This is a genomic window from Arthrobacter pascens (genome assembly GCF_017052465.1).
Lineage (GTDB): Bacteria > Actinomycetota > Actinomycetes > Actinomycetales > Micrococcaceae > Arthrobacter > Arthrobacter pascens.
Genome location: NZ_JAFHKT010000150.1, coordinates 57,672 through 152,820, shown reverse-complemented (window position 1 = coordinate 152,820; position 95,149 = coordinate 57,672). Strand labels below are relative to the sequence as shown.

Genomic DNA, 95,149 nt, shown 5'->3' with positions numbered 1-95,149 from the left:
CACCGGCGCCGTGGGCGGCGTGAAGAGCCCCGGCATCAAGGAACGCGCCATCCAGTACTGGACCAACGTCGACGCCGACCTCGGCGCCAAACTCCGCGCCAACCTCGGCGCAGGAGAAAGCACCTCCGACGCCGAAGCCGCCAACAAGATCGGCTAACAGCGCCCCACCAAAGAACCCCGCCACGGCACTGAACTTCAGCGCCGCGGCGGGGTTCTTCTGCGTTCTGCCCGGTTGTCCACATAGCCGGCGGCGGCCATGGCCTGTGCTTCATCGCGTCCCTAGGCTTCATACATGAGCACATTTGACGGCATCCCAGCTGCTGCCGCGGAATTCTACGATGAGCTGGAACAGAACAACACCAGGGAATGGTGGCACGCACATTCGGACGTGTATACGGCGTCCGTCAAGGAGCCGATCACGGCGCTGCTGTCCCGGCTTGAGCCGCGGTTCGGTCCGGGAAAGATCTTCCGCCCGCACCGGGACGTCCGGTTCTCACCGGACAAGTCCCCCTACAAGACGGCCCAGGGCGCGTTCGCGTCGTACCAGGAAGGCGTCGGCTACTACCTGCAGCTCAGCGCTGACGGCCTGCTCGTGGGCGGGGGCTACCATTCCCACTCCCCCGCCCAGCTGGCCCGGTACCGGAACGCCGTCGACGCCGCGGGCACCGGCGAACAGCTGCAGCACATCGTCGATTCCATAGCCCGGGCCGGTTTCCGGATCGAGGGCGAGAAGCTCAAGACCGTGCCCCGGGGCTATGCCAAGGACCATCCCCGCGCGGAGCTGCTGAAACACAAGTCGCTCTCCGCGAGCGTGGCGCTGGGCCAGCCGGCGTGGCTGCCCTCTCCGGCCGCCGAGGCCGAGGTCGCACGGCTGTGGGAGCAGCTGCGGCCGCTGGTGGACTGGGTCGGACGGCATGCCGCGCCGTAGGGCAGCGGCTAGACCTTCGTCAGGGCGTCCTTGTCGTCGTCCAGGTCGTCATCCGAGCTCCGCGCCGGGCCGTTCACGGCGGCCTTGGCTCCGGCGAACTTGTCATTGAGCCGGGAGTGGCGCTGACCGTAGGCAAAGTAAATGCCCAGGCCGATCGCGAGCCAGATGGCGAAGAAGATCCAGGTCTCCACGGCCAGGTTGGTCATGAGATACAGGCAGAGCACGGCCGACACGATGGGCAGCACCTTGCCGAACGGCACGCGGAACGCAGGCTTGAGGTCCGGACGCTTCTTGCGCAGCACCAGGATTCCCAGGCTGACCATCACAAACGCGGAGAGCGTGCCGATGTTGATCATTTCCTCGAGCAGATCAACGTTCGTCAGGCCAGCCACCAGGGCCACCGCGGCGCCGCAGATGATCTGGAGCCGCGCCGGCGTCGCACGCTTTTCGCTGGTCTTGGACAGGGCCCGCGGGAGCAGCCCATCGCGGCTCATGGCCAGGACCACGCGCGAGAGACCCATCAGCAGCACCATGATCACCGTGGTCAGGCCCACCAGGGAGCCGAAGGCGATGATCTTCGCGGCGTCGGTGTTCCCCACGGCTTCGAAGGCGGTGGTGAGCGTCGGGTTCTCGACCTCGGCCAACTGCTTGTAGGAGACCATGCCCGTGAGGGCGAGGGACACGAGAATGTACAGCAGCGTGACCAGGGCCAGGCCGCCGAAGATGCCGCGCGGCAGGGTCTTCTGCGGGTTCTTGACCTCTTCCGCGGACGTCGCCACCACGTCAAAGCCGATGAAGGCGAAGAACACCAGCGCGGCGCCGGCAACGATGCCCAGCGTTCCGTACTGGGCGGGGGCTGCACCGGTGAGGAAGCCGAAGAAGGACTGCTTCATGACATCCGCTGCTCCCGTTCCGGCGGTGGGCTCTGAGGCCGGAACGAACGGGGTGTAATTGGAGAACTTGACGTAGCTGAAGCCGACCACGATCACGAAGATTACGACGCCGATCTTGATCAGCGTGAAGATGTTGCCCACCCGGGCGGACAGTTTCGTCCCGAGTACGAGCAATACGGTGAACACGGCGACGATGAGGAACGCCCCCCAATAAAGGTCGACGCCGCCGAGCGAGAGAGCGGGCGGGATCTCCACGCCCATGAGGGCGAAGACCTTGCTGAGGTAGATGCCCCAGTATTTGGCAATCACCGCAGCAGCGGTGAAAAGCTCAAGGATCAGGTTCCAGCCGATAACCCAGGCCAGCACTTCGCCCATGGTTGCGTACGTGAACACGTAGGCGGAGCCGGCAACGGGGATGGCGGTCGCGAATTCGGCGTAGCACATGATCGCGAGGGCGCAGGTAACGGCAGCCACCGCAAATGACACGGTGACGGCGGGGCCGGCGAAGTTCGCTGCAGCCTTGGCGCCTACGGAAAAGATGCCGGCACCCACCGCTACGGCGACGCCCATGATCATGAGGTCCCAAGTGCTCAGTGAACGCTTCAGCTGGCGTCCGGGCTCATCGGCGTCAGCCATTGACTGCTCGATGGATTTGGTCCGGAAAAGATTCATAGGAAGTCCACAATCCTGATTGGGGTTGGAAACAGACCTATCAATACTAATGTCCAGCCAGTGGACGGCCGCATTTGTCCCAAATAATGAGACCGACCGGAAGCCGGACGGCACAAAACCACGCCCGGACCTTCCCCGCGCTGCGGCTACGCGGTGTGATGGAAAGGTCCGGGCGTGGAGTCTCGGGGTCCGTATCAGCAATAGAGGCTGATACGGGGGTGGAGCCACCGCCCCGGCCCTTCCGGGCCCGGGCGGTGGCTGACCACCGGACTAGCTGATGACATTCATGACGTTCCAGCCGGTGCCGGCCGAGACCCGCGTCGGGAAGATGCCGGCGCCGTTGCCCAGGTAGGTCCAGAGCGCGCCGCTCGCGTCCCTGGCCACCAGGTCAGCCCTGCCGTCACCGTTCAGGTCGCCCGCACCGCTGATGGCCGTCATGGCGTTCCAGCCGCCGCCCACCCGGATCCGGTTCGGGAAGATGCCGGCGCCGTTGCCCAGGTAGGACCACAGCACGCCGCTCGTATCCCTGGCCAGCAGGTCAGCCCTGCCGTCACCGTTCAGGTCGCGGGAGGAACTGATGACATTCATGGTGTTCCAGCCGGCGCCCACCCGGATCCGGTTCGGGAAGATGCCCGCACCGTTGCCCAGGTAGGACCACAGCACACCGTTCGTGCCCCTGGTGATCAGGTCAGCCCTGCCGTCACCGTTCACGTCACCGGAGGCGCTGATGACATTCATGGCGTTCCAGCCGGCGCCCACCCGGATCCGGTTCGGGAAGATTCCCGCACCGTTGCCCAGGTAGGACCACAGCACACCGCCCGAATCCCTGGCGATCAGGTCAGCCCTGCCGTCACCGTTCACGTCGCCGGAGGCGCTGATGGCATTCATGACGTTCCAGCCGCCGCCAACCCGGACCCGCGTCGGGAATGCACCCGATGCGTTGCCCATGTAGGTCCAGAGCACTCCGCTCGAGTCCCTGGCCAGCAGGTCCGCGTTGCCGTCACCGTTGAAGTCACGGAGCGCGGTCAGGATGCCGACAACGTTGGCTGCCGTTACCGCCGCCGAGGTCTGCGATGCCGTGGCGTACCCGGCCTTCGAGCCTGTGACCTGGACGGTGATCGCCTTGCCTGCGTCGCCGGCCTTCAGCGTGTAGGTTGCCGCCGCGGCTCCGCCGATGGCAGTGCCGTCGGCGAACCACTGGTAGCTGAACGTCACCGGCGCCGGTCCCCAGACTCCGGTGTTGGCGGTCAGCAGGCCTCCGACGACGGCCGCTCCACTAATGGTCGGAGCGGCAGTCACCAGTACCGGCACGGCAGGAGTGACCGGGTTGGACACTACAGCCGTGCTGGATCCGTGGACGTTGGTTGCCGTGACCTCGAAGCGGACCTGAACGCCGTTCTCCAGTCCGGTGACCACCAGGCTGGTGGCATCGCCCGGTGCCGTGCGAAGAGCGCCGATCTGTGCCCCGGTGGTTGCGTTGACAACCCTGATGGAGAACTCGTCCGTGATCCCGCCGGCTACGGCAGCCGTGAAGTTCACGGTTGCCGAAGCATTGCCCGTCACGGCCGTCACACCGGTAGGTGCGCTGGGCGCGATGGAGTCGGCGAAGATCAGGGTTTCGATGTTCCGCAGGGTGTCCGTTCCGTCGGGGCCGGCGTTGTTGTGCGTGACCGTGGTCACCCCGTTCTCTTCCGTGACGGTGTAGTTCGCCGCGATGTCGGAGAATACGGCCTTGTCGGTGCCGCCGCTGACCGAGAGGATTTCCCTCACTGTCTCGATGTTGCCCGGGTCGACCTTGCCGGCGAATACGTCCGCCTGGAGGGTCGGACCGGTCAGTGCGCCGGCCTCGTTCCTCAGGTACTGCGTGGTCATGCCCGTGGCGCTGCCGATCACGTCGCCGGCGTCGTTCTTGACGCTCAACCGGACGTTCAGGTAACGGTCACCGTCGATGATGTCGTTGCCGCCACGGCCTTCGATGATGTCGTTGCCGCCGCCGCCGAGGAGGATGTTGCCTTCGCCCCAGGCCGTCGCGTTCTCGGACTGGTCCAGGATCGGGCAGTCCTGCGAAGCCGAAGCGGCAATCACGTCGGCGATGGGGGTGGTCCGCGCTTCTGCCGGGATCAGATCGCTGAGGCCGGCAATGCGGTTGACACCGTGCTCGTCAAGGACGTTGCAGCCGATGAAGCCGGCGCCGCCCACATCAGCGGGAATGACGTCGTCGCCGCGGAGTTTGTCGTCGAAGGGGCCTCCGGAGAGGGCTTCGACCTCGTTGTAGCGGTCGCGCACGCCCGTCTGGAGGATATCCAGCGGCAGGATCTGCAGATCCAAGTCGGCATCCTGCGGCTGCGGATCGGCGACGCCGATCTCCCAGTCATAGCCGGAGCCGCCGGCAACCTTTTCGATGCCTGGGCCTGCAAGCCCGATGTCGTCGCCGCCTTCCATGTCGTAATCGTCGTCGCCGCCCTGGCCTGCCTGGACGTCGTGGCCCGGCTTCTGCGAATCGTCCAGGAAGAACAGGTTGCTGGAGTCACCGATCAGGAGATCGGGCTCGTCGCCGCCTTCCATCCAGTCATTGCCGCCGTCGCCAAAGACCGCGTCTTCGCCCTGGCCGGCGATCGCGAAGTCATCGCCCTCGCCGGAGAAGGTTTCGTTGATGTTGGGTCCGCCGTTGGTGAAGTCCTTGCCGTCGCCGGCCATGATGATGTCCAGGCCGGGGCCTGCATCGATGGCGTCGTTGCCCGGGCCACCCTTATGGACGTCGTCACCCGCGATATCGGTGATGATGTCGTTGCCTTCGCCGCCAAGTCCGACGTCGGCGCCGTCACCGCCTTCGATGATGTCGTTGCCTTCGCCTCCCCAGAACGTGTCGTTGTCGTTGCCGCCGTAGACGCGGTCCTGGTTGATGGTTCCGTTGAAGACGCTCTGGCCGTTGATGCCGGAGGGATCCACCGTGTTAATCATCCGGTACTTGATGGTGCCGTCTGCCATGCGGATCAGGACCTTGGTCTCGTTGCATTCCGAGGCCGTGTCATCAGCGACGGTGTTGCCGAATGCGGTGAAACCGTCCCGTGTGCCGGCGAGGTTCTTCAGCTCGAACTTGCAGTCGGCCGTAGCGAATGCGTCGGCCTTGAGGGCCTGCGCATTCGTGTTGCGCATCATGAGTTCCGCGAAGGAGTTGCCTTCCAGCTGTGCCCGCAGGTTCATGCCGGGAGTACGGGCCAGGTAGTAGAACCGGTCACCGTTCTGCAGCTCAGTGAGCTGCTGCTCGAAGACGTGGTTGAACGTGCTGCCGAGCAGGCCGCCGAACATGTTGGTGCGTTCCGCGAGGCCGCCCACCCACAGTTCGACGTCGTCGAGGCCGGTCCGCGAGTGTCCGTCCTGGTTTTCCCAGTCAGCGCCGTCACTGTTCATGAAGGCTGCGGCGTCCGCAGGAGGAACGTCGCCCGCGATCGTGTCCGGGTTGACGATGGCACGTGCAGCGTCCCTGCGCGACTTGAGCGTGGCCGGGCCGTCGTCCTCGTTGCCGAGCACGTTGTCGGGCCCTGCGTCTGTGAGGATCGTGGGGTGCTTGCCGTAGGCCGCCACGAAGTTGATCAGCGACTCAGGGTGCTTGAGGTTCTCACCGAAGTCGATCCAGTTCGTGTAGGGCTTGAGCTGGCCGTCGTTGGTCTCGGCGTGGAGTTCCTTACGGAAGTTGTTCAGCGTGGGGACGCCTTCGGACCTGGCCCGCGTCATGTTGATGGTTGCCAGGTCAAGCGGGAGGCCCAGCAGGTTGTTCCGGAGCGTGTCCGTGACGAATTCGTCCAGCTCGTTGCCGGCCTGGTCGGACATGCCCATGATGATGCTGCCTGCGGCCTGCTCCGATGTCAGCTCACCCTCGGTGCCGCCGTCGGTGTACGCCGGCGGGTTGAGGAATCCCTCGAGCAGTGAGATGTCGTTTTCGGAGCCGCGAACGTCGTCGGACGTTCCGTAGGCGCCATCGGTACCGGGCTTGTCCTCGTTCCTGCGCGAGATGGTCTCGGTCAGCATGGAGTGGCCGAACCGGTAAACCGCGTGGGCGAATTCAGCCTTGATGGCCGGGTTGATTTCCGTCTGCGTGAAGGCAAACGGCTGGAACGGGTTGATCAGCGGCTGGACCTTGCGCGCAAACTCTTCGAAGACGAGGTGCTGGTACTCCATCTCGGTCACGAAGCGGGCCGCCTGGAAGAGGCGCTCGCCGAAGTTGAATGTCGCGTCGCCGACAGCCTGGTAGTCACCAAGCAGCGCCGCATTCTCCGGCTTGGCCAGCGTGGCCTGGATGTCGCCGATCAGGCGGTCGTGCTCGGAGTGGAACACCTGGTGAATGGCGGTCAGGCCGATGTTTTCGTTGACACGGCCGTCACCGGCGATGAAGTGCGCATCGAGCATCTCATCGTCGTAGGTACCGGGTGCCTGGCTGGCGAAATCGGCAGAAGCGGTGGTGTCCTCGTCCTTGGTCGGGGCCACGGCCGGAGTGCCCGGGTTGTGGTCATGGTCCTTCGGTGACGGGTCCGCATTGTGCGCGATGTCCGTCAGGAACGGAGTGTTGAAGTAGTGCACATCGGCAGGAACCAGCGTTCCCGTCCCACCATTGTCGGCGGGGTTAGCCTCAACCTCGCCGCTGGCGGTCATGAACACGGGCATGCCGCGTTCCGGGCCGGGGACGAAGTTGCCGTACAGGTCGGCCTTGACCATCGGGACGTTGAGGACATCCTTGTCCTCGAGCCGGATGCCGAGCTTCTCGAAGGCCTGCACCTTGGTGGTGGCCCACGTAGCCATGCCCCCCGCCGTCGGGCCTGCGGGGCCGCCGAGCAGCTTACCCGTGGCCACAGGGCGGCCGGCCTCCAGCACGTACTCGCGGAGGAACACCTGGTGCGAGGGGTGGGAGGTGTAGGTCTGGCTCTGGTCAACCCACGGGGAGTCGGTGTTAAGTGCGTCCTGAACGTCGTCAGCACTTTCGTCGACATCGGCAGTACTCGGGTCGTCGCCGAGGATGCCGTCCTCGCCCGGCTGGTTCAGGCCTCGGGTAAGGGCCATGAAGCGCAGGTGCACGGGAAGGTCGTCGCCCTCAACAGCCGGCGTCGCGGGATTGTCCACGCCCTCGATGGCGGGCGTGGCGGGATCGTCGTCGAAGACGTGGTTGGGGCCCGCAATCAGCGGGTCGTCAGCCTTGAGGGGAACATAGACGTGGCCGCCGCCCTTCACGGTCTGGTCGACGCCGTGGTCGAAGAACTGGCCGAACAGGGTAAAGAGGGAGTTGTAGGGCGGGGACAGGCCCACGTCCGTGGTCACGTTCGGGATGAAGAGGGTGCTGTGGGACGGAACGCAGTCCGCGGGGTCAGCCGCAACCGGCGGATCGGCCAGCGGGTCCGGATCGGTCGTGCAGGGGACAACGCCCTCGTTGCCCTGGGTACGCACAGGACTGCCGGCAGCGGAAACGGCTGCCGGGTTGGTGGAGGTCTGGTCCACGATCAGGTTGCTGATGACGCGTGGGTGCGAGTCGAAAACGTCGCCCTGCTTCTGGGCGTAGGTCGACGGTGCCGGAGGACCGAAGATCGCGTTTTCTGCGTCCTTGAAGGATGCAGCGCCCAGGCGCGGGAACACCTGGTCGGCGGCGCCGAAATTGTCCTGTCCGGGCTCGAGGTGGTTGCAGCTGCCGTCCACCGTTCGCAGCCCGAGGGAGAGCATCGGGCTCGCGAGCTGGTTTTTCAACGCGCCGCAGGGGCCCGTCTCCGCCGTCGTATCGGCCACATGCTTTTCGGCAATTTTGATCTGCTTCAGGATGAACGACAGGTCCGAGGGGGTGACATTGAATCCTGCCCCTACAGGTCCCTGCACCGCGTTGGCTGCGACCACGGGCAGTCCCATGGCCGCGGGCATCGCCAGGGTGGTGACTGCCGCAATCAGCCGGAAGGAGACCGGCTGCCTACTTCGTTTGCTGCGTCGTAGACGCCGGTTTGTTGGTGGTTCGGTGGGGGATGCGGATCGACTTTGATCCGCGCCCCCGTCTGACTTCCAGGCTGAGAGTTTCATGGCACACCTGCCGCTAGGAGGGATGGAACACTGACATGGTGTTCTGCCGCACTCCTAAAAACCTTGGAGCAAATATGTCCTGCAAAGGCGCAGAGTATGGCTCCCTTCAAAAGAACCACCCAAAATTGGGGGTTCCCAATCGCAGCATTAACGTGCAAAGCCCGGGCAGGTCCGCTCATTTGCGGCCCCGCCCGGGCGTCACTTTTTACGAGGTTGTTGTAACCAGCCGGAGCCGTTTACACCGGCCAATCCATCAGCGCTGACCGGATCAGGAAGCGCTTTCCTTCAGGTGCTTCCACCGAAAAACCGCTCCCTCTGCCCTGCACCACATCCACCGTCAGGTGGGTGTGGCTCCAGTAGTTGAACTGTTCCCTGGACATCCAGAAGTCCAGCGGCATGGCGCCGCTTTGCGCACTGGTGCCCGGGCCGCCGTCGGAAATCTCAAAACGCCCCAGCAGCACGTCGGAATCTCCGGTCACAAACTCCCCTGCCGGAAAACACATCGGCGAGGAGCCGTCGCAGCAGCCCCCGGACTGGTGGAACATGAGCGGCCCGTGCTGGTCCCACAGTTTCCGCAGCAGCGAGACCGCCGCGGCGGTGAGCGCCACCCGGGAGAAGTCCTCCCCGGGCAGCGTCACCGCGGCATCGAGCCTGGCGTCAGGCATGTCGGCCCGCCATCAGAACCTCAGCACCACGCGGCCGTCGATCTTGGCATGTTTCATCTCGTCGAATACCGCGTTGACCTCGGAAAGTTCCCGCGCCGACACCGTGGGGTGGATCTTTCCCTGGGCGTAGAAGTCGAGCGCCTCCTCCAGGTCCTGCCGGGTACCCACGATCGAGCCACGGACGGTCAGGCCCTTGAGCACGATTTCGAAGATCGGTGCCGGGAAGTCGCCGGGCGGCAGGCCGTTGAAGACGATCGTTCCGCCGCGGCGGGCCATGCCGATCGCCTGGCCGAACGCCGAGGGGTGGACGGCCGTGACCAGGACGCCGTGGCAGCCGCCGGTTTCCCGCTGGATGACCTCGGCCGGGTCTTCGTGCAGGGCGTTCACCGTCAACTCGGCGCCGTGCTGCTTGGCGAGCGCCAGCTTGTCGTCCGCGATGTCGACGGCCGCAACGCGCAGGCCCATGGCCACGGCGTACTGGACCGCGATGTGTCCCAGGCCGCCGATGCCGGAAATGGTGACCCACTGGCCAGGCTTGGCTTCCGTCATTTTCAGGCCCTTGTAAACCGTCACACCGGCGCACAGCACAGGCGCAACTTCCACCGGGTCCGAGCCGGCCGGTATACGGGCGGCGAAGCGGGTATCCACCAGCATGAACTGGCCGAACGAACCGTCCACGCTGTAGCCGGCGTTCTTCTGCGCCTCGCAGAGCGTCTCCCACCCGGTGCGGCAGTACTGGCAGTCGCCACAGGCGGACCACAGCCAGGCGTTGCCCACCAGGTCGCCGACGGCGAGGTCGGTGACACCTTCCCCGAGGGCCACCACTTCGCCGACGCCTTCATGGCCGGGGACGAACGGGGGCGAGGGCTTGACGGGCCAGTCGCCTTCGGCGGCGTGGAGGTCCGTGTGGCAGACGCCGGTGGTCAGTAGCCTGACCAGCGCCTCCCCCGGGCCGGGGTCGGGAACGGGAAGGGTAAGGATCTGGAGGTCCTTGCCGAATTCGGTTACTACGGCTGCTTGCATTGTCGTCGTCATTGGCGAAATCCTTGCGTCGTTTGAACGTTGCTGACCTTGGGTGGTGCGGAGTGGGGCGCGAGGGCCCCGTCGTGGCGACGGAGTCGCCGGCTCAGTCCTTCCCGCAGCTCGCAAGCTCGCGGCGGGGCCCTCGGCCTGATCCTTCACGGGAGCGCCCCAATCCCTAGAAGAAGCCGAGCTTGTTCTCGTTGTAGCTGACCAGCAGGTTCTTGGTCTGCTGGTAGTGGTCCAGCATCATGGCGTGGTTTTCGCGTCCGATGCCCGAGGACTTGTAGCCGCCGAAGGCGGCACCCGCCGGGTAGGCGTGGTAGTTGTTGACCCAGACGCGGCCGGCCTGGATTTCCCGGCCCGCCCGGTAGGCAACGTTGCCGTTGCGGGACCAGACGCCGGCGCCGAGGCCGTAGAGGGTGTCGTTGGCGATGCCCATGGCGTCGCTGTAGTCGCTGAAGCGCGTCACGGACACCACCGGGCCGAAGATTTCCTCCTGGAAGATCCGCATCCGGTTGTGGCCTTCGAAGACGGTGGGCTGGACGTAGTAGCCGCCGGCCAGGTCACCTTCGAGCTGCGCGCGGGCGCCGCCGGTGAGCAGCTTGGCGCCCTCCTGCTTGCCGATGTCGATGTAGGAAAGGATCTTTTCCAGCTGGTCGTTCGACGCCTGGGCGCCGAGCTGGGTTTCGGTGTCCAGCGGGTTGCCCTGGATGATCTTCTCCACCCGGGCTATCGCGTCGGCCATGAAGGAGTCGTAGATGTCCTCCTGGACCAGGGCGCGCGACGGGCAGGTGCAGACTTCGCCCTGGTTGAAGGCGAAGAGCGTGAAGCCCTCCTGTGCCTTGTCGTAGAACGCGTCATTGGATTCGGCCACGTCGTTGAAGAAGATGTTCGGGCTCTTGCCTCCGAGCTCGAGGGTGACCGGGATCAGGTTCTGGCTGGCGTACTGGCTGATCAGCCGGCCGGTGGTGGTTTCGCCGGTGAAGGCGATCTTGCGGATCCGGGGGCTGGAGGCCAGCGGCTTGCCGGCCTCCACGCCGAAGCCGTTGACCACGTTGAGCACGCCCGCCGGCAGCAGGTCGCCGATGAGCTCCATCAGGACCAGGATTGACGACGGCGTCTGCTCGGCCGGCTTCAGGACCACGGCGTTGCCGGCCGCAAGGGCCGGTGCCAGCTTCCAGACGGCCATCAGGATCGGGAAGTTCCACGGGATGATCTGTCCCACGACGCCCAGCGGCTCGTGGTAGTGGTAGGCAGTGGTGTCGTCGTCGAGCTGTGAAAGGCGTCCTTCCTGGGCACGGACTGCGGAGGCGAAGTAGCGGAAGTGATCCGCGGCCAGCGGGATGTCCGCGTTCAGGGTCTCGCGGATGGGCTTGCCGTTGTCCCAGGACTCGGCGACGGCGAGCATCTCGGTGTTCTCGTCGATGCGGTCGGCGATCTTGTTCAGGATCGCGGCGCGCTCGGTGACGGACGTCTTGCCCCAGGACGGCGCGATCTTGTGCGCGGCGTCCAGGGCCAGTTCAATGTCCTCGGCCGTGCCGCGGGCCACCTCACAGAAGGGCTTGCCGGTGACAGGGGTGATGTTTTCGAAGTACTGGCCCTTGACGGGGGCAACCCATTCGCCGCCGATCCAGTTTTCGTAGCGGCCCTTGAACGTGACCTTCGAACCCTCGGCACCGGGCTGTGCGTAAACGGTCATTGCTGGCTCCTTTGCTCTGCAACATCGTGGCGGTCCGCAGGGTGACCGCCGTTGCACTCAGCGTAGGAGCGTGAAGGTTGCAGGCAGGTTGCAAGTGTGTGAGCCAGCTCACTGCCGGGGGTTTCGACAAGCTCAACCACCAGCGCCCGATGATTGAGCCCGTCGAAATCCGGTCAGGCGCTCAGTTCCGTCTCCAGCCGTTCCAAATCAGCGACGACGGCGGCCCGCTTGGGCGAGCGCGGCGGCAGGAGCTTTAACGCGGCGAGCCGGACGCCGACGTCGTCCCTCGCCTCCGGCAGTTCGGCGTACCTGAGCAGGGACTCGGCGCTGCCGTCCGTCAGGACGGCCTCGCGCAGCAGCGAGGACACCCGTCCGCGCAGCTCCACGATGCCCGGCGCCTCGGACCGCGGAAGCACGGCGCCGCGGTAAATCTCAAGGGCGATCCGGTGCGCTCCGCGCTGCAGGCAGCTGAGCACCTGTCCGCTGTCCGGCACCAGGTCCATGGCCAGCCTGTACGGGCGGGACTCCGGCACCGCCGCAGGGTTCAGCCCCTGGAGGACCTTGCGGAGGCGGACCATCTCCGCGCGCAGCGTCATGGTGGAGCCGTCGCCCGGATAGAGCAGGACGCTGAGTTCCTCGGCGCTGAGGCCGTCCGGGTGGGTGCTGAGCAGGGCCAGGATTTCGCTGTGCCTGGCCGACAGCGCGACGGTCCGGCCTTCGATGCTGAGCAGGGCCTGGTCGCGGCCCAGCAGCTGCAGGCTGTTGCGGTACAGGCTGCCTTCCGCCGCGGAACCGGCGCCGTCAGCCCTGCGGGCAGCGGAAGCCGGCGCCCGCCGTCGGGAAGCCGTCCTCGTGGCTTTGGCGGCGGCCAGCTGGAGCCGTTCGACGCGCAACTGCGCCTGGGCGGCAGCAACCGTGGCCTCAACGAGCGACAAGGTGTGCGGAGCCACCGCAGATTCCGTGCCGGTGATGTCCACGACGCCCAGCAGCGCGCCGGAATCCGGGTCCTGGAACGGCACGGCGGTGCAGCTCCACGGGTGCACGGACCGTTTGTAGTGCTCGGCACCGGAGATCTGAATGCCGCGGCCCAGGGCAAGCGCAGTTCCCGGGGCACTGGTTCCCACCATGGCCTCGGACCAGTCGGCGCCGGGAACGAACATCATGCCCTCCGCCCGCCGTTGCATCACGGGGTCGCCCTCGACCCAGAGGAGCCGGCCCACATCATCGCCGACGGCAACCAGCAGGCCGCTCTCGTGACTGGGCTGGATGAGGAGCTTCTGGATCACGGGCATGATGGCGGCGAGGGGGTGCTGGCGGCGGTATGCCTCGAGCTCCTCCCCGTCCATGGCCAGCGGCGCCTCGGGAACGTCCGGGTTGGCCTGCAGCCGGGCCGAGCGCTGCCATGACTCACGGATAAGCCGGCGCAGGCCGGGAATTTCCGGCGCATCCGGAAAGGCGTGGGCGTCGAGCTGCTCATGGGCTGCCAGGGCATGCCGCTGGGCCAACTCCGCGGCGTCTTGCCCAGCTTTGCCGCGGGTTGCTGCCGGCTGGATCAGGCTCCTCATCGAACTCCCGTTGCCACACAGTTGATTGCGCCTGTTTTGGCGCTGTCGCCGGGCACGGCCCCTTGGTGGACCGCGCGCTCCGTCCGGCAAGTCTAATGGCGCCCGCCTCCCGCCCGCCAGAGAAGCGCGAACGTACACTTATGGCCCCACGGACCGGGGCCTCAAGTGTACGTTCGCGCTGTCCTGCGGGCGTTGGGATGGTTCTGCGGGCGTCAGGCGCGGGAGATCTCGATCATTTCCTCGCGCGGCACCACTTTGATGCGTTCACGCACGACGCCGTCAGCCCCCGCGGATTCGGTCCACGCCGCACCGAGGGCTGCCTCGTGCGCGTTCAGCCGGTTCCAGCCCTCCCACGTGGTGTACTCGATGCCGCGTTCCTCGAGCAGGTCGATGATCGCCTGCGGGTCCGGGTTTTTCGCAGGCGGCAGCGTCAGCCGGTCCTCGAGGAGGAAGCCGATGGTCTCCAGGGCGTCGCCCTTCGTATGCCCGATCAGGCCGACGGGCCCGCGCTTGATCCAGCCCGTGGCGTAGATGCCGGGGACGGGGTTCCCTTCCGCATCGAGCACCCGGCCGCCCTCGTTGGGGATGACCCCGCGCCTGGCGTCGTATTCCAGTTCGTCCAGCGCGGAGCCGTGGTAGCCGATGGCGCGGTAGACGGCCTGCACCGGGTAGTCGATGAACTCCCCCGTACCCTTGACGTTTCCGGTTCCGTCCAGCTGCATCCGCTCAAACTTGATGCCCGCCACCTTGCCGGACCCGCCGTCGTCGCTATCGCTTCCATATATCTCGACGGGGCTGTGCAGAAAGTGCAGGTGCAGGCGGCGGGAGGACGGCTCCTCAGCCTCGGCATGCTCTTCCACGAGCCAGTTGGTCATGGTGTTCACCATGGTCTTGGTCTGGTTGTTGCGGCGGATCGCCTCGTCCGAGGCTTCATCAAACTCAAAGTCCTCCGGGTACAGCACAATGTCCACGTCGCGGGCGTGGCTGAGTTCGCGAAGCTCCAAGGGCGTGAACTTGACCTGCGCCGGGCCGCGACGGCCGAAGACGTGCACGTCCGTGACCGGCGAATTCTTCAGGCCCTTGTACACGTTGTCCGGGATCTCGGTGACGAGGAGCTCATCGGCGTGCTTGACCAGCATCCGCGCCACGTCCAGCGCCACGTTGCCGTTGCCGATCACGGCGATTTCCTTGGCATCCAGCGGCCAGTCGCGCGGAACGTCGGGGTGGCCGTCGTACCAGGAGACGAAGTCCGCGGCGCCGAAGGAACCCTCCAGATCGATGCCGGGAATGTCCAGGTCGGCGTCCTTGATGGCACCGGTGGAGAAGATCACGGCATCGTAGAAGGCCCGGAAATCGTGCAGGGTGAGGTCCCGGCCGTAGGTGACGTTGCCGAGGAAACGGATGTCGCCGCGGTCCAGGACCTTGTGGAGCGCGTTGACGATGCCCTTGATGCGCGGGTGGTCCGGGGCAACGCCGTAGCGGATCAGGCCGTAGGGCGCCGGGTAGGCCTCGAAGAGGTCGATGCTGACCTCGAAGTCGCCGCCCTTCACTTCGTTGGATTTGGTCAGGATGTCCGCAGCATAGACACCGGCAGGTCCGGCGCCGACAATCGCGACGCGGAGCGGCCTCTGGGAGGTGGATTCAGCTGAGTTGGACACCGGGAGCCCTTCTGGAACGGAGACTGCGCCTGTTCATCCTGCGCGCAGTTTCCAATTCTAATTGTCCGTGTGATCGTGCGGTGAACCCGTGACGCGGCGGGTCAGCCGGCCAAGCCAAGGGCAATCAGCCGCTCTTCGTCAGCGGCACGACGTCGCCCTCCCCGTACAGCAGGGCCCGCAGTTCGGATTCCGCGGAGTTCAGCCGACGGGGGTCGATCGTTTCGCCGGCCGCGAAGTGATCCAGCATGCGCGGATCCACGTAGCTTTTCCGGGCGATCGTCGGCGTGTTCCCCAGTACGGCGGCGGCCTCCTGCATGGCCACGCTGACGGCGCCCTTCCTGGCCGCCACCTTCTTCTGCGGTCCGCTCCGGGCCAGGCTGACGGCTGCCGCGACGGTGCCATGAAGGGTCCGGAAATCCTTGGCGGTGAAGTCTGATCCGGTGCGTTCCTTGACGTAGCCGTTGATGTCGGCGCTGGTCACCGGATGCCATGTCCTGCCGTCCTTGTAGGCGAGCAGCCGGGCGTTGCCGCCGCGCCGCTTCAGCACGCGCACCAGGGCGGCGAGGTCCGCGTCGAAGATCTCCGAGTCCCAGTTTTTGCCGCTCTTGGCCGGAAAGCTGAGCTGCACGCGGTCCTTCCTGACCTGCACGTGCGCACAGAGCAGCGTGGCCAGGCCGCGGCTGCCGTTCTCGTTCGTATAGCGTTCGGAGCCCACCCGCAGGGATCCGCTGTCCAGCATGCGAAAAGCGGCGGCGAGGACGCGCTGGCGGGTGACGCCGTCGCTCCTCAGGTCCATGGTGACCATCCGGCGGGCAGTGGGCAGCGACTCCGCGAGCTGGAGTGCGCGGTCGAACTTCACCCGGTCCTTCCGCTCGCGCCAGGCCGGATGGTAGATGTACTGCCGGCGACCCACCGAGTCAAGGCCGGTGGCCTGGATGTGGCCGTTCTCAAAAGGGGCGATCCACACGTCGGTCCAGGCCGGCGGGATGCCGATGCTTTCCAGCCGGTCCCGGACGGGCCCCGGCGGCAGCGTTGACCCATCGAGGTCCCGGTAGCTGAACCCCTTGCCGGCTGCCACCCTGCGGTAGCCGCGGCCGGAGGCGTTGCTGTGGCGCAGCCTCATCGCGCCTCATCCTGCCCGCTCAACATGCTCATAATGGAAAGCCTACTGACTATTCCGGTGATACCGCTGCCCGCCGGACGGAATACCGCAGCGCCACGTGGTGTTATGGGTCTTGTGCCTACGCCTGACGGATCCGTTTCCTCCGCTGTACCTCATGCCGCGCCGCCCGCCGCAAAGCCGCCGGCGGTGACGGCCTCGGCCGGGCCCGCCGGCCTGAAGGCCGTGGACAAGGACACGACGGCGGGAGTCCTGTTCGGCATCGGCGCCTACGGTCTCTGGGGGCTGCTCCCCCTGTACTTCTTCGTGCTGCAGCCGGCCGGCGCCGTCGAAATCGTGGCCAACCGGGTGGTCTGGTCCCTGCTGTTCTGCGCCCTGCTGATCACGGTCACGAGGACGTGGGGCGTGCTGGCCGCGGCCTTCCGGAACCGCTCCGTGCTGGGCACCCTCACCGTTGCCGCCGCGTTGATTGCCGTGAACTGGCTGACCTATACGTACGGGGTGACCACCGGACAGGCCGTCGAAGCCTCGCTGGGCTACTTCATCAACCCGCTGGTCTCGGTCCTGCTCGGGGTGTTCGTGCTGAAGGAAACGCTCCGCCCCCTGCAGTGGGCCGCCGTCGGAATCGGCTTCATTGCCGTGGCCGTGCTTACGGTTTCCTACGGCAAACTGCCGTGGATCGCGCTGACATTGGCTGTCAGTTTCGGTCTGTACGGGTTCGTCAAGAAGCGCGTGGGTCCCAAGGTGGGGGCCATCACGAGCCTCACGGTTGAGACGGTGGTGCTGACGCCCCTGGCCGCGGCCACCATGATTTTCCTGGCCGTCAGCGGGAGTGCCACCCTGGCCAGCAACGGCCCCGGACACTTCTGGCTGCTCGCCGCATCCGGCATCATCACCGCCGTGCCGCTGCTCTTCTTCGGTGCGTCCGCCCGCAGGCTGCCGATGACCACGATCGGGCTGCTGCAGTACTTCGCGCCCGTGCTGCAGTTCGTCGTTGCCCTGGCCGTCTTCCGGGAAGCGATGACCCTGGACCGGTGGATCGGCTTCGGCGTCGTCTGGCTGGCACTCCTGGTGCTCACCGTGGACATGCTCGCCACAGCCCGCAAGAACTCCGCGGCCCGCAAGCTCGCCCTCCGGGAAGCGCGAACGGACACTTAAGCCCCCCGCCCCCGCGCGAACGGACACTTATGGCCCCTCCGGCCGCATTTTTGGGGCCTTATCTGCCCGTTCGCGCTAAGCCCGGCAGGTCCTAAGGCGCCGAGTCGATCACATCGTAGTCGCGCGGGACAACCACCATGGGCACCGGAAGGGCCCGCAGCACCTTGTTGGCCGTGCTGCCCAGGAATATGCGGTTCTTCTCCGCCAGGCGCGAGGACCCCACAATCAGGATCTCGCCGTCGTCCCATTCGAGGCCGTCGATCGCCTCCTCGATGCTGCGCCCATGCGCCACCGCCACGCTGACCTCATGGCCCGCGGGAACTTTCCCGGACGCGGCGGTCAAAACGGTGTTGGCATGGATGTGCGCGGCGTTGATTGCTTCCCCGGAGTCCCCTGCGGCGTCCAGTTCCACGAGCGACACCAAACGCAGCGGCACGCCGCGCCTCTTGGCCGCATTAATGGCGGTCTCGATGGCGGCCTCGGCCCCGGCGCGGCGGCCCACGGCGAGAGTCAGGCGGGTAATCGGAGCCGTCCGCTGGTATCCCCGCGGGGCGAGGGCCACCGGCACCGGCGAGGCGTGCAGCAGTGCGTTGGCCACACTCCCCACGGTGTACCGCTTGAAGAGGCCGGCGCTGGCGGCACCCACGGCTATCAGCCCGGCCTTGAACTCCACGGCCGCATCGATCAGCCCGCCGGCAAAGGATTCGGCCTCGCGCACGTGGAATGTGGCGGGAAGGCCTTGGGGAATCAGGCCCAGCCCCTGCCGTTCAGCCGCCAGCACCTCCTGCTCCCGGGCGTTCACCCTGCTGCCCTCCGGGTTCAGCGCCACGTACGGGGCACCCTTTTTCACTACATAGACAAGGTCCAGGTGTGCGCCCTGGGCCAGGGCCAGCGACGTGGCGAGCGCGACGGCGTCCGCGCCGCGCTCGGTGGGTGTGTAACCGACTACGTATCGCATGCAAAACCCCTCTTCGGGTGAGGCAGACTTCGGCCCCGCCGGATCCCCGGCGGCACACCCCGGCCTGCGGTGTGAAGTGCAGTGGTGAGGATGACTTTACCCCCGGATACGACGGCGGGCCGGGCACCTTTTGGTACCCGGCCCGCCGTCGTCGTCCGCGCCCCGCGCGAACGTGCAGATAATGCCCTGTTTCGCGCCTTTTGAGGGCATTATCTGCCCGTTCGCGCTCCCGTTCGCGCTTGTGGGAGGTGGGGTTAGGCGTTGGCCTTGATGGCGGCGGCGAGCACTTCGAGGCCGTCCAGCAGGAGCTCGTCGCTGATGACCAGCGGGGGCAGCAGGCGGATGACGTTGCCGTACGTGCCGCAGGTCAGGATGATGACGCCTTCCTTAAGGCAGGCGGCGGCAACGGCCTTGGTGAGTTCCGGGTTGGGCTCCTTGGAACCGGCCTGGACCAGCTCGATGGCCAGCATGGCACCGCGGCCGCGGATGTCTCCGATCACGGAACCTCCGGCGCCGCCGGGAAGCGCAGCTGCAAGTTCGCGGAGGCGGCCCACTGCCACTTCCTCGATGTGCTTGGCGCGGGCGTTGAGGTGGTACTCCTCCATGGACCCGATGGAAGCAAGCGCCGCGGCGCAGGCCACCGGGTTACCGCCATAGGTACCGCCCAGGCCGCCCGGGTGGACGGCGTCGAGCAGGTCGGCGCGGCCCGTGATCGCGGACAGCGGCATGCCGCCCGCAATGCCCTTGGCCATGGTGATGATGTCCGGAACGACGCCCTCGTGGTCGACCGCGAACCATTCACCGGTGCGGCAGAAGCCTGACTGGACCTCGTCGGCGATGAAGACGATGCCCTTTTCCTTGGCCCACGCGGCCAGCGCCGGCAGGAAGCCTTCGGCCGGGACGATGAAGCCGCCCTCGCCCTGGATCGGCTCGATGATGATCGCGGCAACGGATTCGCCGCCGATCTGCTTCTCGATCATGGTGATGGCACGCTTGGCGGCCTCGGCACCGGTGATCGCGGGGTTTTCCTCGCGGTACGGGTAGCTCATCGGCATGCGGTAGACCTCGGGCGCGAACGGTCCGAAGTTGGTCTTGTACGGCATGGCCTTGGCGGTCAGCGCCATGGTCAGGTTGGTGCGGCCGTGGTAGGCGTGGTCAAAGGCGACGACGGCGTCACGTCCGGTGGCGAGGCGGGCCACCTTGACGGCGTTTTCCACGGCTTCGGCACCGGAGTTGAACAGGACGGTGCGCTTTTCGTGGTCGCCCGGGGTGAGCCGGTTCAGCTGTTCGGCGACGGCGACATAGCCCTCGTAGGGGGTGACCATGAAGCAGGTGTGGGTGAAGTGCTCCACGGCCTCCTTCACGGCCCCGACGACGGCGGGATCGGACGCGCCGACGCTGGTCACCGCGATGCCTGAACCGAGGTCGATGAAGGAGTTGCCGTCGACGTCGTGGATGATGCCGCCGTCGGCGTCTGCCACATAGACGGGAACGCTGGACGCGACGCCGGCGGCGACCACAGCCTTGCGGCGTTCGGTCAGGGCCACGGACTTGGGGCCCGGGAAGTCGGCCTGGACGCGGCGCTTCTGCTCGAGGCGGTAGGTGATTTCGTTGGCAGTGGTGGTCATGGGGAGGCCTTTCGGTACCTGGTGATTGAGCCTGTAGAGATCTTTGGTTTCGACAGGCTCAACCAGCGAATTGTTAAGAGTCGAGAGCGCTCATGACGTGCTTGATGCGCGTGTAGTCCTCGACGCCGTACATGGAGAGGTCCTTGCCGTAGCCGGACTGTTTGAACCCGCCGTGGGGCATTTCGGCGGTGAGCAGGATGTGGGTGTTGATCCAGACCGCACCGAAGTCAAGGTCGCGGCTGAGCCGCATGGCGGTGCCGTGGTCGGAGGTCCAGACGCTGGACGCGAGGGCGTAGTCGACGTCGTTGGCCATCTCCACGGCTTCCTGTTCCGTGCTGAACTTCTGCACGGTGATGACGGGGCCGAAGGTTTCCTTCTGCACGATGTCATCGGTCTGCTTGGCCCCGGTGACGATGGTGGGCTCGAAGAAGTAGCCCCTGTCCCCGGCGCGGTGGCCGCCGGTTTCGATCCGGCAGTTGGCCGGCAGGTGTTCAACGACGGAGGTCACCGCGTTGAAGTGGTTGACGTTGTTCAGCGGACCGAAGTAGTTCTCTGCGTCGTTTTGCGAGCCGGTGTGCAGCGTCTTGGTGTGTTCCACCATGGCTGCCACGACGTCGTCGTGTACTGAATCCTCGACAAGCACGCGCGTGATGGCGGTGCAGTCCTGGCCGGCGTTGAAGAAGGCGAACTCGGCGATGGCCGCGGCGCTCTTCTTGATGTCCGCATCCTTGAAGACAATGGCCGGAGCCTTGCCGCCGAGCTCCAGGTGGGCGCGCTTGAGGCCCTTGGCGGCGCCGGAGGCGACGGCGATGCCGGCCCGGACGGAGCCGGTGATGGAGACGAGGCCGGGGACCTTGTGCTCCACCATCATGGCGCCGGTTTCGCCGGTGCCGAGGACGACGTTCAGGACGCCGGCCGGGAAGATGTCCTTGGCCAGCTTCGCCAGCACCAGGGTGGATTCCGGTGTGGTGTCCGAGGGCTTGAGCACCACAGTGTTGCCGGCGGCGAGCGCGGGGCCGATCTTCCAGATGGCCATGAGGAAGGGGTAGTTCCACGGCGCCACCTGGGCCACGACGCCGATGGGTTCGCGGCGGACGAAGGATGTGTGGCCCTCGAAGTATTCGCCGGCCGACTTGCCTTCGAGGATGCGGGCAGCACCGGCGAAGAAGCGCAGCTGGTCGGCGCCGGCGGCTACTTCCTCCGAGGCGATCAGTGAGCGCACCTGCCCGGTGTTGCGGTGCTGCGCTTCCACGAGCTCGTCGCTGTTCGCCTCGACGGCGTCCGCGAGCTTGAGGAGCATGAGCTGGCGCTGGCCGGGCGTGGTGCGCTTCCAGGTCTTGAAGGCGTCCTTGGCGGCCGCCATGGCGGCATCGACGTCTGCCGCAACCGAGATGGGCGACTTGGCCACGACGTCACCAGTCGCCGGATTCACGATGTCAAGAAGTCCGGTGCCCGCGGGCGTCACGAACTCGCCGTTGATGAAGTTCTGCAAGGTTTGAACCACGGTGTACAACCTCTTTCGTCCCGAATGATTGTGATGCAGCTGCTTTGAGCCTATTCCAGCCCGCCACCCCGGGGAATAGCCACCTGCACACCTTTGACGCGGGGCTTTAGTGCGATCGGCCAGCCACCGGCTACCCTTGATCCATGGCAATTTCCCTCGCGGCCCTCCTCGCCGTGCAGTCTCTGGGGCTCAAAAAATCCAGCCTCGCGGAAACCACTTCGCACCAGGACATCCGCTGGGTTGCGGTCACCGAACTGGAGGACCCGCAGCGCTTCCTCAACGGCGGCGAACTCGTGCTGACCACCGGGCTCCGGATGAAAAGTGCGCCCGAGCAGCGCCGCTTTGTCCGCCAGGTCCAGCGCGCCGGCGCGGTGGGAATCGGTTTCGGCGTGGGTCTGACGCACGACGCCGTTCCGCCGGCTTTGGTTGCAGAGGCGAACCGCTGGGGGCTGCCCGTGGTGGAGGTGCCGTACGGCACGCCCTTTATTGCCATCAGCAAGCTCGTGGCGGATGCGCAGTCCGCCGACCACTATTCCAAGCTGGAACGGCTCATCGCGGGCCACCAGATCCTGGCCCGCGCGCTGCTCACGGGTGGCGGGCTGTCCGAACTGCTCAAGCACCTCGGCGGCATGCTGCGCACCGACATCGTCCTGACCCAGTTCACGGCCGAGCTGTACAACAGCAGTGCCGCAGCGCCGGACGCCCACTCCTGGGCTTCCTACCCGATCCCGACCGGCCGCCGCGACGCCTGCACCCTGTGGGTGAGGCAGCCGTTCGAGGACTCCGGCATCATCGGCTACGCGCAGAACCTCATCAGCGTGGAGCTGAACAACATGGTCAAGCAGCGCCAGGCCGAGCGGGCACTGTGCGGCCAGGTACTGGAGGACGTGATCCACGGAACGCTGGACCCCAGCGAAGCCACCCGCCGTCTGGCAGGGACCGGAATCAACAGCACCCGGAAGAACGTGGTGCTGCTGGCCGGTTCCGAGGCGCACCACAAGCAGTTGGTGACCTCATCGCTGCCGCGGGCACTCGAGAAGGCGGTGACCGCCGTCGTCGGTAAGGACCTGATCACGGTGATCGCCGACGACGGCCGCGGCGCCACTGCGCTGGCCCGGAGCCTGAGCGACCATCTTGCCGAGGCAGGAATCCATGCGACGATCGGCATCGGCGGCGCCTACACGAAGCCAAACGGGTTGCGCTGGAGCTACTTCGAGGCCCGCGACGCCGCGAGCCACGGACTGCCTGTCAACGAGCCGGAGCGGCTCAGCCTGACGTCGCTGCTGCTGGCGAGCGAGGACGTGCCGCTCGCGGACATGGCCAATGAATCGCTGAATCCGCTGCGGACGTTCGATGCCGCGCACGGGGCCGAACTGATGACCACGCTGGAGAGCTACCTGACCAACAACGGTTCGGTGGCTGCCGTGGCCGAAGCCCTGACCCTGCACCGGAACACGGTCCGCTACCGCTTGGCCCAGATCACCGAACTCACCGGCTACGACCCCTCCGTCACCGCCGACCGTGTCCAGCTGTGGCTCGCCCTCGCGGTCTCCCGGCTCGGATCGCGGCACCAGGGGTAGTCAGGGGTGGGCCCCCTCCGGCGGCCGTAAGGCTAGCTACGGCTAGCCGACCCCGCGCTTCAGCAGCTTCCGCGCCTTCCGCCTGGCCTTGCGGTACTTGGCTTCGGTTCGGGCGATGATCCTGGCCTCCGTCTCGAGCAGGGAGCCATAGCCGGCGACGGCCTGCTCCGGAAGCTCCGGACCGCGGACCATCTTGTCCAGGAGGGTCCGCGCCACCACGCTGTCGTGGTGGTCGCCCAGGATCTTCTGCTGGCGGCGGGCGGCCTTGGCCAGCTTGGCTGCCCGCTTCCCGTAGAGCGGCTCGGCCGATTCCGCCGCGTGCCGCAGGCGTTTGGCGTCCTTGCGCACCTGGTGCAGCGCGGTTTCATGCCCCGGGCTCGTCTTCTCACGCTTCGCCGCCTTGTGCGAACGGCGCAGCCGCTTGACTGTCTTTTTCACCCGCTTGCCCGCCACGGTTCCGGCGGGCGCAGACGCAGCCGGGCGGACCGGCGGGTTGTCCCGGAAGTCCTCCAGGTCATCCAGCAGCCGGAAGTAGCGGTCTGCCATGAGAACTTCCTGCACTCTCCGGTAGCCGGCATCGAACCTGCGGCCCAGTTCGCGCTCCAGCCTGCCGTTGACCGCGCTGGCCTGCTCCGGAGGCAGCTCGGCAACGTGGGTACGCAGCCGCTCACGCATCACTTCGGAGTCACGGGGCGATCCGAGGATGCCGCCAAGCCACTGGAGTTCGTCGCGCAGCCTCCGGACCGGCGCGGCCCTGAACAGTTTGCGGTAGACCGCCAGGGCGGAGCGCATGCGCCGCGCGGCGGAGCGCATTTGGTGGACGGCGTCGGGCTCCTCCAGCCGCACGGCAGGATCGGTCGCCAGGAGCTCCCTGACTTGCTCACCCAGGTAGGCGATCACGACGCCGGAGGCCGGCAGCTGCTTTGCGGCCGCCTTCCCGCCCGGCTGCTGTCCCCCGTTCCCGGCGGTGCCCGCCGGAGCCTCTTCCCCCCGCGCCCTCGCCAGTTTGGACGCATGCGCCGCCGGCCTCGCGCCGGTCTCGGCGAGCGCGGCGGCGGCGGCAGCGAACAGGTCCGGGTCCCCGTGGACGAGCTCGAGTTCCCACTCGCGCCATTCCTGCTTCCGCCCCGCGCTGCCCAGGGTTTCGGCCTCCACCCTGTCGTCGGCAAAGTCGGCCAGGTGCACGCCGCCCTGCCCGTACAGCGCGTGGGTGGTGCGCCTGGTCTGCAGCCGGGCGGCGGGTGCCGGCTCGGCGCCGCGGAGGTAGACATGCAGGTGGGCCAGGAGTTCCCCGGGGACGACGGCGGCCTGTCCCAGCGGCGCATGGATCTCCCGCCGCTGCCGGGGTGCCTGCTCTGCACCGGACTCTGTACCGGATTCCGTGTCGTATTTCGCCGGCAGTTTAAGGTGCCAGCCGGCGTCGGCTCCGCCCGTGCGGCGCCGGAGGGTGATCCGGCGGGAGGCCAGGATGAAGTCGTCCGTGTCGAAATAGACCGCCTCCAGGTCGGCGTCGGACGGCTCCCCCACCCGTTCCACTCCGGGTATCGCGTGCAGTGCCGGGAGCGCGGTGTCGGGGTCGACGTCGTACTTCTTCTCGGTTTCAAGGCCCTCGGAAGTCATGGCCGTACGGCATCCTTTCGCGTCGGTGGCCCGCGGTCGGCCCCCTGTGTCGGTGTGCCCGAGTCTATTCGTCCCGCCGGGGGGCCGCGAGAGATTTGCCACAAAACCCTAGACATCAAACGTCTAACGTCTAACGTTAAGGAATGACCTCCGTTTCTTCAGCTCCCGCGGCGACCGCTGCCCGCCCGCCCAAGGCGCGCGCCGCCGTCGTCGTCAGCGTTATTGCGCTGGTGCTGATCGGATTGAACCTCCGGGCGGGCATCACCGGCGCGTCGGCGCTGTTCCACGATCTTCAGCTGGTGCTGGGCTACGGCCCGCTGGTGGCGTCAGTGATCCCGTCCATTCCCACGCTGTGTTTCGCGCTGGCGGGGGCGGCGACGTCGTGGCTCACGGGCCGGCTCGGCGTCGAGAAGTCCATCCTGCTGTGCCTCGCGATGCTGGCCGCCGGGCTGCTGGTCCGCGGCATCCCCTCCACCGGCATGCTGCTGGCCGGGACGGTGCTGGGGATGTCCGGCCTGGCGGTCTGCAACGTGGCCATGCCGTCATTCATCCGCGAGCATTTCGCCCATCGCACCTCCCTCATGACCGGCCTCTACACCGTGACCATGACCACCGGGGCCACCGTCACGGCCGTGGCCGTCGTGCCTCTGGCCCAGCTGCTCGGCTCGCCGTCCGCGGGCCTGGGCGCGATCGGCATTCTCGCCATGACCGCTTTCCTGGGCTTCCTGCCCGTGGCACTGCACGCACACCGCAACAGTGTCCGCGGGACGTCGGGCCACGTGTCGCCGTGGCCGCTGCTGCGGACCCGCAAGGGGGCGCTGCTCACGGCCATCTTCACGCTGCAGGCGCTGCTGGCGTACGCGCTGCTGAGCTGGTTCCCGTACATGCTCACCACCATGGGCCTCAGCGCCGCGGACAGCGGCCTGATGTTCGGACTCATGCAGCTGGTTTCGGTTCCGGCCGGCATGGTGCTGATCGCCATCGGCTCCCGGCCCCGCATGCTGCGCCCGGCCTTTTACCTGGTCAGCGTCACCATGGTGATTGGGGTGGCCGCGCTCCTCTTCCTGCCGGTATCCCTCGCGGCCGTCCCGGCTGTGCTGCTCGGCTTCGGGCTCGGCATCTTTCCGCTGGTCATGGTGATCATCAGCCGCAGCGGCCGGGACACTGCCGAAACCACCGCGCTCTCCACACTGGCCCAGTCCACCGGCTACCTCCTGGCCACCGTGGGTCCGTTTGGCATGGGCCTGCTGCACAGCTCGACCGGAGGCTGGACGCTGCCGCTGGCGTTGCTGCTGGCGATTGCCCTGGCCCAGATCGTTGTGGCCCACCACCTCACTGCCAGAAGCACTGCCAAAAGCACCGCCAAAAGCACCGCCAAAAGCACCGCCAAGACGAAAGGCTAGGACGCCATGACGCTGAGCACCTCGCACCGCCAGCCGCTGGCCGACGAAATCACCGCCAAACTCCGCGAAATGGTCCACTCGGGAGAGTGGCCGCTGCAGCAGCGGATCCCCTCCGAGACAGAGCTGATGGCCGGTCTGGGCGTCTCACGCGGCACGCTCCGCGAGGCGATCAAGGCCCTGGCCCACAGCGGCATGCTCGAGGTCAGGCGCGGTGACGGCACGTACGTCCGCGCCACCAGCGAGATTTCCGGCGCCGCCCGCCGCATGTACCAGGACCACACCGAGGAGCACATCCTCGAGGTGCGCGTGGGGCTGGACACCCAGGCCGCCCGCCTCGCCGCCCGCAACGCAACGGCCGACGACGTCGCCGCCCTGCGCGCGTTGCTCGCCGACCGCGAAGCCGCCTGGAACGCGGCCGACTACGCGGCCTGGGCCCGCGCCGACTGGGGCTTCCACGAGCGCGTGGCGCACGCCTCCGGCAACCCGCTGCTGTACGAGCTCTACGCCAGCTTCGGCGAGGTCTTCCACAACGACCTGCTGAAGCAGCACGGGCGCCCCGGATTCCAAGGCCTGCCGCGCGAGGGCCACGAACGGCTCGTGGACGCCATCGCAGCGCACGATGCTGACGAGGCCGTGGCCAGTGTGAACCGCAACCTCAATTCCTGCGCCGAATGGCTGAGGGAGTAACCCTGTAGTCATCCCCCACATAGGGGGACCATTTGTGGGGGTGAAAGCCCGTTTCACAGGTTTTTTCCAAGGTTTTCCCAAGGTCCCGGTTCGATCCTCAACTTAGCGGTTTACCTCGCGGCAGCATCCGCCACCCATAGGCAACGGTCCTTTCAGGCAGTTGGAGGTAGGCCATGACGTACAGTGCAGCCGCGGGCCGCAGGTTCCCCCGGAAAGCCCACAAATCATCCCGCCGGCTGGTCGGGATCCTCTGCGCCGCCGCCGCGGCGGCCTGGGTGCTCGCCGTCGTCCTGGGGCTGTCCGTCACAGTCGAGGGACCGCCCCGCGTCCTGAGCCTGTCCGTCCACATCCTGGCGATGGTGCTGGCGTTCGGCGCCATCCTGCTGGTGGACTGGCATGGTTTTCTGTGGCTGATCGGCAGGCGTGAACTTGCCGAAACGATCCGCCTGGACGGCGCCGCCGGCCCCTTGATCTGGTCGGGCACGGCGGTCCTGCTGTTCACGGGCGCCTTCCTGAGTCCGGACCTCAGCAACCCTTTGACCGTCGTGAAACTGGCGGCCGTGCTGGTGCTGATGCTGAACGGCATCATGCTGATTCCACTGATGCGACGCCTCGTGGTCATGCCGCCCACGACGACCTTCGCGGCCCTGCCCATAGGCCAGCGCATCCACATGCTGCTGTGTTTGGGCATCTCGCAGTTGTGCTGGTGGGCGGCCATCGTGATCGGCTTCGTCAACGCTGAGTTCTGACGCTCCAGGGGTCTGCCGGGCGCGGGTTTCCCCGCCATCCTTTACATCAGTAGGCTTACTATCTGATTGGGGAGCTAGACGCTGTCCACTGCCCGCTGATTACTAGGAGTTCCCATGGCCCGCGCAGTACGACTGTCCGAGCAAGAATTGCCTCGAGACCACGATCACGCCGGCAAGGACGCAGCCCGGCCGGCCAACACAGCCCCAGCAGAAACGAAACCGTCGCGCGAACTCTGGACCGACAGCCTGGGCCGGGTGGGCACCCGGTCCGCCCAGATACTGCTGATCCTCACCGTCGCCAGCGTGTCGGTGTACGCCCTGCTGCAGATCAGGCTGCTGGTCATCCCGACCATGATTGCCCTGATCCTGGCGGCCGCCATCGGCCCGTTCGTGAACATGCTCCGCCGCAGGGGTCTGCCCGGCGCCGTGGCCACGGGCATAGCGTTCGTGGCACTGCTGGTGCTGCTGGCCGGCGTCACCACGGTGATTGTCATGTCGGTCCGCAGCCAGTGGAACGAGCTGGTGCAGCAGGCCGCGTCCGGCCTCGACGAACTTGAAAAGTTCCTCCTCACCGGGCCGTTCCCGCTGGACCGTGAGCAGCTGAACCAGGCCAGGGAAGGCATCATCCAGTTCGCCACCAGCAGCCAGGTCCGGTCCGGCGCGATTTCCGGCCTGTCCGTGGTCACCGAATTCATTGCCGGCGCCACCCTCATGGCGGTGATCCTCTTCTTCTTCCTGAAGGACGGCGCGAAGATCTGGAACTTTTTCCTCCGACCCTTCAGCGGCCAGCGGGAGGCGAAACTCCGCCGGGCAGGACGCCGCACGCTGGAAGTACTCGGCGGCTATGTCCGCGGAACGGCCATCGTGGCACTGGTGGATACGGTGGCAATCGGCGCGGCACTGCTGATCCTGCAGGTCCCGCTGGCCATTCCGCTGGCCATCATCATCTTCATGGGCGCCTTCATCCCGCTGGTCGGGGCGACCGTGGCCGGCATCCTGGCAGCGCTCGTGGCGCTCGTCGCCAACGGGCCGGTGGTCGCCCTGATCGTCGTTGCCGTGGTCATCGCCGTGAACCAGCTGGAGGGCGACCTGCTGCAGCCGGTCGTCATGGGCAAATCCCTCCAGCTCCACGCCCTCGTCATCCTCATGGCGCTCACTGCCGGCACCATCCTCGCCGGCATCATCGGCGCTGTCCTGTCAGTTCCGATCGCGGCCGTGGTCTGGGCCGTGATCCAGGTGTGGACGGCCGAGGATCCCAACCTGGAACCGATGAACCCCGACCTGCCGCCGGCGAACAGCCAGCCGGTGTAGCGGCTTTCGCCACCGCTCACGCGGCGCACACGACGACGGCGGCCGGCTCCCCTCGCGGGGGGAACCGGCCGCCGTCGACGTTCCCTTCGTCAGCCAGCCAAGGTTCTGGTGCTGATCGCCGGCGTTAGCGGTCGCGGAGGCCCTTGAAGACATTCTTGGGCCGCTGCATCTCGCCGTGCTTGGCTCCGAGCACGATGACCGAGGCCGCGAATGCGGGGATGGCCCACTGCAGCACCTTGAGCTGCTTCTGCGCGGCCTGCAGTTGGTCCGACGCTCCGGGCTGCGGCTCGGTGGCGCCTTCCGCACCCTCGTCCGCCAGCTTCTCGACCTTCTTCCCCAGGATCCCTGCATACAACGTGACGGCGGCGCCCGCCAGGGTTGCTGCCGTCTTGTAGAGGGTGTCAGCACCCACGCCGTCCTGCTTGGCGATCCGCTCCCTGTTCTCCCAGGCGATGGCCAGGTCCGCCACGAGGTGGGTGGCGAAGGCCGCCGTCTGAATGGGCGCCCACTTCATCCAGCCCACGCTTGAGAGCCGGGTGCGCTCCGCGGGGTCCTTGGCTTCCGCGGCGGCTCCGTTCAGGCCAATGGCGCCCATGAGCGAACCGCCGAACCAGGCCGCCGCCGTCAGGTCGTGAACGGAGCGTGCCAGTAGATTTCCTGCCATGATGTGCTTCCTTACGTAGAGGTCAGATCGGGGAACGATGGCTTCCACGCCGCCTTCGGGATTGCCCGCGGACAGCAGCCACACCAAAGTCATGGTGTGCATATGGTAAGCACACTTACTAATGTTACGGAAGCCCGTAATAGCACCGCCTCTGCGCGTAAAATCAACGCCATGGAAGCAACGGGAACACTGTTCGGCTGGGCCTTTGGCGACTCCGCCCGCGAGGACGACGAGAAATACGTGGAGGAGCTCCGGCAGGAAGCGCTGGAAAATGCCCGGCAGGCCGCCGCGGCGAGAGGCTTTGGCGTCGAGCCCGGGTCGGAGGGCTACGCGGTGCTCAGAGCCGGTGACACGCTCGTGGAGCTCGACACCGCGCCGGACACGCTCGTGGTCCGTTGCACCGTGAAACTGACCGGCGAAGGAGCCGACAGGGTCCATGCCGAAGGACCCATGAACGGCTAGCGAAGCCATGACGGACAAGGCGAGCCCGATCGACGAAGCGGCCGACGCCGCTGAGGCGGCGTCGAACACCAAGGCGCTGGACGTCGTCGCGCGTTCAGGGTTTGCCGTTATGGCGCTGCTCCACATCGTGGTCGGCGCCATCGCCATCGCGCTGGCACTGGGCGCTCCGGGCCAGGCCGAGGCCACCGGGGCAATCGAGCAACTGGCCGCCAATCCGTGGGGACCCGCCGTCATGTGGGCGGGAATGATCGCATGCTGTGGCCTCGCCCTCTGGCAGTTGAGCGAGGCCACGCTCCGTGCCCGCCATTTGCCGACGAAGGAGAGAATCGGCAAACACATATCCTCCGGGTTCTTGGCCGTCGCCTATGGCAGCGTCGGGTTGAGCTTCGGCGGTTTTGCGGTGGGCCTGCGCGGCGATTCCGGCGAGTCAACCAAGGACGTCAGCGCGGCACTCCTGGCCACACCGTTGGGCACGGTCGTCCTGAGCGCGCTCGGCCTCACCATCATGGGCGTGGGAGTCTACTTCATCGTGAAAGGCGTCCGGCGGGGGTTCAAGGAGGAACTTTTCCATTTTGAGGGCACCCGGAGGGGAATGCTCATTGATTCCCTGGGCGTGACGGGCCACGTTGCGAAGGGCATCGCACTGATCCTGGCCGGTTTGCTCTTCGTCATCGCCGCCGCCAAACACAGCCCGGAAGAATCCACCGGCCTGGACGGCAGCCTCAAAGCCCTGCGGGACCACCCGTATGGTCCCTACCTGCTGCTGGCGATCGGCGCCGGCTTTATTTGCTACGGCATTTTCGCCTTGGTCAGGTCAAAGTTTGGTCGGATGTGACCCGCCTGGAGGCGGCCCGGTACAAGTCACCGGGTGGAAGTCACAGCCCCGGACGTGAAGCAACGAGGAAGGGCACATATGACGCACGAAGCACGTGAAGGGGCCGCGCTGGCCGGCCAAGGAAGCGAACTGGCCGGCCGGGCGTTCGCCGCCGTCTTCAAGGCCATCAAGGCCCTCCGTCCGGACCGGCCGATTCATCCGCGGGGCATCAGCCTCGTCGGCGAGCTGACCAGGCACGGCCTTCAGGATGGCCCGGCCGGCAGCATGCCCGCCGGCATGCCCGCGGGGGCGCCCGGCAGCATGCCCGGCGGACGCAGCGGTATCAGCTGGCTCGACGCTCCCGGCACCGACCAGGTGCGGGCCCGGTTCTCCCGCTCTGTAGGTCTTCCGGATGCTCTCCCCGACATCCTGGGCCTCGCCCTCCGCATTGGCGCCGGTCCGGGCGCGGCGGACGTCCTGCTCGCGACCACCGGCTGGGGTTTTCCCGCGCGGTTCCTGCTGCTTCCGAGGCTGGACGTCGGCGCCGCCCGGTTCAGCACACTTATGCCGTACCGGGGAGCAGACGGGCCGGTGTTGTTGGGCCTGCGGACCTTTTCGCTGCCGCCCCGGGCCACCGGCCGCGCCGAGACCGGCGGCGGCTTCAGGGATGCCCTGGCCGAGGGTCGGTGGGTCCTCGCTCTGTCCTTCGCCACGCCCGCGGGCCGCTGGGTCCATGCCGGCACGCTGACACTCAGGGCGGATCCGGACCAGGAGGACACTCCCGCCCGCTTCGACCCGCTCCAACACCCGTTGCAGGGTGCCGGCACCTACGCCTGGGCGCGGCGCCTCCGGGAGCACTCGTACCGCACGGCCCGGGGTCCGGAGCCGCAGAATCCGGCGCCGCAGAGTCCGGCTGCCAGGATACCCAGCGTTCTCAGGCCCAGGGTTCTGACGCCCCGGCTTCTGACACCGCGCCAGTCCGGCCGGCGGCGGGCTGACCAGAACTCCACGCTTCAGCATCCCGCCCCGCACCAGCACGAGAGGAAACCGATGGCCACCGTCACCCAGGTCTATAACTCCCCCGCAGCAGACGTCTGGAGGGTGATCGCCGATGGCTGGCTCTACTCCGGGTGGGTGGTCGGCGCCTCGAGGATCCGCGCCGTCGACGCCCACTGGCCGGAGGTCGGCTCGCGGCTCCACCATTCCGTGGGCGCGTGGCCGCTGGTGATCGATGACAGCACCAGAGTCACTGCCGTTGAGCCGGGCAAGTCGCTGGAACTGATCGCCCGCGGCTGGCCCATGGGCGAGGCCAAGGTGCTGATCACGCTGGAGGACATGGGCACCCAGTGCCGGGTCACGATGGCCGAAGACGCGGTCCGCGGCCCCGGCCTGGCGGTTCCCAAAGTGCTGAGGGATCCGCTCATCACGGTGCGCAACCGCGAAACCCTGAAGCGGCTCGAACTCATGGCCGCCGGGGGCGCAGGCCGCTAACGCCCAAGCGCGAACAGGCAGCTATTGACGTCAAACACGGGGTTTGCGGTCAATAGCTGCCTGTTCGCGCTGGTGAAGGAACTAGACGCTGGCGGCAACTCCGTCGCGGGAGATGGCAACCATGTCCTCGCGCGGCACCACCTTGATGCGCTCGCGCTTGACCTCGACGCCGTGCGATCCGCCGGCCGCGGTGGCTTCGGCGCCCAGGGCGAGTTCGTGGGCATCCAGGGCCAGCCAGCCTTCCCAGCTGGTGTACTCCACGCCGCGGCTTTCCAGGAGGTCGACGACGGCGCTGGCGGCAGGTGCCTCGGCAACCGGCAGGTTCTCGCGGTCTTCCAGCAGGTAGGTTACGGTCTCGAGCGCATCGCCCTTGGTGTGGCCGATCAGGCCGACGGGGCCGCGCTTGATCCAGCCGGTGGCGTAGATGCCCGGCACGTGCTCGCCGGACGCGTCCAGGACACGGCCCCCGGCGTTCGGGACGACGCCCTTCTTGTGGTCGAACTCGATCTCCGGCAGGGCGGAACCGAAGTAGCCGATCGCGCGGTAGACGGCCTGCACCGGGTAGTCGATGTACTCGCCGGTGCCGCGGGCGTTGCCCGTGCCGTCCAGTTCGGTGCGTTCAAACTTGATGCCGCTGACGCGCCCGGGGTTCTCGGCGTCGTCGTAAATTTCCACCGGGCTGTGCAGGAAGTGCAGGTGCAGGCGGCGGGAGGCCTTGAGCTCGGAGACGTCCTCGGGCTGCTCGGCGATCCAGTTGGTGAGCGTGCCAACCATGGTCTTGGTCTGGTTGTTGCTCTGGATCTGGCGGTCGGATTCCTCGTCGAACTCGAAGTCCTCCGGGTACAGGATGATGTCCACGTCCTTGGAGTGGGACAGCTCGCGCAGCTCCAGCGGGGTGAACTTGACCTGGGCCGGGCCGCGGCGGCCGAAGACGTGGACGTCCGTGACGGGCGATGCCTTCAGGCCGGCGTAGACGTTGTCCGGGATCTCGGAAACCAGGAGGTCGTCGGCGTGCTTGGACAGGACGCGCGCCACGTCCAGTGCCACGTTGCCGTTGCCGATCACGGCGATTTCCTTGGCGTCCAGCGGCCATTCGCGGGACACGTCCGGGTGGCCGTCGTACCAGGAGACGAAGTCGGCGCCGCCGTAGGAGCCCTCGAGTTCGATGCCGGGGATGTTCAGGTCCGCGTCCTTGATGGCGCCGGTGGCGAAGATGATGGCGTCATAGTGGGTGCGGAGGTCCTCGATGGACAGGTCCGTGCCGTAGTCAACGTTGCCGAAGAACCTGATGTCGCCGCGGTCCAGGACCTTGTGCAGGGCGTTGACGATGCCCTTGATGCGCGGGTGGTCCGGGGCAACGCCGTAGCGGATCAGGCCGTAGGGCGCCGGGTAGCGGTCAAAGAGGTCGATGCTCACGGTCAGCTCGCCGCTCTTGACGGCCTCGCTCTTGGTGAGGATGTCCGCGGCGTAGACGCCGGCCGGGCCGGAGCCGATGACGGCCACACGCAACGGGCGGGCAGCGGATCCTACGGTGGTGCTGGTTGACACGGCTGTGTTCCTTTTCTTCTGCATCGGTTGCTCCGTAATGGTCCTTGTGAGGCTTCATAAAGGCCGTTACGGAACAGTCGATGGGTTTCAGGGGGTGAGAACGCGGGTGGTGCGGGGCTTGTTCGGGCTGGTGGTGCTGTAGTCAGCGGTCTTGAAGTGCGACGGCGCGAAGGGGCTTACGCGGACAACGTCACCAATGACGATCACGGCAGGATTCGCGACGCCGGCGGCCTCGGCCTGGTCGGCGATGGTTGCGAGGGTGCCAATCGTCACGCGCTGGTTCGGCAGGTAGCCGTTCTCCACAATACCAACCGGGGTGTCGCCGGGCAGGCCGGCTTTGCCGAGGGCGGACGCCGACTCGCGCAGCTGGCCTACTCCCATCAGGAGCACTACGGTGTGGTCGGAGCGGGCCGGCACCTCGGAAAGTTCCTCGTGTCCGGTAACAACGCTGAAGCCCTTGGCGAGGCCGCGGTGCGTCACGGGGATGCCGGCGGCGGCGGGCACGGAGATGGCCGACGTCACCCCGGAGACTACTTCAACCTCGACGCCGTACCGGCGGCAGAATTCTGCTTCCTCGCCGCCGCGGCCCAGGACATAGGGGTCGCCGCCCTTGAGGCGCACCACGCGGTGGCCGGCCAGGGCTTCGTCGACGAGGATCCGGTTGATCTCGGCCTGCGGCACCGGGTGGTTTCCGGGGGTCTTGCCCACCTCGATGACGCGGACGTCGGGGGCCAGTTCGTTGAGCAGTTCACGCGGGCCTAGGCGGTCGGCGACCACGACGTCGGCCTGGCCGAGGAGCCGGCGGCCGCGGACGGTGATGAGGCCGGTGTCGCCGGGGCCGCCTCCCACGAGGGCCACGGAGCCCCGGTGGGCACGGCGGCGGCGCAGCGGCAGGTCGCCGGATTCGAGGGCGGTAGCGACGGCGTCGCGCAGGGCCATGGCACGGCGCGGGTCTCCCCCGGCGTTGACGGCGATCTTGACGTCGTCAACCACGGCAACGGCAGGGGTCCAGGCGGCGGAGGCTTCGTGGTCGGAGGCGTTGACGCACCAGATGCGCTGCGCTTCGGCGTCGGCCGACACCTGGGCATCCACGGCGGAATCGCCGGTGGCCGTCTGCACGAACCAGACGCCGTCGACGTCGGACGAAGAATAAGCGCGCGGCTCCCAGGTGAGCAGGCCGGCGTCGGCGAGCTCACGGAGCGCGGCGGAGGCAACGGGGGCGACCACGGTGACGCGGGCTCCGGCGTCGAGCAGGCCCTTCGCGCGGCGTGCAGCCACGGGCCCGCCGCCCACCACGAGCACGGGTCGGCCGAGGAGGCGCAGTGCCGTCGGGTAGATGTCCTGAATTGCCATAAATCAACGGTAGGGCCGCGTCACATTCACCAACAACGGCGGCGGAAACACCAGTTCACGCAAGGTAACGCTGCGTCACATTAGGAACCCGCTGGTGGGGCCCTGTCACCGGCGCCCGGACAGCAGAAAGCCCGACGGCGATCATCGCCGTCGGGCTTTCTGCTTTGGGTTGGAAGGAGGTGCTTAGCGGGTGCTGCCGGCAAGCAGGCCGCGGCGCTGGAGCAGGCGCTTCTCCACCGGGCCGAAGACGAGCAGCTCGATGAGGATGCCCACGGCGAGGATGAGCAGGATCGCGGACATCACGATGGTCATGTCGGCGAGGTCGCGGCCCTGGTTCAGCATGGAGCCAAGTCCGAAGCCGATGGTGCCGCCCACCGCGATGATTTCCGCGGCCATGAGCGACCGCCAGGAGAACGCCCAGCCTTGCTTGAGGCCTCCGAGGTAGCCGGGAAGGGCCGCGGGAAGAATGATCTGAATGGCCATCTCCAGCCGGGAGGCACCCAGCACAGTGCCCACCCTGCGGTACTGCGGCGGGATCTGGTCCACGCCTGAGATCAAACCGTTGATGATGGACGGGATGGCCCCCATGAAGACCACGAAGTAGACCGTGGCGTCGGTGAGGCCGAACCAGATAATGGCCGCGGGAACCCAGGCCACGGAGGGCAGGACCTGCAGCCCGGAGATCAGCGGACCGAACGCCCGGCGCAGCGGAGCCACCTGGGCCAGCAGCAGGCCGATCGGCGTCGCGATGACAACACTGATCAGGAAGCCCATGAGTCCGCGCTGCAGCGATGTCCACACAGCTTCTTGCAGCGAACCGTCAGCCCACAGGGTGCCGAATTGCCCCAGCACGTCCAGCGGTCCAGGCACCTGGTCGCGGCGCTTGAAGCCGAGCGAAACATAGAACTGCCAGATAAGGACAAGCACCACGAGTGCCGCCACAGGAAGCAGGACCCGGCTCCAGTCGATCCTGGCCTTGCGGACAGCGTCCGACTGCAGCGAGTCCAGCCCGGATTCGAGTTCGCGCAGGTCGGCGTGGCCGGTGGAGGAACGCGTCAGGGCGGCGTGGATTTTGGTGGACCCGGCCGTTGAGCTCGTCGAAACCTTGGTCTCGCCAGGCTCGGCCAACGGCGGCTCGGTGACGTCAACCTGCGGGGCCGGGGCGGCATCCGGCGCGGAGTCAGACAGGAACTTACTTGGCATGGCGGCGGATCTCCTCTCGCAGCCGGGCGGTGATGACCCCGGTCAGCTGTCCGGCAAGACCGGCGTCGGTACGGTGTTCTTCGGTGACGTTCCATTCCTCGACCACGCGGCCGGGCCGGGAGGACAGCAGCAGCACGCGCTGGCCGAGGCGGACAGCCTCGCGGACGTTGTGCGTCACGAACACAATGGTGCGCCCCGTTTCCTTCCAGATGCGCTCGAGTTCGTCATGGAGCAGGTCACGCGTGATCGCATCAAGGGCCGCGAACGGCTCGTCCATCAGCAGCAGCTGCCGGTCCTGCGCGAGCGAACGCGCCAGGGCCACGCGCTGGCGCATGCCGCCGGAGAGCTCGTGCGGGCGCTTGTCCGCCGCCTCAGCCAGGTGCACCAGGTCGAGCAGCTCGCCGGCCTTGGCACGGCGTTCGGCCTTGCCCACGCCGCGCAGCTTCAGGGCCAGCTCGACATTCTCCCTGGCCGTCAGCCACGGGAAGAGGGCGGAGTCCTGGAACATGAAGGCAGCGCCGTCGCTGGGCACCTCAAGAGCGCCCGACGTCGGGACCTCCAGTCCCGCCATGATGTTCAGCAGGGTTGACTTGCCGCAGCCGGACGCACCGAGGAGGGCGACGAATTCACCCTTGCCGATGGTGGCGTTGACGTCGTCCAGCACCGGGGCGCCGTCGCCGAAGCGCTTGCCCAGGTTTTCCAGTACGACTGGCATGGTCCCGTCCTTTGTTCGTGGTGCGTGGTGTGCTGCCGCAGCGGAGGCTAGTCCTGGCCAAGCCCTGCTGCAGAAGTCTTTGTCTTGGTCACCGTGTTGAGGGCACGGAGGTCGAAAATGCCGTTAAGGTCGGCCTGCTTGGTGGTTCCGGCATCCACGCCGTCCTGCAGCAGCTTCTTGTAGGTGCCGGCCAGCGGGTCCACGGTGAAGGTGATGTTCTGCAGCGAGCGGTCGATGACGTTCTGCTGCAGGGCCTTGCCGGAGTCCTTCTTGAGGGCGGCGTTGACCTTGCTGGCCTTCTCGGCGGCCGGGGTGTCGTTGAGCCACTGCACGGATTCCGCGTGGCCCTTCAGCAGGCCCTCCACGGTCTGCGGGTGTTCGGCGGCGAACTTCTTGTTCACGATCAGGATGGTGGTGGGGAACTCGCCGGGCTTGCCGGTCTGGGAGCCGTCCCAGAGGTCCTTCTCGTCCACCAGCACCTTCGCACCGGCTTGGAGCACCAGGCGGGATGCCCACGGCTCCGGTACCCACGCGCCGTCGAGCTTTCCGTCCTGGAACAGCTTCAGCGTCTGCGCGTTCTCGGTGGGGTTGATCGCGACGTCGCCGCCGCCGTCTGGAGTGGTTTTGTAACCCTGCTTGGCGAGCCAGGCGCGCAGCGCCACGTCCTGGGTGCCGCCGAGCTGCGGCGACGCGAGCGTCTTGCCCTTCAGGTCCGCGGCGCTCTTGATGCCGGGTTTGACCACGAGCTGTGCGCCGCCCGAGGCGGCGCCGGCGATGATGCTGACGGACTCGCCCTTGCTCTTGACGAACGAGTTGATGGCCGGGTTGGGACCGATGTAGGTCGCGTCGATGGCCCCTGCGTTCAGTGCCTCGATGGCGGCGGGTCCGGCGTTAAAGACCTGAGTGGTGAGCTTTGTGTTTCCCAGGTTCTTTTCGATGAAGCCCTGGTTGACACCCACCAGGGCCGGGGCATGCGTGATGTTCCCGAAGTAGCCCAGCTTCAACTCATCGGCAGGGCCAAGGGAGGCAGGGGATGCTGCCGACGCGTTGGTATCCCGCGACACGGCGGAGGCCACAACAGCGCCCACGCTGATCAGCAGGACCAAGCCAAGGGCCAGGGCAATCTCCAGGGCACGCCTCCGCTTGGGCACCTGGCTGTCGCCGGCCTCAATGCGGGTCATGCCCGGCCTGGAACTAGTCATGAATTCACCATAGGGAGTGTCATTAACCCGGTTCAATGGCTCGGAAACCGGGGGTCACGCGCGTTCATCTAACGTCACATTCGGACGCGCTCCAGCCTGCGTTATCTGAGCGCCCGCCGCCCACGCCCTTCGGCGGACCGGACCTAGGCGAGGTATGTGTCGGCTGCTGCCAGGGCGTCGTCCAGGATGGCCAGGCCCGCGGCGGCGTCGGAGTCGGTCACGTTGAGGGGAGGAGCGACGTTGACCCGGTTGCCCACGGTCAGCGGCAACAATCCCCGGTCCAGGCATGCCCTGGCGAAGGAGACCATCGGCGCGTTCGCCGTGCCGGTGGCTCCTGTCGGCACGAGCGGCTCTTTGGTCCGCCGGTCGCGGACGAGTTCGACGGTCCAGAGGCCGCCGATCCCGCGGACGTCGCCGACAGACTCGTGCTTGGCGGCAAGCTCCCGGAGTCCTGGCCCGAGGACGTCCGCGCCGAGGCGGGCAGCTGCCGCGACGGTGCCCTCCTCGTGCATCGCGCTGATGGCGCCGACGGCGGCGGCACAGGCGAGTGGGTGGCCGCTGTACGTCATGCCCGCGGGGTAGGGACGTTTGGTGAACATCTCGTAGATCGCGTCGCCGACCAGTACCCCGCCCAGCGGCACGTACCCGGAGTTCACTCCCTTCGCGAACGCCATCAGGTCGGGTGACACGCCATCGTGGTCGACGCCGAACCAGGCTCCCGTGCGTCCGAAGCCGACCATCACCTCGTCGGCGATATAGACGATACCGTGGCGGTCGCACAGCTCGCGGACTCCGCGCAGGTAGCCGGCCGGCGGGACGATGACGCCGGAACTGCCGATCACCGATTCCAGGACCAGACCGGCGATCGTCGACGGGCCTTCCAGGAGGATCACCTGCTCGAGATGGGCCAGCGCCCGCTCGGACTCTTCCTCCGGGTCCCTCGACCCGAATGCCGACCGGTACAGGAAAGGACCGAAGAAATGGACGGCTCCGGCCGCGCCGGTGTCCGAGGCCCAGCGGCGGGGATCGCCGGTGAGGTGGATCGATGCCGCCGTCGAGCCATGGTACGAGCGGTAAGCGGCGAGCACTTTCGGTCGACCGGTACAAAGGCGTGCCATTCGGACCGCATGCTCGATGGCCTCCGTTCCGCCGGTGGTGAACAGCACGTGCCCGAGGCCCTCCGGCGCGACCTCCACAATCATCCGTGCCGCCTCGCCCCGGACGTCGGACGCGTGGCTGGGTGCGAGCGTGCACAGACGGTCGGCTTGCTCCTTGATCGCAGCGACGATGCGCGGATGTTGGTGACCGAGGTTGGTGAACACCAGTTGCGAGGTGAAATCCAGGTAGCGCCGTCCGTTGGCGTCGATGAGGTAACTCCCGGACCCACCGACAAAGGTAGGCACGTCGCGCGGCCCCTGCAACGCCCAGGGGTGGAAGACCAGTTCATCGAGGTTCACGACATCCTCCAATCCTTCAGTCCCCCTTGACGTTGATGATCTGCCGCAGCCGGTGGCGCACCGTGACGAGGTCTGCGGCATCGTGCATGACCTGGTCGATCGGCTTGTAGGCCGCAGGAATCTCGTCAATGAAGGCCTCCGTGACGCGGAATTCGATGCCGTGCATAGCCTGCTTCAGCTCGGCCAGGGAGAACGTCCTGCGCGCCGCATTCCGGGAGTATTCCCGGCCCGCACCGTGCGGCGACGAGTTCAGGGACACGGGGTTGCCAAGCCCCTCCACAACGTAGGAGGCTGTGCCCATGGACCCGGGAATCAGCCCCGGATCCCCCGCTTCGGCTTTGATGGCCCCCTTCCGCGACACCCAGACGGACTTTCCATAGTGGGTTTCCTGCTGCGTGAAGTTGTGGTGGCAGTTGATTCGCTCCCTCTCGCGGACCGGGCCGCCCACCCAGCGGCCGAACTGGGTGATGACGCGGTCCATCATTTCCTCACGGTTCAGCAGGGCAAAGCGCTGGGCCCAGCGGAGCTCCTTGATGTAGTGCGTGAATTCCGCCGTGCCCTCGTCCAGGGAGGCCAGGTCCGGGTCCGGAAGGACAGTGCCTTTGGCTGCCGCCAGCCGACGCGCCACGTTGATGTGGTGCTGCGCGATCTTGTTGCCGATCCCTCGGGACCCTGAGTGCAGGAACAGCCAGACGGCATCCGTCTCGTCCACGCATACCTCGATAAAGTGGTTTCCGGATCCGAGCGAGCCCAGCTGCAGGTCCCACTTCGCCACATAGTGGCCCGGATCAAACCCGGCTTTGGCGGCCAGTTTTCTCAGTTCCGCGATGCGCGGTTGGGCCGTGGCGAGGACTGTCCGGTTGTTGTGGCCCGCGGACAGCGGAATGACGCGCTCTATGTCCTCGCGCAACCGTTTCCGGTCCTGGGGCAGGTCTTTCAGCGCGTACTGCGTCCTGACGGCGATCATTCCGCAGCCGATGTCAACGCCCACAGCGGCGGGAATGATGGCCCCGAGCGTCGGGATGACGGAGCCGACAGTGGCGCCTTTGCCCAGGTGGGCGTCGGGCATCAGCGCCAGATGCGGGTAGATGAAGGGAAGCCGGGCCGTTGCCAGCGCCTGCTCGCGCGTCTTGTCATCCAGGATGGACGCCCAGTTGATGAGCTTGCTGTTGATGGTCTCCACGTTTCGCCTCCCACACCTGATGATGGTGGGCAGGGCGTGGGGCGGCAAGGGCCCGCAAACAGCGAAGTCGCCGGAAGCGTGTGAAGTCGCCGCAAATTTGCGGCGATCTCGCACGTTTCCGGCGACCTCAGTGTTAGATCGAGTAGCGCTCGTCCTCGTGGTCGCCCGGGTGGTCCTTGACCAGGCCCGCAGCGAGGGTGTTGCCGTCCAGCGGGTCGATCACCAGGAACGCGCCGGTGCGGCGGTGGTGCAGGTAGTTCTCCAGCGGCAGCGGCGCGGCGAGCCGGAGCTGTGCGTGGCCGATGTCGTTGAGCTCCAGGCTGGATGCGCCTTCGAGGTTGAAGGTGGCAAGGTCCAGCTTGCCGCTCACGCTGCGGACCAGCGCCTGGACGGTGCGGGCGCCGTGCTTGACCAGTACCTTGGCGCCCTCGCGGAGCGGCTTCGGGGACAGCCAGCAAAGCGCTGCGTACAGGTCGGCGGAGCTTTCGCGGACAGTCCCGGCAGCTGCGATGGTGTCACCGCGGGCCACGTCGAACTCGTCGGCAAGGCGGATCGCCACGGACTGCGGCGCGGCGGCTTCCAGCAGTTCAGCCCCGGCGAAGTCGATGCCGATCACAGTTGTGGTGCGCGGGTCCTGGCCGGGCGTCAGCACGCTGACCTTGTCCCCCACCTTGACCGAGCCCTCGGTGATCTGCCCGGCGTAGGCGCGGTAATCCCGGTACGCCTCTGTGTCGAGTCCGGCGGCAACGGCGTCAGGGGCAAGGGCTCCCTGGGGCCGGATGACCAGCTGCACCGGGAAGCGGAAGCTTTCCAGGTGGCTTTCGAGTTCGTCGGCGGCGGGCAGCGTCTCGAGCACCTCGAGCAGCGCCGGCCCGGTGTACCAGGGGGTGCGCTCCGAGCGCTCCACCACGTTGTCGCCGTCGAGCGCGGAAACCGGAACCACCAGCAGGTCAGTGATGCCATCGGATCCGAGGCCGAGTTCGCGGCCCACCTTCTGGACATCGGCTTCGATCTCGCGGAACACCGATTCGCTGAAGTCCACGAGGTCGATCTTGTTTACGGCCACGATCACATGCGCCACGCGAAGGAGCTGCAGCACGGACAGGTGGCGGCGGGTCTGCTCCAGGACACCCTTGCGGGCGTCGATGAGCACGACGACGGCATCCGCCGTGGACGCGCCAGTCACCGTGTTCTTGGTGTACTGCACGTGCCCGGGGCAGTCCGCGAGGATGAAGCTGCGGCGGTCCGTGGCGAAGTAGCGGTAGGCGACGTCGATGGTGATGCCCTGCTCGCGCTCGGCACGCAGGCCGTCGGTCAGCAGGGCGAGGTCGATGCCGCCAGCCGAGCCGCCGAAGCCGCGGTCCGCGGAGGTGCGGGCAACGGCGTCGAGCTGGTCGGCGAGGATCGCCTTGGAGTCGTGAAGGAGGCGGCCCACCAGGGTGGACTTGCCGTCGTCGACCGATCCTGCAGTGGCGAAGCGGAACAGCGAGGCGTGCGCGAGGGGTGCCTCGTCAAGAAGGGCAGCCGCGCGGGCTGTATCGATTTCGGTGCTCATTAGAAATAGCCATCCTTCTTGCGGTCTTCCATGGCGGCCTCGGAGATGCGGTCATCTGCACGGGTGGCGCCACGTTCGGTGATGGTGGAGGCGGCAACTTCGATCACGACGTCGCGCACGGTGGCGGCAGACGATTCAACGGCGCCGGTGCAGGACATGTCGCCGACGGTCCGGTAGCGGACGGTCTTGGTGATGACTTCCTCATCGGGGCGGGGCTGGGACACCTCGCCCACTGCACGCCACATGCCGTCGCGGGCAAAGACCTCGCGGTCGTGGGCGTAGTACAGGCCGGGCAGCTCGATGTTTTCGCGCTCGATGTAGCGCCACACGTCCAGCTCGGTCCAGTTGCTGATGGGGAACGCGCGGACGTGCTGGCCCACGGTGTGCCGGCCGTTGTAGAGGTTCCACAGCTCGGGGCGCTGGTTGCGCGGGTCCCACTGGCCGAACTCGTCGCGGAGGCTCAGGATGCGCTCCTTGGCGCGGGCCTTGTCCTCGTCACGGCGGCCGCCGCCGAAGACGGCGTCGAACTTGTTGGACTGGATGGCGTCCAGCAGCGGAACGGTCTGCAGCGGGTTGCGGGTGCCGTCGGCACGCTCGGCCAGCTCGCCGCGGTCGATGAACTCCTGGACGGAGCCGACGACGAGCTTCAGGCCCAGGCGCTCCACCGTCCGGTCGCGGAAGTCGATCACCTCGGGGAAGTTATGGCCGGTATCCACGTGCAGTACGGGGAACGGAACCTTGCCGGGCCAGAACGCCTTGGTGGCGAGGTGCAGCATGACCACGGAGTCCTTGCCGCCGGAGAACAGCAGCGCAGGCTTCTCGAACTCGGCAACAACCTCGCGGATGATGTGGATGGCCTCGGACTCAAGGGTGTCCAGGCTGGAGAGGCGCGTGGAGGCTGCGACGTCGGTCACCTGGGTGGGCTCCTCGGTTAGGAAAGTGCTCATACGTGTAGTCCGCATTCTGTCTTGTTGGTTCCTGCCCAGCGTCCGGCGCGGGGATCATCGCCGGGTGCCACCTTGCGGGTGCAGGGCTGGCATCCGATCGACGGGTAGCCCTGGGAGAGGAGCGGGTTGACGGGAAGGAGGTTGTCATCGGAGTACTGGACCAGCTGGTCGAACGTCCAGGCCGCCACGGGGTTGACCTTGACCAGGCCGTTGGCTTCGTCCCAGGTCACCAGCGGGGTGTTGGTGCGCGTGGGGGCTTCGTCGCGGCGCACACCGGTGAACCAGAGCTCGTAGCCGGAGAGCGTGCGGCGTAGCGGTGCCACCTTGCGGAGCGCGCAGCACTGGGCGGCGTCGCGGGCAAAGAGGTCCTTGCCCAGCAGCCGGTCCTGCTGCTCCACGGTGTTCTCCGGGAGCACGTCCACCACGTTGACGCGGAGGTTCGCGGCCACTTCGTCCCGCGTGGCGTAGGTTTCCGCGAAGTGGTAGCCGGTCTCCAGGAACAGGACGTCGACGCCGGGAATCTGGTCCGCGACGAGCGCGGGCAGGACGGCGTCGGCCATGGAGCAGGCGACGGCGACGGCGGGCATCTCGAAGTTGCGCTCCACCCAGGCAATCACGTCGCGGGCGGGGGCGACCCAGCCGAGCTCGGCGGCACCGGCCTCGGCCAGGGCCTTGAGCTCCTCGTGGGAACGCTTGGCGGGGGCAGGCGATGCCGCCGGGGTCTCGACAGGCTCGACCACCGGGTCGATTCCCAATGCGTGCTTGCTCACTGCAGTGCCTCCTCATCTGCGGCGTGCGCCCACTCGGCGAAGGTCTGGCCTTCGGCGCGGTCGGCCACGAACCGGCGGACAACCCGCTCCACGTAGTCCGGCAGGTCGGCCACGTAGACCTTCAGGCCGCGGACGGTACGTCCGAGGCCGGCCTCTTCGCGGTCCGAGGAAGCCAGCCCGCCGCCCAGGTGCACCTGGAAACCCGGGGTGGGGTCGCCGTCGGGCGTGGGGAGCATCATGCCCTTGAGCCCGATGTCCGCGGTCTGGATGCGGGCGCAGGAGTTGGGGCAGCCGTTGATGTGCAGGGACAGGGCCTGCGGGAGCTGGCCGCTGTCGGCCAGGTCCGCGAGGCGGCGCTCCAGCTCGGCGACGGCGGTGGCTGCCGTGACCTTCGTTTCCACGATGGCCAGCTTGCAGTACTCGATGCCGGTGCAGGCGATGGTGCCGCGGCGGAACACGGACGGGCGGGCGGAGAGGCCCAGGGCATCCAGCTCGGCGACTAGCGGTTCGACCTCGTCCTTGGCAACGTCCAGCACAACCAGCTTCTGGTGCGGCGTGGTGCGCAGGCGGTGGGAGCCGCGGGCCTCGAGGGTGTCGGCGAGCTTCACCAGCTGCGTGCCGGAAAGGCGGCCGGCCACCGGGGTGGCGCCGATGAAGAACTTGCCGTCCTTCTGCTCGTGCACGCCCACGTGGTCGCCCGGGGTGGACGGCTTGGGGGCGGCGGGGCCGTCAGCCAGCTTGTAGCCGAGGTATTCGTCCTCGAGGATCTGGCGGAACTTCTCCGGACCCCAGTCAGCCATCAGGAACTTCAGGCGCGCCTTGGTGCGCATGCGGCGGTAGCCGTAGTCGCGGAAGATGCTGGTGACGCCGAGCCACACGTCGGCTGCCTGCTCCGGCGTGACGAACGCGCCGAGGCGCTTGCCCAACATGGGGTTGGTGGAGAGGGCGCCGCCGGCCCAGAGGTCGTAGCCGACGCCCAGTTCCGGGTGCCTGACGCCAACGAGTGCGAAGTCGTTGATCTCGTGCACCACGTCCTGGCTGGGGTGGCCGGTGATCGCGGTCTTGTACTTGCGCGGCAGGTTGGACAGCAGCGGGTTGCCGATGAAGCGCTCCCCCAGCTCGGCGATGAGCGGGGTGGGGTCGATGATCTCGTCCTTGGCGATGCCGGCCACGGGGGAGCCCAGAATGACGCGCGGGACGTCGCCGCAGGCTTCGGTGGTGGACAGGCCCACGCCCTCAAGCCGGGTCCAGATCTCGGGGATGTCCTCCACGCGGATCCAGTGCAGCTGGATGTTCTGGCGGTCCGTGAGGTCGGCGGAATCACGGGCGAAGTCGACCGAGATGTTGCCGATGACGCGCAGCTGTTCGGTGGTGAGCGCACCGCCGTCGATCCGCACGCGCAGCATGAAGTACTTGTCCTCAAGCTCGTGAGGCTCAAGCGTGGCGGTCTTGCCGCCGTCGATCCCGGGCTTGCGCTGCGTGTAGAGGCCCCACCAGCGGAACCTGCCGTGCAGGTCCTGTCCGGGGATCGCGTCGAAGCCTTCCTTGGAATAGATGGACTCGATACGCTCGCGGACGTTGAGGCCGTCGTCTTCCTGCTTCCAGGTTTCGTTGGCGTTCAGCGGGGTGGTTCCGTCCACCTTCCACTGGCCGTGAGGCTTGGCGGCGGGGCGGGAGGCACGGGCTGGGCGCGCGGGCTTGTCCGTGGCCGCTCCGGCTAGAGCTGTATCAGTCATGCATCGACTGTAGGGCCGCCCGGAAACCCGTCACAAAGGCCCCGGAAACGCTAAGTCACCTAGGGAAATATTTCGTCATGAATTGCCGAAGGGCCTTGAACGGACCCGCCGGCTGTGCTTCCGGAGTGGCTTTCGCCGGAACCGGGGCGGCAGGTCCGGCGGCAACGGCAGCCGCACGCGCTGCCACCGCGGCGTCGAACCGTTCCAGGGCGATCTCGGCGAGCACCGGCGACGGCAGCAGCGGTGCCGTGACCAGGTCCGCGCCGGCCTTGGCGAGCTGGTCGTGGAAGTAGCCGGGCGCGAGGAGGTACGACGCAATGACGACGCGCCCGCCCATGTCGACCGCCCCCGCGGACTCCCCTGCCCCGGCGCCGCCTGCCGCTTCCTCGCGCAGCATGGCGACGGCCTCGGGAACTGACGGCTTGGCCGACGCGCCGTAGGCAGGCTCGATCCGGTTGGGGCGCAGGGCCCGGAGCTGCTCGGCGAGTTTCTCCACGCTGATGGCCGCGTTGGGGTTGGACGAGCCCGCGGCGGCCAGGACCACGAAGTCATTGTCGGTGACGCCGGCCTCCCGGAGGCGCTGGTCCAACAGGGCCGCCAGGCGGGGGTCAGGGCCAAGCGGTGCCGCGGCGACGCTCCCGGGGCGGCTCTTGACCGCCCGCGCAATGTCCACCTTCACGTGATAGCCCACGCTGAGCAGCAGCGGGACCACGACGGCGGAGGCGGCAGGGTCTCCGGGAAGGCCCGCCATCACGTCCACAAGATCGGGCTGCTGGACATCCACATACGCTTCGCGGACATCGAGCCCGGGCCGGAGTGCCGCGATGGCGTCCCGGAGGGCATTGACCTCGGCCGCCCCCTGCGCGTTGGACGTCCCGTGGGCACAAGCGATCATGATCGGGCTATTCATAGGGGCTAGCGTAACGTTGGAGCTGCACTGTCCGCCCCCTGAAATTAGCCGGGACGCTTCATGACATTCCCTTTTGACATCGCCCTGGTATGGCTGGACCTGACCGGCATCTTCTTCTTCGCGGTCTCCGGATCGCTGCTCGCGGCGCGGAAACAGTTCGACTTGATCGGCTCCCTCCTCCTTGCGTCCCTCGTTTCGCTCGGCGGCGGGGTGATCCGAGACATCATCCTCAACAGCGGTCCGCCGGCGGCCTTCACGAATCCCGCCTACCTTGCGCCTCCCCTGCTCGCCACAGTGCTCGTATACTTCCTGTTCTCCAGCGTCCAGCGCTTCACTTCCCTGCTCGTCCTGTTCGACGCCGCCGGCCTGGCGCTGTTCTGCATCACCGGCACGCTGAAGGCGCTGGCGTTCGGCATGAACCCGGTGGCGGCGGTCGTGCTGGGCGTCACGACGGCGGTGGGCGGAGGCCTGCTGCGCGACATCACCGCCAACGAGGTGCCCCAACTGTTCGACGCCAGTGACCTCTATGCCCTTCCGGCCTTCAGCGGCGCGGTGCTCACCACCACCCTTTGGGGATTGGGGGCCTTCAACGCCGTGTCCGCGTGCGCTGTCGCCACCGTGGTCTTCGTGTTCCGGGTGGTGGCCTGGCGGCGTTCCTGGCGCATTCCGCTGGCCGTCCGGGGATGGCAGCGGCTAGGGCTGGACACCGGCAATTCGAGGGGCCGGGATTAGCTAGGATAAGAGCCATGACTGACATGTTCCTCGAGAAGTTCCGTGCGCTAGTTCCGAAGTATCTCGAAGACGAATGGCAGGAAGAGGACGGGCTGCCCGAGGAGGACCTCGACAAGGCCCTCGCCGAGCACCAGTTCACCGTTCCCCTGGTGCTGCGCGAGTTTTACCTGGCCCTCGGCGGCTGCGAGGACCTCATGGAGGCCTACCACTACTTCTGGGATCCCGAGGAACTCGAAGTGGATGACGAAGGCTTCCTGATGTTCCTGGAGGACGAGGAAGAAAACTTCACCTGGGGCTTCCGCGTGGGCGATCTCAGCATCCCGGACCCCATCGTGTACCGCCGCAACAACGCCCGCGGCCAGTGGAAGAGCGAAGAGGGGACCTTCTCCGAGTTCGTCTTCGACATGTTCGAGTGGGCTTTTAACGACGAGGACTGAGCCGGCGCCGTCCTGACCCTCTTTGGCCGCAGACGGGCCGCGGCTCGCCGATGAGCCTGCGTGTCTTGGTGCCCACGTCTGCAAAGAGGGTCACGACGGCGGCACCTGGGGGTCATTCGGGTGCGAACCTTCCCAGTGCCCGCAGGCGGAGCACGGCCTGGACCTGTTCCACCATGGCGGCGGGCCGGTGCACCACGTCGTCGTAGTAATAGCGCAGTGTGAGATGGCCCCCGAGCATGCCGGCGTTGTTCCTCCGCTGATCTTTCTTGACCTGCCGGGGTTCAAAGTGCGTGGAGCCGTCCAGTTCCACCACCAGGCATTCCTCAACCAGGCAATCCACCTCGCCCACCCCCGGCAGGTGGACGTGCATGCGGACCTTCAGGCCAGCGCGGACAAAGTGCGTATGTGCCAGTATCTCCAGCACGGAGTCTGCCCGCGGAATCAGCAGGTCCAGCACGGCACGGGCGCGGCCGTTCCTGTTCCCGATGAGTTTGCTCCGCAGGAAGTCGGCTGAAATCTGGCCTCGGCCGGTGGCTGACTGCACCAGGGCCAGCGCTTCGAGCTCCGGGAGGCACCGCACAGCATGCAGTAGGACATCGGCGAGGCCCGCCACCGGTAGGGCCGGATCTGGGGCGTGCGTGCACGGGGCGTGGTCTATCACCCCGCTCTTCGGAACACCGTTGCCGCAGCTCAGATGCACTTCCTGCGGCGTATGCAAGGCCCACAGGCTGTAGAACCGCGCTGCCGACACGCAGGTGAGCCGGCCGTTGTACCTGAAGGCGGCCAAGACGCCGTCGTCCGCGTCGCGCATCGCGTACACACCACGCTGCGGCCGGTGCAGGCGGCCGGCGTCGACCGCAGCCTCGAGCGTGGGCCGGAGGAATCCGGCACGCAGGAGGTCGCTTCTCCGGGCCGCTCCGCCGCGCCGCGCCAGGAAGGTCTGAAGGTCCATCACTCCACGGTCCCCGTGCTCGGCAGCGATGGGGAGCTGCGGACCTGTCTATGTGCACAAACCCGCCCCGGATCCGTCGCGACCCTCTTTCGCGGCCGATTGCCTGCGGCGCGCCAGCCCGCCGGCGTGCCCTTCAGGAGCGGCGAGCAAACAAGGTCGGGACGGGCCGTGACAGCGCGATTAACAATCGACTTGAAGAATGTGACAAACCTGTCATAGACTTATTCACGGGTCCACTAAAGCCTCCGGTGGATTTGATGCGAACGGAGAAACGGCCCCGGTTCCCAGCAGTGTGGCGCTGCAGGGAACCGGGGCCGTTCCGTTTAAGTCTGGAGGCTAGCTCGCGCGGTCTACGACAGCCCGGGCGAAGCTGGTCAGCGAAGCCTTGACCACACCTTCGGGCAAGGGTGCCAGCGCGGCGATCGCGTCGTCGGCCCATCCGCGGGCAACCACCCACGACTCGGCGGTCACGGGGTGCTCGCGCAGGCCGGCCACCGCTTCGGCCAGGGCCTCGTCGGAGGAGAGGTCGCCGTCGATCAGTTTGAGAAGTTCGACGGCGGACTGGTCACCTTGCGTCGCAGCGCTGCGCAGGAGCAGCACCGGCAGGGTGGGGACGCCTTCGCGCAGGTCCGTGCCCGGAGACTTGCCGGACTTCACCTTGACGCCGGTGACATCGATGACGTCGTCGGCCAGCTGGAAGGCCACGCCAACCTTTTCGCCGTACTCCACCAGGACGTCTTCGTAGGCTTCGTCGGCGCCTGAGAAAATCGCCCCGAACTGGCCGGAGGCCGCCACGAGGGATCCGGTCTTGTCAGCGATGACGGAGAGGTAGTGCTCAACCGGGTCCTCGTCCGGGCGCGGACCGACGGTTTCGTGCAGCTGGCCCAGGCACAGGCGCTCAAAAGTGCGGGCCTGGATGCCGAGGGCGCGGGAGCCCAGCTCGGACACGAGGATGGAGGCGCGGGCGAAGATGAGGTCCCCGGTGAGGACGGCAACGGAGTTGCCCCAGACCTCGTGCGCCGTGGGGGCGCCGCGGCGGAAGGGGGCCGAGTCCATGACGTCGTCGTGGTACAGGGTGGCGAGGTGCGTCAGCTCCACCACCACGGCTGCCTGCACCACGGCGGGCAGCGAGGCGTCGCCCAGGTGTGCGCACAACAGGGTCAGCAGGGGCCGGATGCGCTTGCCCCCGGCCTCCACGAGGTGACGCGACGTTGCGTCAGCCAGCGGATCGGAGTTGGCGATGGCCTCGCGGAGCTTCTTCTCCACACGGGCCAGATTGTTGGTGATGGCCGGGCCGAGGTCGGGGTCCTCCGCGATGGCCGCGAACCCTGCCGGCAGCTGGAGTCCGGTGGCGATGGCGGTGGTGTTGAGGCTGGGTTCGGAGGCCGGCAGGCCATGCCCGGCGTGCGTCCAGCTGTGGTTCGCGGAGTTGGTCACGGGTTAACCCTAACTTTTTGTTGCGGAAACCGCTGATTCGAAGCCGGACGGCGACTTGGCGGACGTGTTGGACGTGGCCGGCACCAGCAATTCCAGAACCCGGATCACGCGGTCCTCGAAGCCCTTGGCGGACGGATCGGTGAGGTTGGCCAGGAGCCGGACCACGAAGCGCATCAGCACGGGGATGGGCATCCCGGTCCGCAGGGCGAGCTTCATGACCGCAGGCTTGCCGATCAGCGCGGCAAACGCCCGGCCCAGAGTGAAGTGCGAGCCCCACTGTTCCCGCACGTAGTCCGCGTACCCCGCAAGGTGCGCATCGGCGTCGTGCGTGGACCAGCCGCCCGAGGCGCTGCGCGAGGACGCGTCAACAATGAACTCGGCCGCGAAGCGGGCGGACTCCATGGCGTAGGAGATGCCCTCGCCGTTGAACGGGGACACCATGCCGCCGGCATCGCCGAGAAGCAGCAGGCCCGGCGAGTAGTGCGGCGTGCGGTTGAAGCCCATGGGCAGGGCGGCGCCGCGGATCTCTCCCACCTGGTTCTCGGGCGTGAAGCCCCATTCGGAGGGCATGCCGGCGGTCCACTCGCGGAGCACCTGCTTGTAGTCCAGCTTGCCGAATTCCTTGGAGGAGTTCAGGATGCCCAGGCCCACGTTGGACGTGCCGTCGCCGACGCCGAACACCCAGCCGTAGCCGGGCAGGAGCTTGCCGTCGCGGCCGGGAAGTTCCAGCCAGCCTTCCATCCAGTCGTCCTCGTGGCGCGGCGAGGTGAAGTAGGTGCGGACGGCCACGCCGAGGGGCCGGTCGTCGCGCTTCTGGATGCCGAGGGACACCGCGGTGCGGGTGGAGTTGCCGTCGGCGGCAAGGACGACGTCGGCGGTAAAGTCGCGCGTCTCCCCCGTCTTGCGTCCGGACTCGTCCAGGACCGCGGCACGGGCGCCGGTCACCCGGCCGTCGTCGCTGCGGAGCGCTTCGATGACGCTGTGGCGTTCCAGGACGGTGGCACCGGCCGCCTGGGCATGCCGGGCCAGCTCCTCATCAAAGCCGAGGCGCGTCCGGATCAGGCCATACTGCGGAAAGTCCGAGACCTCGGGCCACGGCAGCTCGATGGAGCGGCCGCCGGCGAGCAGGCGCAGGCCCTTGTTCCGGCGCCAGCCCTCCTCTTCGGGGTGCGGCAGGCCGAGCTTCTGGATCTCCCGGACGGCCCGCGGCGTGAGGCCGTCGCCGCATACCTTTTCGCGCGGGAAGCTGGTCTTTTCCAGGACAGTGACGTCGACGCCGGCTTTGGCGAGGTAATACGCGGCCGTGGATCCGGCCGGACCTGCGCCAACAATCAGTACTTTCACAGTGTCAGCGGGCGGTTCGCGGGATGTTGCGGCGCAGCTTTGCCACCGGGCCGGTATGGGCAGCGATCGCGGCGGCCGAGCCGTTGCCGGCGAGCGGCTTGTGGGCACGGTGAACGGCCACGATGCCGCCGCTGAGGTTGCGGTACGTGACCTCTTCCCAGCCGGCTTCCTGCAGCCATGCGGCGAGGTGGTCCTGGTCCGGCCAGGCGCGGATGGACTCGGCGAGGTACACGTAGGCGTCCGGGTTGGACGAGACCTTGGTGGCGATGGCCGGCAGGGCGCGCATGAGGTACTCGGTGTACATGGTGCGCCAGAGCGGCACGACGGGCTGGGAGAACTCGGCAATGACGAGCTTGCCGCCGGGCTTGGTCACGCGGAGCATCTCGGCGAGGGCCTTCTTCGGCTCGTTGACGTTGCGCAGGCCGAAGGAGATGGTGCTGGCGTCGAAGGTGTTGTCCGCGAAGGGCAGGTTGGTGGCATCCCCGGCGATGAAGTCGATATCCGGGCGGCGCCGCTTGCCCACCTTGAGCATGCCAAGGGAGAAATCACAGGCCACCACGTTTATGCCCGCATCGGCATATGGCTCGCTCGAGGTCCCCGTTCCGGCGGCCAGGTCCAGCACGCGCTGGCCGGGCCGGACATCCATGGCCTCCACCACGACCTTGCGCCAGCGGCGGGTCTGTCCCATCGAGAGGACATCGTTGACGACATCGTATTTCGGTGCGACGTCGTCAAACATCGTGGCTACTTCGTCCGGACGCTTTTCCAAGGATGCTCGGTTCACCCTGTCAATCTACCCGAATCTGTCGTTTCGTACTTGCGGCACCCAGTGCGCAGCGGGACGGATCGGCAGCTTCAAGTCCCTAAGAGTAGTGTTGACCCATCATGACCAGAACGCTCCGCACTCTGACAGTCCCTTTGGATGGAGAATCGACTCCCGGGGGGCTGCCGTCGTATCTGGTGCGGGACGACGTTCTCTGCTGGACGCGGCGGGAGGCCGGGCTCGTGGGCTTTGGCGAGGTGGCGCGGTTTACAGCCACCGGGCCCGAGCGGTTCCTTGAGGCGGACATCTGGTGGCGGCACCTTGTGATCGAGGCCGACATCACGGACCACGTCGAATGCCCCGGCACCGGCCCGGTAGCCTTCGGCTCGTTCGCGTTCTCCAAAGTTTCCGCCCACGAATCCCGCCTGATTGTGCCCGAGATCGTGGTCGGCGTGCGGGACGGCCGCGCCTGGCTCACCCAGATAACAGCCGACGACGGCGAGCTCACCGAAGAGGGTGCCCTCGCCGCGCTGAGGGGCTGGCTGGAAGGGTCCGCCACGGGCGAGACGCCCGCAGAGCCGGCCGCCGCCGTCGGACTTTCCGGAACCGCCACGCTGGAAACCGGCTCACTCAGCGAAGAGGACTGGATGGCCGCCGTCGCGGCCGGTGTTGCCGAGATCCGCACGGGCAAGCTGGAAAAGCTCGTGCTGGCCCGGGACGTCGTGGCCACCGTGCCGGATGGTGTCAACGCGGCGGAGGTACTGCGGCAGCTCGCCATCCGGTACCGGGAATGCTGGACCTACGGGGTGGACGGCCTTGTGGGCGCCACGCCGGAAATGCTTATCCAGGTGGAGGGGCGCACCGCGCAGGCGCGTGTTCTCGCGGGGACGCTGGACCGCCGCGACGCCGTCGGCGAGGCCGGGCTGCCTCTGGATTACGCCGAGCGTGTGCTGGCCGGCTCCGAAAAGCAGCGGCATGAGCACGAGATCGCCATCCAGTCGCTGACCACTCAGCTGGCGCCGTTCTCGGAGGCCATGAACGCGCACAGCGAGCCGTTCATCCTGGAACTGCCCAACGTGTGGCACCTGGCGTCGGACGTCAAGGCCGAACTCACCGAGGTGGAGGGGCACGTGCCCACCTGCCTGGCCCTGATCAACGCCCTGCACCCCACGGCTGCGGTCTGCGGCACGCCTACACAGGTGGCCGGAGCGTTGATCCGGAAGCTCGAGCATATGGACCGGGGTCCGTACGCCGGGCCGGTGGGCTGGCTGGATGCGGCCGGAAACGGCGAGTGGGGCATTGCCCTGCGCGGGGCGGTCATCGAGTCGCCCACCACCGTCCGGTTATATGCCGGATGCGGAATAGTCGAAGGCTCGCATCCGGAGGCGGAACTGGCCGAGACGTGGGCCAAGTTCCGGCCGATGCTGGAATCGCTGGGCATCAGCAGCTGAGCGCGGCGGACGTCTAGCCGTGCTCTTCTAGCCGCGATGCCGCCGTTCCATGGTCTGGAATCACAGACACCTGCCGCCCGGAACGTCTTGCCAAATCGGCTGCAATAGTTATCGAATAGTCAAAGTTAGTTTTCTGTGATGCACATCTCTCATTCGGCGTTACACTATAAGCCGTCTAAGTTCCGCATACTCCTGCAACAAAAGGTAAGAAACCATGTTTAAGTCCCTTGCCACGGCCAAACTCAGCGCCAAGGCAGCCGCACTGCTCGCTGTCGGGGCACTCAGCCTCACCGCGTGCGGCGGCGGTGGCGCTACTCCCGCTGCCACAAGCAGCGACGGCGGCGTGCAGCTCATCAATGCCGGCAAACTGACCGTCTGCTCGGACGTCCCCTACGAACCGTTCGAGTTCCAGAAGGACGGCAAGATCGTCGGCTTCGACATGGACATCGCCGCAGAGGTTGCCAAGGACATGAAGGCCGAGCTCAACGTGGTGGACAGCTCCTTCGAAGCCATCGAGACCGGCACCGCCCTGACCCAGTGCGACGTTTCCATCTCCTCGATTTCGATCACGGAGCCGCGGAAGGCCGTCATGGACTTCTCCGACCCGTACCTGAACGATGACCTGACCCTCGTCGCCTCTGACGCTTCCGGCATCACCAACATCGACGGCGCCAAGGGCAAGAAGGTGGGCGTGCAGCAGGCCACCACCGGCGCCAAGTACGCGAAGGACAAGGGCCTCGACGCGCAGCAGTTTGAGGACACGGGACTCCTGGTCCAGGCACTCAAGGCCGGCACCATCGACGCCGCCCTCGGCAACCAGTCCGTCCTCGGCTACGCCATCAAGGACGACGCCAAGTACAAGCGCGTGGAGAACTACGCCACCGGCGAGAAGCTGGGCATCGCGATCAAGAAGGGCAACTCCGCCATGCTTGGCCAGGTCAACACCACGCTGAAGCGCCTGACCGACGACGGAAGCCTCAAGAAGTTCGAGACCACCTGGTTCGGCGAAGCCACCAAGTAGCCAACGCGCCTGAGCCCTACGCAGCAGGGGCCCCGTTCAGGATCTGTTCAGCAGTCCGTACGGGGCCTCAACTGCGCAAAACGAATGTGAGTAGACCATGGCAATGACAATGACCGCACGTCAGCGAGCCAGAGTAAGCCTGTATGTCCAGGCCGGAATCTTTGTTGTGGCCACGGCCGCGCTGATCCTGGCCACCGACTGGAGGGCCGTCGGCAACAGCGTCTTCAACTTCGGCAAGATCGGACCGTTGTTCCCGGATATCTTCATCTCGGGCCTGAAGAACACCCTGATCTATACCTTTCTCGGATTCATCTTGGGCCTGTCCGGCGGCCTGCTGCTGGCCCTCATGAAGCTCTCCAGCTTCCCGCTTTACCGCTGGATCGCCACCGGCTACATCGAATTTTTCCGCGGCATCCCGGCCCTGCTGGTGTTCATCGCGTTCGGCTACGGCGTTCCGCTGGCCTTCGGGGTTTCGTGGAACGTGACCGTCGTGGTGATGGTTTCCCTCGGCATGGTCGCCGCGGCATACATCGCCGAAACCCTCCGCGCCGGCCTGCAGGCAGTACCACGGGGACAGATGGAGGCTGCGCGTTCTCTGGGCATGCCCCAGTGGCGGGCCATGGTTACCATCGTGATCCCGCAGGCCTTCAAGATCGTCCTGCCGCCGCTGACCAACGAGGTCATCCTGCTGACCAAGGACTCGTCGCTGATCTACGTGCTGGGCCTGACCGCCTCGCAGTACGACCTCACCAAGTTCGGCCGTGACGGCATCTCCAGCCTGGGCGCGGGCCTTACGCCGCTTCTGGTGGCCGGCGCGTTCTACCTGGTGATCACCATCCCGCTGAGCCTCCTGGCCCGGAAGTTCGAGAGCCGCTCCGCGCGGACCAAGCGATAGGCAGAGAAGCTAATGAACGACGTCGTCACCAACTCCCGCAATCACACCGGTTCCCTCAACGCCGCCGGTGTGTCCATCCAGAACCTGCGCAAGTCCTACGGGACCAACGAGGTCCTCAAGGGCATCAGCCTGAACGTGTCGCCTGGAGAGGTCGTCTGCCTGATCGGCCCGTCCGGCTCCGGCAAATCCACCCTCCTGCGCTGCGTGAATCTCCTGGAACAGCCCAACGAGGGCACCATCCACGTGGGCGGTTTCGACGCCACGGACCCCGATGTGGACATCGACCGGATGCGCCGCAAGGTGGGCATGGTGTTCCAGCAGTTCAACCTCTTCCCGCACCTGAGCGCGCTGCGGAACTGCACCGTGGCGCAGACCAAGGTGCTCAAGCGCTCCCAGTCCGAGGCGGACAAGGTGGCGCACGCCAACCTTGAGCGCGTGGGGCTGGGGCACCTCGCCGACCGCTACCCGGACCAGCTGTCCGGCGGCCAGCAGCAGCGCGTGGCGATCGCCCGGGCGCTGAGTATGGACCCGGAGCTGATGCTGTTCGACGAGCCCACCTCGGCCCTGGACCCCGAAACCGTGGGCGACGTGCTCTCCGTCATGCGGAACCTGGCCAAGGAAGGCATGACCATGCTGGTGGTCACGCACGAGATGGGCTTCGCCCGCGAAGTGGCGGACCGCGTGGTCTTCATGGACGGCGGCGTGGTGGTGGAGGAAGGCGTGGCTGAGCAGGTCATCAGCGCCCCGACCCAGGGCCGCACCAAGGAGTTTCTCAAGCGCGTGCTGGACCCGACGCACATCGAGATCTCGGAGTAGGCACCGGCGCCCTTCCCGTCTGGCGACGCGCAAATGCCCCGTCGCTACCTGAATTCCGGTAGCGACGGGGCATTTGCGCGTCACGGGGCAATTTGCGCATCGCTCAGCGCGTTGACCGCGCACGCCGGCGGGGCACACCCGCCGTCGCCAGCTTCCGTTCCAGCCGTTCCGGCGTCATCAGGTCTGCCCAGACCCAGCGGACCACGGTGCGACCGGTGGCACGGATCCGGTCCTCACGGTACTTCTCGTCGATCACTGCCTGCGACGCACTTCTGCCCTTCAGATATTCCGGCTTCAGGTATTTGTCCACTCCGTCGAACTCCCCGACGACACGGACACTGTGCCAGTAATAGTCGGAGTAGCCAACCAAACCCCGGTCATCGCGGATTTCGTGCTGCAGGGCCGGCGCTTCAAATCCTGCTGCGCACATGAGGGCTCTGCTGAAGGACTCCCCCGCCGAGGCAGACAGAGCATCGGCGAACTCGACGGCGACGACGATGCGGTGGGTTGCTGCCGCGGTGTAGTTCCCTTCGATTCCGGCCAGCAGCTGCTCCTTGGAAAGCGCCGGCAGCCCCCTGGCCCGGTCCGGTCGCAGCACATGGTCCAGCGGAACGATGGCTTCCGCGAAGGGTGTGAAAGCCGCGAGATCCAGGACGGTGCGCACCCGGCCGGTCACCAAAAGCCCGTCATGACAAAACGCCTTGACGCCAGCAGGGTCGGCATAATGCCTGCGGACCCCTGCCCGCGACCGGCCGCCGTCGTTCTGAAACGTTAGTGCATGCACAGGTTGGCGAAAACCGATGGTCGGAACGCCCCAGACGCTGGCCGCCGAATGCGTGGCGAACACCGTAGGTGCAGAGAACGTTTCCGCCGCTGCCTGGACGCGCAGCCGGTACTGCTCCCATGCTGTGAGCTCGTTCCAAGCTTCCCCATCCACATAGACTCCGTGACGGAGCCGGACGAGCGCGCCCGAACGGCATCGGCGGGCGAGCATATTCGGCGTCAATCCCTGCTGAACGTGGTCTCGTGCGAGGATCAGCCGTGGTAAGTCCGTCATGGTTCGTAGACTCGCAGGTCACGGTATCCCCATGACAGGGGCCAAGAGCACCATGTGGATATCCCGGGCGGGCCCCCTGATGACTCGCCCCGGCGCCAGCGACGCGGAAACTACCCCACGCGCACGGAATTCCAGTAGCGGGAGGAAGTTTGCGCAGCGCCAGGCAATCGACAAGGCGGCCCCGCTACTCGGCCAGGACCCCTGCCACGGCCGCGCTTACCGCCGACCTGATCCGCCGGTGCAGGGTCCGGAGCCCCTGCCGGTCCGTGCGGACCTCAATGATGGTGCGGGCCGCGAAGGGTGCGGTGAGAGCTTCGGCGAGTCCCGCCGTCGTACTTACCGTGCAATGCCCGACGCCGTACGCTGCGGCGAGTGCCGCGATGTCCACTGAGTGGGGGGTGCCGAAGAGCCGTTCGACGGCGTCTCCGTAGCCGCCTCCCTCAGCCACCGCGCCGTGTTCCAGAAGGTTGAAAATCGCCCCGCCGGAGTCATTGAGGACCACAATGCGCAGCTGCGGCTGGTCTTCGCCGGCCCCGAGGAGGAGGCCGCCGGCGTCGTGCAGGAAGGTGACGTCGCCCAGCAGCAGGGTGGTTTCCTGGTGGCCGCCGAGGGCGATGCCGGTTGCTGTGGAGATGGTGCCGTCGATCCCGGCGAGGCCACGGTTTGCGAACACGGTGGCGGTCGGTTCGGCGGCGGGCTGGCCGGCGAGGTCCACGTCGCGGATGCCGTTGGAGGACCCGAGGACCAGCTGGCCGCGGGAGTGCTTCCAGATGAGGGCTCCCACCGACGGGCCGGTCGCGGCGTCGTGGTCGGAGAGCACGCCGTCGACCGCGTGCTGCGCCGCGGCACCGGCGAGCAGCCACGCGTCGAGCCACCCCGAGGAGCCCCGGCCGGCGAACTCGGCGAGCTCCGTCAGGCTGGCCACGGGTGTTTCGCGGCGGCGGCCGGGCTCGTGCCAGGCCACCGGTACGGGCTCGTACAGTGCGGTGGCAACGTCCGCCCGGGCCAGCAGCGCCGAGACCGGCCGCGACAGGGTGGGGCGCCCGAACACCACCGCGCGCTCGATCGGCTGCGCAGCGTCAGGGCCGAAGTGCTCCAGCAGCAGCCGGTAGGGGCCCACGGCGTTCGGGCCGAACCGCGAGTTCGACGACGGCTCGGCCAGCAGCGGCAGGCCGTGGGCCCGGGCGAACGCCTCCGCAACGGGACCGGCGTCGTGCCCCGCGAGCACCACGGTCCGCCGCTCCGGCAGGTCCGCCGTCGTGTGCGTCAGGGACATGGTGAGCGGCTCGGTGCCGATGCGGAACGTGCCGTGGCCGCGCTGCTCCGGCAGCCGCTCCCCCGCCTCGGGAACCAGCGGGTCGCGGAACGCCAGGTTGAGCTGCACGGGCCCGGGCGGCGTGTCCTCGAAGGCCCCGGTGGCGGCGGCGAGCGCCGTTTCGACGGCGCGCTGCGGGCTGTCACCGGCAGGGACGTCGACGGCGAAGCGCACGTGCTCGCCGAACAGGTCCAGCTGGACGGTGGTCTGGTTCGCGCCAGTTCCGCGCAGCTCCTCGGGACGGTCGGCGGAGAGCACCACGAGCGGGACGGCGGCATGGTTGGCTTCCATAACGGCCGGCAGGAGATTCCCGACGGCGGTCCCCGACGTGGTCAGGACGGCCGCCGGAGCGCCGGTCACCAGGGCCAGGCCCAAGGCCGTGAAGCCGGCAGAACGCTCGTCGATCCGGACCAGCAGCTCCACCCGGCCCGCCGCCGAGGCCTCAGCCAGTGCGTAGGCCATGGGGGCGGACCGCGACCCGGGCGACACCACTACATACCGGACGCCGCCAGCGAGCAGCCCGGAAACGGCGATGCGAGCGGCCGCCATCGACGTCAGCATGCGCTCCGGATCAGCGCGCGCATGAACGGGCACGGAGCCTGAAAAGGCGTGGATAGCAGGGGCGGAAGGCTCGGTCTGGTCCTCGGAGGTCACCGAACAAGTCTGCCACCAACCAACCCTCCCGCACGTCCCGCCGCCCCCACCCCGACGCCCCCTCACATCCCGCCGCCCCCACCCAAACGCCCCCTCACATCCCGCCGCCCCCACCCAAACGCCCCCTCACATCCCGCCGCCCCCACCCAAACGCCCCCTCACATCCCGCCGCCCCAACCCAAACGCTCCCTCACTTCCTGTCGGGACAGAAAGTGAGAGAGCGTCAGGCACAACCCCGCAGGAAGTGAGGGAGGATCCGGCACAACCCCGCAGGAAGTGAGGGAGGATCCGGCACAAACCCGCAGGAAGTGAGGGAGCGGCGGGCGGAAAGCGGCGGGATGTGAGGGAGGGTTGGCGGTGGGGTTCGGTTCTAAGCGTCGGCGCGGAAGACCTGGATAACGGACGGGCGCGGGGCACGGGCCTGGCCGCGCTGCACCGGGGCACCGGCGCGCACGTAGTCCGGGAAGTAGGAGTTCGGCGCCTCGAAGGTGCCCTCCTCGCCCGGGTGCTGGACGGAGACGAACACGGTGCGCTCGTCGTCGTGGATGATCGGCCCGCAGGTCTCGGCGTCACGGGGAACCGCGAGGAACTGCTCCACACGGCCACGCTCGGCTCCTTCGAGGGTGACCTTGAACAGGCCGTCGGCGCGGCCGATGCCCGAGGGGGCCCCGTCGGTGGAAATCCAGAGGTTGCCGACCGAGTCGAACGCTAGGTTGTCCGGGCAGGAGATCGGCGAAACCTGGTCCGCCGGGAAGCCGGAGAAGTACGTGACGTCGCCCTGGGCCGGATCGCCGCAGACCATGAGGAGGTTCCAGGTGAACCTGGTGGAGGTCTGGTCGCCGGTCTCGGTGATTTCGACGATGTGGCCGTCGCGGTTTTCGTTGCGCGGGTTGATCTCCGTGGCGCCTTCCTTGCCCGCCTTGCCGCGGTCGGAGTTGTTGGTGCATGCCACGTACACCTTGCCGGTGAACGGGTTCGGCTCCACGTCCTCGCAGCGGTCCATCTTGGTGGGGCCGACCTTGTCCGCGGCCAGTCGCGTGTAGACCAGGACCTCTTCCACGGACATCCCGGCGACCTTGGACTTGCCGCCCACCACCAGGGGCAACCATTCGCCCTTGCCGTCGAAGGATCCGTCGGCAGGCACCTTGCCGGATCCGTCAATCTCGGCCGCCGGTGAGTCACCCGTGAACTTGGCAACGTACAGGTCACCCTCGGAGAGGAGCGTCATGTTGTGCTTGCGGTCACCCTCGCGGTACTTGGCCTTCGAGACGAACTTGTAGAGGTAGTCGAAGCGCTCGTCGTCGCCGGAGTACGCCACGACATGCCCGGACTTCGCCACGATCACGTTGGCGCCCTCGTGCTTGAAGCGTCCCAGGGAGGAGTGCTTTTTCGGGGTGGAGGTGGGGTCGAACGGGTCGACCTCCACGATCCAGCCGAAGCGGTTGGCCTCGTTCTCGTAGCCGGGGTTGTTGGTGTTGAAGCGCGGATCGTCCAGTTCCCACTGGCGGGCCGTGGCCTTGTTGGTCAGGCCGTAGCGCTTGTCCGCGGCGGAGGTTCCGGGCGCAACGAAGTAGCCGTTGAAGTTCTCTTCGCCGGACAGGATGGTGCCCCACGGCGTGGTGCCGCCGGCGCAGTTGCCCAGCGTCCCGTTGATCCAGCGGCCCTCAGGGTCCGCGGTGGTCTTGACCAGTGCGGAGCCGGCGGCAGGGCCCGTGAGCTCGTAGCGGGTGCTGTTCAGGTACCGACGGTTCAGCTTCGCGCCCTGCACGTACTTCCACGGCGAGCTCTTGTTCGTGCGCTCCAGTTCGACGACGGAGAGCCCGTGGGCTGCCTGGCTGACGGCGCGGACGTCGGCGGCGGGCATGGACGGCGGGAACATGATGGCGTCGTTGGTGTACTCGTGGTTGGCGAAGAGCACCGCGCGGCGGCCCTTGCTGCCAGGGATTTCCAGGATGTCCGTGTAGTCATTGTTGTAGCCGAACTGGCGTTCCTGGGCCGCGGCAGTCTGCTTGGCGAGGTCGAACGCGGGGGCGTCCTTGAAGATGGGGTCGCCCCAGCGGATGACCGGCTTCCAGGTAAAGCCCGCGGGCACAGTGACGGCGTCGACGTCGGCCGGAACTGAGGGGATGGCGGTGAACTGCAGCTTGGAGGCGCCCGCGCGTCCGTAGCCGTTCTTGGCGGCGGCGGAAAGCCCCGTGCCGCCGTCGGCTACCGCGGTTTCGGAGGATGCCAGGGAGCCGCCGAGGACGACGGCGAGGGCACCGGCGGCGCCGAAGCCCAGGGCGGCGCGGCGGGACAGCGTGGTGGACGCGATGTCGCGGAAGTAGCTGTTGGAGCTGGTGTTGCAGACCTCGCCCGAGCAGGCGTTGTCGCACTTGAGCGCGCAGGTGACGGGGCTGCGCTTGCCTTTGGTGTGGCCAAGCATGGGCAGCAGGGCAAACTTGCGCCCGGGGGTTTCAGACATGGAGGGACCTTCCAAGGGGTGTGATGCGGTCCCGCCCACCCTGTCAGCGACACCTAAAGACGAGAGGTCACTACGGTTAAGATCCAGTGAACTTACAGGCCTGTAAGTTCACGCAAGCTCCGCGTAAACCCGCCGTAGCCGGGACAGCCACCACTCCTTCCTGTCGGCCGGGGCGGCATACCGCTCCAGCAGCCCCTCATCGGCGACGGCATCGCGCAACCGGATGGCGCCGTCGTCGGGCACCAGCGGATCAGAGGTGACGTCCCCGGCGAGCAGCGACACGGTCCCCAGCCCGCAGGCGTAGGGCAGTTCCGGCAGGGCTGCCGCCAGGGCCAGCCCGGCGCGGATCCCGACAGAGGTGTCCAGCGCGGAACTCACAACGGCGGGCAGCCTGGCCTCGGCCACGATGGACAGCGCCCGCCGGACTCCGCCAAGCGGTGCCACCTTCACCACGATGAGGTCGGCGGCACCGGCACGGGCGACCTTGAGAGGATCGTCTTCCTTGCGAACGCTTTCGTCGGCCGCAATCAGCACGGGGACGCCCGTCCGGCGCAGCTGCCGGCGCACCTCCGACAGGCCGTCGATGTCCGGCACCGGCTGCTCGGCATATTCGAGCCCTGCCCCGGCCAGCCGGGTGAGCGCCTCCACCGCCTCCGGGACGCGCCATCCTCCGTTGGCGTCCACGCGGATGGCGGCGTCCGGCAGCTCGGCGCGGACGGCGGCAACGCGGGCGGCGTCGTCGTCGAGGGACTGCCCGCGTTCCGCCACCTTGATCTTGACCGCATCCACGCGGCCGAAGCGGGCCAGGATTTCCGGAACGCGCGCCGCGGGAACGGCCGGCACCGTGGCGTTGACGGGGATGCTGGTCCGGATCGGCTCAGGGAATCCCTGCCAGCCGGCCTCGATGGCGGAGGCGAGCCAGCGGGAGGCCTCCGCGTCGCCGTATTCCGGGAAGGGGCCGAATTCGCCCCAGCCCGCCGGGCCCTTGAGCAGCAGCGCTTCACGTTCGAGGATGCCGCGGAACTTCACCCGCATGGGCAGCACCACCACGCGGGCGGCGGCGAGTAGCTCCTCGACCGGCGGCGGAAGCGGGGAAGCCACGGGAGGCGGTTCGGCAGGCATGACTTCACTGTACCGGCGCCCACCCTGCCCAGCTGGCAGGGATTAGGCTATGTGGACAACCCGCCCAGAGGGTCAGTCAGGACGTGTGGCGTGCCCCAGGATATGCGCCACCGGCGGCGTCAGCGCCTGGGGGGCGAAACGGAAGCGCTCGTTGTCCGTCACCTGGAATCCCGCGGCCCGGACAGCTTCCAGGGTGTCCCGGTTGGGGTGGCAGCCGCCCGCCATCCGCTGCCAGACCGGCGTCAAGACATCCTCCGCTGCGGCAAGCAGCCGGCTGTCCGAACGGACATGCTCGTAATACGCCAGCGTTCCGCCGGGGCGGAGGACGCGGAAGATTTCCGCGAGCGCCGCCCCCTGGTCGGCGACGCTGCAGAGCACCAGGCTGCAGACCACCGCATCTGCGCTGGCGTCCGGGACCGGGATCCGCTCGGCCGAGCCCGCCACCACCGCGACGGGGACAGGCGCCGACTTGGCCCGGACATCGGCCAGGCCGCGCAGATAGTCGTCCGGCTCAACGGCGAGAACATCGGTGACAGCGGCGGGGTACAGCCCGAACGACGATCCCTCGCCGGCGCCGACCTCGATGACGCTGCCCTGCAGACCCGCCAGCAGGCGGCGGCGATGTTCAGCGCCGCCGCGGCGGTTCATTCCGACGACGGCCCGTGCGTACGCGCGGGCGAACCGCGGATGCTGCAGTGCGGCGGGTCCTTCCGGATTCTGCGGTGACATCACGGTTGTGCTCCCTCTAAACGACGCCGGCCCCCACGTCGTTGGAGGGGCCGGCGGTATTGGGGGCGGTGCCGTGGAGCACCGCCGCTGTTGTCATAGGCGGAGCCAGGCCGGCGGACCGCCCGGACTTTGTCCCTCCGTCCGCTAGCGTACCGGCTGCGGCACTCCCGGAGCAGCGCTGCGTTGAACGTCGTCCGTATGGTCGGCCTCGGTCCCGGCCCCGAACCGTGCGATCACTGTTGTCCCCTTCCCGGGCACCGACAGCACCTGGACCGATCCTCCGGCTTCCCCGATGGTGTCCCGCATGATCCGCAGGCCGAAGTGCCCTTCAGGGGATCCGAGGCTCTGGTCAAAGCCGCAGCCGTCGTCGGAAATGCGTATTTCAGAGTGTTTCCCCACCTGCCGCAGCCGCAGTTCCGCCTTCGTCGCCTTGGAGTGCTTGGCGGTATTCGCCAGGGCCTCCCGCGCCACCCGGTAGAACAGTGCGGCACGGTCACGGTCCAGGTCACACGTGGGTGGCAGGTCCAGGGTGAGGCTGATCCCGCGTTCCTCCAGCGGATCACCCAGCCGTGCCAGGGCCCCGGAGAGGCCCAGCCGGTTGAGGTCCGGTGGGTACAGTTCGCTGGTCATGGCGCGCAGGTTCCGCACGTTGTCCTGCAGGATCCGCCGGGCCTCCGAGAACAGCCGGCGCTGGCCCACGGGACGGTGCAGTTCCTCGGATTCCAGCACGTAGGACAGCCCTGAGAGGTCCTGGATCACTTCGTCGTGCAGGTCGCGGGCGATCCGCTGGCGCTCCAGCTCCGAGGCTTCGATGGCGCGGTGGAGGAGCCGGGTCCGGCCCGCTTCATAGGCCTGGATCCTGCGGGCCAGCCGCACTGCCGGCAGGAGCTGCGCCAACTGAAGAACACCCAGCGCCAGGAGGAACGGCGGAACCATGTCCAGCAAGACTGCAGCCTGTTCCTGGCGGACGGCGTCGTCGTCGTAATAGGCCTCGAACGCGAGCCGCTCGCCGTTGGGCGCCGTCACCGGTACGTAGACTTCCACCAGCTCGCCAGAGTTGACGCCCTCGGCCTGCACTTCGTCCGTCTGTACCTCCAGCGTGGCTTTGACCGGCTTGCCGGCCAGGACCTCGAGGGCATCATGCGGCAAATCGAACTTCTGGCCGATGAGCTTCTCGTCGTCGGAGTAGACCATGCGACCGTCCGAATCCCAGAGCCTGATCTCGAACACGGACCGCTCCCCCACCCAGGGGCGCAGCCGCTCGTCCAGCCTCGCGATGCCTGCCGGATCCCCGGACAGCACTGCCTCGTCCAGAAGCGGTGCCACCACGTTTTGCGCCAGGTTCTCGGTGGCCAGCTGCGAGTTCTCCAAGGCATGGTGCTCCGCCTCGGACCAGATCCAGAAGGCCACCGGGGTGGTGACCACCACGAGCGCTGCGAGCCCCATGATCAGGAACTGCCGCACCGCCTGGAAGACCTCCGAACGCTCAGCCTGCCGCGATTCAAAAGGGTTGAACAGGGCAGGCTTCCGAAACGATGGCCTAGCCATCGGACGGCTGCTCGAGCATGCCGCGCCGTGAAGCTTCCATGACCGATTCGAGCTGCGAGTGGGTGCCGAGCTTGGCGAAGATCGCCTTCACATAGCCCCGGCAGGTGTTGAGCGAGATGTCCAGTTTGCTCGCCACCTCCTTGGATCCGTGGCCGCCTGCCATGAGCCGGAGGACGTCCAGCTCCCGCGGCGTCAGCACCGGGCCGCCGGGTTCGACTTCCCGGACGACTGGCGCCGGCTTCGGGGTGCTCATGCCCAGCTGGGCCACCAGGGACGGGTGGACCACCATGTTCCCGGCCCGTGCGTACCGTAGCGTGTCCAGCAGCGTGGACAGCGAGCCGCCCTTCGGGAGGAAGGCGCAGATGCCCATCGAGGCGGCGGTGCGCAGGGCGTCCGGGGTCGGATCTCCGGTGAGCATCACGATCCGGGTCTGCGGGGCGTCCGCCAGGATCCGGGCAGCGGCGGTGAGGCCGTCGCCGTCGGGCAGGTGGTAGTCCATGATGACGACGTCGGGCTTCAGCGCCATGCTCTGTTCCACGCCGCTCTTGGCCGTGGTGGCCGAGGCGACGCTGCGGAGGTCCGGCTCGCGGTCCAGGGCGGCGGTGAGCAGCTCCGTGAACGTGCTGTGGTCGTCGATGGTCAGGATGCTGATTTCGCGCATGCTTTGTGAACTAACGGGAGGAAGCGGTGAGTCGGCGTCGGACAGGTCGGCCGCTTCGTCGTCGCTCGCGGCCGTGGCCTGCAGCAGCCTGGCGTGTGCGTCGCGGAGCGCCCGGCCCGGAAGGCAGCCGATCTCCTGGTCCATGACCCGGCGGCACCGGCCGTACGCACGAAGCGCCTCCATGTACTGTCCGGATTCTTCGAGTCCGAGCACCAGGGCGGTCCAGGCACGCTCGTTGATGGGATCGTCAAGCAGCAGCTCGCTGGCCAGGGCCACGGCGCGTTCCGGCTGCCCTACGGAGACGGCGGCCTCCGCGGCGCGGGCCTTGATGCCGGCCACGCGGGCCGCGTGGAGTGCCCGCTCCTCTTCGGCCCAGCCGGCGAGGAGCTCGTCGCCGAGCAGCGGCACGGACGCGATCTCCAGTGCCTTCTCGAGCATCTTGTAGGATTCGTCCGGGTTGGCGTGCCCTGCCTGCTTGAGCAGATCGTCGAACCGGTCAAGGTCAAGGTCAACCATGCTGCGTTCCATCATGTAGCCGCCGGTGACTGTCCGGAGGGCGCCGCCCTTGCCGGAACCGGGCTGCAGGTGGCGGCGCAGCACGCTGACGTAGCTTTCGAGGGTGGAGAGCGCCTCGGCTGGAGGCTGCCCGTTCCACAGGACGTCGATCAGGTGGTTCTTGGAAACCGGTGTGCCCAGCTTGAGCAACAGGATCTCCAGCACCTGACGTGGTTTGGGGCCGCCCAGCTCGTGCGATCCGATGACCACGCTGCCGCGGCGGACCTTGAGCGGACCCAGGATGCTGATGGACAGCCGCGTCGCGGTTCCGCCTGCACCCTCCTTGGCTGTCGGAGGGAACTCGTCGTCGTGTGCTCCACGCGACCAGCGAGTGGCCTCTGCAACTGTCTGAACCATCTGTGCACCTACTATCCCCATGTGAACTGCATTCCCCATGAATGGCTTGACCCTCATATTTGTCACTCGTGCAAGTACGGGCACGAGTAGCGAGTACTCGATTTTTCGGTGGCGGACTACTTGGATGCGTCTGCGCCCGGGGGCTGCCCACTTGGGTCCCAGGCCTGCCGGTCCGGCCGGGGCACCCCTCAAACCGTGGGGAGAAGCCGCGTGAGACCGGAGGCATCGCCAAGTTTTTCCCAAGAACGCGGGCCTATGTTGGTATTACCGCAGTTCCCAGCGGCTTCATGCGATCCTCGCCACCCGGAGGACCGCCGGATAGGCATGGAATGAGTGAACCGATGACGCGGACCATGGCAGCACAGGGTCCAACCAAGTACTCCGAGTACCCCGCCGTGAGTACCGTGATCGTCGCGTCCGGGAACGAAAAAATTTCTGCCGCCGGCGGCAATATGTGCGGCGCGTTACGCGAACACTTCCGGCTCCGGCAGCTGCAACGGGTAAGACAATGAAGTCCGCCAGTGTTCTGCGCGCGGAGCTGCGGAGCGAAATTCACTCCGTCCGGTTCCGGGTACTGGCCACGCTCCTGGTTTTCATGGCGGTGGGCCTCATGGTTTCCGGAGCGGTCACCTATGCGGCGCAGCTGAGGAGCCTGGACGACCGTGTTAATGAGGAACTCCAGCAACCGAGGAAGAATCTGAACACGCTGGTCCAGCCGGCCCCGGGCAACCCCGGATTCTCGTCGCTGGATGAACTGTTCACACTGTTCCTGCGCTCGGAGACGCCCGGCGGGCACGAGTCGCTGATGACGATGATCCGGGACGGCAACACGATCCTGCCCGGCGGCGACCAGGCCACCAACCTGCGCACCCTGGCGGTGAGGGACGAGATCTGGGCCTGGAGCCGCCCCGACCGGACCGTGGTGCAGGACACCGTGATCGATGGCCGGGAAGTGCGCCTCTCCATCACGCCGGTGAAACTGCAGGGCAAGCCGGGAGAGGGGCTCCTGGTGGTCGCCAATGAGATCGGCCGGCAGCGCGACCAGATCGTCAGTTCCATGTGGACCTATGCCCTGGCCGCCCTGGCGACCCTCGCCGTCGCGGGCTTCATGGGGTATGTGTTCACCGGCCGGCTGCTCAGCCCGATCCGGCGCCTGCGGGAAGCCACCCAGAACACCACGTTCGAAGACCTGACCAAGCGCGTGGAGGTCACGGGGAGCACGGACGACGTTGCCCAGCTGGCCACGAACTTCAACCACATGCTGGAGCGGCTCGAGTCCGGTTTCGAGAACCAGCGCCGCTTCGTGCACGACGCCGGCCACGAACTCCGCACTCCCATGACCGTCATCCGGGGGTACCTGGAGCTGCTGCGCGCGGGCGATCCCGAGGATGTGGACCAGACCCGCATCCTGCTGCTCGACGAGCTGGACAGGATGCAGGTGCTGGTGGAGGACCTGCTGATCCTTGCCCGCTCCGGCCGGCCGGACTTCGTGTCCCCGGAGTGGATCGAGGCCGACATTTTCCTGGAGAACATCCTGAACCGCATCAAGGTCTTCGGTCCGCGCCGCTGGGAGCTGGACGCCAAGCCCGGCGGCCTGGTCCGTGCCGATCGGCACCGGCTCATGCAGGCGCTGGAACAGCTCGCGGTCAACGCGGTCCGGCACACGTCCGAGACGGACCGGATTTCCGTCGGGGCGGCCTGGGCGAAGAACGACGACGGCGGCGCACCTTTGGGTGCGCGGCCGCACCCATCGACGGACCTCGAAATCTGGGTCTCGGACACCGGCACCGGCATCCCGCCCGAGGACCACGAGCGCATCTTCGAACGGTTCGCGAAGGGCCGCAATGCCGCGGGATCGTCCGAGGGCTCCGGGCTGGGGCTCTCGATCGTCAAGGCCATTGCCGAGGCGCACGGCGGAAGCGTCCGGCTGGAATCGGCGGTGGGCCAGGGAAGCCGGTTCGTGCTGACCATCCCGTCAGGGGGTGGGGACAGCGCCGAGGCAGAATCACCCGGCGCGGCCAAAAGAGCGGCCACCCCGCACGCAAAATCCCGGCTGACCCGGCCGTCGTCGGGCACGGCCGTCCTCTCCAATCACGGAGGCAACCCGTGACCCGAATCCTCATCGCCGATGACGAGCCCCGCATTGCGGCCTTCCTCGTCAAGGGCCTCACGGCGGCGGGATACACCACCACCCAGGTCGGCGACGGCGTGAAGGCGCTCGACTATGCCACGTCCGGCGAGTACGACCTCCTGATCCTCGACATCGGCATGCCCCGCATGGACGGGCTGGCCGTCCTCCAGAACCTCCGTGCCATGCACTCCACCATTCCGGTGATCGTCCTCACCGCCGCGGACAGCCTGGAGAGCACGGTTTCCGCGCTCGAGGGCGGCGCGGATGACTACATGACGAAACCCTTCAGGTTTGAGGAACTGCTGTCCCGCGTGAAGCTGCGGCTCCGGGGCACATCGCCCGTCACGGCTGCGCCCACCCTCGTCTGCGGCGACCTGACGCTGGACATCAACCTGCGGACGGCGCAAATCGGCGGACGGGTCATTGAACTCTCGGCGCGGGAGTTCGTCATGGCACGGACCCTCATGGAGAACGCCGGCCGCGTGCTCAGCCGGGAGCAACTGCTGAGCCGGGTGTGGGGCTACCACTTTGAAGGGTCCTCCAACGTGGTGGATGTTTATGTGCGGTATCTGCGGCACAAGCTCGGTCAGAACCGGATCCAGACTGTCCGCGGCGTGGGCTACCGTCTCGTATGCCTGCCTGACGACGCATCCCGGGCCGCCGGCGCCCCACCGGACAGCCCCAGCAACGGAGACCCGAACGGCCAGGAGCCCGCCCCGGTCTGACGGGCCTCATCAAAAGGCGCCCCCAAATGCCCCGGCGCCGGATGAGAGGATTCTCATCCACGTCTCATTCTTGCCTCACCTTCGCGCCTCACTGTGGAAACACCAACGAGGGAAGGCGGGCCGGTGAAGAAGCTGTCGGTGCTGAGCGTTCCCCTGATCGGCCTTGCCGGTCTTGCGGTCTGGACGCAGGCGCTTACCGGCGTGCCCGCGGACCAGCCCGCCGGCGTCGTGGTGGTCGATCCCGTCCGGCAGGGCACCGTACCCCGGGCGAGCGACGCGTCATCCTCAGCAGAGCTGGCTCCCCGCAGCACGCCCCGGACGACCGCCGAGGCGACGTCCCCTTCCCTTAAGACCGCGCCTCTCAAATCCGCGGCATCCTCCACGTCGGCGCCCGACGCCAGCGGTTCCAACACGGCCCCCCAGCCGGTCGAGGTCGCCCAGACTCAGGCCACCGACCTGCCCGCCGAGCTCGGTTCGAGCGGCGATGACCCGGGCGTTGTCCAGCGCGTGGAACCGACACAGGTGACGTCTCCGGCCGTGGCACCGACAGGAAATTCCACATCTCCAGTGAAGCCCGACGACAAGGGCGGGCTGGATGGCAGCGGGGGTAACGGCGATGGGTGAGCGCCAGCGTGACAGCAATGCCCAGATTTCCCCGAAGAAGGAGTCCGTGATGCACAGGAACTACCGCGACCTGCATGAACCCATTCCACCGGAACGCCGCGGTTACACGATCGGCGTGCCGAACAGCCAGCCCTCCACCGTCACCATTGACGATTCCGAACTGCACCAGCAGGTCCTGGACATCATCCAGAACGTGCTGACCACCGCCGATCCGCGCTCAGACGTCCGGCGCCGGCTGCTCCGGCACCTCGCGGAGAACCCCGGGCATCCCGAGCAGGCGCTGCTGGATCACCTGAAGGAACGGAACAAGCGCAACGGCACTCCACAGCCGGCAGGCAACCACGCTGTACGGCAGGTCCCAGGCCATTAGACTGCGCCATAGAAGGAGCGCCTAGAAGAGCAGCAGCACGAACCCGCCCGCCGTGCAGAGAATGCCGAGGCCGGTGAGGATCCAGCCGAGGATCAGGACGGTGTTGTCGTGCTTGGGCGGCTCCAGGCCCCAGCGGGAGGGGTGGCAGAGGTCGTAGTGGAGCTTCACTTCGTTGCCTGCCACCAGTCCCCGTGCCACGTCGGCGTCCACGAGTGTCTGCCGGGGGACGTTGTCCTGGTCAGTCCAGCGGAATCCGGTGAAGCCCCCGGCGGTGTAGACCTCGCCCGTTGTGCTCGTCCACTGGCACCGCCGCCTGCTGATGACCAGGCCCCACACGAGCAGCGGCACGCCGGGAATGAACCCCACCCAGGTCATCAGTTCCAGGATGGGGCCCAGAACATCCGCGAGTCCGGCCATGCTCAAACTCTATCCGCCGGAGAGCCCCCGCACGGTCAATCAACAGGTGGCTCCCAGAAAACTGTGACACCCTTTAATACGATGATTTCTCAGCTCAGGGCCCCCCGACGCCAGCAACCCGCGGGCCGGATGCGCCTCCCGAGGGGCACCGGTTTCCTCTTTTTCGTGGCCACCCTGGCCTGCATGGCCGGGCTCGCGGCCACGTATTACTACTTTGTCCGCACCACCACCGGCCAGTTCATCGACGAGTCCGCCCTCGTGGAGGCAGTGGAAATCCACGGACCTGCGGGCAAGGTCACCACCCGGTTCCTGGACTGGCTGCCCACCATCTCCCTGGTGATGGCCGCCGTCGTGGTTCTTTTTGTGACAGTGATCCACCGCCGCTGGCGGGCCGCGGGCATTGCCCTGGCGGCGTGCGTGGCGGCGAACATCGCCACACAGGTGCTTAAGCAGCTGTTGCCGGTGCGGCCGGACCGGGGCGTGGAGACGCTGGAGCTGAACTCGCTGCCGTCGGGGCACACCACGCTGGCGGCGTCCGCGGCCGCGGGGGTGTTCCTCATGGCGTCGCCGCGCTGGCGGCCGCTTGCCGGGTTCGTGGGCGGCAGTTTCGCGATCGCGTCGGGAATGTCCACACTGGTGAACCAGTGGCACCGGCCCGCGGATGTGGTGGCCGCTTTCCTCCTGGTGGGCTGCTTCATGATTCCCGCCGGCTGGCTCATCATCCGCACGGGCACCCATGAGTGGAACGTGTGGGACGGCTTCAACGGCCACTGGGCGTCCGCGCGGCTGTGGCTCGGGCTGCCGGTGGTGATCGGCCTGGCCTCCGCCGCGGTGGCGGTGTATTCGTTGGTCAAGATCGCGCCCGTACCCGGCCAGGAGGGCAGCACCACCAACTACTTCTGGGCGGGGATTTCGCTGATCGTGATCGCCGGATATCTTGCCACCGTGGCCACGACGTCGCTGTTCGCGTACGCCGCACGGCGCCGGGACATTGCCCGGGCGTAGCGACTCCTCCTTTACAACCCCGGCACCGAAGCCCACAATGAGTCGCACCACAGCCTCCACTGGGCCAGCAGCGGGCTGTCCACGACAACCTGCACCGGCAAAATGGATGCACACGCGGAGGGGTCACCATGAATGACAAGGATGCAACCACAGCGGATGCCACCGCGGACCGGGCACTCAAGGAGAAGCACCGGGCCATGTGGGCCCAGGGAGACTACCCGGCCCTTGCCAGCGAGCTCATCCCCAACCTCGGCGCCATCCTCGTCGAGGCGTGCGGCATCAAACCGCGGCAGCGGGTGCTGGACGTCGGCGCGGGCGCCGGCAATGCCGCCATTCCCGCGGCCATGATGGGGGCCGAGGTGGTGGCCAGTGACCTCACCCCGGAGATGTTCGACGCCGGCCGTCACCAGGCAGCCGACCGCGGCGTCGATCTGGAGTGGAGGGAAGCGGACGCCGAGGCGCTTCCCTTCCCGAACGACGAGTTCGATGTGGTGATGTCCTGCCTGGGCGTCATGTTTGCCCCGCACCACCAGGAGCGTGCCGGTGAACTGCTCAGGGTCTGCCGGCCCGGCGGCACAATTGGCCTGCTGAGCTGGACGCCCGAGGGCTTCATCGGACAGATGTTCGCCGCCATGAAACCGTTCGCTCCCCCGCCTCCGCCCGGAGCCCAGCCGCCGCCGCTGTGGGGCAGCGAGGACCATGTGCGCAAGCTCCTGGGCGGCGATGTCACGGACATCCAGGCCCGGAAGCAGACGGTCACCATCACCAGCTTCCACCAGCCCAACGACTTCCTGCACTACTTCAAGTCCCACTACGGCCCCACGATCTCCGTGTACAAGTCCCTGGGCGGCGACGAGGAGAAGATCAAAGCCCTGGACGAGGCCCTCACAGAGCTCGCCGCGACCTACAGCGATGCCCACGGCGACGCACCATCCCAGATGGACTGGGAATACCTGCTGTTCATCGCCCGGAAGGTGCGGCCCGGCGAAAACCGCGGACCTCAGGGTGGGGGCGGGCAGTGATGGGTTCTGCTGCTTCCCGGCGCGCACTCGGGGTCGCGTCGATTCCGTCCTTCCAGCGGATCAGCGCGTTCCTCAACGACTCGACCTATTCCCGGCGGCACCTCCTGCCCGGTGTCTGTGACTTCACGCTTGGCAACCCGCACCAGATGCCCCAAACCGCGTATGTGGACGCGTTGCGGGACGCGGTCAACCCCCGCGATGACCAGTGGTTTGCCTACAAGTCCAACGGCACGCACGCGCGGGAGGCCGCCGCGGAGTCGCTGCAGTGGCTGCTGGACGTGCCGTTCGCAGCCGAGGACCTGTACCTGACCACCGGCGGATTCGCCGCGATCGCCCTGGCGCTGAAGGCTGTGGCCGATCCCGGCGACGAAGTCATTTACAGCCTGCCGCCGTGGTTCCTGTACGAGCCGCTCGCCGTCGAGGCCGGCCTTGTCCCCGTGAAGGTCCGGATCAACACGGAGACGTTCGACCTGGACCTGCAGGCCATCGAGGCTGCGATCACGCCGCGAACCCGGGTGGTGATCGTCAATTCGCCGAACAACCCCACCGGCCGGATCTACCTGCCGGAGCTCCTGCAGCGCCTGGCCGACCTGCTCGAGGAGGCCTCCGCCCGCATCGGCCGGCGGATCTATCTCGTGTCGGACGAGCCCTACAACCGGATTGTGTTCGACGGCGCCCGTTTCCACAGCCCGGCCGAGTTCTATCCCTACACGCTGCTGGCCTACTCCTACGGCAAAACGCATCTGGCACCGGGTGAGCGGATCGGATACCTCGCCCTCCCCTCCACCATGCCCGACCGGAAGGAGCTGGCACCGGCTATCGGCGCGCTGCAGGTGGCGATGGGCTGGATCTATCCCAACGGCACGCTGCAGCATGCGCTGCCACGGCTGGAGCAGTTCACCATCGACGTCGGCCAGCTCCAGCGGAAGCGGGACCGGCTCGTCCGGGAGCTGGGCGGGATGGGCTACCGGCTGAGCCCGCCCGAGGGCACCTTCTACCTGTTCGTCCGCTCCCCCATCGCCGACGACGAGGCCTTCACCGAGGCGCTCAGCCAGGAGGACGTGTTCGTGCTGCCGGGGGTCCTGTTCGAAACGCCCGGTTTCTTCCGCATCTCCCTCACCGCCAGTGAAGAGATGGTGGAACGCAGCCTGCCCCACTTCCACGCTGCCATCGAACGGGCCGAGCAAGACCGCCCGGAGGACGCGGAGTACCACCTGCCCACCGGCCTGATCCCGGTCATCCCGGCCAGCAAAGCACACACGCTTCCGCCCAACGGATAGCAGTCTTTGTAGATCTACGGCGACGTCCGGGCGCCAAGAACAAGTCCGACGGCGGCAGCGTCCAGCCCGTAGTCCCCGCTGGGTGCGGCTGCCCGGGGATCCGGGCGGGCCGCGGCCACCAGCTGTTTGCTGTGCCCGTGCGACGGGTTCGCAAAGAAGTCGGTGGTGCGTGCCAGTTCCACCAGGGCGCCCTGGTAGAGCACGGCCACCCTGTGGCTCATGTATCGGATGACGTTCATGTCGTGGGAGATCAGGATCAGGGAAAGCCGGCGGTCGCTGTGGAGACGCAGCAGCAGATCCAGGACCTTGCGTTGCGTGACCGCATCCAGCGCCGAGGTGGCCTCGTCGCAGATCAACACCGCCGGATCAAGAAGCAGCGCCCGGGCAATCGTCAGCCTCTGCAGCTGGCCTCCCGAGCACTGGCCCGGATACCGGTCCAGCAGGTCGGGGTCCAGTTCAACATCCCGGACGGCCGTGTGGATGCGCTCCCGGCGCTCGTCCGCCGTGCAGTTCCGGCGGCGCAGCAGCGGAGCCTCGAGGCTGGCGCGCAGCGTCATGCGCGGGTCGAAGGCATCGTGCGGCTCCTGGAAGACGAGCTGCACCGCCGTTCCGTCGTCACCGGTGCTGCGCTCCCCCGCGGGAAGTGTCCGGGTGATGCTGCCGCGGTCCGGGGTCTCCACCCCGACGAGCAGCCGGGCCAGGGTGCTCTTCCCGGAGCCGGACTGGCCCAGCACGCCAAGAATCTCGCCCTCCCGCAGGCTGAGCGACACTCCCTCCAGTGCCGGCCGGGCGCCACGCCCGTTGGAGCGGAACCGCTTGGTGACATCGTCCAGCGCCAGAATTGTGCTCGGTGCGGGGGCTCCGGCTTCGGATGCAGGGGGCCTGCGGACCGGAATGCGGACCGTAGTCCGGAGCGGGGTCCGTGCCACCGGGGTGTGCCCCGCAACGCGGACCGGAATCCGCAGCGGCATGCCCGCCGCCGGTGTTCCCGCTAGCGGTGTTCCCGCCGTCGGGGTCCGCAGCAGGGGCTGCACCGGAATGCGGACCGCGGTTCCCGCCGCGGGGGCCTGTGCCGACGTGACTTGTGCCGCCGTGAGGGCCGACGCCGCCAGCAGGTCTTTGGTGAACGCGGTCCGGGGTGTGTCAAGGACGGTCCTGGCCGGGCCTGATTCCTGAACGCGGCCGCCGTCCATCACCACCACACGGTCGGCAAACGCGGAGACCGTGGCTAGGTCGTGGGTGATGTAGAGGACGCCCAGTCCGTGCTGGCGCCTCTGGTTGTCGATCAGCGCCAGGATCTGCCGCTCCAGCACTTTGTCCAGGGCGGAGGTTGGCTCGTCCGCGAGCAGCAGCTCCGGCTGGCCGGCCATGGCCAGGGCCAGCATGGCGCGCTGGGCCATGCCGCCCGACAGCTGGTGGGGATAGGCCCGGGCGCACCGGGCCGGATCGTCGAAGCCGGCGTCGGCAAGGAGTTCCAGCGCCTGCTGCCTGGCCTGGCGTCCGCGCAGCCCGCGGTGCAGCTTCAGCGGTTCGGCGAGGTGGCTGCCGATGGTCATGCGGGGGTTGAACATCCGCTTGGGCTGCTGGTACAGCATGCCCATCCGGCCGCCGCGGATCCGGTTGAGCTCCCTGTCATCGGACTGCAGGAGGTCCGTCCCGCCCAGCCGGATGGACCCGGATTGCACGTGGATCTGGGGCGGCAGCAGTCCCAGGACCGACAGTGCGGTCATCGTCTTGCCGCTTCCCGAGGCGCCCACCAGGGCGACAAACTCGCCGGGCGCCACGGACAGGCCGACGCCGGAGAGCACCGGGCGGGCGATCGGGCCCTCCCCGGATCGCACCTTGCGCGACGGTGCCTTGCCTGACAGCGCGAGGTGCAGGTCCTCGATGATCAGGCCCTCAGACATTGCTGACCGCCGGGGTGGGCACCGTGGTGGCGAGCAGCAGCCGGCTGCTGGACATGCGGGCCAAATGCTGGCCGAGGAGGGTGACGCACAGCGCCACGGTGAAGATCACCAGGCCGGGCGCCAGAATGGTCATCGGCGACCTCACGGCGTAGGGCTGGGCGGCGGCAAGCATGGACCCCCAGTCGGACTGCGGGGGCTGCACCCCGAGGCCCAGGTAGGACAGGGCGCCCACGCTGATCAGGAACTGCCCGAACCGGAGCGTGGCCTGTCCAAACAGCGGCCCGGCCAGGTGGGGCAGGATGTGCCGCCGGACTGTGAACCACGGCGAGCAGCCCAGCACGCGGGCCGCCTCGATGAAGCCGCGGGCTGAGACGTCGTATGCGAGTGCCCTCGCCAGCCGGGCGAAGGGTGTCCATCCGGTGACGGTCAGGGCCAGCAGCAGGGACGGGTAGCCGGCACCCAGCGCGGCCACCAGGAACAGCGCCACCACCATCTCCGGCATGGCCAGGAGGATGTCGTTGGTGCGGGTGAAGAACTCGTCCAGCCAGCCCCGCCGCCGGGCGCTGAGCACGCCGATGGCCGTACCGATTGCCGCGGTGAGCACGGTGGCCAGGGCGGCGATGGTCAGGGAGAAACGGCCGCCGTCGAGCAGCCGGCTCAGCGTGTCGCGGCCCAGGTGGTCGGTGCCCAGCCAGTGTGCTCCGCTGGGGGCGGCCAGCCGCGACGCGAGGTCCTGTTCGGCCGGCGGATAGGGTGCGATCAGGCCGGCCATCACCACGGACAGCACAATGAGGGCCAGCACCGAGGCCGCGACCCAGAGGTGGGCGGGGAGCTTACGCATGGCGCATCCTGACCTGGGGGTTGAGGAGCCCGTGGACCAAGTCCGCGGCGGTGGTCAGCAGGACGGCAAGCCCGACGACCACCACCACCGCTCCCTGCGCGAGCGGAATGTCGCTGTTCAGGACACCGTCGAACAGCAGCCGTCCCATGCCGGGGATGGCGAAGATGACCTCGACGATGACGGATCCGCCCAGCAGCCCGGCGAACCACACCGCCACGAGGGTGGTGAGCGGCAGCAGCCCGTTGGGGATCACGTGCTTACGAACGGTGTGGAAGTGGCTGAGTCCCCTGCCCCGGGCGGCGACGACGTGGTCGGCGCCCAGCGCGTCCAGCATGCCCTCGCGCACGGCGGAGGTGAAATGGCTCGCCGGGCGCAAGGCGAGCACGGCCACGGGCAGCACTGCCGACGTCGGGCCTTCCCAGCCTGCGGAGGGCAGCACGGACAGCTCGAGCGCGAACACCAGCACGAGCATCGGCGCGAGCCAGTATTCCGGCATGGCGATGAACGCCTGGGAGACCGCAGTGATGGCCTTGTCCGCCGCGCGGCCCTCGTTCAGGGCGGCCGTGATGCCGAGGACCACGGAAATCAGGGCCGCGACGGCCAGGGTCAGGACCACCAGGCTGAGCGTGACCCAGAGGGCGGGCAGCACCTGGTCCACCACGGGGGTGCGGCTGGTGTAGGACAGGCCCATGTCGCCGCTGGCGAACCGTCCCAGCCAGCGCAGGTACTGCGTCCACAGGGGGTCCTGCAGCCCCAGCTGGAGGCTCAGGGCTTCGACGGCGGAGCCATCGATCGCGTCCCCGGCCACCCGCGAGCGGATGATCTTCCGCATCGGGTCGCCCGGCGTCACGTACGGGATGAGGAATACAACGAAAGACGCCAAAAGAACGGCGACCACCAGGGCCGCCGTTCTCCGGGCGAGGAACAACATCATGCGGGGAAGGCCATGGTCAGGATCCGGACTTGGCCGTATCCGCGCGGAGCACGTACCTGGCCAGCGGGTCCTGGACGTGGCCCTGCAGATCGGTGCGGACGGCGTCGATGGCCTGTTCGTTGACGAGCCAGACGTTCACAGCCTGGTCCTGCAGGATCCGGCCGGCTTCGGCGTACAGCTTGTAGCGTTCCTCGGAGTCGGCCGTCTTGGCCGCCTGGGCCACCTTCTTGTCGTAGTCAGCGTTGCAGAAGTGGCTGAGGTTGTAGGTGCCGTCGCAGGTGTAGTCCGCGGTGAGGAAGCCGATGGGGTCGGCGATGTCGATCAGGCGGTTCCGCTGGCTCAGCACCATGTCGTAGTTGCCCGACAGCAGGTCCGGTTCCACGGCGGCATATTCCTTGGTCTGGATCTTCACGGGAACGCCCACGGCCTTCAGGTTGTCCTGGATGACGGTGGCCACGTCCGCGAACTCCGCGCGTTCGACGATCGCGACGATCTCCAGCGGCCGGTCAGCCGTGTAGCCCGCGGAGGCGAGCAGCTTCTTGGCGGCCTCGACGTCCTGCTTCGGCGCTTCGGCACCCTCGATGGCCCAGGGCTCCGAAGGCGCGAAGGGCCCGGTGGCGGCGATGGCCGCACCCTCATAGACGCTGGCCGCAAGGGCATCCAGATCGAGTGCCGAGCGGACCGCCTTGCGGAAGTCGACGTCGTCGAACGGGGCGCGTCCGTTGTTCATGTACAGCGTGGCGGTCCGCGGCGAATCGGCCTTGAGGACCTTGACGTTGGAATCCGACTCGAGGGCCGCCAGGCCGGAGACGGGGATGGACAGCGAGACGTCCGCTTCGCCGGTCTGGACCTGGGCGGCGCGGGTGGCGCCGTCGGTGATGAAGCGGATCTCGGCGCCGGCCAGCTTGACCTGCCCGCCCCAGTAGTCCTCGTTGCGGTCCAGCGTCAGGGACTGCTTGGGCTTCTCGGACACCGGCTTGAAGGGGCCGGTGCAGTGGCCGAACGGGTCGACGGTTTCGCCCTTGAAGGCGGCCGGCGACAACACGCCGGTGTTGACGCTCGCCAGGCGGTAGGGAACCAGCGGGCTCTCGGTGGGGGTGGTCACCCGGACCGTGTGGTTGTCGAGGGCCTTGACCCCGCTGACCACCTTGCGGCTGAAGGCGCGGGCAGGGACCTCGGCGTCGAGGACGTTCTGCAGGGAACCGACCACGGCGGCGGCGTCCAGCGCGGTCCCGTCCTGGAACTTGACGCCCTCGCGGATCTTGAAGTCCCACTCGAGGGCGGACGCCTGCTTCCACTCCGTGGCCAGGAAGGGAACGACCTTCCCCTGCGACTCGTCATAGCGGGTCAGGGTCTCCAGGCATCCGGACAGGGACAGGATGTAGGCGGCGTCACTTTCCAGGGCCCAGTCCGCCACCGGCGCCCGGAAGTTGTCGACAACGATGCGCTGGTCAAGGTCAGCCGCCTGGCTGGATTTTCCCGCCGCGCCGCTGAAGCCGCAGCCGGACAGTGACAGCAGCGCCACGAGTCCCAGGGACACGGACGATGGGAGCGAAAAGCGCAACGGAACCACCTAGAGTGCGAGTCTGCGGAGGGGCAGACGACGATGAACGGCCGAAGACGGCCAGTCTGAGTGTAGGCTAACCTAACTATTCCGTTCAAAACGGCCGCGCTCGGCCCGCGTCACATACGCAGCGGTCAGTAGTTGCGGCGGTGCTTCAGCCTGGGAAGGACGACGGCGAACACGGCTGCCGCTGCGAACCCCAGTATGCCGGTGGCCATCACGCCGGCGCCAAGGGAGGCCGCGGCGGTCACTGCGGAGAGCAGTACGGGGCCGCCCGTGGACCCGGCGTCGGCGATGAACCGCCACAGGCCCAGGAACTGCCCGCGGCCCTGGTCGGGAGAGAAGTCGGCGCCCAGGGTCATCACCAGCCCCGAACTGATGCCGTTTCCAAAGCCAATCAGCAGCGCGGCCAGCAGCAACCCGGTGAACCCGCCGGTCAGCGGAATCAGCAGCAGCGCCGTGCCCATGATCAGCGTGGAGGGCACCGCCACCCACAGCCGTCCCCGCCGGTCCATGACCTTGCCGGCCGGGTAGAACACCAGCATGTCGATCGCCCCGGACAGCCCGTACAGCAGCGAGGCGTGCGAGGCGTCAAGGCCCACGTGGTCCGCCCACAGCGGGATCACCACCTGCCGTGAGGAGCGCAAGGCGGACAGCAAAAGGATTCCGGCGCCGGCCGTCAGGAACACCCCGGCATGCGAGACGGCCACCCCGCGCAGCGTCGGGGCCGGGCCGGAAGTACCGGAGGTGCCGCCCGGAGCCTGGAGGTCCGGAATCGTCACCGCGAGCACGGCAGCGGCCGTCATCCCGGCCACGCCCACCCAGTACGCCCCGCTGATGCCGGCGAACTGCATCACGCCCGCGCCGATGAACGGCCCCAGGAAGATGCCGATCCGGTTGGTGCCGCCCAGTGTGGACAGCGCCCGCGCGCGGAATTCCACCGGGACGGCCTCGGTGAGGTACTTCTGGCGGGCCAGGCTAAAGACGCTCGCGGCCATTCCGACGACGGCCATCGCGACGGCGAGCAGCAGCAGTCCGTCGGGAATCACCGAGGACAGCCCCGCGGCCAGCAGGGCCGCCGCCCCGGCGGCCGCGGCGCTCACGATGGACCAGCGCTCACCGAACTTCATGGTGATCATGGAGGCGGGCAGGTTGAAGAACCACGAGCCCAGCCCGATCAGCGTGACGATCAGGGCCGCCACAGCCACGGAGGCGCCCAGTTCTCGGGCGGACAGCGCCACGACCGGCAGGATGGCACCCTGGCCGATGCTGAACAGCAGCGCCGGGCCGAACGCAGGAACCGCGATGCTGCGGAGGCTGAAGGGCGGCGGGCTGTTCGGCGGAGTCATCCTGTTCATCCTAGGCAGCGGCCCGCGGCAATCCGCCGCATACGGCGCGAAACTAAGCCAACATCACACGGCCCGCCCCAACGCTCCCTCACCTCCCGCTACCCAACCGCCAACGCTCCCTCACCTCCCGCCGCCCAACCCCCAACGCTCCCTCACATCCCGCCACCCAACCCCCAACCCTCCCTCACATCCCGCCGCCCAACCACCAACGCTCCCTCACATCCTTCTGCCGCCGCTTTTGCACGGTTGCAGGCCGGAGGAGTGAACAATGGAGCCATGGCACGAGGCAATTTGCGCATTTTCCTGGGAGCGGCGCCCGGGGCCGGCAAGACATTCGCCATGCTGGAAGAGGGCCGCCGTCTGCGGGCCGAGGGGGCGGATGTCGTCGTGGGCGCCGTCTCCGTGCGCGGCAGAGCGGAGACGGAAGCACTGCTGCAGGGCCTGGAACAGTGCCCGCCGCCGTCGAAGGCAGCAGGGTCAGCGGAAGCGGCCGCAACGGATCTGGATGTCGGGGCCGTCCTGGACCGAGCGCCCGGCGTCGTTCTCGTGGACGACTACGCGGGCACCAACAGCCGGGGAAGTTCGCGGTGGGAGCAGGTGGCCGTCCTGCTGGATGCGGGCATTGACGTCATCTCCACGCTTGACATCCGCCACTTGGAGTCCCTCTCCGACGTCGTCCAAAGCATTACGGGAATCCGGGAACAGAACACTGTTCCTGACAAAGCCGTGCGCGGCGCCGACCAGATCGAACTGGTGGACGCCTCCCCCGAACTGCTGCGCCGGCGGCTGGGGGAAGGCAAGATCTACCCCAGCCAGGAAGAGGCCGATCTGGCCTTGGCAGGCGACTTCCGCACGGGTACCCTGACGGCCCTCCGGGAGCTTGCTTTGCTGTGGCTGGCCGAGCGGGTCGATGCCGGGCTGTCCGACTACCGGACGCTGAACAACATCAGGGACAGCTGGCAGACGCGGGAGAAGGTGGTCGTCGGCCTCAGCGGACAGGCCGACGGCCAGACCCTGATCCGCCGCGCGGCAAGGATGCTGGCCGGCGCCGCGGGCGGGGAGCTCCATGTGGTCCACGTCCGCACGGGGACCGACGGAGACGAGCTGTTTGCCGGCAAGGAACTGGAGCTCCAGCGCAGGCTTGCGCAGGACGCAGGCGGCGTCTTCCACACGGTCGGCGGAGAGGACGTCGCGGCGACGCTGCTGGAGTTTGCGCGCAGCATCAACGCCAGCCAGATCATCCTGGGAACGTCGCGGCAGCGCCGGCTGGCCCAGTTCGGACGCGGCATTGTTGCGAAAGTCCTGCGGACCGCGGGCGGCATCGACATTCATCTCGTCGCGCAGGACGCTGCCAGGACCGGAAGCTCCCGGCGGACCGCGTCGCTGGGCCGCCGCAGGGAGCTGCCTGCATTTGCCTTGGCGGCCGGTCTGCCGCCGCTCCTGCAGCTGGCCCTGGACCTGCTCCCCCATCAGCAACTGTCCACGGACATGCTGGTCCAATTGACCGGCATCGTCGCCGTCGCCCTGGTGGGAGGGCTCTGGCCGGCCGTAGTGGCCGCGGCCCTGGCAGGGCTCATTGTGAACTACTTCAGTGTCAGGCCCATTGGTTCGCTCTCGGTGCTCGACCCGGAAAACGTCCTGGCGCTGCTGATCTTCCTTATCGTCGCCGTCGCCGTGTCGCTGGTGGTGGACAGGTCAGCCAAACGAAGCAAGGAAGCACGCCTGGCCGGCGCTGAAGCGTCGATCCTGGGTGAGCTGAGCCGCCGGGCGGTTGCAGAGGGCAACAGCATCCCGGACTTCCTGGAGCAGGTCCGCGAGCATTTCCAGGCGTCCGGCGCCGGGTTGTGGATCCGGCGTCAAACCGGCCACCGGAAAGCCGGCGACTGGACTCTTCACGAATATTCGGGTGCTGCACGTCCGGAGGCGATGACGGAGGCGGACAGCGTCGAGCAACTGGACGGTGACCGGATCCTCTCGCTGACCGGACGGGAACTCTCGCAGGACGAACGGCGTCTGCTGGCCGCGTTTGGCGCACACCTGCTGGCCATGCTCCAGCGCGAGGAGCTCACCGCCAGCCAGCGCGAGAACCTGCGCCTGGCAGAGGGCAACACAATGCGTACGTCCATTCTGCGGGCGGTATCCCACGACCTCCGCACTCCCCTGGCGGGCATCAAGCTGGCCTCCAGCAGCCTCCGCGACAGAACCATCACCTTCGGACAGGACGAACAGGAAGAACTTCTCGCAACGATAGAGTCCGGGGCCGACCGGCTGGACCGGCTCGTGAGCAACCTCCTGGACATGTCCAGAATCACCGCGGACTCCGTCTCGCCGCTCATCAGTCCGACGTACTGGGCGGACGTCGTTGGCGAGGCCATCCGGGGAAACGCATCGGAACGCCTGCGGGTGCTCCTGCCCGACAACATGCCTCCGGTCGATGCGGATCCCGGCATGCTGGAGCGGGTCATCGCCAACCTCGTGGAAAACGCCCTGAAGTATGCGCCGGAGTCCGACGTCGTCATCGCCGGAGCGGTAGGCGGGTCCGGCAGTGCCAGAATTGGCGATATGCCGGCCAGTGAACTTACCGTGGTCGATCATGGCGTGGGCATTCCCGCCGAGGAGGTTCTGGCCATGTTCCGTCCCTTCCAGCGCGCAGACGACACCACGCCCGGGACGGGGATCGGCCTGGGGCTGGCCGTGGCGAAAGGCTTCACGGAAGCAATGGGCGGGGTCCTGCTGGCCGAACCGACCCCCGGCGGCGGCCTCACCATGGTCGTCAGGCTGCCGCTCTCCACCGGCGCAGCTCCAACCACCAGCCCGAGAGGACACCATGCCGGCAGTGCTGATAGTCGATGACGAAGTCCAGATCCTCCGGGCCCTGCAAATCAACCTGAATGCACGGGGGTACTCCACCGTCACCGCGTTCACCGGGCAGGGTGCCCTGGAGCAGGCAGCGCGGCATCCCGTCGACGTCGTCGTTTTGGACCTCGGGCTGCCCGACCTTGACGGGGTTGAAGTGATCCGCCGGCTGCGGCGGTGGAGCGACGTTCCCGTCGTCGTCCTCTCGGCCAGGCACGGCTCGGATGACAAGATCCAGGCCCTTGATGCCGGCGCAGACGACTACGTGACCAAGCCGTTCGGCATGGATGAACTCCTGGCAAGGCTCCGTGCCGCGCTGCGCCGCGGAACGTCCGGCGACGCTCCCGTCGTGAAAACAGAGGATTTCGTGGTGGACCTGGCGGCGAGGCGGGTGACCCAACGGGGCGTGGCCGTCCGGCTCACGCCCACCGAATGGAACATCCTGGAATTGCTGGCGCGGAACAGCGGCGCCCTCGTCACGCATGAGGAGCTGCTGACCCACGTGTGGGGACCCGCCTACTCCGGCGAGACCGGGTACCTGCGGGTTTACCTCGCGCAGCTCCGGAGGAAGCTTGAAGCGGATCCCGCCAACCCCCGCCATCTGTTGACGGAGACGGGGCTCGGCTACCGCTTCCAGGAGTAGGCGTTAAGAAAGCATTAAGATCCCCCGAATCACCCAATGATGCTGTCTGAGCCGGTGCTACGGTCTGGTGGTTAGCACGCCCCTGCAGTTCAGAAAGACACGTCATTGACGGCATCTGCCCATTTCTCGATACCCGCCACCGTTCCCAATCCCGAACGCGAGGCTGAACCCGGAAACTCGCTGGTCAGGTGGCTGCTGGAACATCGGGTACACCAGCCGGTCGGGCCCGAAACCGCCGAAGACCACGCACCCCAGCAGAGCTGGTGGAAGGTCATGTGCCTGACGGGCGTGGACTACTTCTCGACGCTGTCCTACCTGCCCGGCATCGCGGCCCTCGCAGCCGGTGCCCTGTCGCCCCTGGCGACCCTTTTGATCGTCGCGCTGACGCTGCTCGGCATGCTGCCGATGTACCGGAGGGTGGCCAAGGAGAGCCCGCACGGGCAGGGCTCGGTGGCGATGCTGGAGACCCTGCTGCCGTTTTGGCGGGGGAAAGTCTTCGTGCTCATCCTGCTGGGGTTCGTCGCCACGTCCTGGATCGTCACCATCACCCTCTCCGCCGCGGATGCCACCGTGCACATGCTGGAGAACCCGTATCTTCCTCCTTTCCTGGAGGGGCAGGCTGTCCTCATCACGGTGGTGCTCCTGCTGATCCTGGGCGGGGTGTTCCTGCTCGGCTTCTCTGAGGCCGTTGCCGTCGCCATCCCCCTGGTGGGGGTCTTCCTCCTGATGAACGCCATCATCATCGGCGTCGGAATTTACGACGCCGTCACGCAGCCCGGTGCCTTGGCTGACTGGAGCGCTGCACTCACCTCGTCCGGCGCAGGTTTCGGTGACATTGCCGTTCCCGCCTTGGTGGCGTTCCCGCTGCTGGTGCTGGGGCTCTCGGGCTTCGAAACGGGCGTCAGCATGATGCCGCTCGTCGCGGCCAAGGGCGCCACTCCGGAGGAGCGGCTGGCCAACAAAATCAAGAACACCCGCAAACTGCTCACCACCGCGGCCGTGATCATGAGCTTTTACCTGCTCGGCAGCAGCTTCGTCACCACCGTCCTGATCCCGGCCGAGGCTTTCCTGGAAGGCGGCGAGGCCAACGGCCGGGCCCTGGCCTACCTTGCCCACGAACACCTTGGCAATGGCTTCGGCTCCGTCTACGACGTCAGCAGCATCCTCATTCTCTGGTTCGCCGGCGCCTCCGCCATGGCCGGGCTGATCAACATTGTGCCCCGCTACCTGCCCTCCTACGGCATGGCACCGGACTGGTCCCGCGCCGTGCGGCCCGTGGTCCTCGTCTACACCGCCATCAGCATCCTGATCACCATCGGCTTCAACGCCGACGTCAACGCCCAGGCCGGAGCGTACGCCACCGGCATCCTGGCCATGATGGTCTCCGGGGCCGTCGCCGTCACTATCTCCGCCATCCGCAAGAAACAGCGCGGAGCCGCCATCGGATTCACCGTCCTGACCCTGGTGATGCTCTATGCCCTGGCCGCGAACGTGATCGAAAAGCCCGACGGCATCACCATCTCCGCATTCTTCATCCTCGGAATCGTCGCTGTCTCCCTGGTCTCACGGGTTAGCCGGACCACCGAGCTGCGCGTGCACCGGATCGAATTCGACGAGACCGCGCGGAAGTTTATTACGGACACGCTGGAGTTCGACGGGCGGATCAACCTCATCGCCAACCGGCCGCAGGCCCGGGACGCCGCTGAGTACTTGGAGAAGGAAGCGGTGCAGCGCCAGAACAACCCGGTGCCCGGCACCGCGGACGTCATCTTCCTGGAAATCGACATCACCGATCCCTCCGGCTTCAGCGACATCCTGGAGGTCAGGGGCATCGAAGTGGACGGGCACCGCGTCCTGCGCGCCGACAGCCCGGCCGCACCGAACGCCATCGCGGCCATCCTCCTTGCCCTGCGCGACGCCACCGGTGTCCGGCCCCATGCCTACTTTGAGTGGTCCGAAGGAAACCCGCTGGCCCACCTCATGCGCTACCTGCTTCTCGGCCGCGGGGACACCGCCCCGGTGGTCCGCGAAATCATCCGCGAGAACGAACCGGATCCGGACCGCAGGCCGGGCATCCACGTCGGCTGACCCAAACAGCAGGTGAAAGGAACCAGTTGAGGTCGCGCAACGGCAGTCCAAACCGGAACCAGGGCAACGCCCTTGATCTCAAAGGCATTCCCTGGAACGGCGTACCGAAGGCCCGGCGGCCGGAGAGCGCGGTCAGGCGTGCGCTGCTCCATCCGGTCCGCTCGGTGCCGCTGGCATTCGTGGCAGTTATCATTCTCGGCGCCGGACTGCTGATGCTGCCGGTGTCGCGCACCGGAGCTGATGCAGACGTTCTGATGCCGGCCCTGTTCACGTCCGTGTCGGCTGTATGCGTCACCGGGCTCATCACCGTGGACACGGCCACATTCTGGACGCCGTTTGGCCAGACCGTCATCCTCGTCCTCATCCAGGCCGGAGGGTTTGGGATCATGACCCTGGCAACGCTCCTTGCATTGCTGGTACGCAAGAGCATCGGTCTGCGCGGCCAGCTGGTCGCCCAGTCGGAGACCCACACGCTGAACCTGGGCGACGTCCGGTCCGTGCTGTTCCGCGTCGCGAAGATCATGCTCATGTTCGAAGCGGCCACGGCAGCGGTACTGACGGGCCGCTTCTGGATCGCCTACGACCAGAACCCTGCCACGGCGCTGTGGCACGGCACATTCCACGCGGTCTCGGCGTTCAATAATGCGGGCTTTTCCCTCTACAGCGACAACCTGGTCGGCCTTGCCGACGACGGGTGGATCATCATTCCCATCTGCGCCGCGATTATCGCCGGAGGTCTGGGGTTCCCGGTGATCATCCAGCTGATGCGCGGCGAGATCAGGGTGAAGGACTGGAGCGTGCACCTCCGCCTGACCGTCTACGGCACGCTGCTACTGCTTGCTGTCGGCATTGGGCTCTTCGGCGCGTTCGAATGGAACAGGGACGAAACCCTCGGACCGATGTCCTTCCAGGGCAAGTTGCTGGGTGCCCTCGCCGGCGGCGTCTTCCCGCGCACTGCGGGGTTCAACAGCATCGACTACGGGGCCGCGGCGCCCGAAACCCTCATGGTTACCAACGTCCTGATGTTCATCGGCGGCGGCAGCGCAGGAACGGCGGGCGGTATCAAGGTCACCACGTTCCTGGTGCTGGGCTTTGCCATCTGGAACGAAGTCCGAGGCCGTGACCACGTCACCATCGGCCACCGCTCCATCAGCTCGTCGTCACAGCGCCAGGCACTGTCCGTGGCGCTGCTCGGTGTGGCCGCCGTCATCAGCGGGACCATACTCCTGCTCATGTTCACTGACTACAGCCTCGAAAAGGTCCTCTTCGAGTCCATCTCAGCCTTCGCCACCGTCGGAATGAGCACGGGCATCACCTTCAACATTCCGCCCTCCGCACAGTGGGTCCTCATGGCCCTGATGTTCATTGGCCGCATCGGCACCATCACCGTCGCCTCGGCCCTCGCCCTGTCATCCCGGCCGCGGCTGTTCCAGCTCCCAGAGGAACGGCCCATCATCGGATGACAGCCGCTGAGCCCGGTCCAAACTGAAAGAACTGAAACCATGGCAAGGGGAACTCTTCGCATCTTTCTGGGCGCGGCGCCCGGAGTAGGCAAGACGTTTGCCATGCTGCAGGAAGCTCGTCAGCTCCGGGCCGCCGGCAGGGATGTCGTCGTCGGCATTGCCCAGGACCATGGGCGGCTGAGAACGCGCGCGCTCATGGCAGGGCTGGAAACCATCACCCCGCCCAGCACCGGGGCCACCGGCAGTGACACCCCGGAGATGGACGTGGACGCCGTTGTGGCCCGGCGCCCCGACGTTGTCGTTGTCGACGAATATGCTCACCTTAACTCCCCCGGAAGCCGGCATGACCACCGGTGGCAGGACATCGATGAGCTGCTGAGTGCGGGCATTGACGTGCTCTCCACCGTCAGCGTCGAGCACCTCGCGTCGTTGGATGACGTCGTGTCCGCGATAACCGGGGAGCCACCCGGCGGAACCGTCGCAGACGAGATCGTGCGCCGGGCGGACCACATCGAACTAGTGGACATCGCCCCGGAGCTCCTCCGCGAGCGGCTCCGTGCCGGACACGTCTACCCACCGGAGATGGTCGACGCTGCCCTGGCCAACGATTTCCGGCTCGGCAACCTCATCGCGCTGCGCGAGATCGCCCTGATTTGGCTCGCCGACCGGGTGGACGAAGGTCTGGCGGACTATCGTGCCAGCCACGGCATCGTCGCGACCTGGCCGGCACGCGAACGCGTCGTCGTTGGACTGGGCGGCGGCCCGGAAGGCGAGGTGCTCATTCGCAGGGCGTCCAGGATCCTGTCCAGGGTCAACGGCGGGGACCTTCTCGCTGTTCACGTGCGCCACGCTGACGGGCAGCCGGCGGAATCCGCCCAGGATCTGGAGGCCCAGCGCCGGCTCGTCACCGATCTGGGCGGCAGTTACCACACAGTAGCCGGTGACGACGCCGCGGCTTCCCTGTTGGAGTTTGCGCGCAGCGTGAATGCGACCCAGATAGTGGTGGGCGTCTCCCGCAGCCGTCTCCCGAGCCGTCTTCTGGGCAGCGGCGTCGGTTCCAAGGTGGTCCGGGACTCCGGAGACATAGATGTCCACATGGTGTCCCATCCCCTGGGCGCACAGGGACTTCCCAATGCGCCTTCGGCGGCACTGGGCCGGGCCAGGACGACCGTGGGTTTCATCCTGGCCGTGCTCGTCCCGGCCCTGACCACCGCGTTGATGTCGCTTGCCCCGGAGCTGAACTTCGCAACCCACGTGCTCGTCCATCTTTCCGGGGTCATGGCTGTGGCCTTCATCGGAGGCCTCTGGCCGGCGGTGCTGGCTGCCATTTTGGATTCTCTGCTGTTGAACTACTTCGAGACCGACCCCGTCGGGACATTCACCATCAGCGACCCGCAGAATGTGTTCGCCCTGCTGGTCTTCCTGGGCTCGGCGGTTGCGGTCTCGCTGGTGGTGGGCTTCTCGGCCAGGCGGGCCAGGGAGGCGGCCCGGGCCCGGGCCGAGGCCGCGACACTGGCTGATCTGGCACGTGACGCGCTGATCGCTGATGACTCAGTCGACGCGTTTCTTCACAAGGTCCGGGAAACCTTCCAAGCCCGGGCCGCCGGCCTGTTCACCAGGCCCGCAGAAAAGGACGGCGGCTGGACACTCCAGTCCTTTTCGGGCGACGCGCCGCCCCCGCCCCCGGACTCAGCCGCGCCAGGTTCTGACGCCGTCGAACTTGCCGACGCCGGAACCGCGCTGGTGGTGTCCGGCAGGACCCTGACGGCGGGCGACCGGCGGCTGCTTGCAGCGCACGGCGCCCATCTTCTCCTGCTCCGGCAGCGTCACGCCCTCCACCACAAGCTGAGAAGCACTGCGAAGCTGGCCGAAGGCAACAGCATCCGAACGTCCATCCTGCGTGCGGTAAGCCATGACCTGCGCACACCGCTGGCCGGAATCAAGCTTGCTGTCACGGCGCTGCAGCGCCAGAAACGCCGGCTGCCCGCAGAGGTCCAGACCGAAATGCTCGACACCATCGAGTCCTATTCCGACCGGCTCGATGCGTTGATCGCGAACCTCCTGGACATGTCACGCATTTCCAGCGGGTCCGCCGCCCCGCTCACCGCGCCCGTCACCTGGCGAGACGCCATCGAAGTGGCGCTGCGCGGGCTGCCGCCCGCCGGCATCCGCATCGAGCTGGCCCCCAACATGCCCGCCGTCGACGCCGACCTTGGCATGCTGGAACGGGTGATCGCCAACATCGTGGAAAACGCCCTGAAGTACGCTCCGGGCTCGGACATTGTCATCATCGGCCCGTCCAGCGCGGCCGCGGTGGCCACGATCGACGGCCGGCCCTGCGGGGAACTGCGCATCACGGATCATGGCCAGGGCGTCTCCGCAGAGGACGTTGTCTCGATGTTCCGGCCCTTCCAGCGGCTCGACGACGCCCCCGAAGGGCTCGGCATCGGCCTCGGCCTTGCCGTCGCGAAAGGCTTCACGGAAGCGATGGGCGGACAGCTGATGGCCGAGCCGACGCCCGGAGGAGGACTGACCCTGGTGATACGGCTGCCGCTTTCCGCCGGGCCCGCAGTCGGCCTGCCCAGCCGTCAAACAGACAGCAGCTCCTCATGAGAACCGTCCTGATCGTCGATGATGAACCCCAGCTCCTGCGCGCGCTGCAAGTCAACCTTCACGCCGAGGGTTACCGGGTACTGACCGCCCTCGACGGAGCCACGGCCCTGGCACACGCGGAGACCGCCCATCCTGATGTCATTGTTCTGGACCTCGGGCTACCGGACATCAATGGCGTGGACGTCATCACCAGGATCCGACGCACCAGTGGCACACCGATCATTGTGCTCTCCGCCCGCCACGGGTCCGTCGAGAAGGTGCGGGCTTTGGACGCGGGAGCCGATGACTATGTCACGAAACCGTTCGGACTCGACGAGCTCCTTGCCCGGCTCCGAGTCGCCGAGCGCCGCCTCGGCGCGTCCGACGGTGGCGAACAGGGGCCAACCATCGACGTCGGCGACTTCGAAGCGGACCTGACTAATCGCAAGATAACCCGCGACGGGGCCGCCGTCCGGCTTACCCCTCGGGAATGGGCCATCCTGCTGCTGTTGATGCGGAACCCGGGGCGGCTCATCACCCAGCAGCAAATGCTGGCGAAAATCTGGGGGCCCGGGTACGACAACGAAACTCACTACCTGCGCGTCTACATGGGGCAGCTGCGCCGCAAGCTCGAGGCAGACCCCGCCCGGCCCAGGCACCTGCTCACCGAGGCCGGGATGGGGTACCGCTTCGAACCCTGACTCCGGCAGCGAACGCGCGCCAAAAGCGCCGCCGCCGGGCGCGTAAAGGATTCGTCAATAAATTCCCTTTTCGGGGTTCAGCCCGTTTCGCCGGTGTTAGCTTCGGCAGTGATCGCAGTGCGCTGCGCACCGCGGAAAGGAAACCATGACGACGTTGAGCCGGCCCCCGGCAGACCCCTCCGCTCCCCGGCCGCACGGCACAGCAGCCATGAAAGACTGGCTGCTGTTCGGGCTGCAGGACAGCAAAGGCACGCACCCCGGCCCCGGCGGGCTGACCGCCGCCAATGAGAAGAAGCATCCCTGGTGGCAGGTCATGTGCCTCACCGGTGTCGACTACTTCTCCACCCTGGGCTACCAGCCGGCCATCGCTGCCTTGGCCGCTGGCGTCATCTCGCCGCTGGCCACGCTGGTGCTGGTGGCGGTGACCCTGCTGGGTGCCCTGCCGGTGTACAGGCGCGTTGCCCGGGAAAGCCCCCGCGGGGAAGGGTCCATCGCCATGCTGGAGCGCCTGCTGCCGAGCTGGGGCGGCAAGCTCTTCGTGCTGGTCCTGCTCGGCTTCGCCGCGACCGACTTCATGATCACCATGACCCTCTCGGCCGCCGACGCCACCGCGCACGTCATCCAGAACCCCGTCGCCTCCGGCTGGCTGGAGGGCCAGCATGTCCCGGTCACCCTCTTCCTGCTGGCAATGCTGGCAGCAGTGTTCCTGCGCGGCTTCAGGGAGGCGATCGGTGTCGCCGTCACCCTCGTGGTGATCTACCTGGGCCTCAACGCGGTGGTCGTGGCGGTGGCGCTCGTCCAGGTCTTCAGCCACCCGGTTGCCGTCGGCGACTGGTGGACCACCCTATGGACTTCCCACGGGAACCCGCTTATGGCGGTGGCCGTCGCGCTGATCGTCTTTCCTAAACTCGCCCTCGGCCTGTCGGGTTTCGAAACCGGCGTCGCCGTCATGCCCCAGGTCCGGGGAGATGACAACGACACCGAAGACAGGCCGGAAGGCCGTATCCGCGGAACCCGGCGCATGCTGACCAGCGCCGCGGTGATCATGAGCGGATTCCTCATCACGTCCAGCTTTATCACCGTCGTCCTCATCCCGGCGCAGGAATTCCAGCCCGGCGGACAGGCGAACGGCAGGGCCCTGGCCTACCTCGCCCACGAATACCTCGGCATCGGCTTCGGCAGCGTCTACGACATCAGCACAATCGCCATCCTATGGTTCGCCGGAGCCTCTGCAATGGCAGGACTGCTGAACCTGGTCCCCCGATACCTTCCCCGTTATGGCATGGCTCCGGGGTGGGCCAAGGCCGTCCGCCCCCTGGTGCTGGTGTTCACGCTGGTCGGCTTCCTCATCACCTACCTTTTCGACGCCGACGTCGATGCCCAGGGCGGCGCCTACGCCACCGGTGTGCTGGTGCTCATGACCTCCGCCGCCGTCGCGGTCACCCTCTCGGCCCGGCGCCGTAAACAGCGCAAAGCCACAGTGGGCTTCGGCGCGATCTCGCTGGTTTTCATTTACACCACGATCGCCAATATATTCGAGCGCCCCGAGGGCATCAGGATCGCCGGAGTTTTCATCCTGGGCATCATCGTGATCTCCCTGCTCTCCCGCGTGCTCCGGTCCTTCGAACTGCACGCCACCCACGTCCACCTGGACCAGCAGGCACTGGAATTCATGTCCGATACCCTCGAAGGACCCATCGCGATCATCGCCCACGAACCGCTCCGAACGTCTGCAGACGCCTATCGCGACAAACTCGCCTCAGCGATCGAGGTCAGCCACCTCCCCCTCGCACACGAGGCCCTGTTCCTGGAAGTCATCGTCGATGACTCCTCGGACTTCGAAACGGAACTTCACGTCCGTGGCGTGACCCGCCACGGCTACCGGATCCTCGAAGTCCACGGCCCGGTCGTCCCGAACACCATCGCCTCCGTCCTGCTGCACATCAGGGACGTCATCGGACTGATGCCCCACATCTACTTCCGCTGGACCGAAGGGAACCCTGTCACCAACCTCCTGAAGTTCCTTTTCCTCGGCGAAGGCGAGATCGCTCCCGTCACCAGGGAAGTGTTGCGCGAGGCCGTCCCCGACGTCACCAAGCGGCCCTGGGTCCACGTCGGCTGACGAAGTCCGAGCACATGCAATCACGGCCGGGCGTGAACCCCTTGTACCCTCGCTATTCAGTGATACTATCTAGTGGTAGTCAGCAACACTAAGTAGTTGAGGGAGGGTTCCATGGGCAAGCAGATGACCGAGATGCTCAAGGGCACGCTCGAGGGGATCGTCCTCGCGATCCTGGCCGTGCAGCCGGCATACGGCTACGAGATCACGGCCCGGCTGCGCGATCAGGGCTTCTCCGACATCGTTGAGGGCACCGTCTATGCGCTGCTGGTCAGGATCGAGCAGCGCGGCCTCGTGGACGTGGCAAAGGTCCCGTCAGAGAAGGGGCCGCCGCGCAAGGTCTACACGCTGAACGCACTGGGCGGCGAGTACCTCGAAGAGTTCTGGAGGACCTGGACCTTCCTCGCAGAACGGATCGAAAAGCTCCACCACCACATCGAAAACCCGCAGGAAGAAGGAACGTAATCATGGCGGCAAAGTGGATCGAAGCCCTCACCGGGTCGCTCGAGCAGAAGAAGCAGTACAAGCAGTACAAGGCCCGCATCGAGGCCCTCCCCGAGCCCTACGGCACCGCCGCGAAGGCGTTCGAGCGGTACTTCATGTATTACGGCGGCGTCACCGACGGCGAAACCCTCGTCAGGATGTTCGGCGACTTCGCCGACCTCTGGGAGCGCGCCGCCGTCGACGGAACGCCTGTGAGCGCGATCGTCGGCGACGACCCGGTGGAGTTCGCCGAGACGTTCACCCAGGCCTATGGCGGTACGCGGTGGATCGATAAGGAGCGCGCACGGCTGGTGAAGGCGATCGAGAATGCGAAGCGGGAGGAGCTGCGATGACCACCGAAGCGGCCATCCGCGTCCAGGGCATCGAGAAGTCGTTCAAGGACCTGCACGTGCTGCGAGGCGTCGACTTCGACGTGAGGGCGGGAAGCATCTTCGCGCTGCTCGGCTCGAACGGTGCCGGCAAGACCACGCTGGTGCGGATCCTGTCGACGCTGCTGAAGGCCGACGCCGGCACCGCGACGGTTCACGGCTTCGACGTCGCCGCTGAGCCCGGCGACGTGCGCGAGTCGATCAGCCTGACCGGCCAGTTCGCCGCCGTCGATGAAGTGCTCACCGGGCGGGAGAACCTCGTGCTGGTCGCCAGGTTGCGCCACCTTGAGAACCCGGGTGCGATCGCCGACGACCTGCTGGCCCGCTTCTCGCTCACCGAAGCAGGGAACCGCAAGGCGTCGACGTACTCGGGAGGCATGCGACGCCGGCTCGACATCGCGATGAGCCTGATCGGGAACCCGCCGATCATCTTCCTCGATGAACCGACGACGGG

Annotated in this window: 76 protein-coding genes (1 of these 76 running past the window's edge); 34 read left to right on the top strand and 42 right to left on the bottom strand. The window is 67.2% G+C overall.

What is annotated here, in order from left to right; all coding sequences use genetic code 11:
- Both JYA52_RS18185 and JYA52_RS18180 read left to right on the top strand, forming a co-directional pair.
- Nucleotides 1-157, top strand: a 157-nt coding sequence (locus JYA52_RS18185) for a catalase-related domain-containing protein (protein ID WP_276208510.1), incomplete at its 5' end; no start/stop codon positions are given.
- 135 nt (nucleotides 158-292) lie between these two features.
- On the top strand, nucleotides 293-928 hold the full coding sequence (locus JYA52_RS18180) for a DUF2461 domain-containing protein (RefSeq protein WP_205654649.1): 636 nt from the start codon (nucleotides 293-295) through the stop codon (nucleotides 926-928).
- Nucleotides 929-936: 8 nt separating this feature from the next.
- Here the strand turns inward: JYA52_RS18180 and JYA52_RS18175 are convergent, their stop codons facing one another.
- The 8 genes from JYA52_RS18175 to JYA52_RS18140 form a co-directional block, all read right to left on the bottom strand.
- Entirely contained in the window at nucleotides 937-2,493 is a 1,557-nt protein-coding gene (locus JYA52_RS18175; protein WP_205654648.1) for an APC family permease, read from the bottom strand.
- A gap of 270 nt (nucleotides 2,494-2,763) precedes the next feature.
- The gene (locus JYA52_RS18170; RefSeq protein ID WP_307869436.1) at nucleotides 2,764-8,367 is read right to left on the bottom strand and encodes a peroxidase family protein; all 5,604 of its coding nucleotides are present in this window, start codon (nucleotides 8,365-8,367) and stop codon (nucleotides 2,764-2,766) included.
- 413 nt (nucleotides 8,368-8,780) lie between these two features.
- Nucleotides 8,781-9,209 (bottom strand): DUF779 domain-containing protein, encoded by a 429-nt coding sequence (locus tag JYA52_RS18165; RefSeq protein WP_205654646.1) that lies wholly within the window; start codon nucleotides 9,207-9,209, stop codon nucleotides 8,781-8,783.
- A gap of 12 nt (nucleotides 9,210-9,221) precedes the next feature.
- Nucleotides 9,222-10,244, bottom strand: a complete 1,023-nt coding sequence (gene adhP / locus JYA52_RS18160) for an alcohol dehydrogenase AdhP (protein ID WP_205654645.1) — start codon at nucleotides 10,242-10,244, stop codon at nucleotides 9,222-9,224.
- Nucleotides 10,245-10,407: 163 nt separating this feature from the next.
- Nucleotides 10,408-11,931: an acetaldehyde dehydrogenase ExaC gene (gene exaC, locus JYA52_RS18155; RefSeq protein WP_205654644.1), complete on the bottom strand. Its 1,524-nt coding sequence runs from the start codon at nucleotides 11,929-11,931 to the stop codon at nucleotides 10,408-10,410.
- 173 nt (nucleotides 11,932-12,104) lie between these two features.
- On the bottom strand, nucleotides 12,105-13,496 hold the full coding sequence (locus JYA52_RS18150) for a helix-turn-helix domain-containing protein (RefSeq protein WP_205654643.1): 1,392 nt from the start codon (nucleotides 13,494-13,496) through the stop codon (nucleotides 12,105-12,107).
- Between the two features lie 212 nt (nucleotides 13,497-13,708).
- Nucleotides 13,709-15,154, bottom strand: a complete 1,446-nt coding sequence (locus JYA52_RS18145; protein ID WP_205654642.1) for an FAD-dependent oxidoreductase — start codon at nucleotides 15,152-15,154, stop codon at nucleotides 13,709-13,711.
- Between the two features lie 124 nt (nucleotides 15,155-15,278).
- Nucleotides 15,279-16,277: a DNA topoisomerase IB gene (locus JYA52_RS18140; RefSeq protein WP_205654641.1), complete on the bottom strand. Its 999-nt coding sequence runs from the start codon at nucleotides 16,275-16,277 to the stop codon at nucleotides 15,279-15,281.
- A gap of 105 nt (nucleotides 16,278-16,382) precedes the next feature.
- Here JYA52_RS18140 and rarD point away from each other — a divergent pair, with 105 nt between their 5' ends.
- Nucleotides 16,383-17,432 (top strand): EamA family transporter RarD, encoded by a 1,050-nt coding sequence (rarD, locus tag JYA52_RS18135; protein WP_205654640.1) that lies wholly within the window; start codon nucleotides 16,383-16,385, stop codon nucleotides 17,430-17,432.
- 91 nt (nucleotides 17,433-17,523) lie between these two features.
- On the opposite strand, the gene JYA52_RS18130 is transcribed toward rarD, so the two are convergent.
- The 3 genes from JYA52_RS18130 to JYA52_RS18120 all read right to left on the bottom strand — a co-directional run bounded on the left by JYA52_RS18130 (nucleotide 17,524) and on the right by JYA52_RS18120 (nucleotide 21,522).
- Nucleotides 17,524-18,390: a universal stress protein gene (locus JYA52_RS18130; protein WP_205654639.1), complete on the bottom strand. Its 867-nt coding sequence runs from the start codon at nucleotides 18,388-18,390 to the stop codon at nucleotides 17,524-17,526.
- Between the two features lie 254 nt (nucleotides 18,391-18,644).
- Complete coding sequence (gene gabT / locus JYA52_RS18125) at nucleotides 18,645-20,018, bottom strand: 4-aminobutyrate--2-oxoglutarate transaminase (protein ID WP_205654638.1); 1,374 nt, start codon at nucleotides 20,016-20,018, stop codon at nucleotides 18,645-18,647.
- A 73-nt stretch (nucleotides 20,019-20,091) separates the two neighbouring features.
- Complete coding sequence (locus JYA52_RS18120; protein ID WP_205654637.1) at nucleotides 20,092-21,522, bottom strand: aminobutyraldehyde dehydrogenase; 1,431 nt, start codon at nucleotides 21,520-21,522, stop codon at nucleotides 20,092-20,094.
- Between the two features lie 143 nt (nucleotides 21,523-21,665).
- Here JYA52_RS18120 and JYA52_RS18115 point away from each other — a divergent pair, with 143 nt between their 5' ends.
- Nucleotides 21,666-23,102: a PucR family transcriptional regulator gene (locus tag JYA52_RS18115; protein WP_205654636.1), complete on the top strand. Its 1,437-nt coding sequence runs from the start codon at nucleotides 21,666-21,668 to the stop codon at nucleotides 23,100-23,102.
- Between the two features lie 42 nt (nucleotides 23,103-23,144).
- On the opposite strand, the gene JYA52_RS18110 is transcribed toward JYA52_RS18115, so the two are convergent.
- Complete coding sequence (locus tag JYA52_RS18110; RefSeq protein WP_205654635.1) at nucleotides 23,145-24,722, bottom strand: CYTH and CHAD domain-containing protein; 1,578 nt, start codon at nucleotides 24,720-24,722, stop codon at nucleotides 23,145-23,147.
- A 143-nt stretch (nucleotides 24,723-24,865) separates the two neighbouring features.
- Between JYA52_RS18110 and JYA52_RS18105 the strand changes: the two genes are divergently transcribed.
- The 4 genes from JYA52_RS18105 to JYA52_RS18090 all read left to right on the top strand — a co-directional run bounded on the left by JYA52_RS18105 (nucleotide 24,866) and on the right by JYA52_RS18090 (nucleotide 28,872).
- Nucleotides 24,866-26,125, top strand: coding sequence for an MFS transporter (locus JYA52_RS18105; RefSeq protein WP_205654634.1), 1,260 nt, complete (start codon nucleotides 24,866-24,868; stop codon nucleotides 26,123-26,125).
- 6 nt (nucleotides 26,126-26,131) lie between these two features.
- Nucleotides 26,132-26,812 carry a FadR/GntR family transcriptional regulator gene (locus JYA52_RS18100; RefSeq protein ID WP_205654633.1) on the top strand — a complete coding sequence of 227 codons (681 nt, stop codon included), beginning with the start codon at nucleotides 26,132-26,134 and terminating at the stop codon, nucleotides 26,810-26,812.
- 173 nt (nucleotides 26,813-26,985) lie between these two features.
- Entirely contained in the window at nucleotides 26,986-27,561 is a 576-nt protein-coding gene (locus tag JYA52_RS18095) for a hypothetical protein (protein WP_205654632.1), read from the top strand.
- 114 nt (nucleotides 27,562-27,675) lie between these two features.
- Nucleotides 27,676-28,872: an AI-2E family transporter gene (locus JYA52_RS18090; protein ID WP_205654631.1), complete on the top strand. Its 1,197-nt coding sequence runs from the start codon at nucleotides 27,676-27,678 to the stop codon at nucleotides 28,870-28,872.
- A gap of 124 nt (nucleotides 28,873-28,996) precedes the next feature.
- Here the strand turns inward: JYA52_RS18090 and JYA52_RS18085 are convergent, their stop codons facing one another.
- Nucleotides 28,997-29,536 (bottom strand): ABC transporter permease family protein, encoded by a 540-nt coding sequence (locus JYA52_RS18085; RefSeq protein ID WP_205654662.1) that lies wholly within the window; start codon nucleotides 29,534-29,536, stop codon nucleotides 28,997-28,999.
- A gap of 171 nt (nucleotides 29,537-29,707) precedes the next feature.
- Here JYA52_RS18085 and JYA52_RS18080 point away from each other — a divergent pair, with 171 nt between their 5' ends.
- The 3 genes from JYA52_RS18080 (at nucleotide 29,708) to JYA52_RS22560 (ending at nucleotide 32,303) form a co-directional block, all read left to right on the top strand.
- A complete protein-coding gene (locus tag JYA52_RS18080) occupies nucleotides 29,708-29,998 on the top strand; it encodes a hypothetical protein (protein WP_205654630.1) in 291 nt (96 codons plus the stop codon).
- 7 nt (nucleotides 29,999-30,005) lie between these two features.
- Nucleotides 30,006-30,833 (top strand): DUF1206 domain-containing protein, encoded by an 828-nt coding sequence (locus tag JYA52_RS18075; protein WP_205654629.1) that lies wholly within the window; start codon nucleotides 30,006-30,008, stop codon nucleotides 30,831-30,833.
- A gap of 78 nt (nucleotides 30,834-30,911) precedes the next feature.
- On the top strand, nucleotides 30,912-32,303 hold the full coding sequence (locus JYA52_RS22560) for an SRPBCC family protein (RefSeq protein WP_240460521.1): 1,392 nt from the start codon (nucleotides 30,912-30,914) through the stop codon (nucleotides 32,301-32,303).
- An 81-nt stretch (nucleotides 32,304-32,384) separates the two neighbouring features.
- Here the strand turns inward: JYA52_RS22560 and JYA52_RS18065 are convergent, their stop codons facing one another.
- The 12 genes from JYA52_RS18065 to JYA52_RS18010 form a co-directional block, all read right to left on the bottom strand.
- Entirely contained in the window at nucleotides 32,385-33,851 is a 1,467-nt protein-coding gene (locus tag JYA52_RS18065) for an FAD-dependent oxidoreductase (RefSeq protein ID WP_205654628.1), read from the bottom strand.
- Nucleotides 33,852-33,938: 87 nt separating this feature from the next.
- The gene (cobA, locus tag JYA52_RS18060) at nucleotides 33,939-35,204 is read right to left on the bottom strand and encodes a uroporphyrinogen-III C-methyltransferase (protein ID WP_205654627.1); all 1,266 of its coding nucleotides are present in this window, start codon (nucleotides 35,202-35,204) and stop codon (nucleotides 33,939-33,941) included.
- A 183-nt stretch (nucleotides 35,205-35,387) separates the two neighbouring features.
- Nucleotides 35,388-36,407, bottom strand: coding sequence for an ABC transporter permease (locus JYA52_RS18055; RefSeq protein WP_240460519.1), 1,020 nt, complete (start codon nucleotides 36,405-36,407; stop codon nucleotides 35,388-35,390).
- On the bottom strand, nucleotides 36,397-37,122 hold the full coding sequence (locus tag JYA52_RS18050; RefSeq protein ID WP_205654626.1) for an ABC transporter ATP-binding protein: 726 nt from the start codon (nucleotides 37,120-37,122) through the stop codon (nucleotides 36,397-36,399). The genes JYA52_RS18055 and JYA52_RS18050 overlap by 11 nt, the downstream gene beginning before the upstream one ends.
- A 47-nt stretch (nucleotides 37,123-37,169) precedes the next feature.
- On the bottom strand, nucleotides 37,170-38,303 hold the full coding sequence (locus JYA52_RS18045) for an ABC transporter substrate-binding protein (RefSeq protein ID WP_205654659.1): 1,134 nt from the start codon (nucleotides 38,301-38,303) through the stop codon (nucleotides 37,170-37,172).
- 164 nt (nucleotides 38,304-38,467) lie between these two features.
- Nucleotides 38,468-39,781 (bottom strand): aspartate aminotransferase family protein, encoded by a 1,314-nt coding sequence (locus JYA52_RS18040; protein WP_205654625.1) that lies wholly within the window; start codon nucleotides 39,779-39,781, stop codon nucleotides 38,468-38,470.
- Nucleotides 39,782-39,797: 16 nt separating this feature from the next.
- On the bottom strand, nucleotides 39,798-40,964 hold the full coding sequence (locus JYA52_RS18035) for an RtcB family protein (RefSeq protein ID WP_205654624.1): 1,167 nt from the start codon (nucleotides 40,962-40,964) through the stop codon (nucleotides 39,798-39,800).
- 133 nt (nucleotides 40,965-41,097) lie between these two features.
- Nucleotides 41,098-42,519 (bottom strand): sulfate adenylyltransferase subunit 1, encoded by a 1,422-nt coding sequence (locus JYA52_RS18030; RefSeq protein WP_240460517.1) that lies wholly within the window; start codon nucleotides 42,517-42,519, stop codon nucleotides 41,098-41,100.
- Nucleotides 42,519-43,466 carry a sulfate adenylyltransferase subunit CysD gene (gene cysD, locus JYA52_RS18025; protein ID WP_205654623.1) on the bottom strand — a complete coding sequence of 316 codons (948 nt, stop codon included), beginning with the start codon at nucleotides 43,464-43,466 and terminating at the stop codon, nucleotides 42,519-42,521. Before cysD ends, JYA52_RS18030 begins: the two co-directional genes overlap by 1 nt.
- On the bottom strand, nucleotides 43,463-44,206 hold the full coding sequence (locus tag JYA52_RS18020; protein ID WP_372433924.1) for a phosphoadenylyl-sulfate reductase: 744 nt from the start codon (nucleotides 44,204-44,206) through the stop codon (nucleotides 43,463-43,465). Before JYA52_RS18020 ends, cysD begins: the two co-directional genes overlap by 4 nt.
- 26 nt (nucleotides 44,207-44,232) lie before the next feature.
- The gene (locus JYA52_RS18015; protein WP_205654622.1) at nucleotides 44,233-45,972 is read right to left on the bottom strand and encodes a nitrite/sulfite reductase; all 1,740 of its coding nucleotides are present in this window, start codon (nucleotides 45,970-45,972) and stop codon (nucleotides 44,233-44,235) included.
- A 55-nt stretch (nucleotides 45,973-46,027) separates the two neighbouring features.
- On the bottom strand, nucleotides 46,028-46,882 hold the full coding sequence (locus JYA52_RS18010; protein WP_205654621.1) for a sirohydrochlorin chelatase: 855 nt from the start codon (nucleotides 46,880-46,882) through the stop codon (nucleotides 46,028-46,030).
- Nucleotides 46,883-46,942: 60 nt separating this feature from the next.
- On the opposite strand from JYA52_RS18010, the gene JYA52_RS18005 reads away from it, so the two are divergent.
- On the top strand, nucleotides 46,943-47,614 hold the full coding sequence (locus JYA52_RS18005; protein WP_205654620.1) for a trimeric intracellular cation channel family protein: 672 nt from the start codon (nucleotides 46,943-46,945) through the stop codon (nucleotides 47,612-47,614).
- A gap of 14 nt (nucleotides 47,615-47,628) precedes the next feature.
- Complete coding sequence (locus JYA52_RS18000; RefSeq protein ID WP_205654619.1) at nucleotides 47,629-48,051, top strand: hypothetical protein; 423 nt, start codon at nucleotides 47,629-47,631, stop codon at nucleotides 48,049-48,051.
- Between the two features lie 112 nt (nucleotides 48,052-48,163).
- Here the strand turns inward: JYA52_RS18000 and JYA52_RS17995 are convergent, their stop codons facing one another.
- From JYA52_RS17995 to JYA52_RS17980, 4 genes are all read right to left on the bottom strand, one after another.
- A complete protein-coding gene (locus JYA52_RS17995) occupies nucleotides 48,164-49,003 on the bottom strand; it encodes a type IV toxin-antitoxin system AbiEi family antitoxin domain-containing protein (protein WP_205654618.1) in 840 nt (279 codons plus the stop codon).
- A gap of 336 nt (nucleotides 49,004-49,339) precedes the next feature.
- Entirely contained in the window at nucleotides 49,340-50,440 is a 1,101-nt protein-coding gene (locus tag JYA52_RS17990; protein ID WP_205654617.1) for a polyprenyl synthetase family protein, read from the bottom strand.
- A 9-nt stretch (nucleotides 50,441-50,449) separates the two neighbouring features.
- Complete coding sequence (locus JYA52_RS17985) at nucleotides 50,450-51,784, bottom strand: geranylgeranyl reductase family protein (RefSeq protein WP_205654616.1); 1,335 nt, start codon at nucleotides 51,782-51,784, stop codon at nucleotides 50,450-50,452.
- Between the two features lie 4 nt (nucleotides 51,785-51,788).
- Nucleotides 51,789-52,568 carry a demethylmenaquinone methyltransferase gene (locus JYA52_RS17980; protein ID WP_307869433.1) on the bottom strand — a complete coding sequence of 260 codons (780 nt, stop codon included), beginning with the start codon at nucleotides 52,566-52,568 and terminating at the stop codon, nucleotides 51,789-51,791.
- Nucleotides 52,569-52,669: 101 nt separating this feature from the next.
- Between JYA52_RS17980 and JYA52_RS17975 the strand changes: the two genes are divergently transcribed.
- The 4 genes from JYA52_RS17975 to JYA52_RS17960 all read left to right on the top strand — a co-directional run bounded on the left by JYA52_RS17975 (nucleotide 52,670) and on the right by JYA52_RS17960 (nucleotide 56,730).
- Nucleotides 52,670-53,998 (top strand): isochorismate synthase, encoded by a 1,329-nt coding sequence (locus JYA52_RS17975; RefSeq protein ID WP_205654615.1) that lies wholly within the window; start codon nucleotides 52,670-52,672, stop codon nucleotides 53,996-53,998.
- 214 nt (nucleotides 53,999-54,212) lie between these two features.
- Nucleotides 54,213-55,019 (top strand): ABC transporter substrate-binding protein, encoded by an 807-nt coding sequence (locus JYA52_RS17970; protein WP_205654614.1) that lies wholly within the window; start codon nucleotides 54,213-54,215, stop codon nucleotides 55,017-55,019.
- A 103-nt stretch (nucleotides 55,020-55,122) separates the two neighbouring features.
- Complete coding sequence (locus tag JYA52_RS17965; protein ID WP_205654613.1) at nucleotides 55,123-55,914, top strand: amino acid ABC transporter permease; 792 nt, start codon at nucleotides 55,123-55,125, stop codon at nucleotides 55,912-55,914.
- 12 nt (nucleotides 55,915-55,926) lie between these two features.
- A complete protein-coding gene (locus tag JYA52_RS17960) occupies nucleotides 55,927-56,730 on the top strand; it encodes an amino acid ABC transporter ATP-binding protein (RefSeq protein WP_205654612.1) in 804 nt (267 codons plus the stop codon).
- A 103-nt stretch (nucleotides 56,731-56,833) separates the two neighbouring features.
- Here the strand turns inward: JYA52_RS17960 and JYA52_RS17955 are convergent, their stop codons facing one another.
- The 7 genes from JYA52_RS17955 to JYA52_RS17925 all read right to left on the bottom strand — a co-directional run bounded on the left by JYA52_RS17955 (nucleotide 56,834) and on the right by JYA52_RS17925 (nucleotide 67,192).
- Nucleotides 56,834-57,724, bottom strand: a complete 891-nt coding sequence (locus tag JYA52_RS17955) for a hypothetical protein (protein WP_372433923.1) — start codon at nucleotides 57,722-57,724, stop codon at nucleotides 56,834-56,836.
- Between the two features lie 247 nt (nucleotides 57,725-57,971).
- The gene (menD, locus tag JYA52_RS17950; protein WP_205654655.1) at nucleotides 57,972-59,663 is read right to left on the bottom strand and encodes a 2-succinyl-5-enolpyruvyl-6-hydroxy-3-cyclohexene-1-carboxylic-acid synthase; all 1,692 of its coding nucleotides are present in this window, start codon (nucleotides 59,661-59,663) and stop codon (nucleotides 57,972-57,974) included.
- A 463-nt stretch (nucleotides 59,664-60,126) separates the two neighbouring features.
- The gene (locus JYA52_RS17945) at nucleotides 60,127-62,220 is read right to left on the bottom strand and encodes a PhoX family protein (protein ID WP_205654610.1); all 2,094 of its coding nucleotides are present in this window, start codon (nucleotides 62,218-62,220) and stop codon (nucleotides 60,127-60,129) included.
- Between the two features lie 108 nt (nucleotides 62,221-62,328).
- Entirely contained in the window at nucleotides 62,329-63,342 is a 1,014-nt protein-coding gene (locus tag JYA52_RS17940) for an o-succinylbenzoate synthase (RefSeq protein ID WP_205654609.1), read from the bottom strand.
- A gap of 72 nt (nucleotides 63,343-63,414) precedes the next feature.
- Nucleotides 63,415-64,071, bottom strand: coding sequence for a class I SAM-dependent methyltransferase (locus JYA52_RS17935; RefSeq protein WP_205654608.1), 657 nt, complete (start codon nucleotides 64,069-64,071; stop codon nucleotides 63,415-63,417).
- Nucleotides 64,072-64,215: 144 nt separating this feature from the next.
- Nucleotides 64,216-65,619 (bottom strand): sensor histidine kinase, encoded by a 1,404-nt coding sequence (locus tag JYA52_RS17930; RefSeq protein ID WP_205654607.1) that lies wholly within the window; start codon nucleotides 65,617-65,619, stop codon nucleotides 64,216-64,218.
- Nucleotides 65,612-67,192 (bottom strand): response regulator, encoded by a 1,581-nt coding sequence (locus JYA52_RS17925; RefSeq protein WP_205654606.1) that lies wholly within the window; start codon nucleotides 67,190-67,192, stop codon nucleotides 65,612-65,614. The genes JYA52_RS17930 and JYA52_RS17925 overlap by 8 nt, the downstream gene beginning before the upstream one ends.
- Before the next feature lie 508 nt (nucleotides 67,193-67,700).
- Between JYA52_RS17925 and JYA52_RS17920 the strand changes: the two genes are divergently transcribed.
- From JYA52_RS17920 to JYA52_RS17905, 4 genes are all read left to right on the top strand, one after another.
- A complete protein-coding gene (locus tag JYA52_RS17920) occupies nucleotides 67,701-69,302 on the top strand; it encodes a sensor histidine kinase (protein WP_205654605.1) in 1,602 nt (533 codons plus the stop codon).
- Nucleotides 69,299-70,048 carry a response regulator transcription factor gene (locus tag JYA52_RS17915; protein WP_205654604.1) on the top strand — a complete coding sequence of 250 codons (750 nt, stop codon included), beginning with the start codon at nucleotides 69,299-69,301 and terminating at the stop codon, nucleotides 70,046-70,048. The genes JYA52_RS17920 and JYA52_RS17915 overlap by 4 nt, the downstream gene beginning before the upstream one ends.
- Before the next feature lie 123 nt (nucleotides 70,049-70,171).
- Nucleotides 70,172-70,672: a hypothetical protein gene (locus tag JYA52_RS17910; protein ID WP_205654603.1), complete on the top strand. Its 501-nt coding sequence runs from the start codon at nucleotides 70,172-70,174 to the stop codon at nucleotides 70,670-70,672.
- A complete protein-coding gene (locus JYA52_RS17905) occupies nucleotides 70,644-71,042 on the top strand; it encodes a hypothetical protein (RefSeq protein WP_205654602.1) in 399 nt (132 codons plus the stop codon). The genes JYA52_RS17910 and JYA52_RS17905 overlap by 29 nt, the downstream gene beginning before the upstream one ends.
- 21 nt (nucleotides 71,043-71,063) lie before the next feature.
- Here the strand turns inward: JYA52_RS17905 and JYA52_RS17900 are convergent, their stop codons facing one another.
- A complete protein-coding gene (locus JYA52_RS17900; protein WP_205654601.1) occupies nucleotides 71,064-71,459 on the bottom strand; it encodes a hypothetical protein in 396 nt (131 codons plus the stop codon).
- 129 nt (nucleotides 71,460-71,588) lie between these two features.
- On the opposite strand from JYA52_RS17900, the gene JYA52_RS17895 reads away from it, so the two are divergent.
- The 3 genes from JYA52_RS17895 to JYA52_RS17885 all read left to right on the top strand — a co-directional run bounded on the left by JYA52_RS17895 (nucleotide 71,589) and on the right by JYA52_RS17885 (nucleotide 74,766).
- Nucleotides 71,589-72,464, top strand: coding sequence for a phosphatase PAP2 family protein (locus JYA52_RS17895; RefSeq protein ID WP_205654600.1), 876 nt, complete (start codon nucleotides 71,589-71,591; stop codon nucleotides 72,462-72,464).
- Nucleotides 72,465-72,592: 128 nt separating this feature from the next.
- Nucleotides 72,593-73,486, top strand: coding sequence for a class I SAM-dependent methyltransferase (locus JYA52_RS17890; RefSeq protein WP_205654599.1), 894 nt, complete (start codon nucleotides 72,593-72,595; stop codon nucleotides 73,484-73,486).
- Nucleotides 73,486-74,766: an aminotransferase class I/II-fold pyridoxal phosphate-dependent enzyme gene (locus tag JYA52_RS17885; protein ID WP_205654598.1), complete on the top strand. Its 1,281-nt coding sequence runs from the start codon at nucleotides 73,486-73,488 to the stop codon at nucleotides 74,764-74,766. The genes JYA52_RS17890 and JYA52_RS17885 overlap by 1 nt, the downstream gene beginning before the upstream one ends.
- A 14-nt stretch (nucleotides 74,767-74,780) precedes the next feature.
- On the opposite strand, the gene JYA52_RS22555 is transcribed toward JYA52_RS17885, so the two are convergent.
- The 5 genes from JYA52_RS22555 to JYA52_RS17855 all read right to left on the bottom strand — a co-directional run bounded on the left by JYA52_RS22555 (nucleotide 74,781) and on the right by JYA52_RS17855 (nucleotide 81,361).
- Complete coding sequence (locus JYA52_RS22555; RefSeq protein WP_240460516.1) at nucleotides 74,781-76,673, bottom strand: ATP-binding cassette domain-containing protein; 1,893 nt, start codon at nucleotides 76,671-76,673, stop codon at nucleotides 74,781-74,783.
- Complete coding sequence (locus JYA52_RS17870) at nucleotides 76,666-77,514, bottom strand: ABC transporter permease (protein WP_205654597.1); 849 nt, start codon at nucleotides 77,512-77,514, stop codon at nucleotides 76,666-76,668. Before JYA52_RS17870 ends, JYA52_RS22555 begins: the two co-directional genes overlap by 8 nt.
- Nucleotides 77,507-78,448, bottom strand: coding sequence for an ABC transporter permease (locus JYA52_RS17865; protein ID WP_205654596.1), 942 nt, complete (start codon nucleotides 78,446-78,448; stop codon nucleotides 77,507-77,509). The genes JYA52_RS17870 and JYA52_RS17865 overlap by 8 nt, the downstream gene beginning before the upstream one ends.
- 16 nt (nucleotides 78,449-78,464) lie before the next feature.
- Nucleotides 78,465-80,012, bottom strand: coding sequence for an ABC transporter substrate-binding protein (locus JYA52_RS17860; protein WP_205654595.1), 1,548 nt, complete (start codon nucleotides 80,010-80,012; stop codon nucleotides 78,465-78,467).
- A 134-nt stretch (nucleotides 80,013-80,146) separates the two neighbouring features.
- Nucleotides 80,147-81,361: an MFS transporter gene (locus JYA52_RS17855; protein ID WP_205654594.1), complete on the bottom strand. Its 1,215-nt coding sequence runs from the start codon at nucleotides 81,359-81,361 to the stop codon at nucleotides 80,147-80,149.
- A 276-nt stretch (nucleotides 81,362-81,637) separates the two neighbouring features.
- Here JYA52_RS17855 and JYA52_RS17850 point away from each other — a divergent pair, with 276 nt between their 5' ends.
- The 10 genes from JYA52_RS17850 to JYA52_RS17805 all read left to right on the top strand — a co-directional run.
- The gene (locus JYA52_RS17850; RefSeq protein WP_205654593.1) at nucleotides 81,638-84,214 is read left to right on the top strand and encodes a DUF4118 domain-containing protein; all 2,577 of its coding nucleotides are present in this window, start codon (nucleotides 81,638-81,640) and stop codon (nucleotides 84,212-84,214) included.
- On the top strand, nucleotides 84,189-84,860 hold the full coding sequence (locus tag JYA52_RS17845; protein WP_205654592.1) for a response regulator: 672 nt from the start codon (nucleotides 84,189-84,191) through the stop codon (nucleotides 84,858-84,860). The genes JYA52_RS17850 and JYA52_RS17845 overlap by 26 nt, the downstream gene beginning before the upstream one ends.
- Before the next feature lie 105 nt (nucleotides 84,861-84,965).
- On the top strand, nucleotides 84,966-86,948 hold the full coding sequence (locus JYA52_RS17840) for an APC family permease (protein ID WP_205654591.1): 1,983 nt from the start codon (nucleotides 84,966-84,968) through the stop codon (nucleotides 86,946-86,948).
- Nucleotides 86,949-87,034: 86 nt separating this feature from the next.
- Nucleotides 87,035-88,411 (top strand): TrkH family potassium uptake protein, encoded by a 1,377-nt coding sequence (locus JYA52_RS17835; protein ID WP_205654654.1) that lies wholly within the window; start codon nucleotides 87,035-87,037, stop codon nucleotides 88,409-88,411.
- A 39-nt stretch (nucleotides 88,412-88,450) separates the two neighbouring features.
- Nucleotides 88,451-91,024 (top strand): DUF4118 domain-containing protein, encoded by a 2,574-nt coding sequence (locus JYA52_RS17830; RefSeq protein WP_205654590.1) that lies wholly within the window; start codon nucleotides 88,451-88,453, stop codon nucleotides 91,022-91,024.
- Nucleotides 91,021-91,704 carry a response regulator gene (locus JYA52_RS17825; RefSeq protein WP_205654589.1) on the top strand — a complete coding sequence of 228 codons (684 nt, stop codon included), beginning with the start codon at nucleotides 91,021-91,023 and terminating at the stop codon, nucleotides 91,702-91,704. Before JYA52_RS17830 ends, JYA52_RS17825 begins: the two co-directional genes overlap by 4 nt.
- A gap of 145 nt (nucleotides 91,705-91,849) precedes the next feature.
- On the top strand, nucleotides 91,850-93,826 hold the full coding sequence (locus tag JYA52_RS17820) for an APC family permease (protein WP_205654588.1): 1,977 nt from the start codon (nucleotides 91,850-91,852) through the stop codon (nucleotides 93,824-93,826).
- Nucleotides 93,827-93,937: 111 nt separating this feature from the next.
- Nucleotides 93,938-94,288 (top strand): PadR family transcriptional regulator, encoded by a 351-nt coding sequence (locus JYA52_RS17815; RefSeq protein ID WP_205654587.1) that lies wholly within the window; start codon nucleotides 93,938-93,940, stop codon nucleotides 94,286-94,288.
- Nucleotides 94,289-94,290: 2 nt separating this feature from the next.
- Nucleotides 94,291-94,659: a DUF1048 domain-containing protein gene (locus tag JYA52_RS17810; protein ID WP_205654586.1), complete on the top strand. Its 369-nt coding sequence runs from the start codon at nucleotides 94,291-94,293 to the stop codon at nucleotides 94,657-94,659.
- Nucleotides 94,656-95,149, top strand: partial view of an ABC transporter ATP-binding protein gene (locus JYA52_RS17805; RefSeq protein ID WP_205654585.1) — the 5' portion only. The gene runs 358 nt beyond the window's last position; only the first 494 of its 852 coding nucleotides appear in the window; its start codon is at nucleotides 94,656-94,658; its stop codon lies beyond the right edge, outside the window. Before JYA52_RS17810 ends, JYA52_RS17805 begins: the two co-directional genes overlap by 4 nt.

What these genes read in the sequence shown, in the direction of transcription:
- JYA52_RS17930 (WP_205654607.1), bottom strand. Translation starts at nt 65,619, where the DNA reads ATGGCTAGGCCATCGTTTCGGAAGCCTGCCCTGTTCAACCCTTTTGAA.
- JYA52_RS18110 (WP_205654635.1), bottom strand. Translation starts at nt 24,722, where the DNA reads ATGACTTCCGAGGGCCTTGAAACCGAGAAGAAGTACGACGTCGACCCC.
- JYA52_RS18015 (WP_205654622.1), bottom strand. Translation starts at nt 45,972, where the DNA reads ATGACTGATACAGCTCTAGCCGGAGCGGCCACGGACAAGCCCGCGCGC.
- JYA52_RS17890 (WP_205654599.1), top strand. Translation starts at nt 72,593, where the DNA reads ATGAATGACAAGGATGCAACCACAGCGGATGCCACCGCGGACCGGGCA.
- JYA52_RS18150 (WP_205654643.1), bottom strand. Translation starts at nt 13,496, where the DNA reads ATGAGGAGCCTGATCCAGCCGGCAGCAACCCGCGGCAAAGCTGGGCAA.
- JYA52_RS17920 (WP_205654605.1), top strand. Translation starts at nt 67,701, where the DNA reads ATGAAGTCCGCCAGTGTTCTGCGCGCGGAGCTGCGGAGCGAAATTCAC.
- JYA52_RS17810 (WP_205654586.1), top strand. Translation starts at nt 94,291, where the DNA reads ATGGCGGCAAAGTGGATCGAAGCCCTCACCGGGTCGCTCGAGCAGAAG.
- JYA52_RS17905 (WP_205654602.1), top strand. Translation starts at nt 70,644, where the DNA reads ATGGCAGCGGGGGTAACGGCGATGGGTGAGCGCCAGCGTGACAGCAAT.
- JYA52_RS17820 (WP_205654588.1), top strand. Translation starts at nt 91,850, where the DNA reads ATGACGACGTTGAGCCGGCCCCCGGCAGACCCCTCCGCTCCCCGGCCG.
- JYA52_RS17815 (WP_205654587.1), top strand. Translation starts at nt 93,938, where the DNA reads ATGGGCAAGCAGATGACCGAGATGCTCAAGGGCACGCTCGAGGGGATC.
- JYA52_RS18030 (WP_240460517.1), bottom strand. Translation starts at nt 42,519, where the DNA reads ATGAGCACCGAAATCGATACAGCCCGCGCGGCTGCCCTTCTTGACGAG.
- JYA52_RS18045 (WP_205654659.1), bottom strand. Translation starts at nt 38,303, where the DNA reads ATGACCCGCATTGAGGCCGGCGACAGCCAGGTGCCCAAGCGGAGGCGT.
- JYA52_RS17850 (WP_205654593.1), top strand. Translation starts at nt 81,638, where the DNA reads ATGGCACGAGGCAATTTGCGCATTTTCCTGGGAGCGGCGCCCGGGGCC.
- JYA52_RS18095 (WP_205654632.1), top strand. Translation starts at nt 26,986, where the DNA reads ATGACGTACAGTGCAGCCGCGGGCCGCAGGTTCCCCCGGAAAGCCCAC.
- exaC (WP_205654644.1), bottom strand. Translation starts at nt 11,931, where the DNA reads ATGACCGTTTACGCACAGCCCGGTGCCGAGGGTTCGAAGGTCACGTTC.
- JYA52_RS18055 (WP_240460519.1), bottom strand. Translation starts at nt 36,407, where the DNA reads ATGCCAAGTAAGTTCCTGTCTGACTCCGCGCCGGATGCCGCCCCGGCC.
- JYA52_RS18140 (WP_205654641.1), bottom strand. Translation starts at nt 16,277, where the DNA reads ATGAGGCTGCGCCACAGCAACGCCTCCGGCCGCGGCTACCGCAGGGTG.
- JYA52_RS17925 (WP_205654606.1), bottom strand. Translation starts at nt 67,192, where the DNA reads ATGGTTCAGACAGTTGCAGAGGCCACTCGCTGGTCGCGTGGAGCACAC.
- cysD (WP_205654623.1), bottom strand. Translation starts at nt 43,466, where the DNA reads ATGAGCACTTTCCTAACCGAGGAGCCCACCCAGGTGACCGACGTCGCA.
- JYA52_RS17945 (WP_205654610.1), bottom strand. Translation starts at nt 62,220, where the DNA reads ATGTCTGAAACCCCCGGGCGCAAGTTTGCCCTGCTGCCCATGCTTGGC.
- JYA52_RS17900 (WP_205654601.1), bottom strand. Translation starts at nt 71,459, where the DNA reads ATGGCCGGACTCGCGGATGTTCTGGGCCCCATCCTGGAACTGATGACC.
- rarD (WP_205654640.1), top strand. Translation starts at nt 16,383, where the DNA reads ATGGGTCTTGTGCCTACGCCTGACGGATCCGTTTCCTCCGCTGTACCT.
- JYA52_RS18080 (WP_205654630.1), top strand. Translation starts at nt 29,708, where the DNA reads ATGGAAGCAACGGGAACACTGTTCGGCTGGGCCTTTGGCGACTCCGCC.
- JYA52_RS17845 (WP_205654592.1), top strand. Translation starts at nt 84,189, where the DNA reads ATGCCGGCAGTGCTGATAGTCGATGACGAAGTCCAGATCCTCCGGGCC.
- JYA52_RS18115 (WP_205654636.1), top strand. Translation starts at nt 21,666, where the DNA reads ATGGCAATTTCCCTCGCGGCCCTCCTCGCCGTGCAGTCTCTGGGGCTC.
- JYA52_RS18005 (WP_205654620.1), top strand. Translation starts at nt 46,943, where the DNA reads ATGACATTCCCTTTTGACATCGCCCTGGTATGGCTGGACCTGACCGGC.
- menD (WP_205654655.1), bottom strand. Translation starts at nt 59,663, where the DNA reads ATGCTGACGTCGATGGCGGCCGCTCGCATCGCCGTTTCCGGGCTGCTC.
- JYA52_RS18175 (WP_205654648.1), bottom strand. Translation starts at nt 2,493, where the DNA reads ATGAATCTTTTCCGGACCAAATCCATCGAGCAGTCAATGGCTGACGCC.
- JYA52_RS18050 (WP_205654626.1), bottom strand. Translation starts at nt 37,122, where the DNA reads ATGCCAGTCGTACTGGAAAACCTGGGCAAGCGCTTCGGCGACGGCGCC.
- JYA52_RS17970 (WP_205654614.1), top strand. Translation starts at nt 54,213, where the DNA reads ATGTTTAAGTCCCTTGCCACGGCCAAACTCAGCGCCAAGGCAGCCGCA.
- JYA52_RS17965 (WP_205654613.1), top strand. Translation starts at nt 55,123, where the DNA reads ATGACAATGACCGCACGTCAGCGAGCCAGAGTAAGCCTGTATGTCCAG.
- JYA52_RS18105 (WP_205654634.1), top strand. Translation starts at nt 24,866, where the DNA reads ATGACCTCCGTTTCTTCAGCTCCCGCGGCGACCGCTGCCCGCCCGCCC.
- JYA52_RS17935 (WP_205654608.1), bottom strand. Translation starts at nt 64,071, where the DNA reads ATGTCACCGCAGAATCCGGAAGGACCCGCCGCACTGCAGCATCCGCGG.
- adhP (WP_205654645.1), bottom strand. Translation starts at nt 10,244, where the DNA reads ATGACGACGACAATGCAAGCAGCCGTAGTAACCGAATTCGGCAAGGAC.
- JYA52_RS17995 (WP_205654618.1), bottom strand. Translation starts at nt 49,003, where the DNA reads ATGGACCTTCAGACCTTCCTGGCGCGGCGCGGCGGAGCGGCCCGGAGA.
- JYA52_RS18180 (WP_205654649.1), top strand. Translation starts at nt 293, where the DNA reads ATGAGCACATTTGACGGCATCCCAGCTGCTGCCGCGGAATTCTACGAT.
- JYA52_RS17825 (WP_205654589.1), top strand. Translation starts at nt 91,021, where the DNA reads ATGAGAACCGTCCTGATCGTCGATGATGAACCCCAGCTCCTGCGCGCG.
- JYA52_RS17975 (WP_205654615.1), top strand. Translation starts at nt 52,670, where the DNA reads ATGACCAGAACGCTCCGCACTCTGACAGTCCCTTTGGATGGAGAATCG.
- JYA52_RS17885 (WP_205654598.1), top strand. Translation starts at nt 73,486, where the DNA reads ATGGGTTCTGCTGCTTCCCGGCGCGCACTCGGGGTCGCGTCGATTCCG.
- JYA52_RS18100 (WP_205654633.1), top strand. Translation starts at nt 26,132, where the DNA reads ATGACGCTGAGCACCTCGCACCGCCAGCCGCTGGCCGACGAAATCACC.
- JYA52_RS22555 (WP_240460516.1), bottom strand. Translation starts at nt 76,673, where the DNA reads ATGTCTGAGGGCCTGATCATCGAGGACCTGCACCTCGCGCTGTCAGGC.
- JYA52_RS17865 (WP_205654596.1), bottom strand. Translation starts at nt 78,448, where the DNA reads ATGATGTTGTTCCTCGCCCGGAGAACGGCGGCCCTGGTGGTCGCCGTT.
- JYA52_RS17855 (WP_205654594.1), bottom strand. Translation starts at nt 81,361, where the DNA reads ATGACTCCGCCGAACAGCCCGCCGCCCTTCAGCCTCCGCAGCATCGCG.
- JYA52_RS18085 (WP_205654662.1), bottom strand. Translation starts at nt 29,536, where the DNA reads ATGGCAGGAAATCTACTGGCACGCTCCGTTCACGACCTGACGGCGGCG.
- JYA52_RS17870 (WP_205654597.1), bottom strand. Translation starts at nt 77,514, where the DNA reads ATGCGTAAGCTCCCCGCCCACCTCTGGGTCGCGGCCTCGGTGCTGGCC.
- cobA (WP_205654627.1), bottom strand. Translation starts at nt 35,204, where the DNA reads ATGGCAATTCAGGACATCTACCCGACGGCACTGCGCCTCCTCGGCCGA.
- JYA52_RS18130 (WP_205654639.1), bottom strand. Translation starts at nt 18,390, where the DNA reads ATGCGATACGTAGTCGGTTACACACCCACCGAGCGCGGCGCGGACGCC.
- JYA52_RS17940 (WP_205654609.1), bottom strand. Translation starts at nt 63,342, where the DNA reads ATGCCTGCCGAACCGCCTCCCGTGGCTTCCCCGCTTCCGCCGCCGGTC.
- JYA52_RS18165 (WP_205654646.1), bottom strand. Translation starts at nt 9,209, where the DNA reads ATGCCTGACGCCAGGCTCGATGCCGCGGTGACGCTGCCCGGGGAGGAC.
- JYA52_RS17895 (WP_205654600.1), top strand. Translation starts at nt 71,589, where the DNA reads ATGCGCCTCCCGAGGGGCACCGGTTTCCTCTTTTTCGTGGCCACCCTG.
- JYA52_RS17955 (WP_372433923.1), bottom strand. Translation starts at nt 57,724, where the DNA reads ATGCTCGCCCGCCGATGCCGTTCGGGCGCGCTCGTCCGGCTCCGTCAC.
- JYA52_RS17960 (WP_205654612.1), top strand. Translation starts at nt 55,927, where the DNA reads ATGAACGACGTCGTCACCAACTCCCGCAATCACACCGGTTCCCTCAAC.
- JYA52_RS18075 (WP_205654629.1), top strand. Translation starts at nt 30,006, where the DNA reads ATGACGGACAAGGCGAGCCCGATCGACGAAGCGGCCGACGCCGCTGAG.
- JYA52_RS18010 (WP_205654621.1), bottom strand. Translation starts at nt 46,882, where the DNA reads ATGAATAGCCCGATCATGATCGCTTGTGCCCACGGGACGTCCAACGCG.
- JYA52_RS18090 (WP_205654631.1), top strand. Translation starts at nt 27,676, where the DNA reads ATGGCCCGCGCAGTACGACTGTCCGAGCAAGAATTGCCTCGAGACCAC.
- gabT (WP_205654638.1), bottom strand. Translation starts at nt 20,018, where the DNA reads ATGACCACCACTGCCAACGAAATCACCTACCGCCTCGAGCAGAAGCGC.
- JYA52_RS18000 (WP_205654619.1), top strand. Translation starts at nt 47,629, where the DNA reads ATGACTGACATGTTCCTCGAGAAGTTCCGTGCGCTAGTTCCGAAGTAT.
- JYA52_RS17830 (WP_205654590.1), top strand. Translation starts at nt 88,451, where the DNA reads ATGGCAAGGGGAACTCTTCGCATCTTTCTGGGCGCGGCGCCCGGAGTA.
- JYA52_RS22560 (WP_240460521.1), top strand. Translation starts at nt 30,912, where the DNA reads ATGACGCACGAAGCACGTGAAGGGGCCGCGCTGGCCGGCCAAGGAAGC.